This window comes from Flavobacterium sp. CG_9.10 (assembly GCF_015752245.1).
GTDB lineage: Bacteria > Bacteroidota > Bacteroidia > Flavobacteriales > Flavobacteriaceae > Flavobacterium.
The window spans coordinates 57,672-173,014 of the sequence record NZ_JADOVD010000002.1; the positions used below are offsets into that span (position 1 = coordinate 57,672).

Annotated in this window: 102 protein-coding genes and 1 pseudogene (2 of these 103 cut by a window edge); 39 read left to right on the plus strand and 64 right to left on the minus strand. The window is 33.8% G+C overall.

All coding sequences use genetic code 11. The features are described from left to right. Window positions 1–1,503: the 5' portion of an excinuclease ABC subunit UvrA gene (gene uvrA, locus IWX84_RS01880; RefSeq protein ID WP_196849064.1), read on the minus strand. Its footprint begins 1,293 nt before the window's first position; 1,503 of the gene's 2,796 nt are visible here — the first part of the coding sequence; the start codon lies at window positions 1,501–1,503; its stop codon lies beyond the left edge, outside the window. Window positions 1,504–1,689: 186 nt separating this feature from the next. Here uvrA and IWX84_RS01885 point away from each other — a divergent pair, with 186 nt between their 5' ends. From IWX84_RS01885 to IWX84_RS01925, 9 genes are all read left to right on the plus strand, one after another. Then, window positions 1,690–4,491 (plus strand): triple tyrosine motif-containing protein, encoded by a 2,802-nt coding sequence (locus IWX84_RS01885; protein WP_317192090.1) that lies wholly within the window; start codon window positions 1,690–1,692, stop codon window positions 4,489–4,491. Between the two features lie 236 nt (window positions 4,492–4,727). Further along, window positions 4,728–7,787 (plus strand): SusC/RagA family TonB-linked outer membrane protein, encoded by a 3,060-nt coding sequence (locus IWX84_RS01890; RefSeq protein ID WP_196849065.1) that lies wholly within the window; start codon window positions 4,728–4,730, stop codon window positions 7,785–7,787. 11 nt (window positions 7,788–7,798) lie between these two features. Further along, a complete protein-coding gene (locus IWX84_RS01895) occupies window positions 7,799–9,277 on the plus strand; it encodes a RagB/SusD family nutrient uptake outer membrane protein (RefSeq protein WP_196849066.1) in 1,479 nt (492 codons plus the stop codon). Window positions 9,278–9,296: 19 nt separating this feature from the next. Next, window positions 9,297–10,892: a hypothetical protein gene (locus IWX84_RS01900; protein ID WP_196849067.1), complete on the plus strand. Its 1,596-nt coding sequence runs from the start codon at window positions 9,297–9,299 to the stop codon at window positions 10,890–10,892. Window positions 10,893–10,981: 89 nt separating this feature from the next. Beyond that, complete coding sequence (locus IWX84_RS01905) at window positions 10,982–12,619, plus strand: family 16 glycosylhydrolase (protein WP_196849068.1); 1,638 nt, start codon at window positions 10,982–10,984, stop codon at window positions 12,617–12,619. A gap of 80 nt (window positions 12,620–12,699) precedes the next feature. Next, complete coding sequence (bglX, locus tag IWX84_RS01910; protein WP_196849069.1) at window positions 12,700–15,000, plus strand: beta-glucosidase BglX; 2,301 nt, start codon at window positions 12,700–12,702, stop codon at window positions 14,998–15,000. 6 nt (window positions 15,001–15,006) lie between these two features. After that, a complete protein-coding gene (locus IWX84_RS01915; RefSeq protein WP_196849070.1) occupies window positions 15,007–15,762 on the plus strand; it encodes a family 16 glycosylhydrolase in 756 nt (251 codons plus the stop codon). Window positions 15,763–16,109: 347 nt separating this feature from the next. Next, window positions 16,110–16,694, plus strand: a complete 585-nt coding sequence (locus tag IWX84_RS01920; protein WP_196849071.1) for an RNA polymerase sigma factor — start codon at window positions 16,110–16,112, stop codon at window positions 16,692–16,694. A 52-nt stretch (window positions 16,695–16,746) separates the two neighbouring features. Beyond that, window positions 16,747–16,890: a hypothetical protein gene (locus tag IWX84_RS01925; protein WP_196849072.1), complete on the plus strand. Its 144-nt coding sequence runs from the start codon at window positions 16,747–16,749 to the stop codon at window positions 16,888–16,890. 104 nt (window positions 16,891–16,994) lie between these two features. Here IWX84_RS01925 and IWX84_RS01930 read toward each other — a convergent pair whose 3' ends face one another. Next, the gene (locus IWX84_RS01930; RefSeq protein ID WP_196849073.1) at window positions 16,995–17,660 is read right to left on the minus strand and encodes an endonuclease III domain-containing protein; all 666 of its coding nucleotides are present in this window, start codon (window positions 17,658–17,660) and stop codon (window positions 16,995–16,997) included. Window positions 17,661–17,906: 246 nt separating this feature from the next. On the opposite strand from IWX84_RS01930, the gene bcp reads away from it, so the two are divergent. Continuing rightward, the gene (gene bcp / locus IWX84_RS01935) at window positions 17,907–18,359 is read left to right on the plus strand and encodes a thioredoxin-dependent thiol peroxidase (RefSeq protein ID WP_196849074.1); all 453 of its coding nucleotides are present in this window, start codon (window positions 17,907–17,909) and stop codon (window positions 18,357–18,359) included. Between the two features lie 77 nt (window positions 18,360–18,436). On the opposite strand, the gene IWX84_RS01940 is transcribed toward bcp, so the two are convergent. After that, window positions 18,437–19,897 (minus strand): TonB-dependent receptor, encoded by a 1,461-nt coding sequence (locus tag IWX84_RS01940; protein WP_196849075.1) that lies wholly within the window; start codon window positions 19,895–19,897, stop codon window positions 18,437–18,439. Window positions 19,898–19,992: 95 nt separating this feature from the next. Between IWX84_RS01940 and IWX84_RS01945 the strand changes: the two genes are divergently transcribed. Beyond that, a complete protein-coding gene (locus IWX84_RS01945) occupies window positions 19,993–20,757 on the plus strand; it encodes an MBL fold metallo-hydrolase (RefSeq protein WP_196849076.1) in 765 nt (254 codons plus the stop codon). An 11-nt stretch (window positions 20,758–20,768) separates the two neighbouring features. After that, window positions 20,769–21,269, plus strand: a complete 501-nt coding sequence (locus IWX84_RS01950) for a hypothetical protein (RefSeq protein WP_196849077.1) — start codon at window positions 20,769–20,771, stop codon at window positions 21,267–21,269. Window positions 21,270–21,335: 66 nt separating this feature from the next. Here the strand turns inward: IWX84_RS01950 and IWX84_RS01955 are convergent, their stop codons facing one another. Genes IWX84_RS01955 through IWX84_RS01970 form a run of 4 tightly spaced genes read right to left on the minus strand, consistent with a single transcriptional unit; the run spans window position 21,336 to window position 25,536 of the window. Then, window positions 21,336–21,986, minus strand: a complete 651-nt coding sequence (locus tag IWX84_RS01955) for an alpha/beta hydrolase (RefSeq protein WP_196849078.1) — start codon at window positions 21,984–21,986, stop codon at window positions 21,336–21,338. 4 nt (window positions 21,987–21,990) lie between these two features. After that, a complete protein-coding gene (locus tag IWX84_RS01960) occupies window positions 21,991–22,317 on the minus strand; it encodes a hypothetical protein (RefSeq protein WP_196849079.1) in 327 nt (108 codons plus the stop codon). 4 nt (window positions 22,318–22,321) lie between these two features. Beyond that, window positions 22,322–23,575 (minus strand): dihydroorotase, encoded by a 1,254-nt coding sequence (locus IWX84_RS01965; RefSeq protein WP_196849080.1) that lies wholly within the window; start codon window positions 23,573–23,575, stop codon window positions 22,322–22,324. A gap of 32 nt (window positions 23,576–23,607) precedes the next feature. Then, entirely contained in the window at window positions 23,608–25,536 is a 1,929-nt protein-coding gene (locus IWX84_RS01970) for a vWA domain-containing protein (protein ID WP_196849081.1), read from the minus strand. 184 nt (window positions 25,537–25,720) lie between these two features. On the opposite strand from IWX84_RS01970, the gene IWX84_RS01975 reads away from it, so the two are divergent. Then, the gene (locus tag IWX84_RS01975) at window positions 25,721–26,833 is read left to right on the plus strand and encodes a lactonase family protein (protein ID WP_196849082.1); all 1,113 of its coding nucleotides are present in this window, start codon (window positions 25,721–25,723) and stop codon (window positions 26,831–26,833) included. A gap of 102 nt (window positions 26,834–26,935) precedes the next feature. On the opposite strand, the gene IWX84_RS01980 is transcribed toward IWX84_RS01975, so the two are convergent. From IWX84_RS01980 to IWX84_RS02015, 8 genes are all read right to left on the minus strand, one after another. Next, window positions 26,936–28,288, minus strand: a complete 1,353-nt coding sequence (locus IWX84_RS01980) for a DEAD/DEAH box helicase (RefSeq protein WP_196849265.1) — start codon at window positions 28,286–28,288, stop codon at window positions 26,936–26,938. A 128-nt stretch (window positions 28,289–28,416) separates the two neighbouring features. Further along, window positions 28,417–29,682, minus strand: coding sequence for a YaiO family outer membrane beta-barrel protein (locus tag IWX84_RS01985; RefSeq protein ID WP_196849083.1), 1,266 nt, complete (start codon window positions 29,680–29,682; stop codon window positions 28,417–28,419). Then, window positions 29,679–32,069: an LTA synthase family protein gene (locus IWX84_RS01990; protein ID WP_196849084.1), complete on the minus strand. Its 2,391-nt coding sequence runs from the start codon at window positions 32,067–32,069 to the stop codon at window positions 29,679–29,681. The genes IWX84_RS01985 and IWX84_RS01990 overlap by 4 nt, the downstream gene beginning before the upstream one ends. 17 nt (window positions 32,070–32,086) lie before the next feature. Further along, entirely contained in the window at window positions 32,087–33,391 is a 1,305-nt protein-coding gene (locus tag IWX84_RS01995) for a glycosyltransferase family 2 protein (RefSeq protein WP_231385384.1), read from the minus strand. A 121-nt stretch (window positions 33,392–33,512) separates the two neighbouring features. Continuing rightward, window positions 33,513–34,616 (minus strand): hypothetical protein, encoded by a 1,104-nt coding sequence (locus IWX84_RS02000; RefSeq protein ID WP_196849086.1) that lies wholly within the window; start codon window positions 34,614–34,616, stop codon window positions 33,513–33,515. A 29-nt stretch (window positions 34,617–34,645) separates the two neighbouring features. Beyond that, on the minus strand, window positions 34,646–35,005 hold the full coding sequence (locus IWX84_RS02005; protein ID WP_196849087.1) for a response regulator transcription factor: 360 nt from the start codon (window positions 35,003–35,005) through the stop codon (window positions 34,646–34,648). 362 nt (window positions 35,006–35,367) lie between these two features. Beyond that, window positions 35,368–36,132 (minus strand): TIGR02757 family protein, encoded by a 765-nt coding sequence (locus IWX84_RS02010; RefSeq protein WP_196849088.1) that lies wholly within the window; start codon window positions 36,130–36,132, stop codon window positions 35,368–35,370. Between the two features lie 72 nt (window positions 36,133–36,204). Further along, window positions 36,205–36,867 carry an ABC transporter ATP-binding protein gene (locus tag IWX84_RS02015; protein WP_196849089.1) on the minus strand — a complete coding sequence of 221 codons (663 nt, stop codon included), beginning with the start codon at window positions 36,865–36,867 and terminating at the stop codon, window positions 36,205–36,207. 199 nt (window positions 36,868–37,066) lie between these two features. Between IWX84_RS02015 and msrA the strand changes: the two genes are divergently transcribed. After that, entirely contained in the window at window positions 37,067–37,615 is a 549-nt protein-coding gene (gene msrA, locus IWX84_RS02020; RefSeq protein ID WP_196849090.1) for a peptide-methionine (S)-S-oxide reductase MsrA, read from the plus strand. A gap of 50 nt (window positions 37,616–37,665) precedes the next feature. Next, on the plus strand, window positions 37,666–37,962 hold the full coding sequence (locus IWX84_RS02025) for a hypothetical protein (RefSeq protein WP_196849091.1): 297 nt from the start codon (window positions 37,666–37,668) through the stop codon (window positions 37,960–37,962). A 13-nt stretch (window positions 37,963–37,975) separates the two neighbouring features. On the opposite strand, the gene IWX84_RS02030 is transcribed toward IWX84_RS02025, so the two are convergent. The 5 genes from IWX84_RS02030 to IWX84_RS02050 all read right to left on the minus strand — a co-directional run bounded on the left by IWX84_RS02030 (window position 37,976) and on the right by IWX84_RS02050 (window position 42,202). Then, complete coding sequence (locus IWX84_RS02030; RefSeq protein WP_196849092.1) at window positions 37,976–38,278, minus strand: DUF6787 family protein; 303 nt, start codon at window positions 38,276–38,278, stop codon at window positions 37,976–37,978. Window positions 38,279–38,310: 32 nt separating this feature from the next. Next, on the minus strand, window positions 38,311–38,745 hold the full coding sequence (locus tag IWX84_RS02035) for a DUF6146 family protein (RefSeq protein WP_196849093.1): 435 nt from the start codon (window positions 38,743–38,745) through the stop codon (window positions 38,311–38,313). A gap of 113 nt (window positions 38,746–38,858) precedes the next feature. Then, window positions 38,859–39,809 carry a D-2-hydroxyacid dehydrogenase gene (locus IWX84_RS02040; protein WP_196849094.1) on the minus strand — a complete coding sequence of 317 codons (951 nt, stop codon included), beginning with the start codon at window positions 39,807–39,809 and terminating at the stop codon, window positions 38,859–38,861. Between the two features lie 170 nt (window positions 39,810–39,979). After that, window positions 39,980–41,050: a 3-phosphoserine/phosphohydroxythreonine transaminase gene (serC, locus tag IWX84_RS02045; RefSeq protein ID WP_196849095.1), complete on the minus strand. Its 1,071-nt coding sequence runs from the start codon at window positions 41,048–41,050 to the stop codon at window positions 39,980–39,982. A 78-nt stretch (window positions 41,051–41,128) separates the two neighbouring features. Further along, window positions 41,129–42,202, minus strand: a complete 1,074-nt coding sequence (locus IWX84_RS02050) for an acyl-CoA reductase (protein ID WP_196849096.1) — start codon at window positions 42,200–42,202, stop codon at window positions 41,129–41,131. Between the two features lie 135 nt (window positions 42,203–42,337). On the opposite strand from IWX84_RS02050, the gene IWX84_RS02055 reads away from it, so the two are divergent. After that, entirely contained in the window at window positions 42,338–42,688 is a 351-nt protein-coding gene (locus IWX84_RS02055; RefSeq protein WP_196849097.1) for a 4Fe-4S dicluster domain-containing protein, read from the plus strand. 80 nt (window positions 42,689–42,768) lie between these two features. Here IWX84_RS02055 and IWX84_RS02060 read toward each other — a convergent pair whose 3' ends face one another. From IWX84_RS02060 to IWX84_RS02070, 3 genes are all read right to left on the minus strand, one after another. Continuing rightward, entirely contained in the window at window positions 42,769–43,305 is a 537-nt protein-coding gene (locus tag IWX84_RS02060) for a hypothetical protein (RefSeq protein ID WP_196849098.1), read from the minus strand. Between the two features lie 112 nt (window positions 43,306–43,417). Further along, the gene (locus IWX84_RS02065; RefSeq protein WP_196849099.1) at window positions 43,418–44,164 is read right to left on the minus strand and encodes a class I SAM-dependent DNA methyltransferase; all 747 of its coding nucleotides are present in this window, start codon (window positions 44,162–44,164) and stop codon (window positions 43,418–43,420) included. Window positions 44,165–44,259: 95 nt separating this feature from the next. Further along, a complete protein-coding gene (locus IWX84_RS02070) occupies window positions 44,260–46,908 on the minus strand; it encodes a TonB-dependent receptor (RefSeq protein WP_196849100.1) in 2,649 nt (882 codons plus the stop codon). Window positions 46,909–47,130: 222 nt separating this feature from the next. Here IWX84_RS02070 and ychF point away from each other — a divergent pair, with 222 nt between their 5' ends. The 5 genes from ychF to IWX84_RS02095 all read left to right on the plus strand — a co-directional run bounded on the left by ychF (window position 47,131) and on the right by IWX84_RS02095 (window position 55,187). Beyond that, window positions 47,131–48,225 (plus strand): redox-regulated ATPase YchF, encoded by a 1,095-nt coding sequence (gene ychF, locus IWX84_RS02075; RefSeq protein WP_196849101.1) that lies wholly within the window; start codon window positions 47,131–47,133, stop codon window positions 48,223–48,225. A gap of 407 nt (window positions 48,226–48,632) precedes the next feature. Next, window positions 48,633–49,154 (plus strand): NADPH-dependent FMN reductase, encoded by a 522-nt coding sequence (locus tag IWX84_RS02080; RefSeq protein ID WP_196849102.1) that lies wholly within the window; start codon window positions 48,633–48,635, stop codon window positions 49,152–49,154. 138 nt (window positions 49,155–49,292) lie between these two features. Further along, on the plus strand, window positions 49,293–51,155 hold the full coding sequence (locus IWX84_RS02085) for a DNA topoisomerase IV subunit B (RefSeq protein WP_196849103.1): 1,863 nt from the start codon (window positions 49,293–49,295) through the stop codon (window positions 51,153–51,155). A gap of 153 nt (window positions 51,156–51,308) precedes the next feature. After that, complete coding sequence (locus IWX84_RS02090) at window positions 51,309–52,412, plus strand: YhcG family protein (protein WP_196849104.1); 1,104 nt, start codon at window positions 51,309–51,311, stop codon at window positions 52,410–52,412. 63 nt (window positions 52,413–52,475) lie between these two features. Beyond that, window positions 52,476–55,187 (plus strand): DNA gyrase/topoisomerase IV subunit A, encoded by a 2,712-nt coding sequence (locus tag IWX84_RS02095; RefSeq protein ID WP_196849105.1) that lies wholly within the window; start codon window positions 52,476–52,478, stop codon window positions 55,185–55,187. A gap of 37 nt (window positions 55,188–55,224) precedes the next feature. Here the strand turns inward: IWX84_RS02095 and IWX84_RS02100 are convergent, their stop codons facing one another. The 8 genes from IWX84_RS02100 to IWX84_RS02135 form a co-directional block, all read right to left on the minus strand. Then, window positions 55,225–55,998: a TerC family protein gene (locus IWX84_RS02100; protein ID WP_196849106.1), complete on the minus strand. Its 774-nt coding sequence runs from the start codon at window positions 55,996–55,998 to the stop codon at window positions 55,225–55,227. Between the two features lie 56 nt (window positions 55,999–56,054). Continuing rightward, window positions 56,055–56,429, minus strand: a complete 375-nt coding sequence (locus IWX84_RS02105) for a DNA topoisomerase IV (RefSeq protein WP_196849107.1) — start codon at window positions 56,427–56,429, stop codon at window positions 56,055–56,057. A gap of 145 nt (window positions 56,430–56,574) precedes the next feature. Further along, complete coding sequence (locus IWX84_RS02110) at window positions 56,575–57,150, minus strand: DUF1572 family protein (RefSeq protein ID WP_196849108.1); 576 nt, start codon at window positions 57,148–57,150, stop codon at window positions 56,575–56,577. A 2-nt stretch (window positions 57,151–57,152) separates the two neighbouring features. Beyond that, window positions 57,153–57,725, minus strand: a complete 573-nt coding sequence (locus IWX84_RS02115; protein ID WP_196849109.1) for a pentapeptide repeat-containing protein — start codon at window positions 57,723–57,725, stop codon at window positions 57,153–57,155. Next, a complete protein-coding gene (locus IWX84_RS02120; RefSeq protein ID WP_196849110.1) occupies window positions 57,725–57,946 on the minus strand; it encodes a DUF6095 family protein in 222 nt (73 codons plus the stop codon). The genes IWX84_RS02115 and IWX84_RS02120 overlap by 1 nt, the downstream gene beginning before the upstream one ends. Window positions 57,947–58,033: 87 nt before the next feature. Continuing rightward, the gene (gene murQ, locus IWX84_RS02125; protein WP_196849111.1) at window positions 58,034–58,849 is read right to left on the minus strand and encodes an N-acetylmuramic acid 6-phosphate etherase; all 816 of its coding nucleotides are present in this window, start codon (window positions 58,847–58,849) and stop codon (window positions 58,034–58,036) included. 168 nt (window positions 58,850–59,017) lie between these two features. Beyond that, window positions 59,018–59,686, minus strand: coding sequence for a ZIP family metal transporter (locus IWX84_RS02130; protein ID WP_196849112.1), 669 nt, complete (start codon window positions 59,684–59,686; stop codon window positions 59,018–59,020). Continuing rightward, window positions 59,687–60,451 (minus strand): class I SAM-dependent methyltransferase, encoded by a 765-nt coding sequence (locus tag IWX84_RS02135; RefSeq protein WP_196849113.1) that lies wholly within the window; start codon window positions 60,449–60,451, stop codon window positions 59,687–59,689. Between the two features lie 69 nt (window positions 60,452–60,520). Here IWX84_RS02135 and IWX84_RS02140 point away from each other — a divergent pair, with 69 nt between their 5' ends. From IWX84_RS02140 to IWX84_RS02150, 3 genes and pseudogenes are all read left to right on the plus strand, one after another. Further along, window positions 60,521–61,705 carry a class I SAM-dependent RNA methyltransferase gene (locus IWX84_RS02140; RefSeq protein ID WP_196849114.1) on the plus strand — a complete coding sequence of 395 codons (1,185 nt, stop codon included), beginning with the start codon at window positions 60,521–60,523 and terminating at the stop codon, window positions 61,703–61,705. Window positions 61,706–61,773: 68 nt separating this feature from the next. Next, the gene (locus IWX84_RS02145; RefSeq protein WP_196849115.1) at window positions 61,774–62,010 is read left to right on the plus strand and encodes a hypothetical protein; all 237 of its coding nucleotides are present in this window, start codon (window positions 61,774–61,776) and stop codon (window positions 62,008–62,010) included. A gap of 67 nt (window positions 62,011–62,077) precedes the next feature. Beyond that, window positions 62,078–62,433, plus strand: a pseudogene (locus IWX84_RS02150) (four helix bundle protein). Window positions 62,434–62,492: 59 nt separating this feature from the next. Here IWX84_RS02150 and IWX84_RS02155 read toward each other — a convergent pair. The 4 genes from IWX84_RS02155 to IWX84_RS02170 form a co-directional block, all read right to left on the minus strand. Beyond that, on the minus strand, window positions 62,493–63,341 hold the full coding sequence (locus IWX84_RS02155; protein WP_196849116.1) for a DUF6048 family protein: 849 nt from the start codon (window positions 63,339–63,341) through the stop codon (window positions 62,493–62,495). Continuing rightward, window positions 63,313–63,843 (minus strand): DUF6452 family protein, encoded by a 531-nt coding sequence (locus IWX84_RS02160; protein ID WP_196849117.1) that lies wholly within the window; start codon window positions 63,841–63,843, stop codon window positions 63,313–63,315. Before IWX84_RS02160 ends, IWX84_RS02155 begins: the two co-directional genes overlap by 29 nt. Before the next feature lie 78 nt (window positions 63,844–63,921). Beyond that, a complete protein-coding gene (gene rlmD, locus IWX84_RS02165; protein WP_196849118.1) occupies window positions 63,922–65,334 on the minus strand; it encodes a 23S rRNA (uracil(1939)-C(5))-methyltransferase RlmD in 1,413 nt (470 codons plus the stop codon). Window positions 65,335–65,739: 405 nt separating this feature from the next. Beyond that, window positions 65,740–66,426 carry an SGNH/GDSL hydrolase family protein gene (locus IWX84_RS02170; RefSeq protein ID WP_317192092.1) on the minus strand — a complete coding sequence of 229 codons (687 nt, stop codon included), beginning with the start codon at window positions 66,424–66,426 and terminating at the stop codon, window positions 65,740–65,742. Between the two features lie 255 nt (window positions 66,427–66,681). Between IWX84_RS02170 and IWX84_RS02175 the strand changes: the two genes are divergently transcribed. Further along, the gene (locus IWX84_RS02175; RefSeq protein WP_196849120.1) at window positions 66,682–67,092 is read left to right on the plus strand and encodes an OsmC family protein; all 411 of its coding nucleotides are present in this window, start codon (window positions 66,682–66,684) and stop codon (window positions 67,090–67,092) included. A 68-nt stretch (window positions 67,093–67,160) separates the two neighbouring features. On the opposite strand, the gene cysM is transcribed toward IWX84_RS02175, so the two are convergent. Next, window positions 67,161–68,048 (minus strand): cysteine synthase CysM, encoded by an 888-nt coding sequence (gene cysM, locus IWX84_RS02180; RefSeq protein WP_196849121.1) that lies wholly within the window; start codon window positions 68,046–68,048, stop codon window positions 67,161–67,163. A gap of 1 nt (window position 68,049) precedes the next feature. Next, window positions 68,050–68,841, minus strand: a complete 792-nt coding sequence (gene epsC / locus IWX84_RS02185) for a serine O-acetyltransferase EpsC (RefSeq protein WP_196849122.1) — start codon at window positions 68,839–68,841, stop codon at window positions 68,050–68,052. Between the two features lie 229 nt (window positions 68,842–69,070). Here epsC and IWX84_RS02190 point away from each other — a divergent pair, with 229 nt between their 5' ends. Further along, a complete protein-coding gene (locus tag IWX84_RS02190) occupies window positions 69,071–69,772 on the plus strand; it encodes a DUF1003 domain-containing protein (RefSeq protein WP_196849123.1) in 702 nt (233 codons plus the stop codon). 43 nt (window positions 69,773–69,815) lie between these two features. On the opposite strand, the gene IWX84_RS02195 is transcribed toward IWX84_RS02190, so the two are convergent. Then, window positions 69,816–70,097: a DUF2752 domain-containing protein gene (locus tag IWX84_RS02195; RefSeq protein ID WP_231385385.1), complete on the minus strand. Its 282-nt coding sequence runs from the start codon at window positions 70,095–70,097 to the stop codon at window positions 69,816–69,818. Between the two features lie 102 nt (window positions 70,098–70,199). On the opposite strand from IWX84_RS02195, the gene IWX84_RS02200 reads away from it, so the two are divergent. Continuing rightward, window positions 70,200–70,382 carry a hypothetical protein gene (locus IWX84_RS02200; RefSeq protein WP_196849124.1) on the plus strand — a complete coding sequence of 61 codons (183 nt, stop codon included), beginning with the start codon at window positions 70,200–70,202 and terminating at the stop codon, window positions 70,380–70,382. Continuing rightward, window positions 70,375–70,926 carry a Smr/MutS family protein gene (locus IWX84_RS02205; protein WP_196849125.1) on the plus strand — a complete coding sequence of 184 codons (552 nt, stop codon included), beginning with the start codon at window positions 70,375–70,377 and terminating at the stop codon, window positions 70,924–70,926. Before IWX84_RS02200 ends, IWX84_RS02205 begins: the two co-directional genes overlap by 8 nt. A 137-nt stretch (window positions 70,927–71,063) precedes the next feature. Here IWX84_RS02205 and IWX84_RS02210 read toward each other — a convergent pair whose 3' ends face one another. Beyond that, window positions 71,064–72,020 carry a hypothetical protein gene (locus IWX84_RS02210; protein ID WP_196849126.1) on the minus strand — a complete coding sequence of 319 codons (957 nt, stop codon included), beginning with the start codon at window positions 72,018–72,020 and terminating at the stop codon, window positions 71,064–71,066. 204 nt (window positions 72,021–72,224) lie between these two features. Between IWX84_RS02210 and IWX84_RS02215 the strand changes: the two genes are divergently transcribed. Both IWX84_RS02215 and IWX84_RS02220 read left to right on the plus strand, forming a co-directional pair. Beyond that, window positions 72,225–73,145 carry an EamA family transporter gene (locus IWX84_RS02215; protein ID WP_196849127.1) on the plus strand — a complete coding sequence of 307 codons (921 nt, stop codon included), beginning with the start codon at window positions 72,225–72,227 and terminating at the stop codon, window positions 73,143–73,145. 16 nt (window positions 73,146–73,161) lie between these two features. Beyond that, window positions 73,162–74,286 (plus strand): cysteine desulfurase family protein, encoded by a 1,125-nt coding sequence (locus IWX84_RS02220; protein ID WP_196849128.1) that lies wholly within the window; start codon window positions 73,162–73,164, stop codon window positions 74,284–74,286. Window positions 74,287–74,383: 97 nt separating this feature from the next. On the opposite strand, the gene IWX84_RS02225 is transcribed toward IWX84_RS02220, so the two are convergent. From IWX84_RS02225 to ppsA, 17 genes are all read right to left on the minus strand, one after another. Next, on the minus strand, window positions 74,384–76,606 hold the full coding sequence (locus IWX84_RS02225; RefSeq protein ID WP_196849129.1) for a glycosyltransferase: 2,223 nt from the start codon (window positions 76,604–76,606) through the stop codon (window positions 74,384–74,386). Between the two features lie 12 nt (window positions 76,607–76,618). After that, on the minus strand, window positions 76,619–77,653 hold the full coding sequence (locus IWX84_RS02230; protein ID WP_196849130.1) for a pesticidal protein Cry7Aa: 1,035 nt from the start codon (window positions 77,651–77,653) through the stop codon (window positions 76,619–76,621). Between the two features lie 20 nt (window positions 77,654–77,673). After that, window positions 77,674–78,651: an MlaD family protein gene (locus IWX84_RS02235; protein WP_196849131.1), complete on the minus strand. Its 978-nt coding sequence runs from the start codon at window positions 78,649–78,651 to the stop codon at window positions 77,674–77,676. 7 nt (window positions 78,652–78,658) lie between these two features. Beyond that, complete coding sequence (locus IWX84_RS02240; RefSeq protein WP_196849132.1) at window positions 78,659–79,411, minus strand: ABC transporter ATP-binding protein; 753 nt, start codon at window positions 79,409–79,411, stop codon at window positions 78,659–78,661. Between the two features lie 6 nt (window positions 79,412–79,417). Further along, window positions 79,418–80,200, minus strand: coding sequence for an MlaE family ABC transporter permease (locus tag IWX84_RS02245; RefSeq protein WP_196849133.1), 783 nt, complete (start codon window positions 80,198–80,200; stop codon window positions 79,418–79,420). 170 nt (window positions 80,201–80,370) lie between these two features. Then, the gene (locus tag IWX84_RS02250) at window positions 80,371–82,971 is read right to left on the minus strand and encodes a cation-translocating P-type ATPase (protein ID WP_196849134.1); all 2,601 of its coding nucleotides are present in this window, start codon (window positions 82,969–82,971) and stop codon (window positions 80,371–80,373) included. 149 nt (window positions 82,972–83,120) lie between these two features. Then, window positions 83,121–83,414, minus strand: a complete 294-nt coding sequence (locus IWX84_RS02255; protein WP_196849135.1) for a chaperone modulator CbpM — start codon at window positions 83,412–83,414, stop codon at window positions 83,121–83,123. Further along, the gene (locus tag IWX84_RS02260) at window positions 83,411–84,304 is read right to left on the minus strand and encodes a DnaJ C-terminal domain-containing protein (protein WP_196849136.1); all 894 of its coding nucleotides are present in this window, start codon (window positions 84,302–84,304) and stop codon (window positions 83,411–83,413) included. The genes IWX84_RS02255 and IWX84_RS02260 overlap by 4 nt, the downstream gene beginning before the upstream one ends. A 210-nt stretch (window positions 84,305–84,514) precedes the next feature. After that, a complete protein-coding gene (locus IWX84_RS02265) occupies window positions 84,515–85,576 on the minus strand; it encodes a retron St85 family RNA-directed DNA polymerase (protein WP_196849137.1) in 1,062 nt (353 codons plus the stop codon). A 507-nt stretch (window positions 85,577–86,083) separates the two neighbouring features. After that, window positions 86,084–87,238, minus strand: a complete 1,155-nt coding sequence (locus tag IWX84_RS02270; protein ID WP_196849138.1) for a phospholipase D-like domain-containing protein — start codon at window positions 87,236–87,238, stop codon at window positions 86,084–86,086. After that, window positions 87,228–87,575, minus strand: a complete 348-nt coding sequence (locus tag IWX84_RS02275) for a CBS domain-containing protein (protein ID WP_196849139.1) — start codon at window positions 87,573–87,575, stop codon at window positions 87,228–87,230. Before IWX84_RS02275 ends, IWX84_RS02270 begins: the two co-directional genes overlap by 11 nt. After that, window positions 87,550–88,317 carry a site-2 protease family protein gene (locus tag IWX84_RS02280; RefSeq protein ID WP_231385386.1) on the minus strand — a complete coding sequence of 256 codons (768 nt, stop codon included), beginning with the start codon at window positions 88,315–88,317 and terminating at the stop codon, window positions 87,550–87,552. The genes IWX84_RS02275 and IWX84_RS02280 overlap by 26 nt, the downstream gene beginning before the upstream one ends. Window positions 88,318–88,542: 225 nt before the next feature. Continuing rightward, window positions 88,543–89,532 carry an NAD(P)-dependent oxidoreductase gene (locus IWX84_RS02285; protein ID WP_196849141.1) on the minus strand — a complete coding sequence of 330 codons (990 nt, stop codon included), beginning with the start codon at window positions 89,530–89,532 and terminating at the stop codon, window positions 88,543–88,545. A 155-nt stretch (window positions 89,533–89,687) separates the two neighbouring features. Next, a complete protein-coding gene (locus IWX84_RS02290) occupies window positions 89,688–89,951 on the minus strand; it encodes a zinc ribbon domain-containing protein (protein ID WP_196849142.1) in 264 nt (87 codons plus the stop codon). Window positions 89,952–90,301: 350 nt separating this feature from the next. Further along, window positions 90,302–90,730, minus strand: a complete 429-nt coding sequence (locus IWX84_RS02295) for an OsmC family protein (RefSeq protein ID WP_196849143.1) — start codon at window positions 90,728–90,730, stop codon at window positions 90,302–90,304. Between the two features lie 37 nt (window positions 90,731–90,767). Further along, entirely contained in the window at window positions 90,768–91,523 is a 756-nt protein-coding gene (locus tag IWX84_RS02300) for an SDR family oxidoreductase (protein ID WP_196849144.1), read from the minus strand. Further along, window positions 91,507–93,960, minus strand: a complete 2,454-nt coding sequence (gene ppsA, locus IWX84_RS02305; RefSeq protein WP_196849145.1) for a phosphoenolpyruvate synthase — start codon at window positions 93,958–93,960, stop codon at window positions 91,507–91,509. The genes IWX84_RS02300 and ppsA overlap by 17 nt, the downstream gene beginning before the upstream one ends. A 780-nt stretch (window positions 93,961–94,740) precedes the next feature. Here ppsA and IWX84_RS02310 point away from each other — a divergent pair. From IWX84_RS02310 to IWX84_RS02335, 6 genes are all read left to right on the plus strand, one after another. Next, on the plus strand, window positions 94,741–97,881 hold the full coding sequence (locus IWX84_RS02310) for a PAS domain S-box protein (protein WP_196849146.1): 3,141 nt from the start codon (window positions 94,741–94,743) through the stop codon (window positions 97,879–97,881). Next, window positions 97,882–98,610 carry a sensor histidine kinase gene (locus tag IWX84_RS02315; protein ID WP_196849147.1) on the plus strand — a complete coding sequence of 243 codons (729 nt, stop codon included), beginning with the start codon at window positions 97,882–97,884 and terminating at the stop codon, window positions 98,608–98,610. Window positions 98,611–98,614: 4 nt separating this feature from the next. Then, complete coding sequence (locus tag IWX84_RS02320) at window positions 98,615–99,025, plus strand: response regulator (protein ID WP_196849148.1); 411 nt, start codon at window positions 98,615–98,617, stop codon at window positions 99,023–99,025. 21 nt (window positions 99,026–99,046) lie between these two features. Beyond that, window positions 99,047–99,469 (plus strand): response regulator, encoded by a 423-nt coding sequence (locus IWX84_RS02325; RefSeq protein WP_196849149.1) that lies wholly within the window; start codon window positions 99,047–99,049, stop codon window positions 99,467–99,469. Between the two features lie 9 nt (window positions 99,470–99,478). Then, window positions 99,479–101,833: a response regulator gene (locus tag IWX84_RS02330; RefSeq protein ID WP_196849150.1), complete on the plus strand. Its 2,355-nt coding sequence runs from the start codon at window positions 99,479–99,481 to the stop codon at window positions 101,831–101,833. Between the two features lie 188 nt (window positions 101,834–102,021). Next, complete coding sequence (locus tag IWX84_RS02335) at window positions 102,022–102,381, plus strand: response regulator transcription factor (protein WP_196849151.1); 360 nt, start codon at window positions 102,022–102,024, stop codon at window positions 102,379–102,381. Window positions 102,382–102,455: 74 nt separating this feature from the next. Here the strand turns inward: IWX84_RS02335 and IWX84_RS02340 are convergent, their stop codons facing one another. After that, window positions 102,456–103,079: a murein L,D-transpeptidase catalytic domain-containing protein gene (locus IWX84_RS02340; RefSeq protein WP_196849152.1), complete on the minus strand. Its 624-nt coding sequence runs from the start codon at window positions 103,077–103,079 to the stop codon at window positions 102,456–102,458. Between the two features lie 602 nt (window positions 103,080–103,681). Here IWX84_RS02340 and IWX84_RS02345 point away from each other — a divergent pair. Continuing rightward, window positions 103,682–105,232 (plus strand): SDR family NAD(P)-dependent oxidoreductase, encoded by a 1,551-nt coding sequence (locus IWX84_RS02345; protein WP_196849153.1) that lies wholly within the window; start codon window positions 103,682–103,684, stop codon window positions 105,230–105,232. Between the two features lie 226 nt (window positions 105,233–105,458). Here the strand turns inward: IWX84_RS02345 and IWX84_RS02350 are convergent, their stop codons facing one another. The 4 genes from IWX84_RS02350 to truA all read right to left on the minus strand — a co-directional run bounded on the left by IWX84_RS02350 (window position 105,459) and on the right by truA (window position 110,906). Continuing rightward, window positions 105,459–106,250, minus strand: coding sequence for a hypothetical protein (locus IWX84_RS02350; protein WP_196849154.1), 792 nt, complete (start codon window positions 106,248–106,250; stop codon window positions 105,459–105,461). 246 nt (window positions 106,251–106,496) lie between these two features. Further along, window positions 106,497–107,885 (minus strand): dihydrolipoyl dehydrogenase, encoded by a 1,389-nt coding sequence (gene lpdA, locus IWX84_RS02355; RefSeq protein ID WP_196849155.1) that lies wholly within the window; start codon window positions 107,883–107,885, stop codon window positions 106,497–106,499. A gap of 419 nt (window positions 107,886–108,304) precedes the next feature. Beyond that, window positions 108,305–110,059 carry an ABC transporter ATP-binding protein gene (locus IWX84_RS02360; RefSeq protein WP_196849156.1) on the minus strand — a complete coding sequence of 585 codons (1,755 nt, stop codon included), beginning with the start codon at window positions 110,057–110,059 and terminating at the stop codon, window positions 108,305–108,307. An 82-nt stretch (window positions 110,060–110,141) separates the two neighbouring features. After that, window positions 110,142–110,906 (minus strand): tRNA pseudouridine(38-40) synthase TruA, encoded by a 765-nt coding sequence (gene truA / locus IWX84_RS02365; protein WP_196849157.1) that lies wholly within the window; start codon window positions 110,904–110,906, stop codon window positions 110,142–110,144. A gap of 224 nt (window positions 110,907–111,130) precedes the next feature. Between truA and IWX84_RS02370 the strand changes: the two genes are divergently transcribed. After that, entirely contained in the window at window positions 111,131–111,628 is a 498-nt protein-coding gene (locus tag IWX84_RS02370) for a metallophosphoesterase family protein (protein WP_196849158.1), read from the plus strand. Here IWX84_RS02370 and IWX84_RS02375 read toward each other — a convergent pair whose 3' ends face one another. The 3 genes from IWX84_RS02375 to IWX84_RS02385 form a co-directional block, all read right to left on the minus strand. Next, window positions 111,629–113,326 carry an ATP-binding protein gene (locus IWX84_RS02375; protein ID WP_196849159.1) on the minus strand — a complete coding sequence of 566 codons (1,698 nt, stop codon included), beginning with the start codon at window positions 113,324–113,326 and terminating at the stop codon, window positions 111,629–111,631. Between the two features lie 26 nt (window positions 113,327–113,352). Continuing rightward, window positions 113,353–114,015 (minus strand): response regulator, encoded by a 663-nt coding sequence (locus IWX84_RS02380; RefSeq protein ID WP_196849160.1) that lies wholly within the window; start codon window positions 114,013–114,015, stop codon window positions 113,353–113,355. Window positions 114,016–114,173: 158 nt separating this feature from the next. Beyond that, window positions 114,174–114,587, minus strand: a complete 414-nt coding sequence (locus IWX84_RS02385; RefSeq protein ID WP_196849161.1) for a DUF4293 family protein — start codon at window positions 114,585–114,587, stop codon at window positions 114,174–114,176. 182 nt (window positions 114,588–114,769) lie between these two features. Between IWX84_RS02385 and rho the strand changes: the two genes are divergently transcribed. After that, window positions 114,770–115,343: the 5' end (the start) of a transcription termination factor Rho gene (gene rho, locus IWX84_RS02390; RefSeq protein ID WP_196849162.1), read on the plus strand. It continues 1,238 nt past the right edge of the window; only the first 574 of its 1,812 coding nucleotides appear in the window; it begins with the start codon at window positions 114,770–114,772; the stop codon falls past the right edge of the window.

Below are 115,343 nucleotides of genomic sequence, written 5' to 3' on the forward strand. Positions count from 1 at the left end.
ATACATGGATCCTACCAAGCTGCTTCCTAACGAAGTCGCTAAATTGATACGTTGTGATTCTCCACCTGAAAGCGTTGATGAATTTCTATTTAAAGTAAGATAATCCAAACCAACCTCTGTTAAAAAAGCCAATCGATTATTAATTTCAACCAATAATCGTTTCGCGATTTGCTTCTCATAAACATCTAAATCAATGCTGTCAAAGAAACGAACCAAATGCTTAATAGGTAAATCAACTAAATCAGAAACAGTTTTAGAATTTATTTTCACATAAGAAGCTTCTATTCTCAAGCGTTTTCCTTTACATGAATAACATTTGGTTTTACCGCGATAGCGCGAAAGCATCACACGGTTTTGTATTTTATAATTTTTTTCTTCTAATTCTTTGAAGAAACCATTGAGTCCTTGAAAATATTCATTTCCGTTCCAAATCAATTCTTTTTGGCCTTCCGATAATTGAAAGAAAGGTTTGTGAATGGGGAAATCAAACTTGTAAGCATTGTTTACCAATTCATCACGGAACCAACTCATGCTTTCGCCTCGCCAAGGGAAAATAGCGTTTTCAAAAATAGATAAAGTAGTATTTGGCACCACCAATTCGGCATCAATACCTATAATATTTCCGTAACCTTCGCAGACTGGACAGGCACCATAAGGATTATTGAAACTAAACAAATGAACGTTTGGCTCCAAGAAAGTAATGCCATCGAGTTCAAAATTATTAGAATAAGAATATTTTTTATCTGAATTTAATTCTTGAAGATAACAAATTCCCTTTCCTTCAAAAAAAGCCGTTTGTACTGCATCAGCGAGACGATTATAGAATTCTTCTTCTCCCGAAGATTCGGGATTAACCACAATTCGGTCAACAATTAGAAAGATTTCTTTTTTGCTTAGTGAGTCCGGTAAGTCGTCTAAACGAACCATTTCATTATTTACTAAAATTCGAGCAAATCCTTGTTGCAAAAGAACTTTTAGTTTGTCTTCCAGTTTTCGGCCTTCTTCTAGGTGAATAGGAGCGAGGAGCAACCATTTACTGTCACGTTCAAAAGTTTTCACGTCAGTTACAACATCAGTAACGGTATTTTTTTTGACTTCTCGTCCGGAAACAGGTGAATACGTTCGTCCTATTCTGGCAAACAATAATTTTATATAATCGTAGATTTCTGTTGAAGTTCCTACTGTGGATCGGGCATTAGTCGTGTTTACCTTTTGTTCGATAGCGATAGCAGGCGCAATTCCTTTAATGTACTCTACTTTTGGTTTGTCTAATCGTCCAAGGAATTGTCGTGCATAAGAAGATAAACTTTCTACATAACGGCGTTGCCCTTCGGCATACAAAGTATCAAATGCCAAACTCGATTTTCCGGAACCAGAAAGTCCAGTAATAACCACTAATTTATTCCGAGGTATGGCGACATCTAAATTCTTTAAGTTATGTACTTGTGCGCCTTTTATGATGATATTTTTCTTTGGATCTAATGTAGAAAGGTCAACTTGCATAAAACAATAATTTTCACAAAAGTAATCAATTTTCAACGGAGAAATAGGATTGAACGAATCACAAATAATGATTAAAAAAGGAGCAGAAATAATCTTTTTACTTGTTGTATAGTTTTTATGTTTTCTATCCAATAAATAAATACTATTTTTAAGTTTATTTTTGAAATACTTAACATCACTACACCATTGAAAACAAAACTATACATTTTTCTTTTTTTAATGTCATTTAATGCTTTTTCTCAAGAATTGCCACCAATTGTCAAATACGCCTCTGCCACTTATGGAGCAGGAAACCAGAATTGGATGATTTCGCAAGACCAAAACCATTATGTTTACTTTGCCAACAATGAGGGATTATTAGAATTTAACGGTTCAAATTGGGAATTATATCCATCCCCAAACGAAACCATTGTTCGTTCTGTAAAAGTGATTGGAAGTAAAATTTTTACGGGATGCTATATGGAATTTGGTTTTTGGACACGACAGGCAAATGGGAAACTGAAATATACTTCGCTTAGCAAAACAATAAAAAATAAAATTCTTGATGACGAGCAATTTTGGAACATATTAAACTACGACCAATGGGTGATTTTCCAATCTTTGAACCGAATTTACATTTATGATACTAAATCGGGTGGTTTTAAAATTATTGCACCCAAAAACAATATTACCAAATCGTTCCGCACAAAAAATTCAATTTATTTTCAGACTATAAAAGAAGGACTTTTTGAAATTGAAAGTGGAAAAGGACGTTTGGTTTCTAGTAATCCTATCTTACAAAACAATCGGATTGTCAACGTTTTCGCTATTGATGAAGGACTATTAATCCAGACGCAGCTAAATGGTTTTTATAAACTTGTTGGAACTGCGGTGACTAAATTTTCTACGGAAGTTGATTCGGAATTAGCAGCCAGCAGCGTGTACAGCAGTCAATTGCTTTCAGATGGAAGTTTTGCTTTGGGCACCGTTTCTAATGGGGTCTTTATCTTAAATAGTAATGGGAAAATTAAATATCATATCACTCAAAACAAAGGATTGAGTAATAATACTGCGCTGTCCTTGTATGAAGATGCTGATAAAAATCTGTGGGCAGGACTGGACAACGGAATCAATTGCATTAACCTGCAATCACCAATACAAAGTTTTGTAGATGATACAGGAATATTAGGAACTGTATATACTTCCACGCTGCACAATGGCAACTTGTATGTAGGAACCAATCAAGGTTTGTTTTATAAAAATTACCAGACTAATGATGAATTCAAATTTATAAATGGAACCAAAGGACAGGTTTGGTCTTTGTTTGAATACGATGGAACGCTCTTTTGTGGACATGATTCAGGAACATTTGTAATTGAAAATGCTGTTGCAAAAAATATATTTTCAGCTTCAGGAACTTGGAAATTTGAAACCGTTCCTCATCAAAAAGAGCTTTTGCTTCAGGGAAATTACTATGGAATTTCAGTTTTGGAAAAAATTAATAATCAATGGGTTTTTAGAAATAAAATTGCCGGATTTAATTATTCCGCAAGATATTTCGAAATAACCAATGCTCTGGAAGTATATGTAAGCCATGAATATAAAAGTGTTTTCAGATTACAGTTAGATAATAAATTACAGAAAACGAATGGTTTTACGACTTATGTAACTCCTCAAAAAGGGAAAAACGCGAGTTTAACAAAGTTTAATAATGCAATTTATTACGCGTATAAAGAGGGTATTTTTAAATTAAATACTAAAACGAAAAAGTTTGAAAAGGATAAATTGCTGAGTTCCGTTTTTGAAAAAGATGAATATACATCAGGGAAATTAATAGTTGATAATTCCAATAAAATCTGGTTGTTCTCAAAAAATTACATTTATTATTTCTCATTAAGTAAATTGAGTAATCAACTCAAGCAAAATGTAATTCCAATTCCTGCATCACTGACTAATTCTATGTTAGGATTTGAAAATATTTCTCAAATTTCAAATTCGGATTATCTTATTGGTACAACCGATGGGTATTACACGATGAATATTAATGACTTGAGTTTTAAAAATTATAATGTTTCTATATCTACAATTGCCACTAATAAGTTGAATGAAACCTTAATTAATAGATCTATTCAAGAAAGTGGAAGTTTTAAGTATGATGATAACAACATCACAATCAGTTATACGGTACCAGAATATAATAAATATATCAATGCAGAATATCAGTTTCTTTTAGAAGGATTTCAGAACGACTGGAGTGAGTGGAACGCAAAAAATTCCATAAGTTTTAAAAATTTGCCGCCAGGTGATTATACCTTTAAAGTGAGAGCTAAATTTGCTAATTCTATAGTGGATAACGCAGTGGTGTATACTTTTAGAGTGGAAAAACCTTGGTATTTAACCAACCTTGCGCTTTTTGTCTATTTCATTTTTATAATTGTAATGGCTCAATTTATTCATAAAACGTATCGAAATTATTACCAAAAACAAAAAGAAAAATTGATAGAAGAAAATAATCTATTATTGGAGATTAAAGAGCTTGAAAATGAGCAGGAATTAATGCGAATTAGAAACGAACAGTTATCTCAAGATGTAGATACAAAAAACAGAGAATTGGCGGTTTCCACGATGAGTTTAAATAGTAAAAATGAATTGTTGGCTTTTATTAAAGATGACTTGAAGAAAACTACTGATGATGGAAACAGAAGTATAAAATCAGTAATATCTACGATTAATAAGAACATAACCGAAGGTGATAGTTGGAATGTTTTCAAGGAAGCTTTTGATAATGCCGATAAAGACTTTCTTAAAAAAATGAAATTGGCTCATCCTTTATTAACTCCAAACGATTTGAGGTTGTGCGCCTATTTAAGATTAAACCTTTCTTCAAAAGAAGTGGCTCCTTTGCTGAATATTTCGGTACGTAGTGTTGAAATAAAAAGATATCGTTTGCGTAAAAAAATGGAGTTATCGCATGAACAAGGACTTGTTGAGTATATTCTAGCTGTATAGTTTTGTGAAAATAGTTTAAATAAAACCATACATCACCACAACATTAACGTTATTGTTGCGGTTTCTCCCTTCTGTAGAAAATATATCTCTCTTAATTTCTTCTTAATTAGCAGTCTTTTTTTTAGTATTCTAAATAAAACATACAATTTTTTGCGTTGTATGTTTTTTGTTGTGGTTCTTTTTAATTTATTATTAGTTCTTCCGATTAATTTTATGATTCACAAAAAACATAAATTATGAAGTCAAACTATCTACTAATCCTTTTTCTATTTCTGTCCTCTTTTGGTTATGCCCAAGGATATGATGTGGGAGGAGTTGTTAAAGAAGCAGTTTCTGGTTTACCTATACCAGGAGTAAATGTTCAAGTTAAAAATTCAACAACAGGAACAGCAACAGATATAAATGGTCGTTTCTCTCTAAAAGGAGTTTCTGCTGGCGCAACCCTAGTCTTTACTTATTTAGGTTATAAAAATTTAGAATATAAAGTAGTATCGACCAATAGTGCACTTTCGATTTCGTTGCAAGAGGATTCTAAGATGTTAGATGAAGTTGTAGTAATTGGATATGGAAGCCAAAAAAAGCGTGAGGTTACAGGAGCTGTTTCTGTTGTAGACAGTAAAACGTTGGAAGCTTTAAAACCTGTTAAAATTGAACAAGCTTTGCAAGGAACCGTTTCTGGTGTGAATGTCACTACCACTTCAGGTGCGCCCGGTGCTGCTTTGGATATTAGAATTAGAGGGATAGCTACTAATGGTGAAAACAGACCTACAACTATAATAGATGGATATGTTGGAGAATTGGGTTTATTAAATCCAAATGATGTGGAGTCAATTACTGTTTTGAAAGATGCTCAAGCAGCAATTTACGGTACTATTGGTGCTAATGGTATTATCCTTATTACCACTAAATCTGGAAAAAAGAATTCGAAGCCAAAAATCAGCTATAATACTTACACTGGTTTTCAGGAAACCTCAAGAACTTTACCTGTGTTGAACGCTACTGAATACGCTCTATTATTAAACGAAAGTTATGCAAATGGTGGCAACGCCATTCCTTTTCCTAATGTTTCTGGTTTAGGTAAAGGTACAAACTGGCAAAATGAAGTTTTCAGCAAAGGTGTTCCTATAATTAATCACGACCTTTCCTTCTCTGGCGGTTCTGAAAAAATTACCTATGCTGTAAGTGGTTCTCATCTGGATCAAGAAGGGATTATAGGACAAAGTAAATCTGGGTTCTTAAGAAACACAGCAAGAGTTTCTTTAGGTGCTGATATTACAGATAAATTAAAATTAAAAACAAACGTAATTTATACCTATTTTAATAGAAAAGCATTAAATGAAAGTGGACTAGGATCTGTTTTGTTCAATTCCTTAAATACACCAGCCACATTGACACCATTTGACGCAAATGGTGATTTTACAAAAGTGCCTACAAACACAGGATTAGGAATCGAAATTATTAATCCATTGGCTCAGATTGCCAATACCTATAATGACTATAATTTTAAAAAAATTAATGGGAATTTTGGTTTAGATTATAAGGTTTTTAAAGATTTTGTAGTTTCGAGTTCGATTGGTTTTAATACATCAAACAGCGAATCTAAATCTTTTGCGAAACAGATCTTATATTGGATAAATCCTTCAGATAAAGTTTTTGATGTTTTGAGAAGTTCAGTTTCTCAAAGTGCTATTAATGATAATAATTATTCATTTGATGTATTTGGGACTTATACTAAAAAAATTGCGGGTAATCATAATGTTACCGCGACAATAGGAAATACTATTTTCAAAGAATACGGAAACGGATTGTTTGCAACTGGGTATGATGTTCCTTATAATTCTTGGGAATTTGCTGATATTTCATTGACCAAAGGAATTTCTGCAACAGTACCGAACGGATCTTATAATTATGATGAAAGAAGGCTTTCTTACTTTGGAAGAGCGCAATATGATTATAAAGGAAAGTATCTTTTTTCAGCAATGATAAGACGTGATGCTTCGACGAAATTTGGACCAGGAAACAAAGTAGGTTATTTTCCCTCTTTTACTGCAGGTTGGGTGATTTCTGATGAAGGATTTTTTGGAGAAAAAAAATGGATAAACTTTATGAAACTAAGAGGAAGTTATGGTACGTTAGGAAATGACCAAATTCCAAATAATGGATATGTTTCTCAATTAAGTGGTGAAGCAACTTATGTTTTTGATGGTGCTTTAGTGAATGGATTAGCAACAGGACAAATTCCGAATCCAAATTTGAAATGGGAAGAAGCCAAGAAATTTGATGTTGGTTTAGACCTTAAGTTAATAGATAATAAAGTTTCCATCGTAGCAGATTATTTTATTGATACGAGAGCTGATTTGTTAATCCCTTTTATACCCGTTTCAGGAATAAATGGAACTGCTGCTCCGGGCGCTGGTTCACCAACAATAAATGCAGGAACGGTAAGGAATTCAGGTTTAGAATTCTCAATAGATTATAAAAATAAATTTTCCGAAAATTTTTCGATGAGTGTGGGTTATAACATTACTTTTCTTAAAAATGAGGTTTTAGCCGTTGATAATGGAACAGGATTTATTGAAGGAGGCTCATTTGGCGTAGGTCAGCAAGCACCTTCAAGAATGGAAGTAGGCCAGCCAATTGGTTATTTTTATGGATATAAAACCGATGGAATTTTTCAAAATCAGGCAGAAGTTAGTGCCCATCCATCGCAACTTTCCTTAGGTGCAGAGGCAAGTCCAGGAGACGTTCGTTTTGTAGATATTAATGAGGATGGAATTATCGATTCAAAAGATAGAACAAACATAGGAGATCCTATTCCTGCTGCTACAATGGGTTTTAATTTACAAATGAACTACAAAAGCTTTGATTTTGCAGTATACACTTTTGCCTCTGTAGGAAATGATATGGTTAGAAATTACGAAAGAAATCTTACAGACGTCAATCGTTTAAATTATGTTCTTGGCAGATGGACTGGCGAAGGAAGTACTAATACTACTCCACGAGTGACCACAAGTGCTACAGGAAATTCTACTTTTTCGAGCTATTTTGTTGAAGACGCTTCATATTTGAGAATCCAAAATATGCAATTAGGATATTCTATAAATCCTAAGTATTCTGAAAAAGCAGGGATAACAAAATTAAGATTGTATGCAGGTGTAAATAATCTCTACACTTTCACAAAATACAAAGGTTTTGATCCGGGTGCTTCTAATGGAGCTCCAATTGGCGGAGGAATAGATTATGGTTTTTATCCAATCCCAAGAACCTATTTATTAGGCTTAAACATTAATTTTTAATTCGTATTAAAATGAAAAAGTATCTATTTATTACCCTTATAACGATAACAATATTTTCAGCACTTACCATTTCGTGTAGTGATGATTTTGTTGATCGACCGATAAAATATTCAATTGACTCTGAGAATTATTTTAACTCAAAATCAGATTATGACAATGCTTTAATTGCCGCTTATGATTTGTTACAATCCACGTATCTCAATGCATTAATGGGTGAAATAGCTTCAGATAATACTTTGGCAGGAGGGGAAAGCCAATCTGATACTCCCGGTTTCCAGCAAATTGACAAGATGATTCACACTCCTGTGAACAGCAACTTAAAAAATCTATGGGATTGGATGTTCGCTGGAGTTCAAAGAGCGAATTACATTTTAGAATTCAAAGACAAAACAGCTTTTGATGGTAAAAACCAGGTTATTGCTGAAGCTCGTTTTCTTAGAGCGTATTACCATTTTGAATTAGTAAAATGGTTTGGTGGAATCCCGTTAAAAGGGGACGCAAGATTCAGTTCAGGTGATGAGAAAAAATTACCACGTTCGTCAGTGGCAGAAGTGTATGCTTCAATTGAAGCAGATTTAATTTTTGCTTCCGATAATTTATCTGCAACTGCAGCTCAAAAAGGAAGAGTTACCAAAGGAGCCGCTTTAGCACTTTTAGGAAAAGCGTATTTATATGACGGGAAATTTGCCCTCGCAGCTGTGGCTTTAGATAAAGTAGTTGCTTTAAATAAATATTCATTGGTGAGTGATTATAATTCTATTTTTGAGGATGCAGGAGAAAATGGTCCCGAGTCCGTTTTTGAAGTGCAATACACAGATGTAGAAGGTGCCGGTTTTGGATGTTTACAATGTAGCGAAGGAAATGTAGCTGTGGGTTTTAGTGGACCAAGAAATTATTCAGGGCCGCTATTTACTTCAGGTTTCAGTTTTAATGTTCCAACTCAGAAAGTGGTAAATGCGTTTGAAGCTGGAGACAGAAGAAAAGCCGTGGCAATACTAGATATCCAAGCTTGGGCAGCTTCATCAGGAGCAACTTATGGGAAAGGATACGAGCATACTGGTTATTTTAACAGAAAATACATTCCAAGAAAAAGAAGCGCCGCTGCACAAGGGGATTTGAATCTTACGAATCCTAATAATTACAGAGCCATTCGTTATGCGGATGTTCTTTTGATGGCGGCTGAGGCATACAATCGCGGTGGAATCGATGATGCAAAAGCAAGAGGCTACCTAAACCAAGTTCGAAGACGTGCTTTTGGAGACTTGAATCACGATATTTCATCTTCTGGAGCTGCTTTGACTGACTTTATTTTAGCAGAAAGAAGAGTGGAGTTAGTTGGTGAGGGACACCGTTTCTTCGATTTAGTCCGCACTAAAAAAGCAGCTCAGGAAATTACTGGATTTACCGCTGGCAAAAATGAATTGTTTCCGATTCCAATTGAGGAAATTCAATTTGCAAATGGAAATTGGCAACAAAATCCCGGTTATTAAAAACTAATATTATTTATATATGAAAAAGTTAAAATTAATACTAAGTATTTTTGTTCTAACTATCTTAATAGGATGTTCAGCCGAAAATAATGATGTGAATTTGGATGGAGTAAGCGCTCCTTCAAATATATCTGCTCTAACGACCATTACTCAGGATAATTCAGGAAATGTTACTTTTTTGCCTAGAGGGGAAGGAGTTACTCAATTCGAAATTTATTTTGGTGATGCACCTTCAACACCAGCCTATGTAAATCCGGGTAGTACTGTTACGCACAAATATAAAGAAGGTAAATTTCAGGCAAAAATTGTAGGTGTAACTATTAATGGAAAAAGAACCGAAAAAATTCAAGAGGTGACCGTTTCTTTTTTGGCTCCAACAGGTTTTGAGCCAACCATAACTATTGGTAGCAATCTATCAATCAGTGTTACTGCTAAAGCGGAATTGGAAACTTTCTTTCAAGTCTATTTTGGCGATGTAGCGAATGAAGTTCCAGTAGATTTTATGCAAGGTGAAGTAATTACACATACTTATAAAAATGCGGGAACCTACCAAGTGAGAGTTGTTGCACTAAGTGGTGGGGCAGCCACTACACAAAAAATTCAAAGTGTAACTGTTACTAATTTATTTGCTGCACCCGTTCCTACAATTCCGGCTGCAAATGTGATTTCTATGTTTAGCGACAGTTATACAAATGTTGCAGTAGATACTTGGAGAACTTCTTGGTCTCAAGCAACTTTGGAAGATATTGATATTAGTGGTAACAAAACCAAAAAGTACAGTTCATTGGGTTTTGTTGGTATTGAAGCTACTACAACACCAATTAATGCATCTGCAATGACATTCTTCCATACTGATATTTGGTCGTCAGACTTTACAGAGTTTAAGGTTAAGTTAGTCGATTTTGGAGCTAATGGTGTTTTTGGTGGTGGTGATGATAAAGAACATGAAATTACAATCTCTAATCCCGCAAAGGAAAAATGGGTGAGTTTAGATATTCCATTAAGTGATTTCACAGGATTGACGACACGCAGTCATATTGCACAGTTAATTTTTGTAGGTGCACCTTTTGGTAGTACAACAGTTTATGTTGATAACGTATTCTTTTACAATAAAGTTGGCTCTATTACAGCAGCCCCTACTCCTACTGTAGCAGCGTCTAAAGTGATTTCTATGTTTAGTGACGCTTATACAAATGTAGCGGTTGATACTTGGAGAACTTCTTGGTCAAATGCCACATTGACGGATTTGAGCATCAATGGAAATGCAACCAAAAAATACAGTGCATTGGATTTTGTAGGTATAGAAGCAACTACAACTCCTATAAATGCTACTGCAATGACACATTTTCACACGGACGTTTGGTCATCAGATTTTACAGAATTCAAAATAAAATTAGTCGATTTTGGAGCTAATGGTACTTTTGGTGGTGGTGATGACAAGGAACATGAAATTACAGTTTCGTCTCCTGCGAAAGGAACTTGGATAAGTCTAGATATTCCGTTAAATACTTTTACCGGTTTGACCACGCGAGCACATATTGCACAGTTAATTTATGTAGGTGCACCTTCTGGAAATAACACCGTTTATATTGATAATGTTTATTTTCATAATTAACGATTAAAGTATATAAAATCAATTGATTATAAAATTAGTACGGATTCGTATGATTTTTTTGTCATAAATGCATTTAAAAAATATTTAAAATGAGAAAAATAATAATAAATATAGTGACGGTTTTTGCCCTTCTTTTGATGGTCAATTGTCAGGAAGATAATCTAGCTTTCGGAGCATTGAATGCTCCAACAGGTCTTCAAGTAAAGGCTGAAATAATTGGTAAATCAGCAGCGTTTCCTAACGGTGATGGTTCTGGAAAAGTAAAATTTACGAGTACAGCTGAAAATGCTATTTCATATAAATATATTTTTAGTGATGGAACTTCTAAGAATTCTCCGAGCGGAGTTTTAGATAATACATTTGCAACTCCTGGGGTAAATACTTATACTGTGACTGTTATTGCTTCAGGAACAGGAGGAATTGTTACAAATGTTACAATGGAAGTGACCGTCTTTAGTAATTTTAAAGATGAAGCGGCTGTGCAGTTCTTAACTGGCGGATCGAGCAAAAAATGGTATTGGGCACAAAAGGAAACTGGTCATTTAGGAGTAGGTCCAAACGTTGCATGGTCTGATCCTACTTTTGGAACAAAAAATTATTATCCAGATTTTTACGCAGCTAAAGCTGATGAGAAATCAGCTACTTGTTTGTACAAAAGTGTCATGACTTTTTCTTTAGTTGGAACTCAAATGAAATTTGAATTGGATAACAAAGGACAAACCTATTACAATGGTGCTTTCAAAGGCGGAGGTGATGATGCTTGTTATGATTTAAACACTAGTGGTGCCAAAACAGTAACTTTAAGCAAGTCTGATTCTTTCGTTACAAAGAATCCGGATAGTGCTACTCAAACTAGAGGAACCACATTAAATATCGCAGACGGTGGTTTTATGGGTTATTTTGTAGGAGCTAGTTCTTATGAGATTTTATCTATCACCGATAATCGCATGGTGGTACGAGTGATTCAATCAGGCAATCCATTTTTGGCTTGGTATCATATTTTTACAACAACCCCTCCAGGAGCAAGTGTTACTCCAGCAGCAGATTACACGGTTTTAAAATTTTCTGATGAATTTAATGTGGATGGTGCACCCGATCCTGCAAAATGGGGATATGACCTAGGCGCTGGCGGTTGGGGAAATGGTGAAGCACAAACCTTTACCAGCGCTTCTGATAATGTGATTGTTGCTGGTGGAAATTTAAAAATTACTGCGAAAAAAGCAGGAACGGGATATACTTCAGCTAGATTAAAATCAGAAGGTAAATACAAGTTTACTTATGGTAAAGTAGAAGTAAGAGCCAAATTGCCATCAGGCGGTGGAACATGGCCAGCTATCTGGATGTTAGGTTCAGATTATGCAACCAATACATGGCCAGGTTGCGGAGAAATAGATATTATGGAACATAAAGGAAATGAGCCCAATGTTATTTATGGAACATTGCATTACCCTAACCATTCTGGCGGAAACGGAAATGGAAGTACTAAAACAATCACTAATGCTTCTACTGAATTTCATGTTTATAAAACCATTTGGAGTCCAGCATCTGTAAAAATATACGTAGATGATGTGTTGTTTCATACTGTAGCAAATGATAGCAGCTTGCCATTCAATAAAGACTTTTTCATGATTTTGAATGTGGCAATGGGAGGTACTTTTGGAGGAACTATTGATCCTGCTTTTACGCAATCTTCCATGGAGATTGATTACGTTAGAATCTACCAATAAACCCGAAAATAAGGGAATGAATATAAGAAGGTCGGTTCTTTTACCGGCCTTTTCTTTTAATTGTAACAAAAAGGATAAAGATGAGAAATAAATCCCTGTTAGCATCATTTGCTATCGCAGCTCTAATAGTTGCAGGTTGCAGCAATAAAATTTTAAAATCGCCTGTTTCTTTCTCCAAAGAAAATGTTTTAGAAACTAGAGTGGATTCTGTACTTAGACTGATGACTTTGGAAGAAAAAGTAGGGCAACTCAATCAGTATAATGGGTTTTGGGAAATTACAGGTCCTACCCCAAAAGAAGGTCAGGCCGCAAAAAAATACGAAGACTTGAAAAAAGGATTAGTAGGATCTATGCTGAATGTAAAAGGGGTAAAAGACGTAAAAGCATTGCAAAAAATAGCCGTGGAACAAACTAGATTAGGGATTCCATTGATTTTTGGATTTGATGTTATTCATGGTTACAAAACCATAAGTCCAATTCCACTTGCTGAAGCTGCAAGTTGGGATATGGAAGCTATAAAAAAGTCAGCCGCAATCGCAGCAGAAGAAGCCTCTTCAGTAGGTTTAAACTGGACTTTTGCGCCTATGGTTGATGTAGCTAGAGATGCGCGCTGGGGTCGTGTAATGGAAGGCGCTGGTGAGGATGCTTTTTTAGGAAGTAAAATTGCCGTGGCTCGTGTAAAAGGTTTTCAAGGCGAAGACTTAGCAGCTACCAATACTATTTTGGCTTGCGCCAAACATTTTGCTGGATATGGTTTTGCAGAAGCTGGAAGAGATTACAATACGGTTGATATTAGTGAAACAGAATTGCAAAACACCATTTTCCCCCCGTTTAAGGCGGCTGTTGATGCAGGTGTACGAACGTTTATGAACTCTTTCAATGAATTGAATGGCATTCCTGCAACTGGAAATAGCTATTTACAAAGAGAAGTTTTAAAAGGAGATTGGAAATTTGATGGTTTCGTAGTGTCGGATTGGGGTTCTATCAATGAAATGATTTCGCATGGTTATGCTAAAGACAGTAAACAGGCAGCTGAAATAGCGATTAATGCTGGTTCAGACATGGATATGGAATCCAGTGCCTACGTGGATCACTTAGTCGCTCTAGTAAAGGAAGGTAAAGTTAAAGAAAGTGTTGTAGATGATGCGGCAAGACGTATTTTGAAAGTGAAATTCGAACTAGGTTTGTTTGATAATCCTTATAAATATTGTGATGAAAATAGAGAATTAGCAACTGTAGGAAAATTAGAATTTCAAGAAGGAGTTTTGGATGTAGCCAAAAAATCGATTGTGCTTTTGAAAAATGAAAAAGAATTATTGCCTCTAAAAAAATCAGGACAAAAAATCGCATTAATTGGTGCTTTGGCAAATGATAAAACAAGTCCGTTGGGAAGTTGGAGAATTGCTGCTGATGATAATACGGCAATTTCAGTGTTGGAAGGACTGCAAAAGTATACCGGAAATAAGCTAACGTATGCAAAAGGAGCTGATGTAACGGCAGGAAGAACACAATTCATTTGGGAAACTAAAATTAATATGACGGACAAAAGTGGATTTGCAGAAGCCATAGCGGTTGCAAAACAAGCCGATGTCGTAGTTATGGTTTTAGGAGAGCATGGTTTACAATCTGGAGAGGGAAGAAGTAGATCCGATATCGGTTTACCGGGTGTTCAACAAGAATTGTTAGAAGCAATTTATAAAGTCAATTCCAATATAGTTTTAGTTTTGAATAACGGTCGTCCGTTAGCAATTCCTTGGGCAGATGAAAATATCCCTGCAATTGTTGAAGCTTGGCATTTAGGCACACAAAGTGGTAACGCCATAGCACAGGTTTTGTATGGAGATTATAATCCAAGTGGTAAATTACCAATGACTTTTCCAAGAAATGTAGGTCAAATTCCCATTTATTACAATTATAAAAATACCGGAAGACCAATAATGAATGAGCCTGAAAGTGTGTTTTGGTCTCATTATATCGACGAAAAAAACACCCCTTTATATCCTTTCGGTCACGGGCTTAGTTATTCTAAATTTGAATATTCCAATTTGCAATTGTCGTCCAAATCGTTTGCAAAAAAGGGCAAAATAGAAGTTTCCGTAACTATAAAAAATACAGGAAAAGTAACAGGAAAAGAAGTCGTTCAATTGTATATTAGAGATTTGATAGGAAGCATTACCCGTCCGGTAAAGGAGTTGAAAGGATTTGAAATGATTACTTTACAACCAAACGAAACAAAAAAAGTGGTTTTTTCAATCGATGAAAAAACAATCGAGTTTTTCACTGCCAATAGAAAGTGGGAAGCAGAAGCTGGAGACTTTAAAGTATTCATAGGTGGAAGTTCAGTAACAAAATTGGAAGGAGATTTTCAATATTCTAATTAAACTAAAATGAAAAAAATACTAATACTAGTACTTGTAGTCAATTTTTCTTTTGCACAACATAACAAACGAAAACTGGTTTGGGAAGAAAATTTTGATGGCAAAAAATTAAATGAAAAAAGTTGGAATTTTGAGCTTGGCGATGGTTGTCCAAATTGTGGTTGGGGAAATAACGAACGACAATTGTATACAGAACAAAATCATAAAGTGGCTAACAACAAATTAGTCATTACTGGCAAAAAAGTAGGGGAGAAATACACTTCGACACGCATCACAACAAAAGGCAAAAAAGAATTTCAATACGGCCGTTTTGAGGCAAGAGCAAAGCTGCCTGTTGGTCAAGGCGTATGGCCTGCTTTTTGGATGTTAGGGTCAAATATTAGTGAAGTTGGCTGGCCTAAATGCGGTGAAATCGATATTTTGGAATATGTAGGAAAAGAACCCAACATGGTTTTTACCTCTTTGCATACGCAAGACAGCCATGGGAACACCATTAATACTAAGAAAACAAGATTTGACAATATAGAGGAAGGATTTCATATTTACGCGATAGATTGGACAAAAGATAAAATTGTGTTCTATGTAGATGACCAATTAGTATACACATTTCAACCAGAAAATAAAACAGAAGCGGTTTGGCCTTACAATCAGCCGTTCTATTTCATTGTTAATATGGCAATTGGAGGGAATTTTGGAGGTCCTGAAGTAGATGATGCCATTCTTCCTCAAGATTTCATTATAGATTATATCAGAGTCTATCAATAATTCTGTAATAACGGATAAAATGATTGCAGCTAAAATAAGGTTTGATGCTAATCCATTAAAAATCAAGCTTTATTTTAGTTTTTTTTATTTTTTAAGAATTCCTTGACAAAAAGCAACCGTATTATGTAACGGCATGCTAATTGTACTATTAATGTGAAATAAAGATGAAAAAAATTAACAAATTTTCATCTTGATATGTTAATTTTTCTTAATTTTACTTGTGTGTTCCAACAAAAAAGTCATATTTTTGAAAAATATAATAACCACTAATCATTATTAGCCTATAATAGAAAACTACTTTTTAGAGAAATTTCTCCAATTTTAATTAACAACTAAAAAGTATAACTATGGCTAATACACAACTTCCCGATGCTTTGTTGGTTCAGGATTATGTTTCCGGTAATGAAAATGCCTTAGCAACATTAATCAAAAGACACGAATCAAAAATTTATGGTTTTATATATTCCAAAATCTCTGATAGAGATATTTCGAATGATATTTTTCAAGATACTTTTATTAAAGTAATTAGAACTTTAAAATCAAATTCGTACAACGAAGAAGGGAAATTCTTACCATGGGTAATGCGCATTTCACATAATCTTATTGTTGATCATTATCGAAAAACTAAAAAAATGCCAATGTTCAGAGAAACAGAGCAATTTTCTATTTTTTCAATTATGTCAGATGATTCTCTTTCTATAGAAAATAAATTAATTACAGAGCAAGTCGAGATGGATATAAAGAGATTAATAGAAGAGCTCCCGGTCGATCAAAAAGAAGTTTTAGTGATGCGAATGTATCAGGATATGAGTTTTAAAGAAATTTCTGAAGTAACGGGTGTAAGTATAAATACTGCTTTAGGCAGAATGCGATATGCATTGATGAATATGAGAAAAGTTATCGATAAACATCAAATTGTTTTGACTAATTAACAATATATTGAAACTTGCCACGTTATTATATAAAAACAAATTATTTTATAAAATGGCAAAAATTTACTCTAAAAAATCATTAGTTACAAAGACAATGAAACCCAATAAAGAAATCGTTTCTTTTATCTTAAATTATTCAAAAGCGTTAAGCATAATAAAAATTGAAGATAAAAGTTTCGAGATTATTTCTAATTAAAACGACCTATTAGTGTTTTGGATGCTTTTGGAGTCAGTAAATCAGGTCTTAATTTTTGACATGGTTTGACAAAATCTCACTAGTTTTTTAATTAGTGAGATTTTCTATTTACCAAGAGGATGTTTTGTATAAAATTCGTCTAAGACTTTTTTTCTTCCAATTGTTTTGGTGATGATGTCCTTATCTAAATCCCAGCCACGAGCGGGTGAATATTGTCTTCCATACCAAATTATTTGCAGGTGTAAATCATTCCAAATTGCCTCTGGAAAAAGTCGTTTAGCATCTTTTTCTGTTTGAACCACATTTTTTCCGTTCGTTAAATTCCACCGGTACATCAATCTGTGAATGTGCGTATCGACTGGAAAAGCAGGAACATGAAAGGCTTGTGACATCACGACGCTAGCTGTTTTATGACCAACTGCTGGCAGTTCTTCCAAAAATTCAAAACTTTTAGGTACTTTTCCTCCGTGTTTGTCAATTAGAATATGAGAAAGACCATGAATTCCTTTCGATTTCATTGGCGACAAGCCACAAGGCCTAATGATGTCTTTAATTTCCTCCACAGATAATTTTATCATATCATACGGATTATCTGCTTTCGCAAAAAGCAAAGGAGTGATTTGGTTCACGCGAACATCTGTGCATTGTGCCGATAACAAAACGGCAATTAACAAGGTGTACGGATCTTTATGGTCTAAAGGAATTGGAATAGTTGGGTATAATTCTTTTAACGTATTTATAACAAATGTTACCCGTTCCTGTTTGTTCATTTTTGTATTTTTATAAGTGTAAAAATAGTGTAATTTCTATTATGTGCCTAATCCTGTTTTACGTTGTAATCCCGAAACTTATGGACTCGTTTTTAAGTTTTTTTTTAAAATCACAAGAGCTTCAATTGGTCGCTTTGTCATTACATTAAAAAATAGCTATTAAAACTGGTTGGTTTCAACTACATTATGGGACAAAAATCAGTTGGCGAATTAATATTTATTTAATCAATCTAATATTCTAAAAATATGACAACATTAAAAAAAGGAGATAAAGCACCTAATTTTTCAAGTCTTGATCAAGACGGAAAGCCACATCAATTATCCGATTATGCTGGAAAAAAATTAGTGGTTTTCTTTTATCCAAAAGCAAACACACCGGGTTGCACCGCTGAGGCTTGTGATCTTAGAGATAATTTTGAACGTTTCAAAGCCAATAACTACGAGCTTCTAGGCGTAAGTGCTGATGCGGCAAAAGCCCAAGCAAAATTCAAGGAAAAGTATGATTTTCCTTTTCCGTTATTGGCTGATGAAGATAAATCCGTGATTCAAGCTTTTGGAGTGTGGGGCCCCAAAAAATTCATGGGAAAAGAATATGATGGAATTCATAGAACCACTTTTGTAATAGACGAAAACGGAATTATTGATGAGGTAATTTCTGATGTGAAAACTAAAGCGCATGCTGCTCAAATATTGGGGTAAGCTACAAAGAAAAAGAGTCAAGTGCAGGTTGAAATTACATCTTGCTCTTGACTCTTTCTTTCGATTTTATAAAAAATCTAATTACTTATTTTTAAGATTTTATTTGGATCATAACCAAAAAGTTGATGTTCTTTGATGATTTCCGCAATTCCGGCAGGAAGCATATTTTCCCATCCTGGTTTTCCATGATTTATCATGTTTAATACTTCACGAGAGAATACTTCCAAAATCTCAGGATCATAATCAACAATATCAACAACCTTTCCATTGAATTTGAAGAATTTGTATAATTCTTTCATTCTTGGATGTACTTTTAAATTGTCTGAGGTGATAATTTCACCGTTTTCACCAAGCATTGGATATAAGAAAACTTTCATATCTCGGTAAAATAATTTTCCAAAAGCTTCAAGAATTCCACCGCTTAAATGACGGTAGTATTTCTCGTCAAAAATATCCACTAAGTTATTTACACCCATGGCTAATCCCATTCTTGCTTTGGTATAATTAGCAAAATATTCGACCACTTTATAATATTCTTGGAAATTAGAAATCATTACCGTCTGTCCAAGTGAACAAAGCAATTCGGCACGATCCATAAAATCTCTTTCGTCAATTTCACCATCTGAACGCAAGTTCGATAAGGTAATTTCGAAAACTACAAGTGTATTGTCAACATCAACTTTATTCTCGTTTAGGAACATTTTTAATGATTTCTCATACATGTCCATGTTTACTTTTGTAACTGGACGGAAACTCCCTCTAAAGGCAAGAATGTTTTTTTTATACAGTATGGCAGCAGGAAGGATGTTTTTTCCATCTGGATTAAACATAACTGCATCAGTCATACCATTTTTAACCAGTTGTAAACTCATCAAGCGATTATCTACATCTGCAAAACGAGGTCCTGAGAAATTGATGGTATCTATTTCCAGTTGATCTTTATCTAAATGGTCATATAAATAACGCAACAAGCGTTTAGGATCGTTGTATTTGTAATAGGCGCCATAAATCAAATTTACGCCAAGAATACCAAGCGTTTCTTGTTGTAAACGGACGTCTGTTTCTTTAAACCGAATGTGAATTATAATTTCATTATAATCCTCGTCAGGTTCGATTTGATATCGAATACCAACCCATCCATGTCCTTTAAATTGTTTGGCAAAATCAATAGTTGCGACAGTATTAGCGTAACTGAAAAACATTTTATTGGGATGTTTCTCTCTACTTAAGCGGTCTTCCATTAATTGACCTTCGAAGGTAAGCATTTTTTTAAGTCGGCTTTCTGTAACATAACGGCCGTCTTTTTCTATACCATATACGGCATCACTAAAATCTTTGTCATAGGCTGACATCGCTTTTGCAATTGTACCCGAAGAACCTCCAGCTCTAAAAAAATGTCTAACAGTTTCTTGTCCTGCACCAATTTCGGCGAAAGTTCCGTAGATGTTTTCATTCAAGTTTATACGAAGTGCCTTGTCTTTTGTAGAAGGAATTTGTTCGATGACTTTGTCACCCTTTAGTTTTATTTCAGTACCCATTTTATTTTAAATATGGCTAATATGTTACAAAGTTAGTTAAAATGGTTTTTAATGAAGGAGAAATAATCCTATTTTTGTAAAAAATTATGATACCGTTGAAGATATATTTTTTAGGCACAGGGACATCGCAAGGAATACCTGTTATTGGGAGCAATCATTCGGTTTGCAAAAGTACTGATTTTAAGGATAAAAGACTTCGAGTATCCGTTTGGGTATCTTGGGAGGATTACTCTTTCGTAATCGATTGCGGACCAGATTTTAGACAGCAAATGCTTACATCAAACTGTCAAAAAGTGGATGGAATCTTGTTTACTCATGAACATGCGGACCATACTGCAGGTTTAGATGATATTCGCCCTTTTAATTTTAAGCAAGGCGAGATACCTATTTATGCCCATCAACGTGTAATTGACAATCTAAAAAGTCGCTTTGGATACATTTTTGAAACCAAAAATAGATATCCAGGCGCACCTTCTGTAAAAACAATTGAAGTGGTCAACAATCAGCCTTTTTCGATCGGCGATAAAAATGCGATTCCTGTTAATGTAATGCACGGCGATCTTCAGGTTTTTGGCTACAGGATTGATGATTTTGCTTATTTGACTGATGTAAAAACGATTGAAAAAAGCGAGGTTGAAAAATTAAAAGGTCTAAAAGTATTGGTGGTAAATGCCTTACGCGAGGAGCCGCATAATACACATTTCAATTTGCAGGAAGCTTTAGATTTTATTACTTTGGTTCAACCGGAAAAAACCTATCTCACTCATATTAGCCATATTCTTGGTTTTCATGAAGAAGTACAAAAAAAACTGCCGGAAAACGTTTTCTTGGCTTACGATAATTTAGAAATCACAATTTAATAATTTTTAAAATGAAAAAATCATTAATGCTTTATGCTCTTATTCTGGCTTTATTATTTAATGTTTATACTTATATGTTTTTGAGTAAGGAAGTAACTTTTGAACAGGATCGATATAGCAGAGTAACGACCAAGCTAAAAGACAGTTTGAAATCTGTTACCAATAAATTGGCTGATGCCAACTATTTTTCTTTGGAAAAAAACGAAAATGCTCAAAATTATTTTGATTCGGGAAGCGCTGAAAAAACGATTCAGTACGAAAAATTAATTCCAGTGGTAACGGAAAAATTGTTAGACTTTAATTCGAATCCAAAAGGAAACCCTTATGTTGGGCAAGATCAAATTGGAGCCAATAAATTTATTATCAATAAAGTTAGAATTCTAAATCACCGATGGATTATTGCGGATTTTAGTGATGGAGAAATCTGGGGAGAAGTTTTATTAAAATACTTTGTCAATGATGATGAAAGTATTGCTTTTGAAGTAAATCAATCGTTACTGTATCAAAAGTAATGTCTAGTATTCCGTTGCAGTTTTCAGTGTTCAAAAATACCGAAAACTGCAATACAATTGTGAATACTAATTTTCAAGGAGCCAATTTTTAAAATCATAAAAATTTTGTGGCGCTACACCATGACCTACAGGATATTCTTTATAAGTAGCATTGATACCTAATTTCTCCAAAAATGGTTTTGTTTTTCGAGCCCAATCAATTGGAATTACCTGATCAGCCGTTCCATGTGAATGAAATATTTTTAGTTTTGAAAGATCGTTGCGCAAGTAATTTTCTTCTAGAATAGGTTCACTTACATAACCGCTCAACGCAACTACTCTTTGTACTTTATCAGGATGCGATAAGGCTATTGCATAACTTAAAATCGAACCTTGGCTGAAGCCAACCAAAGTAACGTTTTTAGAATCTATCGGATAAGTTTGAATTAATTCATCAATAAATTGAGCTATTAAATCCCTTGAGATTTTTGCCTGTTCATGATCTGAAAATTTATTTTCATCAGCATCAAAATTGATAGCATACCATGCATAAGCACCGTATTGCATGTTATATGGAGCTCTCGCTGAAACAATATAATATTCTTCTGGAAGTTCAGTTGCAAAGGAAAATAGATCTTCCTCGTTGCTGCCGTAGCCATGCAATAAAAGTAAAAGTGGGTTTTTGTCTAATTTTATTTTGGGTTCTCTAATGAGATATTCTAATGATAAATTATTCATGTGTTTATGATATGTTTGAAAACCATTTTTGAAAATAGGCTCCTACTAATGGCATTGGTTTTGTTTCTCCTTTTATGGCGGTAAAAATTCCGTACGACCATAAAACAGAAACGCAAATCCACATAGGTGCCGAAATCAGTAAACTATCAAAGTTACTGATAATCAATCCTAATGATATAAATGTAAGTGTAATGCCTAATCCTTGACGAATATGAAAGGAAGCAAAAGCATTTTTGTCATCCGCATTCATGGACATTGCTATGAAAACACCAATACCCAAAATATAACTTGTTATTGCTGCGGTTTTTCCTGCCTCGATTGTGTTGTTCATTTTTTTATGCTAAAATTATTTTTTTCTGATTCACTATTCCGTAGACTTTTCCTTTGATTTCTAATCCAAGAAAAGCGGAATTTTTCGATTTTGAAAAGATGTTAGATTTGGTGAAAATACTTTTTCCTTCAGGATTGAATAAGGTAATATTCGCTTTTACTCCTTCAGCGATGGGATCACTTTCGATACCAAAAGTAGATTTTCCTGCAGTCAATTTTTCAATTATAGTTTCTAATGGTAAAACGGTCATCAAAGCGCCAAAAGCACTTTCCATTCCTATCGTTCCGTTTTTTGCTGTATCGAATTCCATTTTTTTATGCTCAATATCTATTGGATTATGATCCGATGTAATCATATCAATCGTCCCGTCTTTTATTCCTTTTAATAATGCCTTTCTATCTGTTTCAGTTCTCAATGGTGGCGAAACTTTATATCTGGTGTCAAATTCTTCTAATGTTGCATCGGTTAAAACCAAATGATGCACCGCAACGCTACAAGTTACATTCAATCCTTTGTCTTTAGCGTCTTTGATTAATTGGACTGATTTTGCAGTTGAAATGGTTGGAATATGTAATTTTCCTCCAGTATATTCCAGTAGAAATAAATTTCGTGCAATTTGTAGTTCTTCTGCAAGATTGGGGATTCCTTTTAGGCCTAATCGGGTAGAAACAATACCTTCATTTGCTACTCCGTTTCCTTTTATTTTGTCATCTTGTGCAAATGCAATGACTAATCCATCAAAATCCTGCACGTATTGTAAAGCAATTTTGAGTAAATTAGCATTGTCCAAACTTTTATTATAATCACCAAAAGCTACGGCGCCAGCCTTCTTCATATCATACAATTCGGCCATGTCGTTTCCTTGGCTCTCTTTGGTCAAAGCACCTATAGGGAAAAGCTGGGTAGCAAATTCATGAGCTTTGTTCAATACAAAATTAACTTGTGATTGATTGTCAATAATAGGGAAGGAGTTGGGTTGTAATGCAATGGCAGTAAAACCACTTTTTGAAGCTGTGTTAAGTCCGTTTTCAATAGTTTCTCTGTCTTCGTAACCTGGTTCTCCTAACGAAACGCTACTGTCAAACCAACCTTGTGAGACATGTAAATTATCAAGTTTTATTTCTTCTGCATTTTCTGAATTTGGAAGAGATGCTCCAATTTTTTTTATAAAACCATCAACAATTAAAATATCTAAAGTCTTGTTATGAAAAGGACTTTTTGAATCAATAATTTTGGCGCCTCTGATGATTATTTTCATAAGTATTTTTTAATTATTTTGAACTTCGCTATTTATTTCACGAATCTTATAATCGCCATTTCGGTCAGTAGAAATAACAGTGCAAAGATAACAAACCATTTCCAATTTTGATTATCGGTTTTGTTAGTTTGTAATGTGTCAAAAAATGTTGAAGTAGAATCAATTATTTTGTAGTCAGAAAGGATATTTTCATTGGCTTGGGCCAAATCACTTTCGGTTCTATTGTAATTGAAACTGATGTTTTCCAGTCCTTCTTTTTTGTTGTAAATTTCGAAATTTCCAGCTTCTTCCGGATAGTCGTTGAAAGTTAGTTGCACTTTATTATTGAGGATTTTTTGAATAGGAATAAATTGTTCATCTGAGTTTTTTACCGTTAGAATATCATCCTTATTTAAAGTCGCGTCAGTAAGATGCGGATTGTTATTACCTATTGTCAAAGCATTTACGTTATTGTTCTGATTATTTATAGCCATTTTATAGAATGTAGGAACAATTAGAGGTGATTGCTGGAAATTTGAATTTACAGTATTGATAGGTGCCGAAAAAACATAAACTGCCGAAACAGCATTTTGTATTGATGCCAAGAAAACACTTTGATCTTCATAGGATAAAGCAGCAGGACTTGAGCTGGATAGTATGAATGAATTTTTTGTTTTTGGATATTGAAAATTGTTAACCTTATTCATAAAAACGGAGCTGAATAAGGGATGATTAAAATTGATTTTTGTAATCAGTTTTTCTTTATTTTCTAAAGAATTGAATTTTAAGTTGCCAAAATTCATCAAAAAAGCATTCATATTTACACTTGTTGATGCAGCAGACGGAATCACAATAAGATTGCCTCCCTTTTCTACGAATGATTTTAAGGTGGTTTGCAACGCTTGAGGAATTTCGTCCAATTCGTTCAAAACAATGGCATCTTGATTTTGCAGGCTATTGTAATCGAGTGAACTAATAGTGGAATTACTATAAACAAATTCATTGCTAGTATAAATTCGGGATAGAAAACTACTTTTTTCGGCTTCTCCAATACTGACAACGTTGATTTTTTTAGTTTTCGAAATACTAAAATAGAAGGTATTGTCATACGCTAAACCATTGTCCACAATAGAAACAAAACCGTGAAAAGTTTGTTTGGGTATTGTAAAAAGGATACTTTTTTTCTTCGTTTCAAAGTTTATTGTTGTCTTAGCAATGAGTTTGTTTTGATTGTATAATGCAATTGGAATAGCATTAAAATCTTCGCCATAAGCCTTTAATTCGATGCTGATTTCGTAAAAATCATCCGATGCTCCCTTGATAAATACACTATCAATGGAAACATTATTTTTTTGCTCTGCTTTTGGAATTATAAATTCTAGAGTGTCGTTTTTATCAATGTTTTTAAGCTGTTTGTTGTCTAATCCCACCGCATCGGTAATGATCACTATATCTTTTTTGAAAGCCGATTTATGAGCTTTGATTTTTGCCATTAAATTGTCTAATTGGAACGGCATTGCACTGTATTTAAGGTTTTGCAAGGTATTCCGAATCGATTTTATATCTGTGTTCCAATAATTTTCAGAATTGGTAAGCAATGAAAAATTTAGATTTTCGGGAGTTTCCTCCAATAATTCCTGTACAGCACGTTTTAACAATTCCCCCTTTTTTCCTTTGGCTTGCATACTAAAAGAATTGTCCAAGATAATATACATTTCATTGGTCTTATTTTGACTGTCTTTTGCTTTAAAAGTAGGTTGTGCAAAGGCAACAACGATACATGTCAATAATAATGAACGGCAGGTGAGAAGCAACCATTTTTTGATTTTTGAACTTTTTCGGGTCTGAATGGAAAGCTCTTTTAAGAATTTTACATTAGTAAAATATTCTTTTTTGAAACGGCGTAATTGAAATAAATGAACCAAAATTGGAACAATCAATAACAATAGAAAGTATAAAATTTCGGGATGTTTGAAATACATTCTGACGATGAGTTTACTTCACTTGGTTCTTTTTTCAATGCACTTCATTGAATCGTATTATTCAAAAATACGAATTTGTTGACAATTTTGAGAGAAGATGTTATAAAATTTTATAGGAACAAACTAAAGACATTCATTCTAAATTTATTATGTATTTTTAACTTTCGAATAAAAATATCTAATGATGAAAAAAATATTTTCCATTTTCCTTATAATTTCAATAACAGCGGTAGGGCAAGCCCAAAAAAACAAACAAAATTTGATTATTGGAACCTATACCAATAAATGTGAAAGCAAAGGGATATATGTTTATGATTTTGATTCGAATACAGGAAGTTTTAATTTCAAAAATGCTACTGAAAATGTCATAAATCCAAGTTATTTGACGGTATCAAAGAACAATAATTTTATCTATTCAGTAAACGAAAATGGTGCCGAAAGTACTGTCAGTTCTTTTGGATATAATTCTTCAAACGGGAAATTAAACCTTATAAATAAACAAAGTTCAAAAGGAGCGGATCCATGTTATATAATTAATGACGATAAAAATGTAATTGTTGCTAATTATTCAGGCGGAAATATATCCATTTTCAGGAAAAATCCAGACGGAAGTATTAGTGAAGCCAAGCAAGTAGTGCAACATTTTGGCAAAGGTACAAACACCAAAAGACAAGAAGGTCCGCACGTGCATATGGTTCATTTTTCTCCAGATAAAAAGTTTGTTTTATCCAATGATTTAGGGAATGATAAAGTGTATTCGTATCAATACAATCCAAATTCATCTAATGAAATCCTTAAAATTAAAGATAGTGTTTCCGTAAAAGCAGGAAGCGGACCAAGACATTTGACCTTCAGTAAAGATGGAAAATATGTTTATTTATTGCAAGAATTAGATGGCTCATTAACGGTTTTTAGTTATTCAAACGGAATTCTGAAAAAAATTGAAGAAACCACTATTTTAGCTAAAGGTTTTAAAGGAGACACTAGCTCTGCGGATATTCATATTTCACCGGACGGAAAATTTTTGTATGCCTCCAATCGCGGAACGGCAAATACTATTTCGATTTTTAAAATCCTAAAAAACGGAAAATTAGAATCAAGGGGACAAACAAGCACTTTGGGGAAAGGACCTAGAAATTTTGCGATTGATGCATCGGGGAATTTTCTTTTGGTGGCGCATCAATATACAAATGATATTGTGATTTTTAAGCGAAATAAAACTACGGGAGCCATCACAGATACTGGAAAAAGAATCGCTTTGTGTTCTCCGGTTTGTTTGGTTTTTACTAAGAATTAGAGTGCTATAAAAAGTAAATGAAAATAAAAAAGGCTAAAAATGATTTTCATTTCTAGCCTTTTTGTTATTTTAAGCCTTTCGACTTTTGGACTTTCGACAGTCTTATTTGTTCTTGTCTTTTCTCTTTTTGTCTCTGGTTTTTAACATATTTCTGTTGACAGATCCGTGTGTTTTTTTCTTAGTTACACCGGGACCGCCTAAATTGACTTTCTTGTTCTTTTTACTTTTCTCTTGAAAAGCACCGTCTCCGTCAAGTTTCTGTTTTTTCATCATAAATTTAATCGGCTGTCTGTCTTTTTCAGGTTCGATTAATTTTGATGATATTTCAACTGTTTCTGGAAAAGGTTCGATTGCCAATTCCATATTCATCAGTACTTCTATTTCTACTTTGGATTCTTCTTCACGAGGAGCGATCATACTAATTGCCGTACCTTTAGCATCTGCACGACCCGTTCTACCTATTCTGTGCATGTACAATTCAGGTAATTCAGGCATTTCAAAGTTGACAACATGGGTAATATTGGAAATATCCAAACCTCTTGCCATAATATCTGTGGTAATCAAACCACGTAAATTTCCTTCTTGAAAGGAAGCCATGGTGCTCAAACGATAATTTTGAGATTTATTAGAGTGAATTACTCCAAACTGATCTTCAAAATCTTCCTCGATTCGTTCGTGAACCATATCAGAAATCTTCTTATTATTCACAAATACCAAAACACGACTCATGTCTTCGTTGTTTTGTAACAAATGTTTTAGAAGGTTTATTTTGGTATTGAAATTGGGAACCTGATACGCAGTTTGCTTAATGTTCTCCAATGGTGTTCCTGAGGCAGAAAGCGTAACCTCTTCCGGATAATCAAAATAGTCATTCAAAATAGCATCTACTTCATCAGTCATAGTTGCCGAAAAAAGAATGTTTTGACGTTTTTTAGGCATCATGGCCAAAATAGATGTCAATTGGGTACGGAAACCTAAATTAAGCATTTCGTCAAACTCATCAATCACCAATTTTTGCATTTCTTCGAAACGAATAACATTATCCAGCGTTAAATCCATGATTCTTCCTGGAGTACCCACTAGAATATCGCAACCTTTATAGACAGCTGTCTTTTGAGTATTGATGTTTACGCCACCGAAAATCCCAATCGTTCGAACCGACATGTATTTAGTCAATTTTTCTACTTCTTCCACTACCTGTACTACAAGCTCACGAGTAGGAACCAGAATTACTATTTTGGGAGTATGTCCTGGAGTAAATTTATATAATTTTAATAAGGGTAATAAGTATGCAAATGTTTTACCGGTACCAGTTTGAGCAATACCCATCATATCTCTTCCTGACATTATCACAGAAAAAGTTTTTTCCTGAATAGGAGTAGGAGTAGTAAATCCTAAATCGTCTATTGCTTTTTGTACGGATTTAGGAAGATTGAATTGTTCGAAAGTGGTCATAAAACGTAAATTTTGTGCAAAGATAGTCTTTTTGAAAGTATTCACAGAATAAGATTTTAAACTATTGACAATAAGGTATTTGCAATAGTAATTCGCTTTTCGATTTAAGATTTACTAAATCATTTTTTCTACTTAAATTTAAGTTCCCAAGATAAATTAAGGGAATAAATCCAAAAGTAGTTGCCTGGATCAAATATTATTTCTTGGTGTGCAACAGCAAATTGGGTTCCCCAGGCATTACGTTTATTTGAGCTAGAAAAATAATATCCCAAATTAATTTTTTGCGACTTTAAATTTATGATTGAGGCTTCATTTCCATTAAAATTAAACTGATTGTTTTCAGGCGAAAATCCAATTCCTAATGCTATGCCTAGATAATTGTCGGCATCACTGCGGTATTTTCGGTATTCCATGGTTCCAGAGCTGCTGGTTCCAGCACCACCAGGCGTTATGTAAGGCCGAAATGACCAATAGCTATTTCCATAATACCAACCCACAGATCCAGTATATATAGTAGTGGTAGTACTATATTGTAAAGTTCGGAATCCTAAGGAAACTTCAAAACTTTTTGGTAAAGATTTGTACAATTCTGCACCAAATCTAACATCTGGAAATAGAAAAGAATTTGACAAACCTATATTTACATAGGCATAGAGTCCTTTTAAAATTTTCGGGTACAGATCGACTTCATATTGCAACCCATTTTCATTAAATCTTCTATTGAAATTTACTTTCGCTATTATACTTCCGTATTTTGTTTGTCGGCCATATTTAAAAGTATGATACTGCATTGGATCGAATACATCCGAGTACAAATCAACGGTTGAATTAATTCCTATAGCATTTTTGCTGAGTATTTTATTTAAGCTGATTTTGTAATCTTTGGCTTTTTGATCTTCTGGATTTTTATCCAATGCCAGTTGTATAGTGTTTAAAGCGTCTAATGAGTTGTTTGTTTTTTCTTGAGCACTTGCTTTCAAGTACAAAAGTTCGCCATCCTCAGGGAAAATTTTCAATGCATTTTCAGTCTTTTCCAAGGCAAGATATGGGAAATCTCCCCACAATTCATTTTTTATTGCAGCAATCCAAGTACTTTTATTTTTAGTATCTTTCTCTAAAACATAAGCAAACTCTTTCCTTGCTTTTTTATATTCACCATCCCAAGAATATGTTGTCGCCAAAAATGACCGGATTTCGTGATAATTCGGATATTTGGTCAAGATATTTAACAACGTGTCTTGAGCCTCTTTACGTTGCTGGTTGAAGGCTAAATTCCGAGCTGTTTCAAAAGAAGTATCGGGATTTCCATTATAAGTTTTTTGTTGCCCTTGCATTTGAAAAACACAAGAAATGGCTAATATAAAAGTTAGTTTAATAACTATTTTTGAAATCATTTTTTCAAGGATTTTTTAAAAGTTAAGTAATTGTTATTTTCAGAGTGAATTTTTAAAAGGCTATCAATGGTTTTATTTGCATCCTTGATATTATTTACTCGCTTGTATGCTTGTGCCAATTTGTATCCTAATTCCGGATCATTTATTTGATTGGCTAACGCTTTTTTACCAATCGAGATGGCTTTGTTATTTTGGTTTGACCACCAATATACATCCATTATGGCTAAGTAAGAGTCACCATAAAAAGGGGTTCGGTTTATTACTTCCAATAATTCTATTTCTGCATTTTTATAATCACCATCCCATGCTAATGTTCTTCCTTTCAGAGTTCGTACGTCTCCGTAATTAGGCAAGTCATTTAAAACATAATTGCATAATAATCGTGCTTTCTCTCGTTCTTTTTTGAAAGCTAAATCTCTTGCCAACAAGAAAATTTGATCGCGATCCAATCCTTTTGCTAATTTCTTGATTGTCGAAAGTTGCTCAGTTGTGAATTTATAAACAGGTTTCTTAAAGCTTGAAGCAACATTGGTGATTTTATTCTTTGTGGTTAAATATGCATTTAATTGTTTAAAATCATTAAAGGCACCAGTCACAGTTTCCATCATGTCATTGCTTGTTTCACTAATATTGAATTTTTCATCAATTTTAAAAAGGCTTCCGTCCGAATAGAAGTAATCTTTATAAATATAGTCATTAATGCCGCCTTTGTATCTCATCAACGGAATGTTGTGAATGTTTCTAAATTCCCTGACGGTGTCCAAGCCTTGACCAATCCAAGTAGTTTTTTCGATTTTTTTGAATTTATAGTTATTCATTAAAAAGGAAACTAAGCTTGGCGTTACATCTATGTGAGAAGAAATGGATTTGAATTTTGCCGTTTTCTTCAACATGGGACTGTAAATGTAAAGGGGTACGTGAAAACGGGATAAATTGTCTTTTTGGGGAATTGGAATTAATCGATGATCTCCCGTAATTACAAAAATTGTATTCGCATAATCAGATCTTTTAGAATAGGTCTCCATGAAACTTTTAAGAGAATTATCAGTGTAAAGTAGACAGGCAAAGATGTCTTTGAACTCACTCATCTTATTTTTTTCAAGATACGATTTTGTTTTTAAAATCCCTTCCACTTTTTCTAAGTACATTTTTTTTGAAGGGAAATCAAATGGTTCGTGATTGGTAAGAGTCATTATGATATCCAATCGAGGTTGCTTATTATCTTTTAATACCGCTAAAGTTTTGCGGTATATTTCTGCATCGGGATACCCCCATGAAAAGCCACCTGAATTTTCCTTTGTCTTAACATATCCAGGACCAAATTTATTGATGTCTATGATTTTATCGACACCATTATATTCCAGAAAATTACTTTTCTTGTCAAAAGTAGATTCGTCGCCACAATAATAAGTGGTAGCATAACCATTTGATTTTAGAATACTTATTAGTGAATTGTGTTTGGGTAATGGGTTCAATTCCATAAATCCATTCTCTCCAAAAGGTAACGAGCCCATTAAAGACGGTAGGGCTCCAAATGTACGTCCGGCATTACAAACAAAATTTTCCCAATAAAGAGATTTTGAAGTTAATGAATCAAGGTAGGGAGTAAAGCCTTTATATTCACCATCGTCAGTAAAGTCACGTCCAAGACCTTCCATAATAATAAATACTACATTTGGATTCTCTTTATGGATATTGAAAAATGGAGCCAAAACATCTTTGTTATTTTCTGATGCTTTTTCCAAAGGAAATTCGTTCTTAAACGAGAAGTTGCTTTCAGAAGCTACCGTTTTATCATTTTCAGATCTTATAATGTCGCTCAATAAGAAATTTAATTTATTCTGTGAAGCAGGTTTGTGACTGCTGGCAATCAAAAAATTTAAACTTCCAAAAATCAATAAGCATAAAAGTAAAATTTTGGTATTGATTTTATGTCCAAATAAATGGAACAATCGTATCAATCCCAGAAAAAGAATAGGAAGTACGATAAAAGGTAAAAAAGTCAGAAATGATAGTGATAAAGATGCGGTAATAGTAGTGTACATATCGCGCAAGGAATAGCCTAAAAGATCAGCGCCAAGGTTGATATGTGTGGTAAGACTATATCCTATTAATGCCAGTTGAATGATTAAAATAATACAGAAAAGTATTTTAATAACGATTATTCCTAAAGGATTTTTAATGTATTTTAATAATAAATACAGCGGAAAAAATAATAATCCGATTAATAATCCAGTAAAAAAATCATTCAGTAATTTATAGGCAAATGATTGAAAATTAAAATTTTTGAATATTTCAATTAAGCTTAACAAGCAAAAAATAATTATCAAGGAAACCGTTGAATAAATATATTCTAAACTATTTTGGTAAAAGTATTTTTCTTTCATTTATGTGTTTTATAGTTTTAGGCTTTTGTCATTCCTTTTCTGGTCATAGCTCCCCATTTCTTTTTTTTGTTGAAATAGTAATCTTTATTTCCTATTATGGCGGCATACAAAATGAAAGGATGAATAACAAAAGGTTCCAAAAAAGCGATTACTACCAACTTAAAACCGGTACCTTTCTTTTTATATTGATGATAAGTAAGTTCTTCAGAAATAATTGCCGCAATTGAAAATAATACTGTGAATAAATAGGCTAAAGCGATAAAAACAATTGTGTAATCCCATCTCACTTCATGATTAAAAATAAGATATCCAAAATATATTATACCTAATACCTCTACTATTGGTGCCATTCTTTCGAATAAAAACCAATAAGGATAACTTAGCGTACCCATAGAACTGTATTTTCGATTAAATCCAATTTTTCTGTGTTTTCTAAGTGTTTCAATGGTTCCTCGTGTCCATCTGTTTCTTTGGGAAATAAATATTTTGTAGTTGTCAGGGGCTTCTGTCCAACAAAGTGGATCCGGAATATAAGCAACTTTATATTTGAGTTTCTTTTCTTCCATATACCTTCTCATCCGAACAATAATCTCCATATCCTCTCCTACGGTATTAATGTCATATCCCCCAACAGCAATGGCTATCCTTTTGTCAAATAAACCAAAAGCGCCAGAAATAACCAGCAACCCATTCAGCCTGCTCCAAGCCATTCTGCCCAATAAGAAAGCTCTAAAGTATTCTAGAATTTGCCCTTTCTCTAACATTTTTTTAGGAAGGTTGACTTCAATCAATTTACCCTGTTTTATGACACATGAATTGGCAATTCTTATCACACCTCCTGCAGCTATTACTTTTGTATCAATAGCTTCCAAAAATGGTTTTATTAATTTTAAAAGAGCATCTTCAATCAATAAACAATCTACATCTATACAAGCAACGTATTTGTTAATGCTAATATTTAATCCCATATTCAAAGCATCTGCTTTTCCTCCATTTTCTTTGTCAACAACTATCAATTTTTCAAATGCAGGATTTGTGGATTTATAAATTCCTTTTCTCAATGGTTGGGTCGTAATTTGTTCATTGATAAGAAAATTAACCTGAATCAGATTATACGCTTTTATAAGTTTTTCAAGGCTGTCATCTTTACTTCCATCGTTTATAATAATTACATCATAATTTGCATAATGACATGAAAGCAATGATCTTACATTTTCAATAATATTTAGACTTTCATTATAGGCAGGCGCAATAATTGAAATAGAAGGAGAGATATTTGAAGATAATATTTTGTTGTAATTAACGGACTTGTTTTTTTTCATGTATTCAATAGTCTCAAATACAGATATAATACCCAATATAATATACGAACCTATAATGGTAAAGCTGTATAAAAAAAATAAAAAATGGATAAGAGAAGTCATGTTTGGTACTTAAAAAAAATTAGTTTGATTCTATATATTTTACGATTCTAACAAATTCAGGTTCTAATGTCAAATTCTTAAAAGAGTTGAATTCGTCAATATTTAAATTCTTTAAAATTTTAAGGGCAGAGAATTTGATATCGAAATTTGTATTAAGGATATGTTCTAGAATAAAAGGTTTATCCGTTTTTTCATATAAATTTTCCAACATCTCAAAAAAAACAATTTGTTCTTCTAAAGTGAGTTTTTCAAAATTATTTTTCAAAGTTATTTTTGCCTCAATAATATTTAAATAGCTTAAAAGATGAATAGCATGAATCCTGATCTTTATATTTTCATGATTCAAAAGTGCAATTAATTCGTTTTTAGCTCCATATTGGTTGTAGATTTTAGCGAGTTTTAATGCAAAAAACACTACGGATTCATTAGGAGAGTTTAGCCATAATTTTATATCTGAAACCTTTTGGTTATTATTTAAGTGTAGTACTTCCAATAATTGAATTTGGTCCCATTCGGATATTGGGGTTGTGATGTGATTTAAAAAATCAAGCCCTTCAAAATGAAATAAATTGACTAGGTACAACTGCATGGCACTACGTACTTGTATTTTGGGATGATTAATATGTATTTTAATTTGATCTTGAACCTCTTTTACATGAAAAAGTGTCACTTCTCTGATTCCGTCAGCAATGATGTTCCATTTTCTATTTCTTAGTTTAGCTAATGAATAATCTAAAAGGCCTGTGTGAATATAAAGCTTATGAATAGATTCAGCCATTTCTCCAGAGATTTCATAGCTTAACTTCAATAATGTTGAAATTAAAATATCTCTTTTACAAGGTTCCGAAATAGTTGATTTTAATTCATCAATGATTGATTGTTGTTCATCACTTATTTCATCCCTTTCATCTCCTGCATATAAATAATTTATAACAGCAGTTTCATATTTTTTTTCTAATTCGCTTCTTAATCGGTCATTCTTCCTTAAAATGCTTCGTAGATATTTCAGGTATATTATGATGATGAAAAGTAAAAAAATAATGATAACAATAGAAGTCCAAACTATTTGAATTATTAAAGGAGATTGTTCAAAATTTTCAATAAAATAATTATTTTGAATCATATTATTTAACGCGGACGTGTATCTGTAAATTATTTTAATATCCTTTTTACTCTATTCACTAATTCATTTGGACTAAAAGGTTTAGTCATAAAATCAGTAGCTCCTAATTTGAATGCTTTAATTACTATTTCTTCCTGCCCAGATGCCGAAAAAACAATTATGGGCGTTTGACTTTTCAATGTGTTTCTTACATGACTGATGACTTCCAGTCCACTGATGAAAGGCATCATAATGTCGGTTAATATTAATTCTGGATTATGTTGCTCAATTAGTTCAATCGTTTCCTTTCCATTCTCCGCAATAAGCAGTGAATACCCCTCTTTTTCTAATCTGAATTTAAGCAGCATAGAAAGCATTGAATTATCTTCTGCGAGTACAATTTTTTTCATGTAATTATAGTGTCATAACTTTAGTTGAATATTAATTAATTATTCTACTATTGTATTCTTGATAGCTTCTGTTTTGGTTTCATGATTTCAAATAATTATTAATACCTACTTATAAAATAAATATTTAAAATGCTTTAATCAATAAAATATAAAATAAACATCATTTTTAATTACCTATTTAATGTGAAATTAACACAATTTTATTTAACGAAATCGATTAAACGTCGTTATAATCGATGAAATGCATAAACGAGATCTAAAAGCAGGAATAAAGCTGTAAAATATTCAAATGTAGATTTTTAAATGATTTAAAAAAAATATTTGGGGTTTAAAAAAAACAATTTATCGATAATAACACTAATTTAAAACCCTTCAAAAACCCCTAATCCAAATAAAGCAAAATCATATTTAACCGGATCCGTTGAATCTAATTTCCGGAGTTGTAAATCTAATTCCGCTAATGCTTTTCCATCATTATGTTTTCGGGTTAGTAAACCTAATTTTCTAGCAACATTCCCGGAATGCACATCCAAGGGACAAGATAAAGCGGCTGGAGATATGCTTTTCCAAATTCCTAAATCAACGCCTTTATTATCTTGTCGAATCATCCACCGTAAATACATGTTTATTCGTTTCGCTGCCGAATTATTTAAAGGATCAGATATATGCTTCTGAGTTCTGTATTGATGGGGAACTTCAAAAAATATTTTTTTGAATTCATGAATGCTTTTTTGCATAGATTCTAGTTCCTTAAATTTATTAAAAACAGTTTCTAATCCTCCATGATTTTGATAAACATGTTTCAAACTTCTAATAAAACTAGCAAAATCCTGTGCATTGAAAGTGCGGTGTACAAAAGATTCTAATTGCTCTAAATTATTTTCGTTATGAGACATTACAAAATCGTAGGGCGCATTTCCCATCAAATCCATCATTCGATGTGAGTTTTTGATAATCATTTTACGATTTCCCCAAGCAATTGTAGCACTCATAAAACCGGCAATTTCGATATCTTCCTTTAGAGAAAACAAATGTGGAATTTGTACGGGATCGCTTTCTATGAAGTCGACTGTGTTGTATTGAATAACTTTTTCGTCGAGAAAATCTTTAAGTTCTGATGAATTCATTTTGTTTAAAGTTGAAAGTTTAAAGCGGTTTGTGTTTTCAAATGAACCTTAAACTTGAAAATTTTCACTTTTTTAATTACTAATTTGTCCGTCCACCATGATTAATTTTCTGTCAGCCATATTTGCTAATTCTTCATTGTGAGTGACAATCACGAATGTTTGTCCCAATTCAGCCCTTAGTTTAAAAAACAGCTGATGCAAATTTTCTGCCGATGCCGTGTCTAAATTTCCTGAAGGTTCATCGGCAAAAATGATTGCTGGTTTGTTGATTAAAGCTCTAGCAACAGCAACACGCTGTTGTTCTCCTCCCGAAAGTTCGTTAGGTTTGTGGTTCAGTCGATGTGAAAGCCCAAGATAGGTTAATAACTTTTCAGCTTCAATTTCAGTTTCTTTTTTTGACTTATTAGCAATGAAGGCAGGAATGCAAACATTTTCCATCGCCGTAAATTCAGGTAGTAATTGATGAAATTGAAAAATGAAACCTAAATTCAAATTTCTGAATTTGGACAAAGTTTTGTCATTCATCTTCAGAATATCTTCGTCGTTGATTCGTAATTCTATTTCATTTTCAACGGTAGGTTTGTCTAAAGTTCCAAGAATTTGTAATAATGTTGTTTTTCCGGCTCCCGAAGCACCAACGATAGATACTATTTCCCCTTTTTTAATATGTAAATCAACTCCTTTTAACACATGAAGTTGATCGTAATATTTATGTAGATTTTTGGCTTGTATCATTTTGAAAATATTTGCACAAAGAAACAAAGATTTTCATGATTATTAAATGGATACAATAGATATTTCCTTTCACAAATTATAAACTTTAGTTAATATGGATTAGTCACGTGTTATTAATAGATTAAATTTGAGTTTAAAATTATTTTTATCCAAAGGAATATATTTGATTCTTATTGAAAAAAAATAGAAAACTATAAAAATGGAATTACAAAACGAAGTAGAAGTTGCCACATTGGCAGGAGGTTGTTTCTGGTGTACTGAAGCAGTTTTTCTAGAATTAAATGGAGTGAAAAGCGTGGTTTCTGGATATATAGGTGGTAAAACGCTAAATCCAACATATAAGGAAATTTGTAACGGTGACACAGGTCATGCAGAAGCAATTCAGATTACTTTCGATCCTAATGTGATAAGTTTCGGCGAATTGTTGGAAATATTTTTTGCAACACATGACCCAACAACCTTAAATCGTCAAGGAAATGATGTGGGTACGCAATATCGAAGTGAAATTTTTTATAATAATGAGGTTCAAAAGCAAGTATCAGAAGAATATATAGCTTTGCTGACCAAAGAAAATACCTTTGGAAAACCAATTGTAACAACAATATCATCGGCGTCAAAATTTTATGAAGCGGAAGATTATCATCAAAATTATTACAACCAAAATAAGGAACAAGGCTATTGTAGTTATATAATTACACCAAAAATGGAAAAGTTGAAAAAAGTGTATAAGGATAAACTCAAAAAATAATTGGCATTGAATTTGTATCTTTTTATGAAAATTATTTTTTAATAAAAATTATGGAAGCATTGCAAATTGATAAAACAGTTAATAAAAAAAGAAACCTAATGCTGGGACTAGTGTTCGATGCTATAGGTATGCTGTCGTTTACTATTCCTTTTATTGGAGAATTTTCCGATGTTGTTTGGGCTCCAATAGCAGGTTATCTAATGACAGTAATGTATAAAGGAACAGTAGGAAAGGTAGGCGGTGTATTTGCATTTTTAGAAGAAATATTGCCATTTTCAGATTTTATTCCGTCATTTACTCTGACCTGGATTTACAATTATTTGATAAAAAAACAAAACGCCCAGTAATTGAGGCGTTTTTTTATTCTTTAAATAGAAAGTTGAATCCCATTCTTTTTAGCATTTTCTTCTCGAATGCCCAAAAGAATTTGAATTGTCCAAAAACAAATCCTATCGCCACTAAAAGTACCTGATATAATGGGAAAATGAGGAGCAGTCGAATAGGAGTGAACAAATAACCTAAGTCTCCTTTTGTAATTCCCAGCCAGAAACAAACTGGTTTTGACAACCAAGCGGAAGCCGAACCTGTAATAGCAAAAACAATAAATATAATTGTGAGTTGAAAATTGGTTTCAATTCCCCAACGTTTTTTTAAATTCCTCATCTTTATTTATAATGATTACAAATATAAGAAGATTATCTTAGGGGGACATGTCCAAAAAGTTTTTGTTGGTAGGTATTTTGGAAATAGACCATGTAATTATAGATTAAATAATTTACCTCATATCCATAATCGACGTTAGAATCGTAATTGATGGTCATTTCATATAAATTCGGACCGTAACGCATAGGTTGTAAGGCGCGACTGTTATATTCACTAACCCATGTTTGGTTTTTACTTTCTAAATAACTTTGTGAATAAAAGCCACGAGGGTAGGTATTTGTAACAATCCACCTGCTAAAACCAGGATCAATAATCAAGACTTCATATTCTAGTTTATCGTTTGCAATCCTGACGGTGTCGCTTATTGCACCCGTTGGTTTATTCTTGTCGGCTATGGTTGACTTGGAAGTTGTACAACCAATTATAATGCAAAAAAAAACTGCTAATAAATAAACACTATTTTTCATGATATAAGAAATATACACTAAAGTTACAAAAAACAAATGACGGGTTATTAGTTTTTTATATAAAAAAAAGAGGATGCCTTGTGGGTATCCTCTTGTCTTTTAAATGCAAGAAACTATTTCAAGAAACTAATTATTTGTGAAGCTAATTCAGTACCAATTCTATCCTGAGCCTCACCTGTTGCAGCACCAATATGAGGAGTCAATGAAATTTTATGATTCATCAAGATGGTCATTTCTGGAGTTGGTTCGTTTTCAAAAACATCTAATCCAGCAAATAATACTTTTCCGCTGTCTAATGCTTTTACTAATGAAACTTCATCAATAACACCACCACGAGCACAGTTAACAATACCTACACCATCTTTCATGATCGCCAATTCATTCTCACCGATGATATAACCATCTTGAGCAGGTACGTGTAAAGTGATGAAATCAGATTCTTTGAATAAAGATTCAAGTGATTGTGAAACTATTGTAGTAGTAATAGATTGACCGTCAAAAAACTCCACTTTTATGTCAACTTGTGGGATAAACATATCAGCAGCAATAACTTTCATGCCTAAACCTAATGCCATTTTAGCAGTAGCTTGACCAATACGTCCAATTCCTACTACTCCAAGAGTTTTTCCTCTTAATTCAATTCCGTTTGCATACGCTTTTTTCAAACCTTCAAAATTGGTATCCCCTTCTAAAGGCATATTTCTGTTTGAATCATGTAAAAAACGAACCCCAGAAAATAAGTGAGCAAAAACTAATTCTGCTACTGATTCCGAGGAGGAAGCAGGCGTATTGATTACGTGAATACCTTTACTTTTAGCATAATCCACATCAATGTTATCCATTCCTACACCGCCACGACCAATGATTTTTAGGCCTGGGCAAGCGTCAATAATATCTTTACGAACTTTAGTCGCGCTTCTTACAAGAACCACGTCTACGTCGTTTTCGTTTACAAAGTTAGCGACTTGCTCTTGTGCCACTTTTGTTGTAATAACTTCAAATCCACCTTTTTCTAAAGCTAGAATTCCACTTTTAGAAATTCCATCGTTTGCTAATACTTTCATTTTTATTGCATTTCGAGGAAAGAAAAATTCTTGTCCTGCTATTTTATATTATTATTTTTAGGAGCTATTTCCCGCTATTCGTTTCAATCTTTATATTTTTTTAAAGAAAAAAAATATAAAGGATTTTCACTGCTATCGGGGCTAGGAATCCCAGTACTGATGTTATTTTGTTATACTTTAGTTTCTAATGCTTTCATAACATCAACTAAAACTTGAACGCTTTCTAGCGGAAGTGCATTGTACATAGACGCTCTGTAACCACCTACTGAACGGTGTCCAGGTATTCCGGATATTCCTGCTGCTTTCCACATCACATCAAAAGTTTCTGTGTGTGCAACATCATTTAATAAGAAAGTGGCGTTCATGTTAGAACGGTCTTTAACAGCTGCAGCACCTTTGAACAGTGGATTTCTGTCAATCTCATTGTATAACAAGGCAGCTTTTGCATTGTTTAAATTTTCAACAGCAGCAACTCCACCAAGGTTTTTCAACCATTGTAAAGTTAATAAAGAAGCATAAACAGGAAAAACAGGAGGTGTATTGTACATACTCTCTGCTTTAATATGTTTTTCATAATCCAACATACTTGGAATTTTTCTACCTGATTTACCTAAAATTTCTTCTTTTATGATAACCAAAGTTGTTCCTGCAGGACCCATATTTTTTTGGGCTCCAGCGTAGATAATATCAAATTTAGAAAAATCCAATACTCTGGAAAATATATCAGAACTCATGTCACATACTAATGGCATATCAACTGATGGAAATTCCTTCATTTGTGTTCCAAAAATCGTATTGTTACTAGTACAGTGAAAATAATCGGCATCCGAAGGTACAGTATAACCTTTTGGAATGTGACTGTAATTTTCTTCTTTTGAAGAGGCAACAATAACAGTGTCTCCAAAAAGTTTTGCTTCTTTAATTGCTGATGAAGCCCAAGTTCCTGTATCAAGATAAGCAGCTTTTCCGCCTTCTTTCATTAAATTGTAAGGCACCATTACAAATTCTAAACTAGCACCGCCAGCAAGAAATAATGCCTGATATCCTTTGCCTTCAAGGCCTAATAGTTCAATAACGAGCGCTCTGGCTTCTTCCATAACAGCAACGAAGTCTTTGCTTCTATGCGAAATTTCTAAAAGAGATAATCCCGAATCATTAAAATTTAATATTGCTTGTGCTGATTTTTCAAAAACTTCTTGCGGTAAAATACAAGGTCCTGCGCTGTAATTGTGTTTTTTCATGGTGTAGTTTATGTCCAAAAATGTAAGATGCAAATTTCGGGAATAGGACTTTAAAAAGCGTTAAATATTTCGGAATTATTAAACATTTTTTGATGATGTTGTTAACAAAAATGAAATAGTATCGATGTTATCTGCATAATTCCATAATGCAGGTTTTTGGGTTTGTCCAAAATCAATGCTGTTTTCTATAATAGAATCACTTACAATGCATTGAATTTGCTCGCTTTCCGATTGTAATCGAATTTGTAAATCATTGATGTCTTCATAGTATTCATAAAAGACGCTAGAAATAGGAGAGGCGTGACTTTTATCTTCTTTTAAAGTTAAAAAACCATTGTCTAACAATTTAAAATTACTCATCAGGAAAACAGCTTTATTGTAGTCATAGTTATTAGCGTATTTTTCATAATGAATCACATCTTGGTATTCGAAAATAGCTTCAAAAAAAGCAACGAAAGAGTAGTCTTTTGGGACAAAAAGCTTGGAGACATTACGGCATCCTAAACCAAAATATCTAAAAATATCTTCACCCAGCGCACTAAGTTGTTCTCTAGTTTCATTGCCATTTAACACCGCAATAGAGTTTCTGCTTTTTCTAATTATGGAAGGCTTATCTTTAAAATAATATTCAAAATAACGAGCTGTATTATTACTTCCAGTTGCTATAACCGCATCAAAATTTTCAAGTTTTCCCTCTACAAAATTTATTTTAGCGGCAAATTCGGGCTCTATTGCTATAATGTATTTGGCCAAAAAAGGCAGTAAATGTTGGTCATTCGACGAAGTTTTCACCAATACAGTATTACCAGTAATCAACACCGATAAAAAATCATGAAAACCTACTAACGGTATATTTCCAGCAAGAATTAAAGCAATATTTTTCGATACGTTTTCCCCTAAATCATACTCAGAAAGCCATTGATTTAAATTTGCTTCCGTAAGAGCTTCTGCCCAAGATTGTATAGAAAAATAAACTTGTTCTGGGGTGTACCATCCATTATGGGATTGCGATAATTTTATTAAAGCGATGAAATCATCAAAAAAAATATTGTTGTATAAAACAGTAGGTTTTTTAATCGTATTGTCTTCAGAAAATTGACTTAAGAATTTTCCTAATTCAACAAAAACACTTTTTTTTGTTTCTAATGTCATTATGTTTGCTTATGAATAGTTTTGATTGTAATTTTGCACAAAAATAAGCTATAATAAGTTATAAGTCAAAGGAGAAAAAATTGTTCTACGGTTTAAACTCATAACTCATAACTTTTAACTCATAATTAATAAAAGATGGCAATTATAATAACTGATGAATGTATAAATTGTGGCGCCTGCGAGCCAGAGTGCCCAAATACAGCAATATACGAAGGCGCAGACGATTGGAGATATAAAGACGGAACAAAACTTAAAGGTAAGGTAATTTTACCTGATGGAACGGAAGTTGACTCTGATGAGGCTCAAACGCCAATTTCTGATGAAGTGTATTACATTGTACCTGGAAAATGTACAGAATGTAAAGGTTTCCATGATGAACCGCAATGCGCCGCAGTTTGTCCTGTTGACTGCTGTATTCCTGATGATAACCATGTGGAAACGGAAGAAACATTGTTAAATAGACAAGCATTCTTGCACAACGAATAAATGTGAATTTTTATTTAACACACAAAAAAAATCCTGTTCGACAAGCGAACAGGATTTTTTATTGATTTATAATGTGAGTTCTACTGTTTGACAATAATATAAGTAGTAACCGTTACTTTGTCTGTTTTGTCATCGTAGGATTCTAAAACTAGATTTCCATTGGCATCAAAATAACCGTATGAAGTAGCGTTTTTTGTTCTGAAAATATAATTATTGTTTGATGTTCTTCTTAAAATAGCTTCTTTTTTACCATCTGGTAAAAACATTGTGTAACCGCTGGTATCAGTAGCTACTTTATATTTTTTCCCTCCTAAATTATAGTAAGCAGATCTGTCAACTTCAATAACTTTAGTTACACCATCAGCAGATACAGCTGTAGTTGCAGTTACTTGAACGGGAGATGCTTGGATGTCTTTATTTAAGACATTAGAATCTGCATCTTTTAACTCAACATTTTGAACTTCTTTAATTTCTTGAGTTTTAATTATTTTTTTTTCTCCTTTAGAATCTTTCGTTGTTAAAACATTAGTTTTCACTTCAGTTTTTATATTCGTATTCTGAGCTTGAATATTTAATGTAAATAAAAAAGCTGCCATTCCTAACATTATAATTTTCATAATATTTAATTTTAATGATTTGTATCTTGTAAAGATATAGTTAATTGGTAGTAAGTTTGTTGTATAATTTTTTCGAAAAATTACAATATTCACACAAGAAAAAATTGAACATTTAATTAGTTTTTTTCCTTGCCGCGATAACATAGGTATCATAAGCATATGTTTTTCTATCAATAGTTTTGATTATTTCGAAACCATTTAAATAAAGAAATAACTGCATTTCATTTAACGTAAATACACGAACTGTTGAAAAATCATCTGCTATTATTTCTTTATCGCCATCTTTAATCGTGTAATATTGCGCTGTCCATTCCAACATAAAGTTTTCTGCTGAAGTTGTTTTCCAAATGCTATCTCTTAAATAAGTTGTTCCTTCATATTCCGCTTGATGAATAATGACTGGGTTTTCTTTGGTAAAAGGAATATACCGATTGGCGTCAATAAAATCAAAAACAACAATTCCGTTACTTGTTAAATTCTTATAAATGGATTCAAAAGTACTATTTACATCATCATTCGTAATCATATAACTAGTAGAACGACCTGTAATTAGTATGGAATCCATAGGTCTTTCAAGCTCAAATTCTCGCATGTCTCCATGAATAAAAATGCAGTTTTTATTCCTTTCTTTGGCGATAGCAATCATACTGTTACTGTAGTCTAATCCCGTGTAATCTTGCTGATTTTCTTGGAATCTTTTAGCGAGATTGCCGGTTCCACTACCTATTTCCAGAATGGTTTTGCAATTGTTTTCTTGGATTAAACTATTATAAAAATGATATTCTTCATCATAATCAATGAATGTTTGGTACATAGCATCAAAAATTGCCGCCATTTTTCCGTCATAAAGATTTGTCATGATTTATATATATATACTATAAAATTAAACAAAATTGCGATATAAAAAAAGGGCTATCTTTCGACAGCCCTTTTTCAAATTATTCGACAACCGAATTAGAATTTGTAGTTCAAAGATAAATTAAACATAGTTCCTAATTGACTGAAGTGTGATCCATCATAAGTTGTTTTATCATAACGACCATTGAAAGTAATCAAATTGTATTGATTTTTTACTTTTGCAGGATCATTTAACAATGCTGTTCCAGCAGCGTTTTCAGCTACAAATTTCCATTCTGGTAACACGTTCAATAAATTATTTACATTTAAAGATAAAGTTAATTTGTCTGATGCGGAGAATGTAACTCCTAAATCTGTAACAATTTTTGGAATAAATTCAGTTTTTAAGTTTGCATCTAAACCATCTTGGTCAAAAGTAGTTTTTCCGAAATAAGTGTTATTAAGAGAAAATCCAAATTTCCCGATTTCATAATTTGCACCTAAAATCCACTTTGTTACCGGTCTAGAAGTAAACATTAAAGATTCAAGTGTTTGTCCAAAATTATTACTTTTTACTGGAGAGATTCTTTCATTTTTGAAAGTAACGTTTCCGGATAAGTTAAATCCTAATTTCCCTGCTCCCAATAATACGTTGTTATAGTTTGCTACTACATCTAAACCTGAAGTTCTAGAATCAAATGAGTTTTCAAACCAGGCAACTGTTCCAAATTGTGTATCAATTTTATCCCCTAAAATGATACGGTCTTCTACTTTAATGTTATAGTAATCAACCGTGAAATTAAAGTTTTTTGAAGGTTTCGCTCCCACACCAACTGTTACGTTAGTCGATTTTTCAGGAGTTAATCTAGGAATTCCTAATATACGTGCTTGAGGTGAAACATTATTAATAATACCGCTCACTTGAATACCTGATCCAGGAACAAAAGAATATTGTGATTTTTGAGTATAGATTTGGTGTAATGTTGGTGCTCTAAATCCAGTAGATACGGAACCTCTTAATGTGATTTTATCCTCAGCAAATTTATATCTAGAACTTAATTTCCAAACTGTAGCTCCGCCAAAATCACTATATTGTTCATGACGAACAGTACCGTTTATTAAGAAGTCTTTTGTTACGTCGTATGCTAAATCTAAATAACCACCTAAATTATAACGATTCCATTTACCTGAATTTTCTGGTCTGTTTCCAGCGAATGAATCAGCTCCAATGCCTTCCCACGACGCTTTGTCGCCTTCAATTACTTCGAAATTTTCAGTTCTGAACTCCGATCCGAAACCGATGCTAACTTTATCAGATAATACTTTTGAGATATCTAAATTCCCAACAATATGATTGAAAGATGTTCCTCCTGGTTTGAATGAAATTGGGCTGTTTTCTAGGTAAACATTTTGTCCATTTGAATCTTTAATGTTAGATCTGTTGAAAGAATTCTCTACAGAGTAATCTTGTTTGTTTCCACCAGTAGTAATACTTACATCAGTATTCCACCCATTCATTTTTGATTTGTAACCCAATGTTGCATTGTAGTCATTCAAATCTCCCGTGAAAGTGGGTACATAACCTTTGTACGAAGCTGGAGTCCCATCTCCAAAGAAGTCTTTCAAGAAAGGATAATCGGATAAAGTTCTCCAATATGGTGTTCTGTAATTAGCAAATGAGTTTACTTTTTTGTAAACATATGCAGCGTTATAATATAATTGTGTGTTTTCTGATAAGTCAGATCCACCATTTATTAAGAATTTTGCTGCAGTAGTTTCTGGCGCGCCATTGATATTACCAGCATCAGGATATTTCGCAAGGAAAGCTTGAACATCTGAAAGAGAAGCTCCAAAATCCCCTGCATCGCCAGCAGCGACAACTTTACCAGGTCTATTAGACAAATTAACTTTAGAAAAATCTACAGTATAATTTAAAAATCCTTTAGTCCCTACAGTTGTTCCGTTGTTTAAACTCACACCTAACATTTCTCCGTCACCTTCTGAAGTTATTCCACTTCTCACAGTAACTGATCCATTAGCGGCACTCTTTTTCAAAATAATGTTCATTACTCCTGCAATCGCATCAGATCCGTATTGTGCAGATGCACCATCACGAAGAATCTCTACTCTTTCGATAGCGTCAGTAGGAATTGCAGAGATATCTGCACCTGTTTCCCCACGTCCTGGAGAGGTTTGTACATAAAGTAAAGAACTTAAGTTTTTACGTTTTCCGTTGATTAGGATTAAGGTTCTACTTGGTCCCATATTTCTAATTTCGTATGGATCAAGTAAGGAAGTCGCATCATTAACAGGCGTTTGAACCGTGTTAAATGATGGAATTTTGTACTGTAATGCCTTATCAAAAGAAGCTTGACCGGTTGAAGCCAAATCTTTTGAAGAGATCACATCAATAGGAAGCGCAGTAGTAGTGTTACTCCTAGGTGCAGTTCTTGTTCCAGTAACCACAATCTCGTCTAGCGCTTGTCCACCTTCCTCAGATAAAACAACATCAATTGTGGAACTTGTTGCTTCTTTTTCCAATTTAGAAAAACCAACGTAACTGAAGACCAATGTGGCTCCGTCTTTAACCTTGATTTTATAGGCCCCATCAATATCTGTTGAGACGCCGTTGTTTGTTCCTTTTTCGATGATGTTAACGCCAGGCAGAGCAGCGCCAGAATTATCTTTTACAACGCCGGTGATTTCTTTTTGTGCAAAAAGAAAACTGACATTAAGCAGTAAAAATAGTAATGCAATTTTTTTCATAATAAGTTGTGTTTGGTTTATTGTTAAGTCTAATTTCTTATGCAATATAATTTTTTTTTTAACAAAACATTAAGGATAGCGGTTTTTTTTATAAAAAAGTTATTAAAATTATTTTAATGCTCCGTTTTTTGAAGGGAATATTTATTATAGCTTATATTTGCAAACTTTTAAAGTAAACACTAGAACGAATAGCAGTAAATGCTATCTGTAAACATAAAGATCATGAAAGCAGGAATTGTAGGATTGCCAAATGTTGGGAAATCAACATTGTTTAATTGTTTGTCAAATGCAAAAGCGCAAAGTGCCAACTTTCCTTTTTGTACAATCGAACCTAATATAGGTGTAGTAAATGTTCCTGATTCCAGAATTGAAAAACTGGAAGAATTGGTTAAACCAGAACGCGTACAAATGGCAACAGTTGATATTGTTGATATTGCAGGTTTAGTTAAAGGAGCCAGCAAAGGCGAAGGTTTAGGAAATCAGTTTCTTGGTAATATTAGAGAATGTAATGCGATTATTCACGTATTGCGTTGTTTTGACAATGATAATATTGTTCACGTGGACGGAAATGTAAATCCAATTCGTGACAAAGAAACGATTGATATCGAGTTGCAATTGAAAGATTTAGAGAATGTTGAAAAACGTTTGGAAAAAGTAAATCGTGCCGCCAAAACAGGAAACAAAGAGGCGCAAACCGAAAAAGCACTTTTAGATAGAATTAGAGAAACGTTACTTCAAGCAAAATCAGCTAGAACGGTGACTCCGCAAAACAACGATGAAGAAGTTTTAATGGAATCTTTTCAACTGATTACGGCAAAACCAGTTTTGTACGTTTGTAATGTAGATGAGAATTCAGCGGTAAACGGAAATGCCTACGTAGATCAGATTCGGGAATTAGTAAAAGATGAAGATGCCGAAGTAATCATTCTTTCGGTAGGAGCTGAGGCTGATATTACTGAATTGGAAAGTTATGAAGAGCGTCAGGTTTTTCTTGAAGATATGGGATTAACGGAGCCTGGAGCATCCGTTTTGATTCGTGCAGCTTATAAATTATTAAAACAGCAAACCTATTTTACGGCTGGTGTCAAAGAAGTTCGCGCCTGGACGATCAATATTGGAGCAACTGCACCACAAGCAGCTGGGGTTATCCACACGGATTTCGAAAAAGGTTTCATCCGCGCCGAAGTTATTGCTTATGAAGATTTTGTGCAATACGGTTCTGAAGCCAAATGCAAAGAGGCTGGAAAATTCAAGGTAGAAGGAAAAGAATATGTGGTTAAAGATGGTGATGTAATGCATTTTCGTTTTAACGTATAGTCATTACGAGGAACGAAGCAATCTCATTAAATAAATTTGGAAACCTGCAAGAGTAATTTTGCAGGTTTTTTTATGTACCTATTTCCAGCTTTCCGTTTCAAGATTTTCTCAGATCTCTTTTTTTTCTGTTGCCATAAAGGAGCTTCCTTTGGTCGCTCTTTTTGCCGTAGAAAAAATAATCGTTCTAGAAAAATGCTTTCCACTTCAATCTGGGGTAAAATAGAAATTAAATCTAGTTATTTATGAATTCCTGAAAACTTCAAAATTCAATTTACGAAGTTGATTGTTCGAATTTTTCTTCAAAAAATAACGTTGAAAAATCAAATTGGAATTTTGTCGCAATTGTTATCGGGATTGAAATTCAAATTTTGTAAATTTTTCAGTACTTTTAAAAAAAATAAAGGATTATGAAAATTATAGCGTTTGGCGCAAGCCCTAGTAAGAATTCTATCAATAAGAAATTAGCGACCTACGCGGCTCATTTATTTGAAAATGGGGAAGTTGAAGTTTTGGATTTAAATGATTTCCAAATGCCAATTTATAGCGTGGATATCGAAGAAGAAATAGGACACCATGCATTGGCGCAAGCGTTTTTAGATAAAATTGCTACTGCTGATATTGTAGTGGTTTCCATGGCAGAGAATAACGGAAATTATTCCGTGGCATTCAAAAATATTTTCGATTGGTGTACTAGAATAAATGCAAAAGTTTTTCAGGAAAAACCCATGCTGCTGATGGCAACATCTCCCGGAGCAAAAGGAGGAGCAAGCGTATTGGGAATCGCTAAAAATGCGTTTCCATTTTATGGTGGAAATATAAAAGAAACATTTTCTTTACCTAGTTTCGATGTAAACTTTGATAGTGCAAACGGTAAGATTTCCAACGCTGAATTGGATAATCAGTTGAAAAAGCTCGTTGACAATTTTTAATTTTTATAATGAAATCCTATAATCCTAAATCAAAAATCTCAGATTCTTTGTCAATATTATTCTTGATAACTTTGGGGTCATAGTCTTTTAAAGTATATTGAGATATCCTATATTAGCACCAAATCCACAAAATCTACAATGTCCGATCAAAATCAATATACCGAAGATAATATTCGGTCACTCGACTGGAAAGAACATATTCGCATGCGTCCTGGAATGTACATCGGGAAATTGGGAGATGGTTCCTCGCCAGATGATGGTATTTATATCCTTTTAAAAGAAGTTCTCGACAACTGTATCGATGAATTTGTCATGGGTGCGGGAAAAACTATTGAGGTAACTATTAAGGATAAGACCGTTACCGTTAGAGATTACGGTCGTGGAATTCCGTTGGGAAAAGTGATTGATGTGGTTTCCAAGATGAATACTGGAGGGAAATACGATTCTTTGGCATTTAAAAAATCCGTTGGTTTGAATGGAGTAGGGACAAAAGCAGTAAATGCTTTGTCTAATTATTTCCGTGTAGAATCCGTTCGGGATGAGAAACAAAAAGCAGCGGAATTTTCCGCAGGGAATTTAGTTCTAGAAGAAGCTATTATTGAAACCACGAAGCGTAAAGGAACTAAAGTTACTTTTATTCCAGATGAAGCGATTTTCAAAAATTACAAATTCCGTTTCGAGTATATAATCAAAATGCTTAAAAACTATTGTTATCTAAACAATGGTTTAACTATTTTATTCAATGGCGAAAAATATTTTTCTGAAAATGGTCTGAAAGACTTATTGGAAGAAACCATCCATGCGGATGATTTGGAATACCCAATCATTCACTTGAAAGGAGAAGATATAGAAATCGCCCTAACACATAGTAAATCGCAGTACAGCGAAGAATACCATTCCTTTGTAAACGGACAAAACACAACGCAAGGAGGGACACATCTTGCCGCCTATCGTGAAGCAATTGTAAAAACCATCCGGGAGTTTTATAATAAAAATTTTGAAGCGTCAGATGTTCGCAAATCTATTGTTACGGCGGTTAGCATCAAAGTAATGGAGCCGGTTTTTGAGTCACAAACCAAAACCAAACTAGGTTCTACGGATATGGGGTCTGAGCCAGGAATGCCTTCGGTGCGTACTTTTGTAAATGACTTTGTGAAAACAAAATTAGACAATTATCTACACAAGAATCCTCCAACAGCAGATGCCTTATTGCGCAAAATTCTTCAAGCCGAAAGAGAGCGTAAAGAATTATCCGGTATTCGAAAATTAGCGACAGATCGTGCCAAAAAAGCGAATCTGCACAACAAGAAATTAAGAGATTGTCGCGCCCATCTTCCGGATACTAAACATCCTAAAAATCTGGAAAGTACCCTTTTTATTACAGAGGGAGATTCGGCTTCCGGCTCGATTACTAAGTCACGCGATGTCAACACTCAAGCGGTTTTTAGTTTGCGTGGTAAGCCGTTGAATTCGTACGGAATGAGCAAGAAAATTGTGTATGAAAATGAAGAATTTAATTTACTGCAAGCAGCTCTGGATATTGAAGACGGATTAGAAAAATTACGATACAACAACATTGTAATCGCTACGGATGCCGATGTCGATGGAATGCACATTCGGTTGTTATTGATTACGTTTTTTCTGCAATTTTTCCCTGAATTGATAAAAGAAGGACATTTGTATATTTTGCAAACACCACTTTTTAGAGTTCGAAACAAGAAAGAAACAATTTACTGTTATTCTGATGACGAACGAAAAGCTGCCATCGAAAAATTAAAACCAAAACCGGAAATCACTCGATTTAAAGGATTAGGAGAAATTTCCCCAGATGAGTTCAAAAATTTCATTGGAGAAACCATTCGTTTAGATCCTATTATGATGGATAAAAACACTTCGATTGAGCAATTATTGTCTTTTTATATGGGCAAAAATACGCCGGATCGTCAGGAATTTATCATCAAGAATCTGAAGGTAGATTTGGATGTTATTGAGAAGAATTAATTATTAATAAATGTATTATGATTAGCAAAAAAAATCTGATTTATACCATAATAGCTTTTGTTGCTGGTTTTTTAGTGACATTTTTTATTATTAAAAGTTTGAAATAGTAAAGACTAACCTCATTCAAAAAAGAAATAAAGAATAATAAAATTGATGTCAGAAAATCTTCAAAATATTACATTATTCACTCAAGTTGTTGATTTACTTCAACAATCAAAACAGCAAGTAGTAAGAACAATAAACCAAACAATGGTTTATACTTATTATGAGATTGGGCGCATGATTGTAGAAGAAGAGCAAAACGGAAAAGATAGGGCTGAATATGGCAAGCAACTGTTAAAGGGACTTTCAAAGCAGCTTAATAATGAGTTTGGAAAGGGGTTTTCTGTAGTTAATTTAGAGAATATGAGGAAGTTTTATTTGGCTTACTCAATTTCCGAGACACTGTCTCGGATTTTACAAATTCAAAAATCCCAGTCACTGACTGGGGAATTGAATACTAAGATATCTCAGTCACTGACTGGGGTTTCTGAAAATCAAAAAGTGCAGTCGCTGATTTCGTTTTTCAAACTAACTTGGACACATTATGTTTTCTTAATGCGAATTGACGATGAGCAAGAAAGACGTTTTTACGAAATAGAATCCGAAAAATACAACTGGAGCGTTCGAGAATTACAACGTCAATACGATTCTGCTTTATATACCAGATTGGCTCTAAGTAGAGATAAAGAAGGGATTTTAAAACTTTCTGAAAAAGGTCAGATTATTGAGAAACCTAAAGATATAATCAAAGATCCGTATATTCTTGAATTCCTTGGTCTGCCAGAATTGCATCAATATTCTGAATCAGAATTAGAAGAAGAAATCATTAATAAACTCGAACATTTTCTGCTAGAATTAGGTCATGGTTTTACCTTTGTATCGAGACAAAAAAGAATCACTTTTGATGATAAACATTTTAGAATTGACTTGGTTTTTTACAACCGAATATTAAAATGTTTTGTTTTACTTGATTTGAAAATTGGAGAGCTAAAACATCAGGATTTAGGCCAAATGCAAATGTATGTGAATTATTACGACCGTGAAATGCGTTTAGAAGACGAAAATAAAACGATTGGAATTGTCCTTTGTCAGAACAAAAGTGATTTGGTGGTTGAATACACTTTACCTGAAAATAACGAACAAATATTTGCCAGTAAATACAAAACGGTACTGCCGAGTAAAGAAGATTTATTGAAACTAATTGAACAAGTATAAAAGTTTATAAGTTGGTTGGTCAAACAACTTAAACAATTAAACTTTTAAATCTTAAACTTTTATATGAAAGACGAAGAAGAAGATAACATAATTCCAAACGAAGACGAATCGCAAGACGAGTCAAATGATTCAAACGAATCAAATGACGAAGGTTTTGAAGATATCGTGTCTTCCGGAGGACAGCATTTTTACGACAATCAAGAAGACGGAAACGATACCATTACCAAAGTTACGGGAATGTACAAAGACTGGTTTCTAGATTATGCTTCCTATGTAATTCTGGAGCGTGCCGTTCCTGCGATTGAGGATGGATTTAAACCGGTACAACGCCGAATCATGCACTCGTTGAAAGAGCTGGATGACGGTCGCTACAATAAAGTGGCCAATGTTGTTGGGCACACTATGCAATATCATCCTCACGGAGATCAGAGTATTGGTGATGCGATGGTACAAATTGGTCAGAAAGAATTACTAATTGACTGTCAGGGAAACTGGGGGAATATTTTAACTGGTGATGGCGCAGCAGCTTCCCGTTATATCGAAGCACGTTTGTCCAAATTCGCTTTGGAAGTTTTATATTCGCCAAAAATTACGGATTGGGGTGTTTCTTATGATGGGCGACGAGCGGAACCGAACAATCTTCCCGTAAAATTTCCTTTATTGCTTGCCTCCGGTGCCGAAGGTATTGCTGTTGGTCTTTCGACGAAAGTCTTACCTCATAATTTTAACGAATTAATAGATTCATCGATAAAAATATTAAAGGGAAAACCGTTTACGATTTATCCCGATTTTATGACACAAGGTATTGCAGATGTGTCGAACTATAATGACGGTTTGCGCGGCGGTCGTGTTCGAGTTCGTGCTAAAATTGCGCAACTGGATAAAAATACTTTGGTGATTACTCAGATTCCGTTTTCTACCAATACGACGACTTTGATTGACAGTATTTTGAAAGCCAATGACAAAGGTAAAATCAAAATCAAAAAAATAGAGGATAATACCGCGGCTGATGTCGAGATTTTAATCCATCTTTTTCCCGGTGTTTCACCTGATAAAACCATTGATGCATTATTTGCTTTTACGGCTTGCGAAACTTCGGTGGCGCCATTGGGTTGTGTGATTGAAGATAATAAACCGTTGTTTATTGGCGTTTCTGAAATGTTGAAAATTTCAACGCACAGAACCGTTCAATTGCTTAAAAGTGAATTGGAAATTCAGTTGGGTGAATTGGAGGAACAATGGCATTTCCTTTCTTTGGAACGTATTTTTATCGAAAATAAAATCTATCGTGACATTGAAGAAATGACAACTCGTGAAACGGTAATTAAAGCCGTTGATGATGGTTTGAAACCACACATCAAACATTTAAAACGAGCGGTTACTGAAGAAGATATTCTGCGTTTATTGGATATCCGAATCATGCGTATTTCTAAATTTGATAGCAATAAAGCGCAGGATAAAATTGAATCGCTGGAAGGTGATATCGAACAGGTAAAACACGATTTGGAACATCTGATTGATTTTGCGATAGCCTATTTTGCGAAGTTAAAAGAGAAGTACGGGAAAGGACGCGAGCGCCAAACAGAGCTCCGTATTTTTGATGATATCGAAGCGACAAAAGTAGTGTTGAGAAATACTAAATTATATGTGAATAAGGAAGAAGGTTTCGTAGGAACGAGTTTGAAAAAAGACGAGTATGTAACTGATTGTTCTGATATTGATGATGTAATTGTTTTTCTTCGTGATGGAAAAATGATGATTACTAAAGTGGATGCCAAAACCTTTGTGGGGAAAGACATTATTCACATTGCTATTTTTGACAAAAGCGATAAACGAACTATTTATAACATGATTTACCGTGATGGAAAATCGGGACCATCGTACATAAAACGTTTCAATGTTTCGGGCGTTACACGTGACAAAGCGTATGATTTGACCAATGAAACAGCAGGTTCACAAGTGTTGTATTTTTCTTGTAATCCAAATGGAGAAGCAGAAGTGATAACCATTTTATTACGCCAAATTGGAACTGTCAAAAAACTGAAATTCGATATCGATTTTGCCAGTTTAGCCATTAAAGGTCGGGCTTCCAAAGGGAATTTGGTAACCAAATATCCCATCAAAAAAATCGAGTTGAAAGAGAAAGGAATCTCTACTTTATTGCCTAGAAAAGTTTGGTTTGATGATACGGTTCAGCGATTAAATGTAGATGGAAGGGGAGAGTTACTTGGCGAATTCAGACCGAATGATAAAATATTGGTTGTTTCACAAACCGGTAAACTCAAAGTGATTACGCCTGAATTAGCGACGCATTTTGATGAAGATATGGTCGTTTTGGAAAAATGGATTCCCAAAAAACCAATATCTGCCATTTATTATGATGGGGAAAAAGAAAGATATTACGTTAAACGTTTCTTGGTAGAAACCGAAAATAAAGAAGAAAGTTTTATCACGGAACATCCTAACTCACAACTGGAAATCGTGTCAACGGATTATCGTCCAGTTGCCGAATTGATTTTTCCTAAAGTAAAAGGAGTTCAAAAAGAGAATATGACTATAGATATTGAATCCTATATTAACATAAAAGGATTTAAGGCGCTTGGTAATCAATTGACAACCGATAAATTGAAACAGGTTAATCTTCTGGAATCTTTGCCGTACGAAATTCCGCAAGAGATTGTTCCGGAAAACATCGAGGTTGAAGGTGAAACAAATGGGGACGATTCTGCTGTTCAACTTGAAGATGATGGACAAATAACTTTAACTTTAGAATAAAAAAAAGCTTCCACGACGGAAGCTTTTTTATGCACTGTTATTTTTTCTTTTTTGTCATTTTCATATTCAATATTTCTACAAGTAAAGAGAATGTGATAGCAAAATATAGATATCCTTTTGGTACCGGTGTTACATGGTTTCCAAATATTAAAGCATTCGATAAATGAGCACTTTCAGTAAGTAACATCATTCCAATTAATATCAAAAAGGATAAACCCAGAATTTGTATAGAAGGATGCTTGTTGACAAAATTGCCTACAGGAACAGCAAACTGCATCATGATTAGTACTGAAATAACCACTGCGGTTATCATGATATAAATAGCACCTTCAACTCCATTTGTCATCCCAACTGCAGTAAGAATACTGTCGAACGAGAATACTAAATCAATCATAATTATTTGTAAAAGCACATTTTGAAATGATTTTGTTGCCGCTTTACCTAATTCTTTTTCTTCATGTCCTTTTTCGTCGACTTTTTCTCGAATTTCGTTCGTGCTTTTATAAATCAAGAATAATCCACCACCAAGTAAAATGAGACTTTGACCTGTAATTCCTGCTGAAAACCAACTTAGGTTAATGTTAAACCAAGGTTCTTTCATTTGAATTAACAAACTAATACCGAACAAAAGTCCGATTCTCATAAACATAGCTAAAAACATTCCAATTTTGGTAGCACTTTTTCGTTTCTCAATTGGCAATTTTCCAGTGGCAATCGAAATGAAAATAATGTTGTCAATTCCTAATACAATTTCCAGAAAGGTTAATGTTAACAGGGCAATCCACGCATCGGCATTTAAAAATACTTCCATTTTATTTAATTCTAATTTATAATTTTTCTCCTTTTATGTAATTTTAAAATGGCGTATTAATCCGCAATTTTCGTAACCGTTCCTTTTTGTTTTGTATCTACACCAACCATTCCAAATTCAAAGGTATAGGAATTTTTTGATGTTGTCAAAATTTTCATGTCGATTGCTTTTTCCTCTGCTTTGTTTTTGGGATGCAATTTTCGTAAAATATATTCACAATCGTTTACCCATCGTATCGAAGCAGTATCCGTTTTCCCTTCAAAAGTTTCAATTTCAATGCTGTCATTGCGTTCAAAAACAGTTGTTTTTTTGACACCGTTTACTTTATATTCAAATTTGAATTTGCCAGTTTTGAAAGCTGCGCAGTTGCGTTCCACATTATAACATGACATTAAAAACAGTAGCGGGAGGAGAAGTATCGTTTTTTTCATTTCTTTAAGAGCGTTTATTTTTAATTTTTTTGGATTTATTCTGAATTTATTTCAGAAGCTATTTCCTGCTATTCGTTTCAATCTTTTCTTCGGCTAAAAAGCCTCAAAAAGGATTTCCACTGCTATCAGGGCTAGTTTATAATAGTTATTTCAATCGTTTTAATTCTTCATCAGTAAAATTCTTGATAATTTTTTCTTTTGAAAATTTATCAGCATTATAACTGATGGATTTGTTTTTTGGAATCGACAAACTTTCCCAAGCGCCATTTTTTAATTGTTTGGCATAAAAAACAATTTGCCCTACATGATATGGATAATGTGCCAGTTGTCTGTTGATGGCTTCTACAACCGTATGTCCTTCGTTCCTAATATAAATAATTTCCGAAAGTTGCTCAGGTTGTAATCCGTTTAAAGCGATAAATAAACATTCCCAGCCTCTATTCCAAAGTGCTAAAACTTCCTCTTTGGTTTTTAAATCATTTTCGAATTCGGCATCTCGATTACGCCATTCTTTTTCACCATCAGTAGTCAAAAAATCAGTCCAGCGAGAAAGCATATTCCCCGAAAGGTGTTTTACAATCGTGGCAATACAGTTTGTGTCTTCATTTGCAGTAATAAAAAGTCGTTGAGGTTCCAGTTGCTCCATTGCTTTTTCTCCCAATGTTTTGTAATAGAGAAATTGCTTTTTTACACTATCAAGATATTGACTGTTTATTTCCATGACTATAAAATTTTTATATCATATTTGTCTAAAAGTCCCGGAATTCCTTGTGCGGAAAACTTGGCTTTTTTCATAGGATTAAATTCCGGATCAATTTTATAATTGTAAGCTGAGGTAAAATCAACTCCTGCCAATTGCGTATCATTGAAAACAGCGTTGTCTAAATTACAATTTTCAAAAACCGAATTCGTAAGATTGGCACCGCCAAAGGTAACTTCTTTCATCGAACAAGCATTGAACTTTGTTTTGGGCATTTTTTTATTGGCAAAAGACGAATAATCTAAAACGCAATCCTGAAAATTCACTGAGAATAAGAAATCCGTACAGGTATTGAAATGGATTCCAAGTAATTTACAGTTTTTGAAACTAACCGTTTTTAGGCTCGTTCCCGTCAAATCAGTCATCGCTAAATTGCAATCGATGAACTCGCAATCCATAAAAGTATTGTTTGAAAAATTACTGTTAGAAAAATCGCAGCTTTTAAAAACACAATCTTCGAATTCTCGATTGTTAATTCTCTTATTAATCCAAATGACTTTGTCAAATGTTTTTTGAATGTGAATTAAATCTTCCATTAGTCGTTAAATAAGCTTTTCATAATTGTTTTTAATCCTAAATACATCAGAAACATTGCTGTCAAGCAAAATACTATTCCTATTCCCAAAACTAAATAATGCCAAGCATTTTCCTTGTTCATAAATGCGTTATAAATCAAGGATGGACCAATAAACAAAAGCGGTAAAGCTCCTGCCAGGTATTTTATTCCTTTTGATAATAATTCTTTGTTGGTTGCCATTTTAATTTGGGATTTTTTTTTTTGATTTGGGATTTACCCTTCAATTACGTTCAGTATGTTGGACTGAAAACTGCGACTGAACACTGTTTACTGACCATTATAATTATTTACTGCTTTTCTAACGCTTCCGTGTTTTTTTAATAATTCGGCAGCTTGTTCGTACGGAACTGGAATTTCTCCCATAATCATTTTTACCCCACGATCGACCAATTTGCTGTTGCTTAGTTGCATATCGACCATTTTATTGCCTTTCACTTTCCCCAGTTGAACCATAGTCGTTGTCGAAATCATATTCAATACTAATTTCTGTGCAGTTCCCGCTTTCATTCGGGAGCTTCCCGTTACAAATTCCGGACCTACCACTACATCGATTGGGAATTTTGCTGTCGATGAAAGTGGACTTCCTGCATTACAAGAAATACTTCCCGTTATGATATTATTTTCATTGCATTTTTCTAAACCACCAATAACATAAGGCGTTGTTCCTGAAGCGGCAATGCCAATCACTACATCATTTTCATTTATATTGTGTTCTTGTAAATCGATCCAAGCTTGGGTGGCGTTGTCTTCGGCATTTTCTACAGCTCTGCGAATGGCTTCATCACCACCGGCTATAATTCCGTTTACCAAGTCAAAAGGAACGCCAAAGGTTGGTGGACATTCGGATGCATCAACAATACCCAATCGTCCCGAAGTTCCTGCTCCAATATAGAATAATCGTCCGCCGAGTTTCATTTTGGAAACGATTTCAGTGACTAAACTTTCTATTTGTGGCAACGCTTTTTCAACGGCAAGTGGCACAGTTTTGTCTTCCTGATTGATGTTAGAAAGCAATTCTGTAACCGACATTTTTTCTAAATGTTCGTATTTTGAGGATTGTTCGGTAGTTTTAGTAAATGTCATTTTTGTTAAAATTAAAATTATGTGTAGGGACAGCTCGCGAGCTATGGGTACGTTGCGTGCGTGAGGGATAGTAGTGGAAATCCTTTTTTTTAGAGCGTTAGCGGAATAAAAAAAGATTGCAACGGATAGCCCGGCCGCTTTTTCAGCGGACACGCCCAAATTATAAAATTATATAAAATACGCCAATCCAATTCCTAAAATAATCATAGAAACCTTGGCGATATTGAATTTGTGTCCTTCGCTGCTTTCGAAAATAATCGTGGATGAAATATGAAATAATATCCCAATTACAACTGCAGTTATTTCGTTATAATATTGATTTAATATTGGCAAATAACCCGATGAAAACGTTCCCAGCGGTGTCATAATCGCAAAAGTGATCATGAAGATGAAAATCGCTGTTTTATTTAAATTTGCATTGATAAAAAATGTTGTAAGAATGATCGCAATAGGTAGATGGTGTACGGCAATTCCAAGCGCTAAATCGCTATGATGGCTTAATGGAAATCCTTCTAAAAAAGCGTGAATACAAAGGCTGATAAACAAAAGCCAAGGAATATGATTCATGTTTGCATGTCCATGAACATGCCCGTGTTCGGCGCCTTTGGAGAAAAATTCGAGTATGATTTGGAATAAAATTCCCAACATAATAAAAAGTCCAATGCTGCTTTTTTTACTTTCATAAACTTCAGGTAATAAGTGCATCACGGTCAATGAAAGCAAAAAGGAACCACTAAAGGCCAACAATAATTTGAGATTGGTTTTGTTGTTTGGTTTCAAAACTAAAGCGATACCGTACCCTATAAGTACCGAAAGTAATGGAAAAAGATAATTCATTTATTTAAAAATCATGATTAGGCGTTCACTTTCCGTTTTATGGAATTTCTTCAATTTATAATCTCCAAAAATATCCAACAGGTAAATTCCAGCTTCTTCCATTAATTGTTCAAAATCAGTAAGGGTTAAGGCTTTTACTTTTTCGGTAAAATGAAATTTTTGTCCTTTGTCTTCAAAGGCAATTTCTTTATAAATATGCCCGTCTTTTAGATAGCGCTTGATATGAAAATCGATTTCATCTACTGTTTTTATTTCCTCTGGAACCAAAGTATTGAGGACTTGATTGACATTCATAAAGTCAATCACGGCAAATCCATATTCGGATAAGCTGTCTTTGATTGCTTTTAAAGTGGTTAAATTGTCTTCATCATTTTCAAAATATCCGAAGCTGGTAAACAAATTGAAAATGGCATCATATTTTTCTTCGAAAGGTTCACGCATATCGTGAACTTTAAAATGTAAGGTTTCATTGGTATTTTTGCTGGCTTCAATAATACTGTTCTCCGATAGATCAGCACCCAAAACATCAAACCCCAATTGATTCAAATAAATGGCATGACGTCCTTTGCCACAAGCTAAATCCAATACTTTTGCTTTTTCAGGAAGATTGAGATAATGTGTCAAATTATCCATGAAAATTTGCGCTTCTCTATAGTTTCGTTCTTTGTAAAGGATGTGGTAATAAGGAGAGTCAAACCAGGAAGTGAACCAGTTTTCAGTTGATTGTTGTTGGTTTTCGGGTGACGGTTTTTGAGCTTCAGACATTTATTCTTTTTCAATTAATTCGATTCAGGCAAATTTAGTGTATTTTTGCAACGAATACTTGATTTTACAATGGAAAATAATTTTAAAATGGTTGCCAAAACCTTTTTTGGTTTTGAAGAAATATTAGCAAAAGAGTTGAAAAACTTGGGTGCGCAGGACGTGGAGCAAGGCGTGAGAATGGTAAGTTTTAAAGGGGACAAAGGATTTATGTACAAAGCAAATTTAGCTTTGCGTACGGCTTTGAAAATCTTGAAACCTATTTATTTTTTCAAGGCTAATAATGAACAGGCTTTGTACAAAGGCATTTCGGGAATAAACTGGTCTAAATTATTGAACGCCAATCAGACTTTTGTGATTGATGCGACCGTACATTCGGAATATTTTAATCACTCGGAATTTGTTTCACAAAAGTGTAAAGATGCGATTGTAGATCAATTTAGAGAAAGAACCGGGCAACGTCCAAGTATTGATAAAGTTTTTCCAGATTTGAGAATTAATATACATATTGACAAAGACCAAGTTTCGGTTGCACTGGATACTTCAGGAAACTCATTGCATCAACGTGGTTATAGAACGGCAACGAATATTGCTCCTATAAACGAAGTTTTGGCTGCAGGAATTTTATTGCTTTCGGGTTGGGATGGTCAAGGCGATTTCTTGGATCCAATGTGTGGTTCGGGAACTTTTCTCGCTGAAGCTGCTATGATTGCTTGTAATATTCCGGCAAACATTAACCGTAAAGAATTTGCTTTCGAAAAATGGAACGATTGGGATAATGAATTATTTGACAATATCTCAGATAGTTTATTGAAAAGAGTGAGAGAGTTTCATCACACTATAAAAGGATTTGATAAAGCACCAAGTGCGGTTCAAAAAGCCAAAGACAATATCAAAAACGCAAATCTTGACGAGTATATTTCGATTGAGGAAAAGAACTTTTTTGACACCGAAAAAACGTCACAAGGTAAGTTACACATGGTTTTCAATCCGCCTTATGATGAGCGTTTGGATATCCACATGGAAGAATTCTACAAAAGCATTGGCGATACCTTAAAGAAAAATTATCCAGGCACAAATGCTTGGTTCATCACTGCAAATCTGGAAGCACTGAAATATGTAGGTTTAAAACCTTCGAGAAAAATCAAACTTTTTAACGCCAGTTTAGAAGCGAGATTAGTGAAATACGAAATGTACGAGGGAAGTAAGAGAACAAAGTTTCAAGTAACAGATACAGAGAGAGGTGATCAGGATTAGATAGCAGAATAAGCTAGCGATATCAGATTAAAAACTCATAATTCATAACTCAAAACTCATAATTTATTATGACCAAATTACAAGTACGTGCCTTTTTATATCAATTAGGCTCTTTTGCAATATTTTTTATATCTACAAGATATTTGGTAGCAAAATATACAATGCTGACTGGATTCTGGATTCCATTTACAGCTTTTGTAATTGGAACTATTATAGCTCCAAAGTTTCAGTCTGTAAAAACCAAAGATGGAGAAAAGCTATTTATGAAATGGATTTTTATAAAGGGAATTAAGGAAATAGGATAGCTTAGAAATTACGAATTACGAATTAAAAATTACGATAATCGCAAAGAAAAACTAATTAATAGCTTTTATGAAAGAAAATATTATTCAGATTAAAAGTTATGCTTTTGCGGTTCGGATTGTTAAAGTTTATAAATATTGTGCGAAGAGAAAAAAGAATATGTTTTGAGTAAACAATTACTTCGCTCTGGTACGTCGATAGCAGCAAATATTGAGGAAGCTATTGGCGGGCAAACTGATAAAGACTTTTTTGCAAAACTGACGATTGCTTATAAAGAAGCCAGAGAAACTCATTATTGGATTAGACTTTTAACCGATACTGATTATATTTCTAAAAAAGAAAATGAAAGTTTACTATTTGATATAAACGAATTATTAAAAATTATTGGCTCTATTCAAAAAACTTTACGTTCTAAAAATCAATAAAATCTAATTATTGATTTTCATTCGTAATTCTCGTAATTCTCGTAATTCTAAATTCGTAATTATTTTTTACCGTTAGATTTTTTAGAAACTGCAACAGGTTTTACCTTTTTCTTGTAAATAGGTAAGAAATACGTAACGGTATAATTGAATCCAACTCCAAAATCCCCATTGTAAGTTCTATTGAATCCCGGAATATATAAGTTTTCAAAATTATCGGGTTGTTTGTTGCTGACCAAGCGTTTCAATTGAAGACTGAATCCCACAAACACATTATCAAATACTTTTGCTTTAACTCCCGCCACCACTTCAATCCAACTGGCGGATAATCCGTTGAATTTTTGTCCTGAAGCAATTGTCGGTGTTTCTCCAAAATAAGGATTGGCATTGTAGATTTTATACGTATTTATTTGTTGATTAAAAGTACTAAAACCGTAGCGCATTCCTATAGAAATGATGTTTTCCATGTTCAACCAGTTTTGATACCCATTGTAATCAAAACCTGCTTTTAGATAAGAGCCTTTGACAGTGGAGTTCAATCGGGTGTCATCAGTTGTTTTATTTTCATTTCCCAGTTCGGCAGCCAAAAAATATTTTTTTGTCAATCGGTAATCCCCAACAAATTCGATTCCTTTGTAATTTTTGTCATACAATGCCCGAGTTAATTTATACAAATCAACACCTACGCGTATACCGTAACGATCCGTTTTTACAGGAACTGGAATAGAATCCTTCTTTTTTGCTGTTAAATCAACTTTTTTAAAAGCTTCAGGATTTTCAGGAACTACACCTTCTGTTTTTGGTGTAGGTTGTTTCGCCAGTTCGGCCTTTGAGTTCGAATCTTGTGCATTTGCCAAAAACAAAGACAACACCAGACAAAAACTAAAAAAATATTTTAATGTGTGTTTCATTTTCGTTTTCTATATTACTTTTTTCAACCGAGATATATTTGATCCATTTATCGGCAGCAATTGTGTGAGTGTAAGAATTTGTAGCGTTTAAGGTGAAGACCGTCTTAAAGCCGCAAGCTCTCGATACAAAAACATCTTTTCTGGTATAGTCGAATTTTATATTATCCACATTCACTAACGCTGGATTTGAATTACCGGAATTCAATGTAAAACTAAAACCAGTAGTGTCTTCGTTCGTTTTTAACGGAATAGAAATGGTATTTCCACTCGTCAGAAATTTAGATTCACCACTTGCAGTTGCATTAAAAATAACTCCATCCGTCAATCCAGCACCAACAACCTTTAAGTCAGTAACATTTTTTAAAACGGAAGGATTTGCAAAATCATAGAATGTAATAACCATTCTTGGTGTTGTAGGAGTATTGGCATCGCAAATGTCATCTTTCTCACAACTGGAGAATGATAAGGCAAAAACCAATACCAATAAAATTATTTTTCTCATATTTTTTTTAATGAAGATTTTTGATTGCAGATTTTAAAATATGCAATCAAAAATCGTTAATCTTCAATCAAAAATCATTTATCTTCTTTCCAAAAGCACAACATTTTCCACATGATGCGTTTGTGGAAACATATCGACAGGTCGCACTCGCGTTACTTTGTATTTTTCGTCCATCAAAGCCAAATCTCGCGCTTGTGTAGCCGAGTTGCAACTTACATAAACCACTTTTTCGGGTGCAATTTTTATAATCTGTTCAATTACATCTTTATGCATTCCGTCTCTTGGTGGATCGGTGATAATTACATCTGGATGCCCGTGTTGCGCAATGAAGCTATCGTTAAATACGACTTTCATATCACCTACAAAGAACTCGCAATTCGTAATTTCGTTGCGTTCCGCGTTTAAATTGGCATCTTTAATTGCTTCCGGAACACTCTCCACGCCAATTACTTTTTTAGCTTTTTTAGAAACAAACTGAGCAATTGTACCAGTTCCTGTATATAAATCATAAACAATTTCATTTCCGGTAAGACCGGCAAAATCTCTTGTTATTTTGTATAATTCATAGGCTTGGTCGGAATTGGTTTGGTAAAAAGATTTGGCATTAATGCTAAATTTCAATCCTTCCATTTCTTCTAAAATGTAATCTCTTCCTTTATACAATTTGATGTCGGTATCATATAAAGTGTCGTTTGCTTTATTGTTAATCACGTATTGCAGCGAAGTAATTTGAGGGAATTTCTCGTAAATATGATCTAAAAGTAGTTCTCTGTTGGCTTTGTCATTTTCAAAAAATTGAATTAAAACCATAATTTCTCCAGTAGAAGAAGTTCTCAACATCAAAGTTCTTAGCAAACCTTCATGAGCTCTAGGATTAAAGAAAGTCAAACCGTGCTCATTTGCAAAAGCGCGAACTTCATTTCTAATAGCATTAGATGGATCTTCCTGTAAATGACATTTGTTAATATCCAGAATTTTGTCCCACATTTTCGGAATGTGAAAACCAAGTGCGTTTCTATTCCCTAAATCTTCGATGCTGTCAATTTCTTTTTCGGTTAACCAACGGCTGTTTGAAAACGAAAATTCCATTTTGTTTCTATAGAAAAACTGTTTCTCCGAACCTAAAATAGGCTCGAATTCAGGAAGTTCTACTTTTCCAATGCGTTGCAAATGATTCAATACCTCATTTTGCTTGTAATACAACTGTTGGCTGTATTTCATATTCTGCCATTTACAACCGCCACAAACACCAAAATGTTCGCAAATAGGTTCTACACGATGCTCCGAAAATTCATGAAAATGAACTGCTTTTCCTTCGTAGTACGCCTTACGTTTCTTGAACGTTTGTACATCTACCACATCGCCAGGAACGACATTTGGGATAAAAATCACTTTACCATCCGGAGCTTTTGCTACCGAAACGCCTTTTGCACCAGCATCAAGGACTTTTATTTGATGAAAGACAACTTTGTCTGTATTTTTCTTTGCCATAGCGCAAAAATAAGTGATTGGTTGGTTTTATAAATTCAAATTAGGAAATATTTTTAAAAAGTATCGATTTTTATTTGAGCCTAATCCCGCTTTTCGCTACAAATCCCCAGTTCCGCAAGCAGCAACACTATACCTATAAAGGAGCTTCCTCTGGTCGCTCTTTACCGGCAAGTGTTTCAAAGCTTTCGTTCCTGAGGGTTTTTCGCTATAATCGGGGGCAGGGTGCTTTAGGGGTTAATAATTACGTTTTGTAGTAAGAAGTAAGGTTATGCTTAGATTTTGGGTATTAAATGCAATTCCGTGATCAAACTACCGACATATTGTCGCCATCGCGGTTTGTTTAAAGCAACAAAGAAAGTAAAATTGATATAAAAAATATGTCAAATAATTAGATTGGTTATTTTATTACTTCAAGAATGTCAAAGCGATTGCTTTCTCTGCAAGAGGCGCCATTACTTGATAACCGGTTTTATTAGGATGCACACCGTCATTCGAAAATTCTGCTTTCAATCCTATTCTTTCATCAACCATTGCCAAGTAATAATCGACATACAAGAGATTATTTGCTTTAGAATAATTCTCTAGGATTACATTCAAAGCTTTAATTTTTTCAATAGGTTCCTGATTGGGTTTCCAAGGAAAATCGTAAGCCGGCAATACCGAACAAAGAATTACTTTCATGTGGTTGGCCTTCGCCAATTCAATCATCGAGAAAATATTGTCTCGAATCATTTCAATTGTTGATGGCCCGGTGTTTCCCGCAATATCATTGATTCCTGCAAGGATGACGACTGCAGAGGGATGTAAAGCAATTACATCATCTCTAAATCGCAGCAGCATTTGTGGCGTCGTTTGACCACTAATTCCCCGATTAATATAAGGTTTTCCTAAAAAATAGTCGGGATCAATGGTACTCCAAAATTCGGTTATGGAATCTCCCATGAATACAATCCTTTTTTGTCCCGCTACAGCAAGCGGGAGCATGGAATTCTGGTTTTGATATTTGTTTAAATTTGGCCAGTCCTGAGCTTGCATATTTCTTCCCATAATTAATAATAATAGAAAACTATTTTTTAGAATAAGTCGTGTCACTTGTAACTCATTAAATAGTTAAAAATCAGCATTTTTTTAGTCTAACAAACGTAATGAATTGGCACACCAAAACCAATTGGAGAAATACGAATTAAAGTGTAAAACAACTTCCAATTGCAATATAGGATTCTGTATTTGGATGTTGTACTATTATTTTAATGAGAAACATTTTTTAAAATTTCGTTAAAAAACGAACTAAATCAAAGTCTTAGATTTTAAAAAGAACTAAATTTGAGTAAACTAAAAAGAAGAATTATGAAAAGAAATGGAACCGCAGTTTGGAAAGGCTCACTAAAAGAAGGCAACGGGGTTGTATCAACACAAAGTAAAGTCCTTGACAATACGCAATATTCGTTCAAATCCCGTTTTGAAGAAGGAATAGGTACGAATCCAGAAGAATTGATAGCAGCAGCGCACGCCGGTTGTTTTACGATGCAACTTTCGGCTTATATTACCGAAGAGGGTTTTGAAATTGAAAGTATCGAAACCAAATGCGACATTGATTTAGTCGATGGAACTATTGTCACTTCTCACTTAACGGTAAATGCAAAAGTAAGCGGTATTTCAGAGGATGTTTTTCACCAACAAGTTGCAAAAGCAGAGCAAAATTGCCCAGTTTCTAAAGTATTGAATGCGGCTATTTCTTCAACAGCCACTTTAATATAAAAACAAAATTCATAAAAAAGGCTCAGTTTTATTACAAACTGAGCCTTTTTTATTTTTATATAGCAGGTTTAATCAAATAAATCTGAAGACAAATAGCGGTCTCCGCGATCACAGATAATAGCAACAATAACACCTGATTCTAAAGTATTAGCGATTTTTATTGCCGCAGCAACGGAACCGCCACTACTCATTCCTGCAAATACCCCTTCTTCAAGCGCTAAACGTTTGGTCATATCACGAGCTTCTTGTTCCGTAACTTCTATAATGGTATCCACTTTTGAGGCATCGAAAATTTTTGGTAAATATTCTTTTGGCCATTTCCTGATTCCTGGAATTTGGGAACCATCGCTGGGTTGTGCGCCAATGATTTGAATAGCTGGATTTTTCTCTTTCAAATAAGTTGACGTTCCAATGACTGTTCCTGTTGTTCCCATGGCTGCAACAAAATGGGTTACTGTTCCTTCGGTGTCATTCCATATTTCGGGACCAGTGGTTTTATAATGTGCTTTCCAGTTGTCATCATTCGCAAATTGGTTCAACATAATATAACCTCCTTCGGCGACCTTCTTGTCTGCATAATCTCTGGAGCCAATGATTCCTGTACTTGCGGGAGTTTGTATTACTGTTGCGCCATAAGCACGCATGGTTTGGGTACGTTCTTTGGTTGAATCATCTGGAAGAACAAGTTCAATTTCGATATTAAATAGTTGGGCAATCATGGCTAATGCAATTCCTGTATTTCCGCTGGTTGCTTCAATGAGTTTGTCTCCTTTTTTGATTTCGCCTCTTTCAAGAGCGGATGCAATCATATTGTACGCTGCTCTGTCTTTTACGCTGCCTCCCGGATTGTTTCCTTCTAGCTTCAATAAAAGTTTTACATTTTTATTTTGTACCAAATTGATACTTTCCACTAAAGGTGTATTTCCTATGAGGTCTAATATTTTTTGTGGTTTCATATTATTTTATCTCTTTTATTTTTACTTCGGTGGTGGTGGTGTTCATTACAATGGATTTTGCTGGAATAGATTTGGTCACCCAAGCATTTCCGCCAATAATACTGTTTTTACCAATCACGGTTTCGCCGCCTAGAATTGTTGCGTTGGCATAAATGCAAACATTTTTCTCAACGGTTGGATGTCTTTTGGTATTTTTCATGTCTTTACTAACGCTTAAGGCACCAAGAGTTACGCCTTGATAAATTTTCACCTGTTTTTCTATAACGGTAGTTTCGCCAATTACAATTCCGGTTGCATGGTCAATAAAGATAGGAGACGCAATTGTTGCACCCGCATGAATATCAGTTCCTGTGATTCGATGTGCATATTCACTCATTAATCTCGAAAATAATAAAAGATCCAGGAGATACAATTCATGGCTCAATCTGTAAATTGCAATGGCGTAAAAACCAGGATAAGTCAAATACACTTCTTCAATACTGTTTGAAGCGGGATCGTTTTCTAAAAAAAAGTTGGCATCTTGATTCAGTTTTTCAAGGACGGAAGGTAAGGTCTCAAAAAATTTATCCCACATAGAATCACACAAAGCATGAGGTTTTTTACACGCGATGGCTGATATTTCCTTAAATTGTTTTTCAAGTTCCTCAATGCTTTTATTTAGTGGAGCATTGGTATCAAATAAAGTAAAAAACAATAGTTCCGTAAAAGCCTCAGTTTTTGTTTTGATACTATAATTAATAGTAAAACCGTTTTTTAAAGTACTAATATTTTTGATAATCAGATCTTTTGTCATGATTATAGAATTGGATTATTAATGAAGACCGTAAAAGTAAGGCGTTTTTCAGAAAAAGAAGCAAAATCAGATAAAGAAATATTATAGTTTACTAGCTAATCGTAGAATTTGAATCTATAATTTAATTTCTGATTTTAGAAATAGGCAGAATCAGACTTTGTGAATCTTTCGAATTTAAATGGATGGAAAAAAGGTGTTTTTAATGTAAATTAGCAAGAAAATAATTTGAATGAATACAAATACCACTTTTATAAGCGATCTTTCCAAAAAGGAATTTCCTATTGTTGAAAAAGTTTCCGGGAAAATAATTAGAAATCCAATATTAGCATTAATCCAAAAAGACTTTCCTGATTTTAACGAGGATAAATTACTTTCTGTAAGTGAGTTAAATTTATATAGGGAAAAATATATTTCAAATTATTTGTCGGTTGAAATAGGGGAACTTTCTAATTTGGAAACTAAGGTTATTGGGTCATTAAAGGAGGACGTATCTTTGGTGAGTACTGTCGAAGATGAGATTGGAGTTAGAACCTTTGGACAAAAAGTGGCTGATCGAGTAGCTGCTTTTGGCGGAAGCTGGAAATTTATAATTCTTTTTGGGGTATTTATTCTCTTGTGGATATTGGCTAATATTTATATTTTAATGAATAAAGGATTCGACCCTTATCCTTTTATTTTGTTGAATCTAATTTTATCCTGTCTGGCAGCTCTTCAGGCTCCAGTAATTATGATGAGTCAAAATCGTCAGGAAGAAAAAGACAGAGAAAGAGCCAAGAAAGATTATATGATCAATCTTAAATCAGAACTCGAAATCAGAATGCTCCATGAAAAACTGGATCATTTGATTATGCATCAACAAGAAGAATTGATAGAGATTCAAAAAGTGCAAATTGAGATGATGAATGATATTTTGACGCGAATTAGCAAGTAAGTGTTGATGGCTAATTTTTAAAAATTAAACCATATAAAATTGCTTAATAATAATGTTTGCACAAGTAGCCAACAATCATAAATAGTCCATTTATAATTGCCATGCTAATCATTAAATTTTTATAGTTCCTCTGTTTGTCTATAAAGTACAAACCTAGAATTATCAAAAATAATAGCGTAGTATAAACAGCAGGATACATTTGAAAAGCAGCCGTGAAATCACCTTTCAAAAGCAAGAGTAATCCTCTTTGAAATCCGCAGCCTAAACACTCTACTCCAAAGAGCGTTTTGCTCAAACAAGGGACCATATATTTTTCTAAATCCAAAGGTTTTATTTTTTACAATTTTACGAAAAAATAAGAAACCTTTTGAATAATAAATCGATGCAGTTTTAAATTCATTACTTTTGGAATCTGATATTTTAAGAGATGAAAAAAATTATAATTCCAGTAATGGTTGTCGCCATAATTGTTGCTTTGTATGAGCAGGTGAGTGCGGAAAAAAATGTGTATATAATGGTAATTGCAATCGTATTTTTCATGATGGGAATGATGCAATTGAGTGCCAAAACACCAAGTAAAAATCAAGTTAAAGAAGACGAAAATGTTTAGCAAAGGAGATAAAGTTTCAGTACTTGATGAAGCTATAAATGGAGTAGTGTTATCAGTCAAAGATAAGCAGGTTACGGTCGAAACAGAGGACGGATTTACGATGACATTTCTTGTCAACGAGTTAATTAAGATAATCGATACCAGTAATTTAATGGATTCTATCAGAAGAATTAATGTAGATGAAATTTCGAAAGAGAAAGAGATTCCAAAACCACGAAGTTTTGTTAAAGAAAGAAAGGATAAAAACGAAATTTTGGCTCCAGAGTTTGATTTGCACATCGAAAAATTGGTTCCTAATAAACGCGGAATGTCAAATTATGATATTCTGACTTTGCAAAGTGAAACGGCAAAACGGCACATCGAATTTGCCATTCGCAATCGCATTCCAAAGATTGTTTTTATCCATGGTGTTGGCGAAGGAATCCTAAAAGCGGAGTTGGATTTCTTGTTAGGACGTTATGATAATATTGCTTTCCAAGAAGGTAATTATCAAAAATACGGACAGGGAGCAACAGAAGTTTTTATCAAACAAAGCAATAAATAATAATTTTATTCGGAATATATACGAAATAAAAAAACGTCAGTTAGAGCTATTTTCAACGGAAAATATTCTCAATAACTGACGTTTTATTTTGATCTAGAAAGGAGATTTTAGTCTCTTATTTTGTCTTGTAGTTACCGCTAATTTGTGGTTAAAAGTTCTCCGTAAATGTAACGGTCTCCTAGTTTGAAATCATTACTTCCTTTCTTCATTGTAACATTTCTGAGGACAATTGTATGTTTAAAACCAGTTCCAAATGAGGTGGTAGTTACTTCAATAATTCCGCTTAGGTTTGAAACTCCAGCTGCAGCAATCCATTCTTCGCTTATAACAGGTGTGGAAGGTGCGGTTGCAGTACAAAAATAGCTTCCAGTAAGTAAACCAGAAAATAATCGATAGGTAAGCTTATTAGTGGTTGTGCCAATAAGTCCCGTTCTGGGCTTATTAACAGGAGTTGCAGCACTTACTATCAAAGATGGATCTATATCTAAAGTAAGGGATTCACTACTATTATAATTATAAATTTGTTTCGATGAACTACATTGCTCTACTGTCTGGTCAAATTGGAAAGGTAATGTTGTGGCCGGAATGACGTAATCCCCAAAAGGGAATGTTTCGTAAACCTGAGTTCCACTGTTTTTTGCAAAAGTCACATTCTTGAATGTTATATTATGATTGTAGCCGGTAATTCGGGTACTGTTATCAATTGCATTTATTGTTTTTACTGCGGTAGTAAATATCTGTATTTTACCGGCAGTAGCGGTCCACTGATCTGTAATAGTTGGAGAAGCTGGAGGTATGCTTTCGCAAATATTTAAGGAGGAAACGGTTCCATTATAAAAGCGATATACCAGTCGATTTACGCTGCTAATATCAAGAAATGTAGGTGCACCAACCAAACTTGGTTCAGTGGTGAAAGAGCTTTTAGGGATTTCAAGAATCAATGATTCTTTATCTTTCAGTTTATAAATGATATTATTGCTGCTGCAACTTTGGGTGGCAACATTTTCAAAAGTAATATCTTCTTGAATTAAATTCCCGTCATCACAACTGTTTATTAATAATGCCAAAAACAATAGGCCTACAACTCTTTTCATTTTTTTCTATTTGAAACAAAAATAGAATTTTTAATTTGTTCCAAATACATTCCTATCCAAAAACATGTAATTTAACAGGATTTTTGGTTTTTAAATTGCAATTAATGAAAGGAATAATGCGGATGAAACTTTGTCGTAATGCAATCCCATAAATAATTCAAAGCGGATAGAAATCATTATATTTGTGGCAATTCTATACTAAAGATGAGACTTAACAAATATTATTCTGCTGCATTTTCCGCCTTTTTTATCTGGGGATTTTTTAGTTTGGCGTTAAAACCTTTGCATAATTACCCTTCTTTGGACATTTTGTTTTATCGTGTTTTTTTTAGTGTGGTGACTATGGTTTTTATTAATCTGGTTTTTCGTCGAAATGTAATCCAAAAAGACTGGAAGCACTTTCAAAGTATCAGCCCGAAAAAGAAAAGAAATATTATTTTATTGACGCTAGGCGGGGGATTATTTCTTTCTTCAAATTGGTTTGTTTTTATTTATGTAATGAATCATGTCAGTGTGAAAGCCGCTTCATTAGCTTATTTAATTTGCCCTATCCTTACCACTATTTTTGCTTTTTTTATTCTAAAAGAAAAACTAAGTAGATGGCAGTGGGTAGCCGTAATGATTAGTTTTTTTAGTTGTATTTTATTGTCGTTCAATCATTTTCAGGACATTTTTTATAGCCTGATTGTTGCGGCAACTTATGCTTTGTATCTTGTCAGTCAAAGGAAAAATAGTGAAATGGATAAGTTTTTAGTGTTGACTATTCAATTAGTTTTTACAGCGATAATTCTTCTTCCGTTTTATCCAAAATACAGTGGAACCTTGCCAACAGAACCTTTATTCTATGGATGTATGCTAGTTATTGTGGTGTTTTTCACCATTATTCCTTTGTTTTTGAACTTGTACGCGCTTAAAGGAATCAATTCTTCAGCAGTGGGAATTATGATTTACATCAATCCGATAATTAATTTTTTAATGGCGATTTTCTATTACAAAGAACAAGTAAGTTCACTTCAGTTATTTTCCTATTTCGTAATTTTGATTTCGATTTTGGTTTTTAATGAAAAAATGCTGTTTTCCAGAAAGCGGAATCTTATGCAATCGGAAATAGAAGGTTCCAAATAATTTCTAATTTTAAAAAATGAAAAAAGTATATCTCGATAACGCCTCCACAACAGCGATTCGTCCCGAAGTGATTCAGGAAATGACAAAGGTAATGGCAGAAGATTATGGAAATCCGTCGTCAACTCATAGTTTTGGTCGTAATGCCAAAAATATTTTAGAACTCTCCAGAAAATCCATCGCAAAGCATTTAAATGTTTCTGCACAGGAAATTATTTTCACTTCCTGCGGAACAGAAGCCAATAACTGGATTCTTCGTTCGGCAGTGAAAGATTTAAAAGTAAAGCGCATAATTACCAGTAAAATCGAGCATCATGCCGTTTTGTATACGCTCTTGGCGTTGCAAAGAGACTATGATATTCAAGTTGATTATGTTGCTGTGAAGCCAAATGGAGAAATTGACATCACTGATTTAGTTGAATTGCTTTCACAGGACACCAAAACATTAGTGAGTCTGATGCATGTTAACAATGAAATAGGGACTGTTTTGGATTTAGACAGAATAGCTCTTATTTGCAAGGAACACAATGTGTTATTTCATTCGGATACTGTTCAATCTGTTGGAAAAACGGAGATAGATTTGCAAAAAATATCTATTGATTTTATCGTGGCAAGCGCACATAAATTTCATGGACCTAAAGGCGTTGGATTTGCTTTTGTTCGAAAAAATTCTGGTTTGCAACCACTGTTTTTTGGCGGCGAACAGGAAAAGGGTTTACGAGCAGGAACTGAAGCGCTGCATCAAATCGCTGGAATGGCAAAGGCTTTGGATTATTCATATACCAATTTAGAAACGGAAAGAAATTATATTTCGGAATTAAAAAATTATTTGATTACTCAACTGGAGATCGAATTCCCTGCATTTGCAATCAATGGAAATCAAGATGGTTTTTACAATATGATGAATGTTTTATTGCCTTTTTCGGAAGAAAAAACAGCAATGATTTTATTTAATTTAGACATGAAAGGAATAGCAGTTTCCCGAGGGAGCGCTTGTCAATCTGGAACCATTAAGCCATCGCATGTTTTAGCTGAAATGCTTTCAACCGAAGATTTAAAAAAGCCAAGTTTACGCATTTCCTTCAGTCATTATAATACAAAAGAAGATATCGATTTACTGATTCAAGCTTTGAAAACAATATAAAAAAAATCTGCTGAAAAGCAGATTTTTTTGTTTTATCCTTTCTTTGAGATCCAAAACTAGTTTTTGAATTATAGTTTTTTGCAGTAATTATTAATTGTTATGCTTCGGCGTATTTTTCCATTATTAAACGTGCTTTAAAATAACATAAAGTCGATTCTGCTCCTTGGTTTATGTTGATGTAGGTGTCTTCCAATCCATCATAGGACGCGCCGTTTTCCGGATTATACATGATTTGTTTGAGATGATTGTTCCCTAAAAACCATATAAAAGCCAGTTTAAGCTGATCTTTGTATTTTTTATTCCGAGTCACTTCATAAAATAAATCCAACGCAATAATAGTTGTCGCTACTTCTATAGGCTGTTCTCCATAAAATTTTCTTTCGTTTTCTTTTTTAAACCAGCCTCTGTTTGAAATTACCTTTAATTGACCCTTCATGAAATAATGCGATAGCAAGAAATCAAAAGTTATTGCGGCAATTTTCTTGTATTTCGGGTTTTTGGTAGCTAAGTAACTGTACATCATTGCTTCGGGTAAAATATTATTGGCGTAAGTCATATAATCTTCATACCAGCACCAATTTTCGGCAGAATTGATATTATAATGATGTAATAACTTATTGGCCAGTTGCTCTATATTTGTCTTTACCGTTTCATTTTTATAAACCGAATAGTAATGGTAAAGTCCCTTTAATGTGTAAGCGATTGCTCTTGGTGAAACAATATCGTTAATTCTTTCTATAGCCTTATCCCAACATTTTTCTGCTCTTAAAACCATTTCTGCCGGTAAGGTATCTCTATGACCTATTGTGGTACCCAAACTCCATAAAGCTCTTCCATTAGCATCTTCAAGGTTGACTTCTTCATTTTGTGCTGTTAAACGTTGCTGGAAATCCTTGTAATTATTGAACCAACCGTTAGGCTGTTGAATTCCTTCTATAAAATTTAAATAGGTATTTGCCAATTGTACTACTGTTTCATCGGGGAAAATTTTATTATACATTACCATATTTATTAACGCTCTAGCATTGTCATCCAGCGTATAGCCTGATTCTGGATCCGGCTGGCTAAATTTTGAAAATTGAAGAATTCCAAAATCGGTGGTGAGTTTCTTAATATGATCTAAATTTATCGGTGGAAAATTGAATCTTAAATCATCTTCGCGATTCGTTAATTGGTCAAATAATAGTCGGTACTGTATCGCAATATTCTCCCAAGTTGTGGCATGCGCCAAAGCAAAAGCATTTTTGCCCATTGCAATTCGTTCTTCTTTATTTTCAATGAGGTGTAGAATTGCCTTTTGAAATTCTTCGGGTTTGTTGAAATTTTTTAACAATATTCCGTTGCCATCGACGAGCACTTCTACTGCATGCGGTATTGGTGTGGAAATTACGGCGCAACCGCAACTCATGGCATAGGAAAAGGTTCCGCTTACAGCCTGATTTGGATCTTTGGAAGAAAATAAATAGATTTCTGATAATGTTAGATGTTCGAGGAGGTGCTTTAATTCAAGATATTCATTAATAAAAAGAACATTATTTCCCAGATGTAATTCTTTTACAATAGTGATAAGCGTTTCTCTATATTTTTCACCATCTCTTTTAATGACTTCAGGATGTGTTTTTCCAATTACTAAATATAGTACTTCAGGATATTTTGCAACGATTGCAGGTAATGCATGCAATACAGTTTCAATACTTTTATTTTCGCTGATTAATCCAAATGTTGACAGTACTATTCTGTCGTTGAACTCATATTTTATTTTTAAATTTTCCTTTTGTTCCCAAAGTATGCTATGCGTACCATGCGGAATTACAATTGTTTTCGATAGAGGGCAATCATAAAAACTAGTCAAAATTTCTTGTGATTTTTTAGTAAGAACAATTATCCTGTCTGATAAATCGGATATGGCATGAACTATTTTCTTCCTTTTTTCATCTGGATTGGGCAATACCGTATGAAAAACAGTGACGATTGGTTTGTTCAGTGCCAATATGAAGGACAGTATATAATCACCATATTCACCTCCAAAAAGTCCAAATTCATGTTGGATGCAAACCAAACCAATATCATTTCGCTCATTTATTTTCTCAGCAACCAACCGATAATCGTCCAAAGAAAATACGGGCAAAATATACTTGACTTCGGGATTGTAATCAAAATTTTGGTCGTTGTTTTGTAAAGCACAGACTTCAATAGGTAGAGTTTTTCCAAAAACATTATTAACCGCATTTGCAATGTCATTTGAAAAAGTGGCTAAACCGCACTCTCGAGGCGGATAAGAACTGACAATTAGCATTTTTATTCCTTTTTCAAAATTCATGGCCTATTATTTTTAAGATTGTTTTTTCAATTCAAGAAGTAATTCATTTAGGTCTAATTTGGCAACGGCTATGTGTTTGTCAGCAGCACCATAATAAACATATAGGTCATTGCCAAATAGTGCATGACCAGTCGGGAATACTACATCATTTACTTCACCTTCAATTTCCCATTGCTTTGTAGGAGAGAAGAGAGGTAATTCCATTCGTGCTATTTCAATTTCTGGTTTTTCTAGTTGCAATAAGGCGGCCTTAGCATGGTAAATTCTTCCGCTTGTTATTTCTTGCACACCATGATAAATTAATAGCCACCCATATTTAGTTTCGATTGGGGGAGCGCCGGCTCCAATATAGGCTACTTCAAAAACATCTTTGGGGTCAAGAACGATGTATTCGTATAGGTTTTCAAGGTAGTTTTTCCAAAAAGAGTCGTTCAAGTCTGACCAATCATTAAAATAAACAATTTGGATACCAGGCCAAATGCGATGGAGCATAGCGAATTTCCCGTTTATTTTCCGTGGAAATAGAACAACATCTTTATCTCTAAGCAACCGGGAAGTGTCTTCAACCAATCCTATTTCTTTAAAAAGTCGATGATATTGATGGTACTTTGAGTTTAGTTTATTGCCACTACAAAGCACTAAACGCTCATACTCTTGATAATTTACTTTTGGGGTAATGATACCGTGTTTTTCAAAATGCACTAAATCTTTAGAAGTTGCCAGAGCACCCATGGCATTTACGCCGTCATATGCAACGTAGGTTATATAAAAAAGATCATCAATTTTTACAATTCTGGCATCTTCCACGCCGTGTTTTTCATAATCGAAATCACGAGTAAGAATAGGCTGCTCGCGTCTTTCGACTATTTTAAATGGCCCATCGCTTTTTGCGTAGCCAATGGTTGAAAAGTTGCCGTCTTGTACTGCTCGATAAAATATATGTACCGTATTTCCTTCCTGATATATTCCTGGATTTAATACGCCATTATTTTCAAATTCCTTATTGGTAGGGCTTAGAATTATACCGAGTTTTTCTATCGTTAACATGTTTTAGTATTTTACAAATTCTATTTTTGCTGTTCCTTTAGTTTTGCTTTTTCCTGTTTTTTAAAATAGCCACGGAATAAAAAATTATGTTTTAAGGCTTCCATATTTTCGTTTAATCGGGAACTGGCTTCCTTAATATTTGTCATGGTAGAGTCTATTTTTTGAACTAGTCTAGGGTCGTTCGACAGATAGTTTAGCGCTCCTTTTCCTTGTTTAATATTTACAATGGTTGAATTAAGATTGCCCACTACTGTGTCAATTGCAGAACTTGATTTATCTAAATTATGTACGATTGTTTTAATATTATTGGCTACAGCAGTATCTCTCAAAACACCAATCACATTGTTTTTGTTTTCTAAAGATCCAATAATCCTGTTTAATTTTGTCACCGACTCAGAGGTCGATTTTCCTGTTAATTTTAAATAATGCATAGTTTCCCTTAAGTCATTTGCCAAAATGGAGTCTTTAATCAATAAACCCACCGTTCCTTTTCCGTCTGTTATTTCTTTTGTGATTTTAAGTAAATTAGCGGTAAGGTTTGCTGCATTTTTATTTGTTATCCCTAACGTATTTAACATCTCATCCGTGCGAACCCGGCTTAAAGATTTAATTTCATCTCCAGGATCAACGGAGGGTTTTGTTCCTTTTCCCGGGATAATATTGATGATCATATTTCCCACCAGTCCATCAGAACCTATTATGGCAACCGCATCCTTTTTTATATGGTTAAAAATCGTTTTGTCGATCAGCATATCTACTTCAATGACCGTATCGTTAACCATATTAATTCCACGGACCGTCCCTGCATTTATCCCTGAATAACGAACGTTATTGCCTAATTGTAATCCGCTTACATTATTGAAAACCGCCTTCAAATGATTTGTTTGTCCAAACATCTTTTGCTTGTCTCCAATAAAATAAACGGCTATTACGAAAATGAATAAGCCACTTATTACAAAGAGTCCTAGACGTATTTTTTGTGATGTAGTTTTTTCCATTTTATATTTATTTAAAAAATGCTTGCACTTTGGGATCTGTCGAAACAGATAATTCGTCAAAAATACCTTCGGCATAATTCTTCCCATCTACCAATAAAATCATCCTATTTGAAATCACTCTGGCACAATCCACATCATGCGTAATTATGATAGACGAGGTATTGTATTTTTCCTGAACGGACTTCATTAATAGCAAGATTTCTTTGGCAGTAATAGGATCTAACCCAGTTGTAGGTTCGTCATAGAGAATTATTTTCGGCTGGAGAATTAAAGTTCTTGCCAAAGCAATTCTGCGTTTCATTCCACCCGAAAGTTCTTCGGGCATTAAATTTAAAGTATGTGCTAAGCCTACATTTTCCAAGGCTTCCATAACGAGTGGGGTTGTATCTTTTATGACTCCGAACTTTTTTTTATGACGTCGTAATGGGAATTCCAAATTTTCCCTAACGGTCATGGAATCATATAGTGCACTTCCTTGAAAAAGAAATCCAACTTCTGTTCGAAGATCATCTAATGCTGAATGTTTGAGTTCGCTAATATTTTCCCCCATCACCATAATAGTGCCGCTGTCGTGTTCCTCCAATCCAATCAGACATTTTATCATTACTGATTTTCCGGAACCCGATTTTCCCATTATTACCAAGTTTTCACCTTCATATAAGACCATGTTAAAACCATTCAATACATGATGGTCCCCGTAACTTTTTTTCAAGTCTTTGATTTCTATAATTGGTTCCTTATTGGGTATTGATTGTATCATAATCATTTATAAATCATAAAAAATATTTGTTATAAAAACGGCGAGGAAATCAATGATAAAGAGTAGCATTGAGGTAAATACCACAGCAGAGTTGGCTGCTAATCCTACACCAGCTGTACCTTTTTTGCAATTATATCCTTTAAAGCAGCCTACCAATCCTATGGCAAAGCCAAAAAAGAAAGACTTAATTGTTGCGGGTATTAAATCACTAAATTCCGAAGCGTTAAAAACTTGATTGAAAAACAATAAAAAAGAGACATTCCCCTTTATGTTTTCTACTAAGTACGAACCAAAAATAGCAATGGCATCTCCAAAAAAAACCAGAATAGGAAGCATTAAAGTCGTGGCTAAAATCCGGGTAACAACAAGATATTTAAAAGGATTTGTACCTGACACTTCCATAGCATCAATTTGTTCCGTTACTCTCATTGAACCTAATTCCGCACCAATTCCAGAACCAATTCGACCTGCACATATTAAAGCGGTTATGATGGGACCAATTTCTCTAATAATCGAAATACTTATCATAGAAGGCATCCACGAAACTGCGCCAAATTCTTGAAGTGTAGGTCGAGATTGTAAATCAAATACTAAACCAATGATAAATCCTGTGACTGCAACCAAAAGAAGGGAGCGATTACCCATAAAAAAACATTGACGAAGAAATTCTTTAAATTCCGAAGGCCGTCTAAATACTTCTTTGAAAAAACGACCGGCAAAATAAGATAACTCACCTATTTCAAGTAAGAAATTTTCAAATAATTTTCTTATTTTAAAATCGCTATTCATGAGCCTATGAATTAATATTCACAAAAAAACATTCTCTCAAATATACAACTATTACACTGATTTTCAGCGTTTTTAAACGTTGTTAATCAGCTTTTTTAGTTGTTTTGTCGAAAAAATGGTAGGAAAAATAAAGATGTTTAAATAAAGAGATATTGAAGAGGTTTTTATAATCAAGAATTGTATTTCTTTAATTTGATGACCTTTTTTATCAACTTCTCTAATTCAACAGCCCAAAATATAATACTTGATACCGCTACCGTTAGCAATAGTTCCTGTAAAGTCAGTGGCTGTATTTTAAAAATATCATTAAAAAACGGCGTATAAATTATCATAAACTGTAATGAAATTGTGATTAATAAAGCAATAAGCATGGGTTTGTTAGAGAAAAAACCTATTTTAAAAAGAGAATCTCTACCAGAGCGAATGGCCATTACATGTCCCAACTGACTAAAACAAAGTACGGTAAAAGCCATTGTTTGCCAATGTGAGTTTGCCAAATGTATGGCATAAGCCTGCATTGCAATTGTGACGACACCCATTAAAAATCCAACCCACAAAATATGCACTGCCATGCCATCTGAAAAAATATTTTCTTTTGGATTTCTAGGTACTCGTTGCATTATATTTGCTTCTGATGGTTCTGAGGCTAATGCTAATCCTGGCAAACCATCCGTGACCAGATTGATCCAAAGAATGTGAATGGCCAGCAGCGGTATGGGTAAGCCAAAGAACGGCGCTAAAAATATTGCCCATATTTCGCCCGAATTTCCAGTCATAATATACTTTATAAATTTCAGAATATTATCAAATATTTTTCGCCCATGTTTGACCGCAACTATTATTGTAGCAAAATTATCATCGAGCAAAATCATGTGTGAGGCTTCTTTGGAAACTTCTGTGCCATTGATTCCCATCGCAATGCCAATATCGGCATTTTTAAGTGCCGGTGCATCATTCACACCATCGCCAGTCATGGCTACAAAGTGATTTTTGGATTGTAAGGCAGTAATGATTCTTAATTTTTGTTCGGGATTGACACGCGCATAAACTCGAACTCGTTCCACCATTTTTACAAATTCAATTTGGGTTAATTCGGCTAATTCGGAACCTGTAAGTACAAGATCTTCCTCGGAAGAAATGATACCCAGTTTTATAGCAATGGCTTTTGCAGTAAGTTTATGGTCGCCGGTAATCATCACCGGAATAATACCTGCTTCTTTGCATTCAGAAACGGCTTGTCTTGCTTCCTCGCGTGGTGGGTCGATCATCCCCACAAACCCAATTAGCGTTAATTCTGTTTCGATTTCTTCTGAATCCAAATTTTCCGGAAGCGTAGGAAGCGTTTTCATGGCATATCCCAAAACCCGATACCCTTTCTCAGCCATCTCATTTACTTTATTTTCAAATTCTGGAATAAGCATTTTTTGATCGGCATTCAGTTTGTCGAACAAAACATCAACGCCTCCTTTTGTCAGGACAATGATTTCAGCATCAGAGTTTCTGATTTGATGCATTGTCGTCATGCATTTTCTTTTTGAATCAAAAGGTATTTCTGCTATTCGGGGAAAAGGTATTTCTATTTCAGCTCGATTTAAATTTTTATCGAAAGCATATTGTGCCAATGCAACTTCGGTTGAATCTCCCAGCCATTTTCCGTTTTCCTCTTTCAAGACATCGTTATTTAGAGCCATTGCATGAAGCAATTTGTTTTTTTCTTCAAAAACAGTATTGTGTTTGGTGTCTGAAGTTTCAAAAATTTCCTGCACGGTCATTTTATTTAACGTTAGGGTTCCTGTTTTATCAGAACAGATATACGTTACGGAGCCCAGTGTTTCAACAGCCGGTAATTTGCGGATAAGCGCATTGTGTTTTGCTAATTTCTTGGCTCCAAAAGCCAATGCGATGGTTACTAATGCTGGTAAAGCTTCAGGAATAGCGGCGACAGCGAGGGAAATAGAAGTGATCAGCATTGTCAAAACAGATTCACCACGCAACCAACCGATAATGAAAATGATAGTGCAAATAGTAAGTATAACTACTGACAATCGCTTGCCAAAACTGGCTAATCTTTTTTGTAAAGGTGTAGTTGTTTCATCGGTCTGGATCATTTTTGCGATATGCCCCAGTTCAGTTTGCATTCCCGTTGCCACTACATATGCAAGTCCGCGCCCATTAGTAACAGAGGTGCCCTTATACCCCATATTGGTTTGGTCGCCAAGGGCATAATTTCCTTCTGGAAGTTCTTCAGGATCTTTTTCGACATTATTAGATTCGCCTGTGAGCGCTGATTCATCCACTTTTATTTGATGGGTTTCAAAAAATCGGACATCGGCGGGTATAATATTTCCTGCTTCGAGCAGCACCACATCACCCGGGACAAGTTCCGTAGCTGGAATATCCATCATTTTTCCTTCACGTAAAACACGGGCAGAGTTTGCAGCCATATTCTTGAGTGCTTCCATCGCTTTTTCTGCCCGGTACTCTTGGATAAATCCCACAGCAGCATTGATAATAATGATTGAAAGAATAATAATCGTATCAGTAACATCGCCTATTATACCCGAAATAATTGCCGCTACAATAAGTATTAGAATCATGAAATCAGATAACTGAGATAGAATCATCTGAAAAACACTCTTCTTTTTTGTGTCTTCAATTTGATTTTTTCCGTGTTCGTTTAAGCGTTCAGATGCCGTTACTTGATCAATACCGTTTGGAGTTGTATTGAACAACTGGGTTATTTCTGAAAGAGGAAGTAAATGCCAGTTCATCACTTTGTTATTTTATTTTTACAAAATTCAACAGATAACAATTTGAGGATTTTTAATGTGAGATTTTGGGTAAAATGATTCTCGAATTTTAAATTCCTTCTTATATTAGTGCACCAAACTTTTTGAACAAAATGAGAAAATGTAAGTTTTCAACCTTCATACAAACCCAATCTGTTTTTGACAGAAACCAATTCATTTTGTAAATCCTCTATTTTTTGTAGTAAATTTAAAACGACATCTATTCCTTGAATATTTACTTCTAATTCTTGGTGCATTCGTATCATTTTTTCGATTTCGTAAATAGATTCAGGATAAATATATTTGTTTTCATCGATGGTGAGAATCTCAATTAAACCCATTTCGTTTAAATTGAAAAAGAATGACATTTCGACATCATAATGCATGTATAATTTGGATAAAGGGATAAGATTTTCGGTATTCATGACGTTCTTAATTTTGCAAGTTCCTGAAATAAATCTTTTTCTTTTTCGGAAAGATCAGTAGGGATTTTTACTTGATAGGTAATGTACAAATCACCAAATTCTCCTTCCTTTTTATAAATTGGGAAACCTTTTCCTTTGAGTTTTACTTTTGTACCGTTTTGAGTACCTGGTTTTACGGTCAGTTTAACCTTTCCGTTAAAAGTATCAGCCGTTATTTCTCCTCCCAATAAGGCAGCATATAAATCGATATCTACTGTAGTATATAAATTGTGTTTGTCCAGTTTAAAATTAGTGTGGTTTTCAATGGTAAAGGTGATATATAAGTCTCCTTTTGGTCCGCCGCCAGATCCCTCGCCACCCAATCCACTAATTTTAATCTGCTGACCATTTTCTACCCCGGCAGGGATAGTAATTCGGATATTTTTGCCGTTTATGGTTAAGGTTCGCTTGTGGGTTGTATAAACTTCCTTTAAATCCAGATGCAATTCCGTACTGAAATCTTGTCCTTTGAATTGGGCGCTGCGTCCTCTTTGTCTCCCTGACGTACGACCACCAAACATCGATTCAAAAAAGTCCGAATAATCTCCGCTGTCACCTCCAAAACCCCCTTGTTGCCCACCACTTTGATACTGTCCTTGCTGTTTTGCTTTTTCGTACTGCTCCGCATGTTGCCAGTTTTCACCGTATTCATCAAATTTTTTACGATTCTCTGTATGGCTCAATACTTCATTTGCTTCATTGATTTCCTTAAACTTTCGTTCAGCTTCTTTATCATTTGGGTTTAAGTCGGGATGGTATTTTCTAGCTAGCTTTCGGTATGCTTTTTTAATTTCGGCTTCCGTTGCTTTTTTGTCCACTTCTAATATCTTGTAATAGTCTATAAATGCCATTTTACTGTGTTTTTATTATTACTATTCCAGCTATTAGTTTTAAATAAATGTTGCATAAAAAACATGTCGCTACTGGGAAATTGTCACTATCAAATTTAATCAATTTTTGGTTGTTAAAATCAGAATAAAATGTTTTATTTCAAGTAGTTATAAAAATTAAAAGCCCCGATTAGAGACTTTTAAAATGTTTTTTACAAATGAAATTATTTTTTACATAAGCAATGACTGGTTCTTTTTCATTTTTAATGCCTGTTTCTTTTTTAAATCTATCAGTACAGCTTTGTAGCCAATAAACTCAAGATCTTTTGGATTTATTTGCAGAACAAAATTTATCCTTCCCAGTAAGTGTTCCAGATAATTCCTTTGATTGATTTCTTTATACTCGCGATGTTCGTCTATACCAAATTTTTTTATGTAGTGCATCGCTTGTCTTAACTCATTGCGTTTATGAAATACAACTTGTGGTTTTTCATTGACCACTATTCCTGTTACAACCTGACGGGTATTGGGTGTCATGAGTTTTGTTTTACTTTTATTGATATGAAAATTCAAATTTTCAACAGTTTCAGTTATTTTTTCGAATAACTCCTTTTCATCAAAATCGCCTGAAAAACTCAAATCATCTGCGTAACGGGTATATCTTATTTTTCGTTGTTTACAAAAATCAGCAATGGCAACATCAGCATCTTTAAAAATTAAATTAGAAAGTGTTGGACTTGTTGGTGCCCCTTGAGGTAAAGTTTTATCTCGTGTACATAATTTTGCAAGGATTTGCGATACCATTCGGGAATACCCCATTTCAATAAATATTTTTTCAATTGATTTAATCGAAATGGATGGAAAAAAATTTTCTAAATCTAATGTAAGTACTTTGGATTGCTTTTTATGAAATTTTAAATTTTCAATAAGAGCGGTATTAGGTTTATATGCTTTTGCAAAAGGACTTACAGGTATTTTATAAAGTATATTTTTTAATATCCAGATTTGTATTTCTTTTAGACTTGGAAGAGGTTCTGATATTGGTCTTTTTGTTCCGTTTTTCTTTGTTATTTCAAAATCTCGATAGAAATATTGAGGATAATAGGATGCTTTTTTAAGATATTTTTTATTATATCCTACAAGATTAGAAAGATGGGAAGTGTTGTAAATTACTGGAACTTCATGCGAAAATAAAAGCTCAGCATAGTCCAAACAGCGTTGAATATTCTGTTCTGAGTAGCCATTTTTTGAGGCTTCCTGTGTAAAGGTATTTTTGTATTGAGCAAAATCCATAGCGAATAAAATCGTTAATGGAGTAGGGACTATTTTGTCCCTAACCCCAATTAAGAATACCGGTTTAAAAGTTCGGAGCTCTGCGCAGAATCTTTTAAACCTGGTGCTTGAAAAAGCATTCAATTACAGAACAGTGACTCACGGATCCGTCATTAGCCTCAGCTAAATGAACTGTTTGAGAAATGAACTAGAAAAATAATTCCTTTTGATTTGGAACAAAGAGTATTTTTTTGTCCATTTTTGGAATTTTACTTTCTAAATCCTTTCGGATCCATTCTTCTTTTTTCTTGTTTTTTGTTTTATTTATTTCCACTTTTAAAGGTATTATTTTTATTTAAATAAACATAACGTTCTTTTTATTAGTGCTTTATGTTGTTAAATTAGCTACATAAAGTTACAAAAAAATAATTTAATGTACTATTTATGGTTTTAATTTTTAATCAATAATTTCTTAATATAAAATTGTAATTATTTTTATTTAGTCATAACAATTTATAACGCTTACTATTAATTATGGAATCGATTGTAAGGCGTATAAATGACCAATAACTCTATTAATCGGGTACTATAATAAGAGAACCAGTTTCCTAATTTTAAAAATAAATTATTTTTAATTTCAAGATCTTCAGGTGTTATTCTCTGACATTTTGCGATTATTTGGTTGAGTTGCTCGCGATACATTTTAGAAAATTCAGTTGAGTTTATTTCAACATTCATTTCCAGACTTCCATAGGAACTCAAATTATTCAGGTTAAAAGAACCAATAGTGGTCCAATATTCATCAATTACTGCTGCTTTCCCATGCAAAACGGACTCGTTCCATTCATATAATTCAATATTATAACTGAGAAGTTTGGAATAAAGATAACGAGTGGCTCTTCTTGTCATTGGCAAATCTGATTTTCCGGATAAAATTAATTTAATTTCAACCTTGTTTTTAGCCGCCTTTTTCAAGGCATGAATTATATGTCTGCCTGGAAGGAAATAACTTCCCACTATAATTATTTCTTTTTTAGCATTGCCAATAGAACTTTTGTACGCATTGCTTATTTCATTTTTCCTTTTTAACCAGTCATTTTGTAGAATTCGAACTAAGGTATCTTTATGAAGTTGAAAAGCTGTTTTTAATTTTTGATTAGAAGGATGACTTTTTTTAAAATAAATTGCATTGCAAATTTCCTGAATGGGTTTAGCAATCTCGCCGTTCAATTGAACAGCATAATCAAGCCAAGGCGCTTCCGTTGCGGTTCCATGATACTTATCGGCAATGTTAATTCCTCCTAACAAAGCGACTTTTCCATCTGAAACCACTATTTTTTGATGCAATCGTCTACCTAGATAAAAAGTATAGGTTGAAAATAATGGGGCAAAAAACCGAATATTTATGCCACTTTTTTTGAGTTCATTTCTAAGTTGTGAAGGAAAGTGTAAAGAGCCTAATCCGTCCAATAAAAGATAAATTTTAACTTGGCGTGAAGCCGCTTCCTTTAATGCGGTTAAAATGCGGTTTCCCGTGGTATCATTTTCAAAAAGATAGGTCTGAATGTGTATTTCAAATAATGAATTATGAATAATATTTTCCAAACGGGAAAAATAATCTTCTCCGCTATGGACAAGTGCTATATTTTCAAATAGCAGATCGGGATTTGTATCATGCGGCATGGTCGTTTTTTAATTTAACCTCTTCTATTAAAATAAATTCTAAAAGATTCTCTGTGTCCAAAGCGCCTATTACTTCATTATTTTCCATGATAAGCATTAGAGTGGATTTGTTTTTATACATATCTTCATAAACATTCTCGATTAACGAATCGGCTTCAAGAAAAATTAAATTGGGGTCCATTACATTATTGATAGTTTCATTTTCTCCTGTTTTAGCTAGTGCAAGTAGGATTAGATCCCGATTTAGCGTTCCAACTGGGACAGCGTTATCTGTTACTAAAAAATTCTTGTTTTGACTGTCAAGTAATAAATCAATCGCTGTTTTTAGTTTTTGCATGAGCATCAATTACTGGGTATTGTTTCATTAAAATATCCCTAACTTTAAAGCCTTTGAGAAGGTGTTTTGACTGCATGGAATCCGCTTCAACTTGTGCACCTATTATAACAAATATCCCAATGAAAACTAGAAATGGATTGTATAAAAATCCTAAGAGGATAAAACCTACGGCTATAAATTGTCCTATTCGAGCAGCGATTTTTGTGGCAATATTTCTTTCTAATTTAAATGATAAAATTGCCCGTAAAATTCTTCCGCCATCCATGGGAAAAGCCGGAATTAAATTAAAAAGAGCCAACCAAAAATTGACAATAAAGAAGTTAAGGAAAAAATTATTTGCATTTACACCATTTGATAATTTGGCCATTAATTCGTTGGAATCACTTGGAATGGTGATAAAAAGGCCTGTAATAATAGCCAAAGTTATATTGACAAGTGGCCCCGCAATTGCAACCACCAATTCTTCTAAAGGTTTTTCAGGAATTTTATCTAATCGGGCTAACCCGCCAATTGGCAGTATGGTAATGTCTTTTGTATTTATATGATAATTTTTAGCCGCTAAAGCATGTCCTAACTCATGGAGAAAAACCGTTACAAATACACTTAAAATAAATAATACAGACCATAATATTTGAATTGCACTTTGACCATTTTTATAGTTTGCAAAAATAATGAATGCTATAAGTAGGGAGAATGTCCAATGAATATATAAACCGATACCAGCTATTTTTCCGAGTTTCAATGATCCTTTCATCTTTTGATTTTTTGCTAAAAATTATTTCAGAATGCATTTACGACCATGATATAATAATTAATGTAAAATCAATAAATTTTATTTTATTAACTATTGATTTTCAGTCAATTATATACTAAGTTACAAAAAAAGTCGAAGCAAGGGCAAATTAATTATTGAAGAGTACTACTTAATCCATCTACTAAAAAATTGAAAAATTGTCGATGAGACTATTTATTTGATTTCATTTTTGCAAATGCTATTATAAGCCCATTCATTTAAATTTGCAATTGTAGTACTGGCAATTCCATTTAATACTTCTGCAGTTAAAAAGCCCTGATGTCCGGTCAGTAAAACGTTTGGATGAGAAGAAAGTTTAAGTAATAAGTCGTCATTTATAGCAGAGCCGGTATGATCTTTAAAAAATATTGACTTTTCATGCTCATACACATCTAAACCTACGCCAGCAATAATTCCATCATTTAAAGCGTGTAACAAATCAACTGTATTTACGATACTTCCATGTGCGGTATTTATTAAAATGGCTTCTTTTCGCATTTTTGCAAAAGTACTTTTGTTAAAGAGATGATTGGTTTTGCTGTTAAGCGGACAATGAATGGATATTACATCTGAATTGGAACATAAATCATTGAAAGTGGTATATGAAATATTGGCTTGAAGCTTTAATTCTTCATCTTTTACAGGATCATACGCTAAAATTTTACAACCAAATCCATGCATAATTTTTGCAAAAGCACTACCTGTTTTTCCCGTTCCAATGATACCCATTGTTTTTTCTTGCAAATTGAAACCTATCAAATGATCGATCCGATAATCACCCAGTTGCATTAGTTTTTGACCTAACATCAACTTTCTATTTAAGGCTAATAGCAAAGCTACCGCATGTTCAGCAACTGCAAAGGAAGCTGATATAGGGGTATTGGCAACTTTAATTCCCAATGCATGTGCTTTGGATATATTGATATAATCGGAACTTTCGGAGCGTAAAGCTATATATTTAACTCCCAAAGCATGCAATCGCTCCAGTACAATTGCTGAGGCTTCGTCTGAAGTGAAAATCGAAATGGCATCAAAACCTTTTGCCAGTTTCACGGTGGTTTCATTTAGTGATAAATCAGTGTAAACTAAATCGAGATTACCATGTGTTGCTTTTTCAATAAATGGTTTGTCGAAGCCAGATATACTATAAATTAATGTTTTCATAGCGGTGCTTTTCTAGTTCTAAAATTTAACTTTCTATAAAATCAATTCATCAATACTTTATCCACTTTAGGTTATCACAATTCAAATTATTTAGGGAAACATTTTTTTACGCCACTATGATTTTCCGCTAACTGAATAATTTGTAATTTAAAAATCTAATTTTTACCGTTCCATCGTTTTAATGTCGGTAAAATATTGATTGCTTTTTGAATAGTATATATTGGAAGTTTTAGTTTCTTCATTTGCGTTGACACGGTGTCTTTCATGTCCTCTAAATTCATAGTTGGTTTTTTGAAATTGCCGTTCTCATAACAATATTTGCAATACTCTTCATTTTTGAAGCCGTTTTGCTCGGTTCCTTTTAGTTCTTCTTTGTCAAGAGGCATTCCGCAACTTTGACACAATACTATATTTTCCATAAAATTTGATATTTAAAAGGTTCGATTATAGTTATTTCAATTAGTCGCAAATTTTTTTTAAGGAGTTTTTTGCAAAAAAAATAATTTTTGTCGATTGGTTCAAAAGTTTTCAAATACCTGCTTTCGCAAAATGGACAGCCAATTTTTTTTATTTAAATTTTAGTAATCGGCTTGCTATTTTTCGTCTGAGGGTCCTTAGAATATTTTTACAAAATCAATATCTAGAAGGGCAACTTTCATTGCAAATTCTTTTCCGTCAACTATTTAATTTTTTTATAATCCAAAAAATCATACTCTATTTTATTTATGATAGAAACCCTGTTTTCAGTATTTTAGATACGAATTGCGGTCTAAGAAACAATGATTTCAGGTTTCATTTGTATTGGTGTTTTAATGGCGTTAGCAATCAAGCAGACATTCTTGCTCATCTCTAAAATATGTTTGATCCTTTCCGGTTTTTGGGAATAAGGGATAACCACTTTAGGTTGTAATACAATTTCAGTTACTATGTTTTTTCCATTTATAAACTCAACGGTACACAAGGATTTACTTTCATAACTTACAAATTCGAGCTTTGAATTTTCAGCAAGTGTCAAAAAAGTGCTCATCAAGCAACTGTTAATTGATGCAATTAGTAAGTGCTCGGGAGACCAGGCCCCTTTGATTCCTTTGTGATATTCTGGAGTCGTGGCTGCTTCAATTTCCTTTGGTAAAACAGTTGAGCTTAGAATCCCATTGCTTTTACCAGTCCATTTTAAATTTACTTCGTATACATGCATAAAGCGATAGTTTTAATAAAAATTTAGACAGATAAAATTATTGAGCTACAAAACCGCCATCCACTGCCATGGCAAGTCCTGTTATAAATGAGGCTTCGTCAGAGCACATCCATACCACTGCGTTGGCTATTTCTTCCGGTTGGCCCATACGTCCAACGGGTTCTAGATTTGTAAACTGATCTTCGACTTCTTTTTTATTTCCAGTGAGTCGATCCATCATAGGCGTTTTAATGACTCCGGGACAAACTGCATTTACTCGGATTCCCAGTTTAGCACATTCTAATGCTGCCGTTTTTGTCAATCCAATTACTCCGTGTTTAGATGCTACATAAGCGGGTAAACCAGCAAATCCAACTAATCCCGCCACAGAAGAACAATTTATTATCACCCCTTTTCCCTGTTTTAGGATTTCGGGGATTTCATATTTCATGCAAAGCCAGATTCCTTTTAGGTTTACACCAATGGTTTTGTCCCAGTTTTCCTCTGAACAGTCTTGCGTAGTAGCTGAAGTTCCTTCAATACCAGCATTATTAAACGCATAATCCAACCTTCCAAAAGCAGCGATTACTTTAGTGACCATAGCTTTTACATCAGTAGTTTTGGACACGTCACATTTGATAAAAATGGCTTCACCACCGTAAGCTTTGATGAGATTTAGTGTTTCGTCATTTTCAATCCAATCCACAATAACAACTTTGGCTCCTTTTCCTGCGAAAGCAAGGGCTGTGGCTCTGCCAATTCCAGAAGTTCCACCAGTAACGAGAGCCACTTTGTTTTTAAAAGTTATTTCCATGAGTTAGAATGTTTAAGATTTCATTGCGTTTTTCTTCGTGTTTTGATTCCGCTTTCAAAATATTTTCTATTCCATTTATCAAAGCATCGGGATTGAATGATATGCTATCGATTCCTTTTTCAACTAAAAACTGAGCATATTCGGGAATGTCGCTTGGAGCCTGCCCGCACAAACCCACTTTGATTTTGTTTCGTTTAGCTGCTCGAATGGTTTCCGTTATTAAATGTTTGACTGCGGGATTTTGCTCATTGAATAGGCCGCTTACCAAGGAGGAATCCCGGTCGAGTCCAAGTGTGAGTTGTGTCAGGTCATTAGAACCAATAGAAAATCCATCAAATAGTTTGGCGAAGTCATTGGCCAGTATTACGTTGCTTGGGATTTCAATCATAACATAGACTTCTAATCCATTTTCTCCTTGTACTAAACCATTTAATTTCATTTCGTTAAGCACTTTTTTTCCTTCTTCGATGGTTCGGCAAAAAGGGATCATTAGTTTTACATTATGAAGTCCCATTTGGTTTCGTACTTTTTTCATAGCTTCACATTCCAAGGCAAATCCTTTTCGATAAAAATCGCTGTAATATCGGGAGGCACCGCGAAAACCAATCATTGGATTTTCTTCAGTCGGTTCAAAGTATTTGCCGGCTATCAGATTAGCATATTCGTTACTTTTAAAATCGCTCATTCGCACAATAACATCTTTGGGATAGAATGCGGCGGCAACAATAGAAACCGCTTCGGCCAGTTTGTCTACAAAATATTTTTTGCCATCTTCATAATCCTTGGTCAAATTTTTTATTTCAGTTTGAACGGCTACATCAGTTATTTTTTCGGGTTCGCATAGTGCGAGAGGATGAATTTTGATAGTATTCGAAATAGCAAATTCCACGCGCATTAAACCAATTCCTTTATTGGGATAATGACTCAATTCAAAGGCTCTTTCCGGATCAGCTAGGATTAGCATTGGTTCTGTAATAGGCATGGACAGGTTACTAAAATCGTGTTCTTTTATTTCCCATTTTAATTCACCTTGATACACATTTCCTTCTTTTCCTTCGGCACAGGATACGGTGATTTGCTGCCCCGTTTTTATGGTCGAAGTTGCGTTCCCGCATCCGACGACTGCCACGGTTCCCAGTTCACGTGCCACAATTGCCGCATGACTGGTGCGTCCCCCTTTGTTTGTGACTATTGCCGAGGCTCTTTTCATTATTGGATCCCAATCAGGATTGGTGAAATCAGTAACTAAAATTTCGCCATCAAGTAACTGATTCCCTTCTTGGGTATTTTGCAGGAGTCTGGCTTTTCCTGTCGCTATTTTGTCGCCAAGAGCAATTCCGTTGGTTAACAGCGTTCCTTTTTCTTTGAGTTGATAGATTTCTCGTACCAACTTATTTTCTCTCGCATGAACGGTTTCCGGGCGTGCTTGAACGATATAAAGTTGGCTATTGAAAGCGTCTTTTGCCCATTCAATATCCATTGCTTTTTTATAGTGTTTTTCAATTTCATAGCACCATTCTGAAAGCTGAATGACTTCTTGATTGGATAATGAAAACTGGTTTTGTTTTTCTAAAGAAGTTTCTGTGTTTACAATTGTTTTTTCTGCAGATTCAGAACTTGATTTTTCAGAATAAATCATTGTAAATTCTTTTCTTCCACACTGTTTTTTCAAGACTGGATTCAGTTCTTTATTTTCTAAAGTGGGTTTAAAAACCATCCATTCATCGGGTGTAACGGTTCCCTGAACAATATTTTCACCAAGACCCCAAATGCTGTTTATTATAATTACATTTTGAAATCCTGTGTCAGGATCAATGGTAAATGCCACGCCAGAAGCCGCTTTATCACTTCGCACCATTTGTTGAACTCCTACAGAAATGGCAACATCCAAATTTGCAAATCCCATGTCATGGCGGTATTTAATGGCTCGGTCGGTAAAGAGTGAAGCAAAGCAACGATGTACGGCATCCATTACTTGATTTTCACCGCTAATATTCAAGAACGATTGCATTTGTCCTGCAAAGCTGGCCGATGGTAAATCTTCGGAAGTGGCGCTACTACGCACCGCTACGCCAAGATTATTGATGCCACACTGTTCACTAAGAGACTGATAAGCGGTTTGAATTTCTATCTTAATTTCCTCAGGAATAGGCGCCGCTAAAATAAGAGCTCTTGCTTTCTCACCAATTACTGAGAGATTTGAATACTCTTTTGTATCTAATATGAATAATAAATCATTCAATGGTTTTTCTAATTTGTTTCGCTTACGAAATAGACGATATGCTTTAGCAGTGAGAGCAAATCCGTTAGGAATATTTATGCCTATAGGATTGAGTTGATTGTACATTTCTCCCAAAGAGGCATTTTTACCACCAACTTTGCTTATTGCATTGATGCTAATTTTTTTGAAAAACAAGATGTATTTATAATTTTCCATTCAGATATTTTTAAATAGTAACGAACTATTGATTTCTCAAAATAAGGCAACAGAACTATTTTTAGGACTAACTGTTTTTTTAGTTTTGAAAACTAAAAAGCGAGTTGTCTATAAATAATTTTAAAATAAAAGGTCGATTTGAGGATTAAAATGAGAACGTGGTAGGTTTTCTCTTTTTGGTGAATCTGATATTGTAAATTTAGTCAAATAATGTTTTTACAGGTAAAAAAAACGATATTTTTTAGAATTAATTTTTATTTAAATAATTGTTAAACAGTATGTTGTGATTTTTTTTTAAATTTTTGACAGTCATCGGATTTTTATGTTCGATTGTCGATTTTTTGGCCTTTTTCAGAAATGAAAAAAAATCCAGATTCCAATTTCTTTATTTTTTGGCATAAATAATTATTTAAATAAATCGATAGATTAAAGTTTTTATTTTGGGGATGTGTCCATCAATTGACAATATTTACAAAGCGACTACAGCTTTTTCAGGTTTAATTTTGAAGTATAATTTTTAAGACAAAATCGAAGAATAAAAGGGGTTGAAATTCTATTTGAATTTTTAAGAAACAGTGTAAAATACCTTAAAATTGGTAGGAAAAAAGAAATTCATCTTGTAGGTATAATAATTGTAGAAAAGTGCTTATTATACAAAATTAATTTTATTTTTGTGCATGTGCCCACTTAGTTCATGAATAGCTATTGCTTTGAAAATAAGTAAGAAATAGGAATGTCGAATAGCTTTGGAAACATCTAAAAAAGAATAAACCTCTATAAATGAAAAACCCAAAATCGCCACGAAATGAATATGATAGGCTTCAAGCCCTTGAAAGTTATTCAATTATGGACTCTTTACCTGAAAAGGAGTATGATTCCATTACTCAATTGGCTTCTTACATTTGCGGAACTCCCATAGCATTAGTTTCATTACTTGACGGCGAAAGACAATGGTTTAAATCAAGTGTTGGTTTAGGGATTGCAGAAACTCCAAGGGATATTTCTTTTTGCCAATATGCCATAATGGGAGAGGAGGTTTATGAAATTAATAACGCATCAGAAAACGAACTGTTTGCTAACAATCCTTTAGTGACAGGAGGTCCAAAAATTCAATTTTATGCCGGAGCACCGCTTCAGGATGTCAATGGGTTTAATTTAGGTTCGCTTTGTGTCATTGATACAGTACCCAGAATTCTTACTGATGAGCAAAAAAATGCTTTAACATTATTGGCTAATCAAGTGGTTTTACTGTTGGATTTGCGCAAGAAAAATATTGATCTTAAGACTTCCCAGCAGGAATTTCAGAATTTCATTGAACTCTCAAAAGATTTAGTTTGTATCGCTAATGTAGATGGAACATTCCTTAAAGTAAATCCGTCCTTTACCACTGTTTTGGGGTATTCTAAAGAAGAATTAGAAGGGACGCCATTTGCTAATTTTATTTATCCGGATGATTTAGAAAAAACGTTTAAAGAAGTAGAAAAACTTTCGAAAGGACACAAAACAATCAGTTTTGAAAATCGGTACCGTTGTAAAAATGGCGAATATATAGTGTTAAGCTGGAATACCTCTCCAGATCCAGTTTCTGGAAATTTATATTGTATTGCCAGGGACATGACTGTAGAATATCAGCAAAAAGAGGAACTGGTTAAAACAAGTGGCGAATTATCGGCAATTCTTAATTCTACTGACTTTTCAATAATATCTTCAGATCTTGACGGAACGATTAAGCAATTCAATAGAGGAGCTGAGAAATTACTTGGATATCAATTTGAAGAAGTGGTAGGAAAGACTAGTCCATCTATTTTTCACTTATGGGATGAAATAGTTAAACGAACAGAAGATTTAACAAAAGAATTTGGAGAAAATCTAGTTCCGGGTTATGACACATTTGTTCTGAAAGCAAGAACATTAGGAGTTGCTGACTCAAATGAATGGACTTACGTGAGAAAAGACGGCAGTTTGATTCCTGTAGTTTTATCAGTTACTGCAATTAAGGACAATCAGGGTGAAATTGCTGGTTATTTAGGGATATCCAAGGATATTACTAAAGAAAAAGAAGCAGAATTAAATTTAATAAACAGCAACAAATTATTTGATGAATCGCAAAGTATCGCCAAAACGGGGAGCTGGAAATTTGATTTATTCACAAAGGATTTGATTTGGTCAAAAGGGAATTATAAAATTTTCGAATTTGAAGAATTACCGGCAAATAAGTTATACGATGCCTATCGAAAAATTCTTCGCCCAGAAGCCTTAGTTGAATTAGATAAAAAGATAGAAAAAAGCGTTACTACGGGGCAGGATTTTGAATTTCTTAACAATATTGAATTTTCGAATGACAGAGTAAAATACATTTTAACTTTAGGTCAGATTATTAAAAATGAATTTGGAGCTGTAATAGGTGCCCAAGGAAGTACTCAGGATATTACTGAAAAAATGCTAGCAGAACAAAATTTAGTAAATAGCAATAAGTTATTAGATGAATCTCAAAGTATTGCTAAAATTGGAAGTTGGAAATTTAATTTAATCACCAAAGATCTTATGTTGTCTAAAGGACATTATACGATTTTTGAATTAGATGGTGTGCCCGCAGATCAGTTATATATGACATATCGCAGTAGAATACATCCAGAAGATTTAGCAAAACTGGATGAATTTGATGAAAATGTTATAAAAACAGGAGAAGATTATAAAACGGATTACAGAATTTTATTTCGAGATAATAGAATTAAATACATTCAAGAAATAGGACAGCCCTTTAAAAATGAAAAAGGAGAGATAATTGGATTACAGGGTTCTATTTTAGATATTACTGAAAAAGCACTTGCAGAACAAAAAATTGCTGAAAAAGCAAAAGAGATAAATGATGTCAGATCCGCATTAGATGAATCCACAATTGTGACAATTACAAATCAAAAAGGAGTAATCACTTTTGTAAACGATAAGTTTTGCTCAATTTCGCAGTATTCAAAAGAAGAACTTATTGGGCAATATCATTATGTTAACAACCCGGAATATCAATTAAATAAATTCATAAAAAATATCTGGAAAACCATTGCCAACGGAAAAGTTTGGAAGGGAGATATTAAAAACAGAGCAAAAGACGGTTCTTATTATTGGGTGAATTCTACAATTGTCCCATTTTTGGATAATGAAGGAAAACCGTATCAATATATAGCCATAAGTTCTGATATTACGGATCAAAAGTTAGCCAAGGAGAATTTAAATCTGGCCTTAACTACGCTTGAAAAAAAGAATAAAGAACTAGATCAGTTTGCCTATATCATTTCTCATGATCTTAAAGCCCCACTAAGAGCCATAAATAATCTTTCGGAATGGATTGTTGAAGATATGCCCGAGATGCCTGAAGCGGTAAATGCTAACTTTGGATTATTACGCGGTAGAATCTTGCGTATGGAGAATTTAATTAATGGGGTATTGGACTATTCGCGCATTGGTCGGACAAAAATAGAAAAGGAAACAACTGACTTGACTAAAATGTTAAATCAGATTGTTGATTCAATTGTTCCAACAGAAGGATTTGAAATTTACATTGCGGATAACATTCCAGAAATTAAAATTGCAAGAATATTGTTCCAACAGATATTCAGTAATCTGATCAGTAATGCAGTAAAGTATAATGATAAACCAATTGGAAAAATAGAATGTTTATATGAATCTTTGCCTAATTTTCATCAATTTACCATAAAAGATAATGGACCTGGAATTGAGGAGGAATACCATAAAAAAGTATTCAAAGTTTTTCAAACCATTGAAGCACGGGATAAAAAAGAAAGTACCGGTATCGGATTATCAATCGTTCAAAAGATAATAGAAGAAGCAGGAGGAAGCATTCGCATAGAATCAAAAGAAAATAAAGGGGCGAGTTTTATTTTTACAATTCCTAAATCAATCTAAATGGCAGAAGCAGAGAAAAATTGTCAAGAAGAGTTATCAGCTCTTAAAAAAGAATATGAAGATTTTGTTTACATTGTTTCGCATGATATAAAAACACCCATGAGAGCGATTAGTAACATTGCAAAATGGATTGAAGATGATTTAGGTGCCGATATAAATATTGATGTTTTAAACAATTTTACTTTATTAAAGAATAGGGTAGGACGTCTAGAAAATATGTTGAACGCTTTGCTGGAACTCTCCAGAGTCAATCGTACTGAAATGGAGTTTTATGAAGTGAATATTCCCAAAATCGTGGAGGGATGTATTGCCTCTTTGGATAATAAACTAAATGTTACATTTCATGTGAATTATAATTTGTTAAGTGAAAACTGTGTTACCTTGGGAAAAAAATTGAATAAAGTTATTTTTAATTTACTCGATAATGCGGTTCGGTTTCACGATAAAGAAATAAAAAACGTATTTGTGGATGTTACTGAGAAAGAACTTGATTACGAATTAAAAATTAGTGATGATGGTCCTGGAATATCCGCAGAATTAAAAGAGAGAATTTTTTCCATTTTCTATACCGTTAATTCAAAAGATGTTATAGATTCGACGGGTGCGGGATTAACAATTAGCAGTAAAATAATAGAAATGGTGGGTGGATCAATTCGATACATACCAGCCGAAAATAACGGGTCAATTTTTCAAATTAATTGGCCAAAAAAAATAAACTTAAAAAATTAAAATTATGTTACAAAAATTAGTGAATATTCTATTAGTAGAAGATGATGAGGTTGACGTAATGAATGTAAAAAGAGCATTTACCAAAAACAATATCAAGAATGAACTTTATGTTGCCGGCAATGGAGTTGAAGCGCTAGATATGTTGCGTTCAGGTATTGTTCCTTTACCAAGAATCATTATTTTGGATATTAATATGCCAAAAATGAATGGTATTGAATTCCTAAAAGTCTTAAGAGAAGATGAAAATCTTAAAAATATATCCGTATTTGTTATGACTACTTCCAATGAGGATAGTGACAAGATTAATGCTTACAATCTGAATGTTGCCGGGTATATTTTGAAACCATTATCTTTCGAAAAATTCATTACATCAGTTGCTACGTTAAAGAATTTTTGGTCATTGTGTGAGATGTAATTTTTTTAATAATTAAAATCTATGATCAACTCAAACATTTTGTTAGTAGATAATTGTAAAACTTATTTTGAAAATGCTGTTAGGGCTTTTTCTGATATTGGTATACAATCTACTTTGCATTTTGCCGAAAGCGACATCGAAGCATGGTCAATGCTTACAGGCGACTTTAAGTTATTACCTCTTCCAAAAATTATGTTGATTGATATTAATGCTGAAGGTATTAATGGAATTGATTTAATAAATAAAATTAGACTTGATTTTGAATTAAAATCAATTTTGATATTTGTGATAAGCAACATAAATAACGATGAAAATAAAATTGCTGCTCTAAACTTGAATATTGCTGGATATATGCAGAAACCGTTTGGAAATGGAGAAATTTTTGATTTCTTCTCCACTTTGAATGAATACTGGCAAATTATCGAATTTTCAGGCGAAAAATAAATAAAAAATATGGCTGTTACTTTAAATATACTGGTAATTGATGATGATAAAGTCGATACGGTCACTATAATTCGTTCTATATCTCACTCTGGAATAATAGCTAATGTGGAAAGTGCTTTCTCAGCTAAAGAAGGTATTGAAAAAATTAAATCATTTAATTATGACTTAATTTTTCTGGATTATATGATGCCCGACAGTGATGGTATTTCTTTTCTAAAAAAACTCAGAGATTTGGGTATAGAAACCCCAGTTATTTTTGTGACTTCTCAAGGTGATGAAAAAATTGCGAGCCAGGCTATTTTAGGAGGTGCCTCAGATTATATTCCAAAAACTTTATTGACCCCCGATGGTGTTTCGCAAAGTATTAGAAATGCACTCAAGCTTCATGAAAGTCTTATTCTTCGTAAAAAGACGGAATTAGAGTTAAAAATAAATGCAAACAGGCTTTTTGAAGCACAGCAATTAGCTAAAATAGGAAGTTGGGAAATTAATCTCACTGATGGAGAGGTTTTTATTTCGGACCAATTCTATACTATTTTTGAAATTGACAAAGATAAGGCGCCGTCAATGGCTCTATTGAAATCGCGATTGATTAATGCAGATGACGTTGCACTCTTTGAAAAAAATCTGGATTATGTAAAGGAAAACAATTCCGAAGTGCAATTTACCCATAGTTTAATTAGTAAAAACGGTACAATTAGATATATCAATGAATATATAAAATGCCTGAATGGAGAACTTAATGAACCACTCAAAATTTTAGGGACTATTCAAGATGTAAGTGACCAAAAAGAAATTGAAAGAGAATTAATAAAAGCCAAAGATTTAGCGGAGCAATCGACTCGTGTGAAAGAGCAGTTTCTGACTAATATGAGTCATGAAATTAGGACTCCGATGAATGGAATTATTGGATTTGCTAAAATTTTGGAAGGAACTAATTTAGATACTGAACAGAAACAAAGCGTAAATGCCATAAAAAGGGCTGGTAAAAATTTAATGGTTGTTATCAATGACATTCTTGACTTCTCTAAAATAGAAGCAGATAAAATGACATTTGAAGCAGTAGATTTTTCTTTGTCAAAAAATATAAAATCTGTAATCGAATTGCTTTCACCAATTGCAATAGGAAAAAAAATAAAACTTATTTTTGAGATTGACACTGAAATAAATGATTTTTTGACTGGAGATCCAACACGATTATCTCAAATTTTAATTAATCTAATTGGGAATGCCGTGAAATTTACGGACAAGGGGTATGTCGAACTAATTGTTTCCCAAGTGAAAGAAACAGAAACGGAAACTTTTTTACAATTTGCAATAATTGATACTGGTTTAGGAATTCCAGAAGATAAGATCGATTCTATTTTTGAAAGTTTTAATCAAGCTTCAAATGAAACGACAAGAAAATATGGAGGAACTGGTTTGGGACTTACCATTACTCGCAGACTTATTGAATTGCAAGGGGGATCAATAATGGTAGAAAGTGAAATTGAAAAAGGAAGCAAATTTTCATTTTTAATTCAATTTAAAAAGGCGCAAAATGGAATTGTTAAAACGGTAAAACTGAAAAAGGAGAAATTATCTCCTGATTTCCTGCAAAACATAAATATTCTTTTGGTTGAGGATAATGAACTGAACCAACTTTTAGCAATTATGGTATTTGAAAAATTTGATAAAACGATTGATATCGCCGATAATGGAAAAATTGCGATAGATAAAATTGAAAAAAACAAGTACGATATAATCCTGATGGACATTCAAATGCCAGAAATGGATGGTATTGAACTTACAAAGTACATTCGGTCCAACTTTGGATCTAAGTCAAAAACGCCAATTATAGCGTTAACAGCACACGCCACATTAGTCGAGAAAAAACGATGCTTAGATAGCGGGATGAATGATTACCTCTCTAAGCCTTTTGATTTCAATGAATTACTTAAAAAAATACACCAGAATTTAATGGATACTAACAGCAATATTTTTACGAACTCATTAAAACTAGATGAGCCTAATCAATCACTGATAGATCTCACTTATTTAAATGAATTTACTGAAGGAGACGCAACTTTTATTAGAGCGATGATAGATTTGTTTATGCAAAATCTCCCATTGTCGTTAGATATAATAGTAAAGGCCAATGAAACAGATGATATAAAAACTTTAAAAGCAGAAGTTCACAAATTGAAATCTTCCATTAGTTTAGTAGGAATTGATACTGCATCTAAAAGTATTGAGATTATTGAAAATGAGATTAGAACAAATCCTTTTGGGGAGATGAGAAAAAAGGAAGTTGTAAGATTCAATGAAATTTGTCTGAAAGCTTACTTAGAGTTAGAAGATATGTATAATAGTACTGCAAAATAGGAACTTTTTTGATACGATTGTGATGTCACTTTTTGAAAAAAGAACTTAATAATTAATGAATATCAAGTCTTATTTATACTCATTATTTAGATAAAAAGACTATTTTTGAAAAGTATCTTCTCCCAATTTTATAAATACAATACAACCATTTGCAGAGATTTATTTTTTGCATTTAAATAGTTAAAAAAATGAAAATTCTAATTGCCGAAGATGATGAAATGATGCTTAAAACTATGGAGTTTAAGCTGACCCGTGAAGGGTATGAAGTGATTTCATGCATTGATGGAAAAGAGGCTTTGGATAAAATATTTTCTGAAAACCCGGATCTAATCATTTCAGACATTGAGATGCCATTTGCGACTGGTCTTGATATTGTTAATAAAGTAAAAATGGAGTCTAAACTAGACATCCCAATAATTATTTTGTCTGCCGTAGGTTTAGAAAAAACGGTTTTAAAAGCTTTCGATCTGGGCGCAGATGATTTTATAACCAAACCATTTAGTCCTAATGAGTTGATTGTGAGAATTAAGAGGCTTCTCAATAAATAATAGTCGAATCTGCCACGACACAAAATCTACTGTCCTTAATCATTTGACTTAAAGCCAAAATTCCTATCAGGAGATTAATAGTAAATGTCTAAAACAATATTTCTTTTTGAATCGTCAATTCGTTTTTCAATTCGGGAATAATAGATGTCATTTATCATTGGACAACCAAAACTATAACCTATAGGCTTATCTTGTTCTTCATAAGGTACTTTTATGTTTTTATGTAGCACAATATTTCGTGATAAGGCATTGTTATTAGTAGAGTCTAATCCATATAACTTATACGCTTTGCCGTATTGGCCATTGTAACTATTACCAATAGCGTATTTTCCCAATGAAGTGCAAAGGGAATTATTTTCATTGCTAAATTTTAATTTCCCTGCTGGATCAATTCTGGAACCAAAACCTTGAGTTACTAGACCCTGATCAATTATTTTATCATTTTTTAAATCATATACAAAAAATCTGTTTTTTCCAGACATGATTTCCATATCGATAAAAAAAGCAATTTCATTATTATAATTAGGATTTTTGCTTACTAATTCCTTTAAACGTGCTACGTGTTGTAAAAGTTTTTTCTCCGCTAAATCATTTAATTCAGAAGTTTCAGAAGTTTTTTTCCCCAAATTTTTTGAAGAAATTGTAAAACTCAATAGTAGTGTTCCAATCAAAATTAAAGTAAAAACGATTCTTCTCATTTTGTTGCTTTTTAGATTTACATAAAATTTTCGTAGATTACTTCCAACTTCCTGTGGCTAAGTTGATTTGGGAAACAGTAGCCGTGTTTTTTTTACTTTACAAAGGTATCAAAAAGCAATTAATTCAACAAATGAAACCATTTTATGATCCGGTAATTAAAAGGAGCTTTTATTTGTTGGTACTAAACAAATCTTAGAATTATATCTAAAATTCACTGATAAAATGTTAATTATTGATTGTTATCTTTATGATTTTTAAATTTATAGGGTAAAGTGATAATTAATGTGGGGAACTGTTAAGTTTTTATGAAATAACGGTAAAGTAAGAGGAGTATCATAAAAAAGAATGTCAAAAATCTAAAAATTTAAGACAAGCAAGTGGCAATGATAATTGCATTTGAGTTTAAATTATCTCCTATTTATTTTACTTTGTGCCAATTTATTGCTGTGCAAAAACGAAGACAGAAAAATACCAATCAAGGCTCAAAAATCATACTACAATCACTTTGCAGACTATTAAAAAAAAGAAATCACAACCAAGATTTTAGAACTATATTTGCGGCCTTGGTATTTCCGCCAAGATTGATATATGTTTTTTTAAGATGGTGATGGAAGAAATAGAAAATAAAAGCGCAATTACTTCAGAAGAAATTGACCGATGCATCGCTATATTGGCGCAATTGGTTGATGATACAGATCAAATATTTGATATTGAGAAAGAGCAGAGAACAGCCTTGATCAAAGCAGCAGGAATGTTTTCCAGACCTGACCGCGACGAGCTTTCGCGTAGAAAAAAGGACGGAAGATTAGTCGCAAAGCGTAAAAAAGAAAAACAAGACAAAACCGCCCGTAAAGAAACCGGAATACGTCATGCCCGCGAAGCGAGTGTGTTTGTTGCGCCAAAATTACTGGCTCATAATGTTCTTGCTCACAAAGAACAATTGGAACTGGAAACGCCAAGAAATTGTTATGTCTGTAAAACGGCATTTACTAAAATGCATCACTTTTACGATACTATGTGTACCGATTGTGGTGATTTTAATTATGCCAAACGCTTTCAAACCGCAGATGTAACGGGACAGGTTGCGGTTATTACAGGTTCTCGTTTGAAAATTGGATATCATATTACTTTAATGCTTTTGCGAGGTGGAGCAACTGTCATTGCGACTACTCGTTTTCCGGTCGACTCGGCATTGCGTTTTTCGAAAGAAGAGGATTTTATGGATTGGGGACATCGTTTAAAAATTCACGGATTGGATTTACGACATATTCCGAGTGTGGAAATCTTTTGCAATTTTATTGAACAAAAATACGAGCGTCTGGATATTTTGATCAATAATGCAGCACAAACCGTAAGACGTCCAGCTGGATTTTATACACATTTAATAGAGAACGAAGAACGTCCAATTGCCTCTTTACCCAAATATGCACAGGATTTATTACTGGATCACACGGATTGTTTGCAGGAATTAAAAGTATTGACTTTGGGTGTTTCCTCCAATCAAAATATGCCGGTGACTTGGCATGGACCGGAGCCAGGAATTGGTTTACGGGCTTCCGCCAAATTATCTCAGATTCCGTATAGTTTTGATAATACGCTCGTGGCAAATGAAGTTTTTCCGGAGGGAGAGCTCGATGCCGATTTACAGCAAGTAGATTTAAGAAAAACAAACAGTTGGCGTTTGCGTTTGGGACAAATTGAAACGACCGAAATGATAGAAGTACAACTCGTAAATTCTGTGGCTCCATTTGTATTATGTAACCGACTTTCGGAAGTGATGAAGAAAGACAATACTGGACAAAAACACATCATTAATGTTTCGGCGATGGAAGGAAAGTTTCATCGTTTCTTTAAAGAAGATCGCCATCCACATACCAATATGGCAAAAGCCGCTTTGAATATGTTAACGCATACTTCCTCTGGAACTTTGGCCAAAGACGGAATTTTTATGAACGCCGTTGATACGGGTTGGGTTACTGACGAAGATCCGGCAGAATTAGCCAAAAAGAAACAGGAATTAGAGGATTTCCAACCGCCGTTAGATATTGTTGATGGTGCTGCACGAGTGATGGATCCTTTGTTTGACGGTATTAATACAGGGAAACATTGGTGCGGAAAATTCTTGAAAGATTACAATCCTATTCCTTGGTAGTAATCCCAATTTTTTAAATCTAAAAACCACAACAGAATTAGATTTTGTTGTGGTTTTTGTTTGATGTTTCTTCCACTTTTTGGGGAGGAAAAAAAATTACACCATCTTTAGTAGATAAATCCTGCTTTATTTTTTTTCTTTAATAATGTTGAAAATAAATAATGCTTATTATTGAAATCTTAAAGTATCGGCAGCATTAGTGAAATTGCGGTTAAAACAATCACTTCTATAAGTTAGTTGATAAAGATTCTGTTTTTCTGGAAGGCGCTACTTTACTGTAAATTGCATCGATAGCATATTTTTTAATAGAATTGGGTATCTTTTTTAGTTCGTTAATTTGGTTTAGAGCCGACTGTTTGATTGCTCGGGACATTTTAATCAAATTATCGGTATTATCTTCGATTTCGAGGGCTAATATAGATTCTAAAATTTCTTTTTTCATTGTATGGCCAATCATGCCGTGTTCAATAATAGAATTCAGTTGATTGAATTTTGCTGCAATTTTTAGATTTTGCAGACCTTGATAGCTATAATTTGGTTCTTTCTTTAAAAATGTCTTTTTCAATTGTGAAATTAGGGAGCTGTTAGTGTGTGCTCTTTCTTCAGTTTCCACTTTTATAAGAGAAAGTTTAACAGGTATATTTTTTTTGAAATGTAAAATAGTATTTATACTTCGGCTACTGGTCACTACTGCTGAATGGTGTTTTCTAAGGATTGATTTGTGTCCAGATATACCAAAACTATGTTTGATAGATCCCTCAGTGCAGTAGGCAAATAAAACAGACGATTTACTTAATGGTTCAATACTTAGCAGCGTATCATAAGAAAATGTAATGCTAACCTGAATGGAAGTGATGCCATTTATAAAGGTAACTCCATCAATATTTCCCTTAATTAAATCTGAATCTAAGGCTAATTTAAATTCATTGTCGTTCGAATTTAATACACCTTTAAAAGAAGTTTCAAGTCCATTAAAAACTTCATTTATTGTTCCGGTATTTAGATAAATATTTTTCATAACACTACATTTTGAATAGTAATAAAAAGTAAATGAACTCCATCTGTTTTTTAACTATTTTGATCTATTCAAAGTACGGGATTTGATGATTTTTTTTTGTTACGAAATTATTTAGAAAAGTTTCATAATTAATTGATTATAGGTGTGTAATGAGAGCCCCATAAAAAAATCCGACTTGCTTTCACAAATCGGATTTTAGATTATTTCGTAAAGACGCACTGCAGTGCGTCTCTACCGTTGTTGTATTTATAAATGGATTACTTCACCGTAAGCATCAGCCACAGCTTCCATAACAGCTTCACTCATTGTAGGGTGTGGGTGAATTGATTTTAGGATTTCGTGTCCTGTAGTTTCAAGTTTACGCGCTACAACTGCTTCCGCAATCATATCAGTAACGCCAGCACCAATCATGTGGCAACCCAACCATTCGCCATATTTAGCGTCAAAAATTACTTTTACAAAACCATCAGGCGTTCCGGCAGCTTTCGCTTTTCCAGAAGCTGAGAATGGGAATTTACCAATTTTTAATTCGTATCCTTTTTCTTTAGCTTGTTTTTCAGTTAAACCAACAGAAGCAATTTCAGGAGTTGCATAGGTACAACCCGGTACGTTTCCGTAATCGATAGGTTCTACGTGAAGACCTGCAATTTTTTCCACACAATTGATTCCTTCGGCAGAAGCTACGTGAGCTAATGCTTGTCCTGGCGTTACATCACCAATGGCGTAATATCCCGGAATATTGGTTTGGCTGAAATCGTTCACCAAAATTTTATCTTTGTCAGTAGCAATTCCAACTTCTTCAAGACCTATGTTTTCAATGTTAGTTTTGATTCCAACAGCAGAAAGCAAAATATCAGCTTCCAGAACTACTTCTCCTTTGGCCGTTTTTACAAATGCTTTTACGCCATCACCAGTCGTGTCAATCCTTTCTACTGATGAGCTGGTCATGATTTTGATTCCCGCTTTTTTCAACGAGCGTTCCATTTGTTTCGAAATGTCTTCGTCTTCAACAGGAACTACATTTGGCATGAATTCAACGATGGTAACATCAGTTCCCATTGTGTTATAGAAATGTGCAAATTCAACTCCAATTGCTCCAGAACCTACGACAATCATCGATTTTGGTTGTGTTGCCAAAGTCATTGCTTTACGATATTCTATTACTTTTACACCGTCTTGTGGCAAATTAGGCAACTCACGAGCACGCGCTCCAGTAGCAATAATGATATGATCTGCGTCGTACTCCGTAACTTTTGAATCTTTATCAGTAACATCCACTTTTTTTCCTGGTTTTAGTTTTCCAAAACCATCGATTACGTCGATTTTATTTTTTTTCATCAGGAATTGAACCCCTTTGCTCATTCCGTCTGCAACATTTCTACTGCGATTAACAACTGCTGAAAAATCTTTATCAAATTCAGAAACAGTCAATCCATAATCAGAAGCGTGTTTTAGATAATCAAAAACCTGAGCTGATTTTAGTAATGCTTTTGTTGGGATACAACCCCAGTTTAGACAAACTCCACCTAAGTTTTCTTTCTCAATTATGGCTACTTTAAAGCCTAATTGCGATGCTCTAATGGCGGTAACATATCCTCCAGGACCACTTCCTAAAACTATAATATCGTATTTCATTTCAAAGTTTTTTATTTGTTTTTTATTGGTGAAATGCAGTCGCTAACGCTCGTGTCATTTTTTAAGTATTTATTTATTATTGTTAAAAATGGAATTCGTAAAAACTCATTTCATTTTCGTGCGTTTTTCTTAATTAATTGTGATGGCGAATTTAAGGATTTATTCTGTTTTGAGAAAGTTTCGAAGTAATAAAGTAAGAAACTAACAGATTTTCAGAAAAAGACCTTTAATTGAAACAAAATGTTGTTGTGTAAATCCAGATTTAGGATTTTTTTAGCCACGAATTCACAAATTTTTAATTGGACCCAAAACCGTAGAGCCTAAAAACGTTTTAGTAAAATTTATGGCATGCGGTTTACACTGATTCTGCGGATTTTCACGGATTTTACTCTTTATCTCTTCACCTCTTTGTTGAAAAACTAATTCGCTACCGAAAATTGGGAATCATACAAGTTCTTGTAATACCCATTTTCGCGGTTAATTAATTCCTGATGCGTTCCTTGCTCGACTATCAAACCTTTGTCCATGACCACAATTTTATCAGCATTGACAATAGTTGCGAGACGATGCGCAATGACAATCGAGGTTCTTCCTTTGGTAATGGTCTCGGTGGCACGTTGAATCAATTCCTCAGAATACGTATCTATTGAAGAAGTTGCTTCGTCCAGAATAAGAATGCTAGGATTACTCACATACGCTCTTAAAAAAGCAATTAGTTGACGCTGTCCTGACGAGAGCATAACACCGCGTTCTTTTACATCAAAGTTGTAATCATCGGGTAAACTCATTATAAAATTATGCACACCAATTTTTTTGGCAGCAGCCAAAACCTGTTCGCGAGAAATAGCAGGATTATTTAAGGTGATATTATTGAAAATCGTATCGGCAAAAAGGAAAACATCCTGCAAAACCACTGCAATTTGGTTGCGTAAAGAACTTAAGGTATAATTTTCAATGTTGTGATTGTCAATATAAATAGAACCGCTGTTGATTTCATAAAAACGGTTTAACAAGTTTATAATAGTTGATTTACCGGCACCTGTCGAACCCACAATCGCGATAGTTTGTCCTGCATTTACTTCAAGATTAATTCCTTTTATCACATCTTCCTCAGGAATATAACCAAAACGAACGTTTTCAAATCTAATGTTGCCTTGAAAAAGTGGCGCTTCAATAGTTCCTGTATCCTGAATTTGATCTTGGGTATCGAGAATGTCAAAAACACGATTAGCGGCAATCATTCCTAGTTGCATCTCATTGAATTTATCCGCAATTTGGCGTAACGGATTAAATAACATTCCTATAAACATCGTGTAGGAAAACAAATCTCCAAAAGTGGTAAAATGATCTCCGTTTAATATCTTCATTCCGCCATAAAGTACTATAAAACCTAAGGTTAAGGACGAAATAATATCAGCAATGGGAAAGAAGATGGAGTTATAAAGAATGGTTTTTATCCAGGCTTTGTTGTGTTTGTCGTTGATTTCTCTGAATTTTTCAAACTCAATATCTTCTCTATTAAAAAGCTGAACGATTTTCATTCCCGTCACTCGTTCCTGAACAAAGGAGTTCATGTTAGCAATTTGCGTACGCACTTCCTCAAAAGCCACTTGCATTTTTTTTTGGAATATTCGGGTGATGAAAACCAGAATTGGCATGGCAACAATCACAATCCAGGTCAGCGTCCAGTTCATGTAAAACATAAAAATAAGAACCACGAGCATTTTCATCAGGTCACTGATAATCATAAACAATCCTTGGCTGAAAATTCGCGCGATTGATTCAATATCCGAAACCGAACGAGTAACCAATTGCCCCACAGGAACCAAATCAAAATATTTCATTCTAAAACTTAAAATGTGACGAAATAATTTAGTTCTAATGTCCTTAACAATGTCTTGCCCAAGCCAGTTTGCCCAGTAAACAAAGAAAAATTGCGAGAATACTTCCATCAAAAGTACGATTCCCATCAAGATTACATACAATAGTAATCCGTGCTGATCTTGGGTTTTTATGTACCCATCAACGGTTTGCTTTAATAAATACGGACGCAAGGCCGCAAATACCGAAAGCGATATGGCAAAAATAATCACGCCATTAAAACGCCATTGGTACGGTTTGGTATATTGTAATATTCGTTTGAATAATCGGGTATCAAATGCTTTTGCTTTCATGTTTTGTAATTTACGAATTACGAATTTGAAATTACGATTTGAATCTTAGATACATAATTCGTAATTTTTAATTCGTAATTATTTAAATGTAATCGTATTCTATTTCGGTTAAATACAAACCATGCGCCGGAACCGAAAAACCAGCTTTGTCTCTGTTTTTGCTTTTTATGATAGCATTAAAATCGGCTAATGTAATCTTGTGTAAACCTATATTTATCAAAGTACCCACAATGGCGCGAACCATATTTCTTAAAAAACGATTGGCCGAAATGGTGAAAATCAGCTTTCCGTTTTCTTGTTTGTCTACGCCCTGTTCGGCTGTGCCTCGAGTCCAATTGGCTTCAAAAATCGTGCAATCAAAGGTGTTTACGTCAGTATTTACTTTGGAGAAACATTGAAAATCAGTATAGTTAAACAATAATTCAGCAGCTTCATTCATCAAATCCACATCTAGTGGCTGATGAAAATACCAACTTTGTTCTTGCGAAAAAGGATCTTTAAAAGTGTTGATGTGGTATTCGTACGTTCTTTTTACAGCGTCAAATCGAGTGTGCGCTTCATCGTGAACGGGTATAATATCATAAACAGTAATGTCTTTTGGCAAGTAGGAATTGAGTTTGTGTACCAGATTCGGAATGTCAAAAGGGGTTTCAAAATCAAAATGTGCGTACATTTCCTTCGCATGAACTCCCGTATCCGTTCGTCCGGCTCCTATAAGATTGATTTCGGAATTCAATAAAGTGGAAACGGCTTTGTTCATCGTTTCCTGCACTGACGAAGCATTAGGTTGGTATTGCCAGCCGTGATAATGAGTTCCGTTGTATGCTAATTTTATAAAATATCTCAAGGCAATTTTTTTGGAGATACAAAGATACTTATAAATTTTTTTGCCACGAAGTCGCTAAGGCGCAAAGTTTGTTTAGTTTCAATTTGATTTTTTATTTGGAATTCGAATGTTTAATTTTACCACAAAATTCTAGCCCTGATAGCAGTGAAAATCCTTTTCTGTTTTTCCTTTAAAACAGAAAAGATTGTAACGAATAGCAGGAAATAGCTCCTAAAAAAATTACTTTGAAAAAAATCCTTCTGCTTTCCGATACGCACAGTCATATTGACGATACGATTTTAAAATATGTGGCTCAAGCTGATGAAGTTTGGCATGCTGGAGATATTGGAGATTTGACCGTAACGGACACGATTAAAAAACTGAAACCGCTGCGTTGTGTTTATGGGAATATTGATGATGCCAAAGCGCGATTGGAATTTCCGTTGCACAACCGTTTTATGTGCGAAGGAGTGGATGTTTGGATTACTCATATCGGCGGTTATCCGGGCAAATACAACCCTAGTATTAAAGCGGAGATGGCTGCAAATCCCCCAAAGTTATTTATTTGTGGACATTCGCATATTCTTAAAGTTATGTTTGATAAAAAACACAATCTCTTGCATATGAATCCCGGAGCCGCTGGAAAAAGTGGTTTTCACCAGGTGCGTACCATGCTGCGTTTTGTGATTGATGGCGATAAAATCAAAGACTTGGAGATTATTGAAATCGAAAAAAAGGCGTAATTATTTTTGATACGCAATAGGTACCGCGATGGAAATTGAGGTACCAGAATCAACCTTAGAATTAATTGCGATGGTTCCTTTTAGATTGTTTATTCTGGCGTGAATTTGATTGAGTCCGAAACCGTCGAGAAACCCAAATTTATCAGTGTCAAAGCCTTTTCCATTATCAGTAATATGAATTTGGAGTGATTCATTATATTCTTGAATGGTCACATTTGCTTTACCGGCTTGACTGTGTTTAATTATATTATTCAAAAGCTCCGTTACGATAAAATAAATTTTCATTTCAAAATCTTCATCGTATCGAGTTATAGTGGATACGACACTTGAATAGGTAAAATGAAGTAGCGAATTTGAATTTTTTTCGCATAGATCTTCCAAAGCATAAAACAAACCAAATCGCGCTAAAAGCGATGGCATAAGTTCATGAGACAAATCACGGACTTTGTCGTGGGCTTCTTTTAAGATGGTTTTAGTTTTAACTATTTCTTGAGGAGGAGATTGATTTTGAGAGGTAAAAACTGTCAAATGCAATCCCGCTGAGGAAAGCAAAGCACTTATGTTATCATGTAAAAAAGAAGCGATTTTTTTTCGCTCCATTTCTTGTCCGTTAATAGAGGCATTGATGATATTTTCCTGAATTTGACTTTGTAGGTCTTTGAGTTTTGAATTTTGTTTTAGTCTTGTATTTTGAAAGAAAAAGTAAAAAAGAATGATGATTAATAGTAATGATGCTATGATGATGACGCTTATTTGTTTGTTTTTATATTGCTTTTCAATCAATAATTGCTGGTTTGTCTCGTATTTGGTTTCAATATTGTCAATCTCTCTTTTGTAGGCGTCTAATTCGAGATTGATGCCAGCTACGTTAATTTTCTTGAGCTTTTCTTCATTGTTAAGCTCAGCGGTTATTGAATTGTAATCGGCAAGGTTTTGATAGGCTTTTTGATACTTACCATTTTTTAATAAAAATTTGGAGTACTCCAAATGTGAAAAAGATAAATCTGATTTTTCATTTCCTAATTTTCCTAATCTTATGGCATTTTGAAAAAAAAGATCCGCTTTTTCAATATCCATTTTATGATTATAATACATCCCGTTGAGCATGTTTAATGCGACTATAGTACTTTCGTCGCCGTATTTTTTATGGAATTTATTTATGAATTGTAAATAGGGGTACCCGTCGTCAAAACGGCCAGTATCAAAATAGGCCCAAGTAATATTGAGTTTTGTAAAAACAGTTTGACTGATGTCTTTTATCTTTTCACTGTATTCTAGCGATTTTTTATAGAAGAAAATTCCTTTCTCGTATTGTTTTTTATCAAAGCAATAGATGTTCCCTAAATTATTATAAAGCCAGTTTTTTAATTGGTAATTGTTAGTTTTATTCGCGTACAACAAGCCTTTATTATAGTAGAAAAAAGCTTTGTCGACTTCGGTCATTTCATCAAAATTTGCCCCAATAGTGTTGTAAATAGTGGCGATGAGATTGTCATCTTTAATTGCTATCGCGTACTGCAAGGCAATTCTGGATTTGACTAAGGATTTTTCAAATTGATCCTCTTTCATGTATTGGTTCGCCTCTTTTGCCAATGCTGTTATTTCATTCTTAGATGGGGCTATTTCTTTCGCAAGAATACCAGCATTTAATAGATTCAGAACAAACAGCAGTAATAAAATGATTCGGGTTTGGGGCATAAATGATTTATTAGAAAGTAAATAATTTATGATTTGACTAAATTGTTTTTAATGGCATATTTAACCAGGCCGATACTATTTTTCAGGTCCAGTTTTTTCATGATATTCTTGCGATGGGTTTCGACGGTATTTATACTGATGTATAATTGTTCACTGATTTCTTTACCGCTATATTCTAAAGAAATTAAAGTAATGATTTCAATTTCTCGTCCAGTCAATATAGAATTAAGAGCAGAATCTATCTTGTTTAATTTTGGATTGTCTTTTGTTACATTATTAAATATTTTTTCTCTTACCGCTTCGCAAAAATATTCTTCACCTCTATAAACCGCTTCAATTGCTTCGACTATATTTTCTCCGGCACATTGTTTAGTCAAATAGCCACTGGCACCCAATTTCATGATTTCTTTTATCAATTTTAAATCATCATAACTGGAGAGAATTATTACCTTACAAGGAAACCCTTTTTCGGCAAATTCTTTAATGACTGCAATGCCGTCTTTTTCGGGCATATTGATATCTAGCATGAGGATATCGGTTTTGTTTTGAGTGACTTCATCAAAAAGGTTACTGCCATTTAAAGAGAATCCCACCACTTCAAAATCTGGAATGGTTTGTAGTAATGAACTAATACCATCAATAAGAATTTGATGATCATCGGCCAAGTGAATTCTAATTTTAGTTGTCATATATTGTAAACTTTAGCCAAAGTTATGAAAAAACCATAAAGATACCATTTAATAAGATTTTTATTATTTTTAAAATATAAAATTTTAATGTATTGTACAAAAAAACCCGAACTGTTACATTCGGGTTTCCTTCGCACTAATAAACTAAGTTTATAGGTTTACCTCAATCTGTCCACAGATTTTACAAGATCCTCATCCTTCTTGATGGCTTTATTAGCCAAGACTAATAACACGATAGCCAAGATAGGTAGAAACATCCCAATACCTTTCTCAGAAACCACTTGAGTTTCTCCAGATAGATTTAGTGAACGATATACAAACAATCCTAATAAAATCAAATTTAATATGATATTCAACCTGCCAATAACAAATTGATTTTGTCTTTTTTTATAGGAAACAATACTTAATAAGGAAAGCGTAGTGCTTAAACCTAAAAGGATAACATAAAATTGGTTTTGCATAAAATAATAATCAGAACCGTCTTTCATTGTCCAAAGTGGAAAAATGAAGGGTAACACTAGAGTAACTATTAAAGCAAGAAATAAATATATAGTCTGAATTCTTTGTATCATGGTTTGAATTTGTTTTACAAAAATATATTTTTCTTTTTAATAAATACTATTGTATGATTAAATTTTATTCGTATTATTGCATAACAATACCGTAAGCACTTCATACTGCGGTTGATTCAAAATAAAAAAGTTCACTACCTATCTTTAGATTTTTCCAAATTAATTAAACTCATAGAATATTCATGTTTGATATTTCTGCATTAAAAGAAATGAAGCTATCTGAGCTTCAAGAAATAGCTAAATCAGCTAAAACCATAAAGTTTAACGGTGTAAAAAAAGAGACCTTAATTAGTCAGATTTTAGAACATCAGACTACTAATGTTGATGCAACATTGGACAAAAATAAGGAAAGCAATGTTGTTTCTGTTGTTGATAGAAAACAAGAAGAAACTGGTGAAGATGATAAACCAAAAAGAGCACGAATTGTTCCTGCTAAAAAAGTGGCGATTCAAAAGACTCCAGTAAATTCTATTTTGCAAGTTGAAGAAAATCAAATAGGAATCAGTTCTCCGGATCAATTAATTACTGCGGAACCCTCTCTAAATACCGCGGAAAGCTCAGAAACTAAAGAACCTGTTGAAAGTGAAAATAAAGTAGGTAAGATTGTTAAATTTAGTAAATCAGCCTACGAAAAGAAAATTGCCTTAAAAAAGGATAAAGAAGAAGTAAAGGAAGTTGCTCCTAAAGAAAGTGAAGGTGCAACAGAATTAGGGACAGAAGAAAATATGGAAGTTTCTGCACCGGTAAAAAAGATAA

Excerpts from the sequence above, each read along its gene's own strand:
- bcp (WP_196849074.1), top strand. The coding sequence starts at position 17,907 with ATGACAACATTAAAAAAAGGAGATAAAGCACCTAATTTTTCAAGTCTT.
- IWX84_RS01930 (WP_196849073.1), bottom strand. The coding sequence starts at position 17,660 with ATGAACAAACAGGAACGGGTAACATTTGTTATAAATACGTTAAAAGAA.
- IWX84_RS02315 (WP_196849147.1), top strand. The coding sequence starts at position 97,882 with ATGGCAGAAGCAGAGAAAAATTGTCAAGAAGAGTTATCAGCTCTTAAA.
- IWX84_RS01950 (WP_196849077.1), top strand. The coding sequence starts at position 20,769 with ATGAAAAAATCATTAATGCTTTATGCTCTTATTCTGGCTTTATTATTT.
- IWX84_RS02130 (WP_196849112.1), bottom strand. The coding sequence starts at position 59,686 with ATGAATTATCTTTTTCCATTACTTTCGGTACTTATAGGGTACGGTATC.
- IWX84_RS02380 (WP_196849160.1), bottom strand. The coding sequence starts at position 114,015 with ATGACAACTAAAATTAGAATTCACTTGGCCGATGATCATCAAATTCTT.
- IWX84_RS01960 (WP_196849079.1), bottom strand. The coding sequence starts at position 22,317 with ATGAACAACACAATCGAGGCAGGAAAAACCGCAGCAATAACAAGTTAT.
- IWX84_RS02330 (WP_196849150.1), top strand. The coding sequence starts at position 99,479 with ATGGCTGTTACTTTAAATATACTGGTAATTGATGATGATAAAGTCGAT.
- IWX84_RS01980 (WP_196849265.1), bottom strand. The coding sequence starts at position 28,288 with ATGACCACTTTCGAACAATTCAATCTTCCTAAATCCGTACAAAAAGCA.
- IWX84_RS02060 (WP_196849098.1), bottom strand. The coding sequence starts at position 43,305 with ATGAAAATTATAATGTTAGGAATGGCAGCTTTTTTATTTACATTAAAT.
- IWX84_RS01890 (WP_196849065.1), top strand. The coding sequence starts at position 4,728 with ATGAAGTCAAACTATCTACTAATCCTTTTTCTATTTCTGTCCTCTTTT.
- IWX84_RS02325 (WP_196849149.1), top strand. The coding sequence starts at position 99,047 with ATGATCAACTCAAACATTTTGTTAGTAGATAATTGTAAAACTTATTTT.
- serC (WP_196849095.1), bottom strand. The coding sequence starts at position 41,050 with ATGAAAAAACACAATTACAGCGCAGGACCTTGTATTTTACCGCAAGAA.
- IWX84_RS02145 (WP_196849115.1), top strand. The coding sequence starts at position 61,774 with ATGACCAAATTACAAGTACGTGCCTTTTTATATCAATTAGGCTCTTTT.
- IWX84_RS02205 (WP_196849125.1), top strand. The coding sequence starts at position 70,375 with ATGTTTAGCAAAGGAGATAAAGTTTCAGTACTTGATGAAGCTATAAAT.
- IWX84_RS01965 (WP_196849080.1), bottom strand. The coding sequence starts at position 23,575 with ATGAAAATAATCATCAGAGGCGCCAAAATTATTGATTCAAAAAGTCCT.
- IWX84_RS02350 (WP_196849154.1), bottom strand. The coding sequence starts at position 106,250 with ATGAAAAATATTTATCTAAATACCGGAACAATAAATGAAGTTTTTAAT.
- IWX84_RS02290 (WP_196849142.1), bottom strand. The coding sequence starts at position 89,951 with ATGGAAAATATAGTATTGTGTCAAAGTTGCGGAATGCCTCTTGACAAA.
- IWX84_RS02270 (WP_196849138.1), bottom strand. The coding sequence starts at position 87,238 with ATGCCGCATGATACAAATCCCGATCTGCTATTTGAAAATATAGCACTT.
- IWX84_RS02095 (WP_196849105.1), top strand. The coding sequence starts at position 52,476 with ATGAAAGACGAAGAAGAAGATAACATAATTCCAAACGAAGACGAATCG.
- IWX84_RS01955 (WP_196849078.1), bottom strand. The coding sequence starts at position 21,986 with ATGAATAATTTATCATTAGAATATCTCATTAGAGAACCCAAAATAAAA.
- IWX84_RS01920 (WP_196849071.1), top strand. The coding sequence starts at position 16,110 with ATGGCTAATACACAACTTCCCGATGCTTTGTTGGTTCAGGATTATGTT.
- IWX84_RS02225 (WP_196849129.1), bottom strand. The coding sequence starts at position 76,606 with ATGAATTTTGAAAAAGGAATAAAAATGCTAATTGTCAGTTCTTATCCG.
- IWX84_RS02340 (WP_196849152.1), bottom strand. The coding sequence starts at position 103,079 with ATGAGAAGAATCGTTTTTACTTTAATTTTGATTGGAACACTACTATTG.
- IWX84_RS02065 (WP_196849099.1), bottom strand. The coding sequence starts at position 44,164 with ATGACAAATCTTTATGACGGAAAAATGGCGGCAATTTTTGATGCTATG.
- IWX84_RS02005 (WP_196849087.1), bottom strand. The coding sequence starts at position 35,005 with ATGAAAAAAATTGTACTCGCAGAAGATAATTCAATGCTTTCTATGCTG.
- epsC (WP_196849122.1), bottom strand. The coding sequence starts at position 68,841 with ATGACAAAAGATCTGATTATCAAAAATATTAGTACTTTAAAAAACGGT.
- IWX84_RS02300 (WP_196849144.1), bottom strand. The coding sequence starts at position 91,523 with ATGGAAATAACTTTTAAAAACAAAGTGGCTCTCGTTACTGGTGGAACT.
- IWX84_RS01990 (WP_196849084.1), bottom strand. The coding sequence starts at position 32,069 with ATGAAAGAAAAATACTTTTACCAAAATAGTTTAGAATATATTTATTCA.
- IWX84_RS02230 (WP_196849130.1), bottom strand. The coding sequence starts at position 77,653 with ATGTTAACGATAGAAAAACTCGGTATAATTCTAAGCCCTACCAATAAG.
- bglX (WP_196849069.1), top strand. The coding sequence starts at position 12,700 with ATGAGAAATAAATCCCTGTTAGCATCATTTGCTATCGCAGCTCTAATA.
- ppsA (WP_196849145.1), bottom strand. The coding sequence starts at position 93,960 with ATGGAAAATTATAAATACATCTTGTTTTTCAAAAAAATTAGCATCAAT.
- IWX84_RS02160 (WP_196849117.1), bottom strand. The coding sequence starts at position 63,843 with ATGAGAAAAATAATTTTATTGGTATTGGTTTTTGCCTTATCATTCTCC.
- IWX84_RS02010 (WP_196849088.1), bottom strand. The coding sequence starts at position 36,132 with ATGAATTCATCAGAACTTAAAGATTTTCTCGACGAAAAAGTTATTCAA.
- IWX84_RS02040 (WP_196849094.1), bottom strand. The coding sequence starts at position 39,809 with ATGAAAGTATTAGCAAACGATGGAATTTCTAAAAGTGGAATTCTAGCT.
- murQ (WP_196849111.1), bottom strand. The coding sequence starts at position 58,849 with ATGACATTTACTAAAACTACCGAACAATCCTCAAAATACGAACATTTA.
- IWX84_RS01985 (WP_196849083.1), bottom strand. The coding sequence starts at position 29,682 with ATGATTTCAAAAATAGTTATTAAACTAACTTTTATATTAGCCATTTCT.
- IWX84_RS02220 (WP_196849128.1), top strand. The coding sequence starts at position 73,162 with ATGAAAAAAGTATATCTCGATAACGCCTCCACAACAGCGATTCGTCCC.
- IWX84_RS02235 (WP_196849131.1), bottom strand. The coding sequence starts at position 78,651 with ATGGAAAAAACTACATCACAAAAAATACGTCTAGGACTCTTTGTAATA.
- IWX84_RS02385 (WP_196849161.1), bottom strand. The coding sequence starts at position 114,587 with ATGATACAAAGAATTCAGACTATATATTTATTTCTTGCTTTAATAGTT.
- IWX84_RS02310 (WP_196849146.1), top strand. The coding sequence starts at position 94,741 with ATGAAAAACCCAAAATCGCCACGAAATGAATATGATAGGCTTCAAGCC.
- IWX84_RS02105 (WP_196849107.1), bottom strand. The coding sequence starts at position 56,429 with ATGAAAAAAACGATACTTCTCCTCCCGCTACTGTTTTTAATGTCATGT.
- lpdA (WP_196849155.1), bottom strand. The coding sequence starts at position 107,885 with ATGAAATACGATATTATAGTTTTAGGAAGTGGTCCTGGAGGATATGTT.
- IWX84_RS02090 (WP_196849104.1), top strand. The coding sequence starts at position 51,309 with ATGTCAGAAAATCTTCAAAATATTACATTATTCACTCAAGTTGTTGAT.
- IWX84_RS02240 (WP_196849132.1), bottom strand. The coding sequence starts at position 79,411 with ATGATACAATCAATACCCAATAAGGAACCAATTATAGAAATCAAAGAC.
- IWX84_RS02070 (WP_196849100.1), bottom strand. The coding sequence starts at position 46,908 with ATGAAAAAAATTGCATTACTATTTTTACTGCTTAATGTCAGTTTTCTT.
- ychF (WP_196849101.1), top strand. The coding sequence starts at position 47,131 with ATGAAAGCAGGAATTGTAGGATTGCCAAATGTTGGGAAATCAACATTG.
- cysM (WP_196849121.1), bottom strand. The coding sequence starts at position 68,048 with ATGAAACCACAAAAAATATTAGACCTCATAGGAAATACACCTTTAGTG.
- IWX84_RS01900 (WP_196849067.1), top strand. The coding sequence starts at position 9,297 with ATGAAAAAGTTAAAATTAATACTAAGTATTTTTGTTCTAACTATCTTA.
- IWX84_RS02080 (WP_196849102.1), top strand. The coding sequence starts at position 48,633 with ATGAAAATTATAGCGTTTGGCGCAAGCCCTAGTAAGAATTCTATCAAT.
- IWX84_RS02200 (WP_196849124.1), top strand. The coding sequence starts at position 70,200 with ATGAAAAAAATTATAATTCCAGTAATGGTTGTCGCCATAATTGTTGCT.
- IWX84_RS01995 (WP_231385384.1), bottom strand. The coding sequence starts at position 33,391 with ATGAAAAAAAACAAGTCCGTTAATTACAACAAAATATTATCTTCAAAT.
- IWX84_RS02375 (WP_196849159.1), bottom strand. The coding sequence starts at position 113,326 with ATGCCCCAAACCCGAATCATTTTATTACTGCTGTTTGTTCTGAATCTA.
- IWX84_RS02110 (WP_196849108.1), bottom strand. The coding sequence starts at position 57,150 with ATGGAAATAAACAGTCAATATCTTGATAGTGTAAAAAAGCAATTTCTC.
- IWX84_RS02295 (WP_196849143.1), bottom strand. The coding sequence starts at position 90,730 with ATGCATGTATACGAAGTAAATTTAAAATGGACTGGTAAAAGCAATGGG.
- IWX84_RS02115 (WP_196849109.1), bottom strand. The coding sequence starts at position 57,725 with ATGGAAGATTTAATTCACATTCAAAAAACATTTGACAAAGTCATTTGG.
- IWX84_RS02140 (WP_196849114.1), top strand. The coding sequence starts at position 60,521 with ATGGAAAATAATTTTAAAATGGTTGCCAAAACCTTTTTTGGTTTTGAA.
- IWX84_RS02210 (WP_196849126.1), bottom strand. The coding sequence starts at position 72,020 with ATGAAAAGAGTTGTAGGCCTATTGTTTTTGGCATTATTAATAAACAGT.
- IWX84_RS02100 (WP_196849106.1), bottom strand. The coding sequence starts at position 55,998 with ATGGAAGTATTTTTAAATGCCGATGCGTGGATTGCCCTGTTAACATTA.
- IWX84_RS02320 (WP_196849148.1), top strand. The coding sequence starts at position 98,615 with ATGTTACAAAAATTAGTGAATATTCTATTAGTAGAAGATGATGAGGTT.
- IWX84_RS02175 (WP_196849120.1), top strand. The coding sequence starts at position 66,682 with ATGAAAAGAAATGGAACCGCAGTTTGGAAAGGCTCACTAAAAGAAGGC.
- IWX84_RS02025 (WP_196849091.1), top strand. The coding sequence starts at position 37,666 with ATGGAAGCATTGCAAATTGATAAAACAGTTAATAAAAAAAGAAACCTA.
- IWX84_RS02030 (WP_196849092.1), bottom strand. The coding sequence starts at position 38,278 with ATGAGGAATTTAAAAAAACGTTGGGGAATTGAAACCAATTTTCAACTC.
- IWX84_RS02135 (WP_196849113.1), bottom strand. The coding sequence starts at position 60,451 with ATGTCTGAAGCTCAAAAACCGTCACCCGAAAACCAACAACAATCAACT.
- msrA (WP_196849090.1), top strand. The coding sequence starts at position 37,067 with ATGGAATTACAAAACGAAGTAGAAGTTGCCACATTGGCAGGAGGTTGT.
- IWX84_RS02345 (WP_196849153.1), top strand. The coding sequence starts at position 103,682 with ATGGTGATGGAAGAAATAGAAAATAAAAGCGCAATTACTTCAGAAGAA.
- IWX84_RS01975 (WP_196849082.1), top strand. The coding sequence starts at position 25,721 with ATGAAAAAAATATTTTCCATTTTCCTTATAATTTCAATAACAGCGGTA.
- IWX84_RS02015 (WP_196849089.1), bottom strand. The coding sequence starts at position 36,867 with ATGATACAAGCCAAAAATCTACATAAATATTACGATCAACTTCATGTG.
- IWX84_RS02120 (WP_196849110.1), bottom strand. The coding sequence starts at position 57,946 with ATGGCAACCAACAAAGAATTATTATCAAAAGGAATAAAATACCTGGCA.
- IWX84_RS02360 (WP_196849156.1), bottom strand. The coding sequence starts at position 110,059 with ATGAAAGCAAAAGCATTTGATACCCGATTATTCAAACGAATATTACAA.
- IWX84_RS01905 (WP_196849068.1), top strand. The coding sequence starts at position 10,982 with ATGAGAAAAATAATAATAAATATAGTGACGGTTTTTGCCCTTCTTTTG.
- IWX84_RS02155 (WP_196849116.1), bottom strand. The coding sequence starts at position 63,341 with ATGAAACACACATTAAAATATTTTTTTAGTTTTTGTCTGGTGTTGTCT.
- IWX84_RS02055 (WP_196849097.1), top strand. The coding sequence starts at position 42,338 with ATGGCAATTATAATAACTGATGAATGTATAAATTGTGGCGCCTGCGAG.
- IWX84_RS02265 (WP_196849137.1), bottom strand. The coding sequence starts at position 85,576 with ATGGATTTTGCTCAATACAAAAATACCTTTACACAGGAAGCCTCAAAA.
- IWX84_RS01925 (WP_196849072.1), top strand. The coding sequence starts at position 16,747 with ATGGCAAAAATTTACTCTAAAAAATCATTAGTTACAAAGACAATGAAA.
- IWX84_RS01915 (WP_196849070.1), top strand. The coding sequence starts at position 15,007 with ATGAAAAAAATACTAATACTAGTACTTGTAGTCAATTTTTCTTTTGCA.
- IWX84_RS02285 (WP_196849141.1), bottom strand. The coding sequence starts at position 89,532 with ATGAAAACATTAATTTATAGTATATCTGGCTTCGACAAACCATTTATT.
- IWX84_RS02000 (WP_196849086.1), bottom strand. The coding sequence starts at position 34,616 with ATGATTCAAAATAATTATTTTATTGAAAATTTTGAACAATCTCCTTTA.
- IWX84_RS01895 (WP_196849066.1), top strand. The coding sequence starts at position 7,799 with ATGAAAAAGTATCTATTTATTACCCTTATAACGATAACAATATTTTCA.
- IWX84_RS02215 (WP_196849127.1), top strand. The coding sequence starts at position 72,225 with ATGAGACTTAACAAATATTATTCTGCTGCATTTTCCGCCTTTTTTATC.
- IWX84_RS01940 (WP_196849075.1), bottom strand. The coding sequence starts at position 19,897 with ATGGGTACTGAAATAAAACTAAAGGGTGACAAAGTCATCGAACAAATT.
- IWX84_RS02190 (WP_196849123.1), top strand. The coding sequence starts at position 69,071 with ATGAATACAAATACCACTTTTATAAGCGATCTTTCCAAAAAGGAATTT.
- IWX84_RS02035 (WP_196849093.1), bottom strand. The coding sequence starts at position 38,745 with ATGAAAAATAGTGTTTATTTATTAGCAGTTTTTTTTTGCATTATAATT.
- IWX84_RS02085 (WP_196849103.1), top strand. The coding sequence starts at position 49,293 with ATGTCCGATCAAAATCAATATACCGAAGATAATATTCGGTCACTCGAC.
- IWX84_RS02245 (WP_196849133.1), bottom strand. The coding sequence starts at position 80,200 with ATGAATAGCGATTTTAAAATAAGAAAATTATTTGAAAATTTCTTACTT.
- IWX84_RS02255 (WP_196849135.1), bottom strand. The coding sequence starts at position 83,414 with ATGAATACCGAAAATCTTATCCCTTTATCCAAATTATACATGCATTAT.
- IWX84_RS01970 (WP_196849081.1), bottom strand. The coding sequence starts at position 25,536 with ATGTATTTCAAACATCCCGAAATTTTATACTTTCTATTGTTATTGATT.
- IWX84_RS02260 (WP_196849136.1), bottom strand. The coding sequence starts at position 84,304 with ATGGCATTTATAGACTATTACAAGATATTAGAAGTGGACAAAAAAGCA.
- IWX84_RS02275 (WP_196849139.1), bottom strand. The coding sequence starts at position 87,575 with ATGCAAAAACTAAAAACAGCGATTGATTTATTACTTGACAGTCAAAAC.
- IWX84_RS02335 (WP_196849151.1), top strand. The coding sequence starts at position 102,022 with ATGAAAATTCTAATTGCCGAAGATGATGAAATGATGCTTAAAACTATG.
- IWX84_RS02250 (WP_196849134.1), bottom strand. The coding sequence starts at position 82,971 with ATGAACTGGCATTTACTTCCTCTTTCAGAAATAACCCAGTTGTTCAAT.
- IWX84_RS02050 (WP_196849096.1), bottom strand. The coding sequence starts at position 42,202 with ATGACATTAGAAACAAAAAAAAGTGTTTTTGTTGAATTAGGAAAATTC.
- rlmD (WP_196849118.1), bottom strand. The coding sequence starts at position 65,334 with ATGGCAAAGAAAAATACAGACAAAGTTGTCTTTCATCAAATAAAAGTC.